General features: G+C 42.3%; 96 protein-coding genes and 7 pseudogenes (2 of these 103 only partly in view). 26 read left to right on the top strand and 77 right to left on the bottom strand.

Annotation, left to right across the window (positions count from 1 at the left end):
- The 3 genes in view from ACUYLD_RS03230 to ACUYLD_RS03220 are tightly spaced (at most 16 nt apart) and all read left to right on the top strand, a layout consistent with a single transcriptional unit that may run on beyond the window.
- Nucleotides 1–654: the 3' portion of a YheC/YheD family endospore coat-associated protein gene (locus ACUYLD_RS03230; protein ID WP_446674403.1), read on the top strand. The gene continues 456 nt to the left of window position 1, outside the view; 654 of the gene's 1,110 nt are visible here — the last part of the coding sequence; the start codon falls outside the window, past its left edge; its stop codon occupies nucleotides 652–654.
- A 16-nt stretch (nucleotides 655–670) separates the two neighbouring features.
- Nucleotides 671–1,186 (top strand): GNAT family N-acetyltransferase, encoded by a 516-nt coding sequence (locus ACUYLD_RS03225; RefSeq protein WP_069291587.1) that lies wholly within the window; start codon nucleotides 671–673, stop codon nucleotides 1,184–1,186.
- A complete protein-coding gene (locus tag ACUYLD_RS03220; protein ID WP_061831700.1) occupies nucleotides 1,168–2,358 on the top strand; it encodes a YheC/YheD family endospore coat-associated protein in 1,191 nt (396 codons plus the stop codon). The genes ACUYLD_RS03225 and ACUYLD_RS03220 overlap by 19 nt, the downstream gene beginning before the upstream one ends.
- Before the next feature lie 102 nt (nucleotides 2,359–2,460).
- On the opposite strand, the gene ACUYLD_RS03215 is transcribed toward ACUYLD_RS03220, so the two are convergent.
- The 3 genes from ACUYLD_RS03215 to ACUYLD_RS03205 all read right to left on the bottom strand — a co-directional run bounded on the left by ACUYLD_RS03215 (nucleotide 2,461) and on the right by ACUYLD_RS03205 (nucleotide 6,742).
- Complete coding sequence (locus ACUYLD_RS03215) at nucleotides 2,461–3,162, bottom strand: HAD hydrolase-like protein (RefSeq protein WP_081112510.1); 702 nt, start codon at nucleotides 3,160–3,162, stop codon at nucleotides 2,461–2,463.
- A gap of 84 nt (nucleotides 3,163–3,246) precedes the next feature.
- Nucleotides 3,247–3,909, bottom strand: coding sequence for a class I SAM-dependent methyltransferase (locus ACUYLD_RS03210; protein WP_446674402.1), 663 nt, complete (start codon nucleotides 3,907–3,909; stop codon nucleotides 3,247–3,249).
- 25 nt (nucleotides 3,910–3,934) lie between these two features.
- A complete protein-coding gene (locus tag ACUYLD_RS03205; protein WP_446674401.1) occupies nucleotides 3,935–6,742 on the bottom strand; it encodes a methyltransferase domain-containing protein in 2,808 nt (935 codons plus the stop codon).
- A 429-nt stretch (nucleotides 6,743–7,171) separates the two neighbouring features.
- On the opposite strand from ACUYLD_RS03205, the gene ACUYLD_RS03200 reads away from it, so the two are divergent.
- Complete coding sequence (locus ACUYLD_RS03200) at nucleotides 7,172–8,248, top strand: glycosyltransferase (protein ID WP_446674400.1); 1,077 nt, start codon at nucleotides 7,172–7,174, stop codon at nucleotides 8,246–8,248.
- 175 nt (nucleotides 8,249–8,423) lie between these two features.
- On the opposite strand, the gene ACUYLD_RS03195 is transcribed toward ACUYLD_RS03200, so the two are convergent.
- From ACUYLD_RS03195 to ACUYLD_RS03180, 4 genes are all read right to left on the bottom strand, one after another.
- On the bottom strand, nucleotides 8,424–9,254 hold the full coding sequence (locus ACUYLD_RS03195; RefSeq protein ID WP_254349362.1) for a sugar phosphate isomerase/epimerase family protein: 831 nt from the start codon (nucleotides 9,252–9,254) through the stop codon (nucleotides 8,424–8,426).
- A gap of 32 nt (nucleotides 9,255–9,286) precedes the next feature.
- Nucleotides 9,287–10,603: an anaerobic C4-dicarboxylate transporter family protein gene (locus ACUYLD_RS03190; RefSeq protein WP_250261862.1), complete on the bottom strand. Its 1,317-nt coding sequence runs from the start codon at nucleotides 10,601–10,603 to the stop codon at nucleotides 9,287–9,289.
- Nucleotides 10,604–10,707: 104 nt separating this feature from the next.
- Entirely contained in the window at nucleotides 10,708–11,595 is an 888-nt protein-coding gene (locus ACUYLD_RS03185) for a PfkB family carbohydrate kinase (protein WP_446674399.1), read from the bottom strand.
- Nucleotides 11,596–11,626: 31 nt separating this feature from the next.
- Nucleotides 11,627–12,601 carry an SIS domain-containing protein gene (locus tag ACUYLD_RS03180; protein ID WP_302057233.1) on the bottom strand — a complete coding sequence of 325 codons (975 nt, stop codon included), beginning with the start codon at nucleotides 12,599–12,601 and terminating at the stop codon, nucleotides 11,627–11,629.
- Between the two features lie 284 nt (nucleotides 12,602–12,885).
- Between ACUYLD_RS03180 and ACUYLD_RS03175 the strand changes: the two genes are divergently transcribed.
- Nucleotides 12,886–13,596 (top strand): GntR family transcriptional regulator, encoded by a 711-nt coding sequence (locus tag ACUYLD_RS03175; protein WP_254349360.1) that lies wholly within the window; start codon nucleotides 12,886–12,888, stop codon nucleotides 13,594–13,596.
- A 112-nt stretch (nucleotides 13,597–13,708) separates the two neighbouring features.
- Here the strand turns inward: ACUYLD_RS03175 and ACUYLD_RS03170 are convergent, their stop codons facing one another.
- From ACUYLD_RS03170 to ACUYLD_RS03140, 7 genes are all read right to left on the bottom strand, one after another.
- Entirely contained in the window at nucleotides 13,709–14,278 is a 570-nt protein-coding gene (locus ACUYLD_RS03170) for a manganese catalase family protein (RefSeq protein WP_061831696.1), read from the bottom strand.
- A 33-nt stretch (nucleotides 14,279–14,311) separates the two neighbouring features.
- Nucleotides 14,312–14,761 carry a spore coat protein CotJB gene (locus ACUYLD_RS03165; RefSeq protein ID WP_446674398.1) on the bottom strand — a complete coding sequence of 150 codons (450 nt, stop codon included), beginning with the start codon at nucleotides 14,759–14,761 and terminating at the stop codon, nucleotides 14,312–14,314.
- 1 nt (nucleotide 14,762) lies between these two features.
- A complete protein-coding gene (locus tag ACUYLD_RS03160) occupies nucleotides 14,763–14,987 on the bottom strand; it encodes a spore coat associated protein CotJA (RefSeq protein WP_061831695.1) in 225 nt (74 codons plus the stop codon).
- Nucleotides 14,988–15,183: 196 nt separating this feature from the next.
- Nucleotides 15,184–16,533, bottom strand: a complete 1,350-nt coding sequence (locus ACUYLD_RS03155) for a hemolysin family protein (RefSeq protein WP_254325995.1) — start codon at nucleotides 16,531–16,533, stop codon at nucleotides 15,184–15,186.
- Nucleotides 16,534–16,549: 16 nt separating this feature from the next.
- Nucleotides 16,550–17,680, bottom strand: coding sequence for a radical SAM/CxCxxxxC motif protein YfkAB (yfkAB, locus tag ACUYLD_RS03150; protein ID WP_023987890.1), 1,131 nt, complete (start codon nucleotides 17,678–17,680; stop codon nucleotides 16,550–16,552).
- Nucleotides 17,681–17,777: 97 nt separating this feature from the next.
- On the bottom strand, nucleotides 17,778–18,938 hold the full coding sequence (locus ACUYLD_RS03145; RefSeq protein WP_061831692.1) for an HD-GYP domain-containing protein: 1,161 nt from the start codon (nucleotides 18,936–18,938) through the stop codon (nucleotides 17,778–17,780).
- Nucleotides 18,892–20,346, bottom strand: a complete 1,455-nt coding sequence (locus ACUYLD_RS03140; protein WP_446674397.1) for a bifunctional metallophosphatase/5'-nucleotidase — start codon at nucleotides 20,344–20,346, stop codon at nucleotides 18,892–18,894. Before ACUYLD_RS03140 ends, ACUYLD_RS03145 begins: the two co-directional genes overlap by 47 nt.
- Before the next feature lie 319 nt (nucleotides 20,347–20,665).
- On the opposite strand from ACUYLD_RS03140, the gene ACUYLD_RS03135 reads away from it, so the two are divergent.
- The gene (locus tag ACUYLD_RS03135) at nucleotides 20,666–21,730 is read left to right on the top strand and encodes an HD-GYP domain-containing protein (protein ID WP_446674396.1); all 1,065 of its coding nucleotides are present in this window, start codon (nucleotides 20,666–20,668) and stop codon (nucleotides 21,728–21,730) included.
- A gap of 172 nt (nucleotides 21,731–21,902) precedes the next feature.
- Here ACUYLD_RS03135 and ACUYLD_RS03130 read toward each other — a convergent pair whose 3' ends face one another.
- Nucleotides 21,903–22,757, bottom strand: coding sequence for a manganese catalase family protein (locus tag ACUYLD_RS03130; protein WP_165176019.1), 855 nt, complete (start codon nucleotides 22,755–22,757; stop codon nucleotides 21,903–21,905).
- 204 nt (nucleotides 22,758–22,961) lie between these two features.
- On the opposite strand from ACUYLD_RS03130, the gene ACUYLD_RS03125 reads away from it, so the two are divergent.
- Nucleotides 22,962–23,801, top strand: a complete 840-nt coding sequence (locus ACUYLD_RS03125) for a manganese catalase family protein (RefSeq protein ID WP_446674395.1) — start codon at nucleotides 22,962–22,964, stop codon at nucleotides 23,799–23,801.
- 325 nt (nucleotides 23,802–24,126) lie between these two features.
- On the opposite strand, the gene ACUYLD_RS03120 is transcribed toward ACUYLD_RS03125, so the two are convergent.
- The 7 genes from ACUYLD_RS03120 to ACUYLD_RS03090 all read right to left on the bottom strand — a co-directional run bounded on the left by ACUYLD_RS03120 (nucleotide 24,127) and on the right by ACUYLD_RS03090 (nucleotide 30,850).
- The gene (locus ACUYLD_RS03120) at nucleotides 24,127–24,489 is read right to left on the bottom strand and encodes a YmaF family protein (protein WP_254349356.1); all 363 of its coding nucleotides are present in this window, start codon (nucleotides 24,487–24,489) and stop codon (nucleotides 24,127–24,129) included.
- Between the two features lie 277 nt (nucleotides 24,490–24,766).
- Nucleotides 24,767–26,164, bottom strand: a complete 1,398-nt coding sequence (sufB, locus tag ACUYLD_RS03115) for a Fe-S cluster assembly protein SufB (protein ID WP_013309556.1) — start codon at nucleotides 26,162–26,164, stop codon at nucleotides 24,767–24,769.
- A gap of 30 nt (nucleotides 26,165–26,194) precedes the next feature.
- Nucleotides 26,195–26,617 (bottom strand): Fe-S cluster assembly sulfur transfer protein SufU, encoded by a 423-nt coding sequence (gene sufU, locus ACUYLD_RS03110; protein WP_013309555.1) that lies wholly within the window; start codon nucleotides 26,615–26,617, stop codon nucleotides 26,195–26,197.
- Nucleotides 26,607–27,830 carry a cysteine desulfurase gene (locus ACUYLD_RS03105; RefSeq protein ID WP_440722903.1) on the bottom strand — a complete coding sequence of 408 codons (1,224 nt, stop codon included), beginning with the start codon at nucleotides 27,828–27,830 and terminating at the stop codon, nucleotides 26,607–26,609. Before ACUYLD_RS03105 ends, sufU begins: the two co-directional genes overlap by 11 nt.
- On the bottom strand, nucleotides 27,827–29,131 hold the full coding sequence (gene sufD / locus ACUYLD_RS03100) for a Fe-S cluster assembly protein SufD (RefSeq protein WP_446674394.1): 1,305 nt from the start codon (nucleotides 29,129–29,131) through the stop codon (nucleotides 27,827–27,829). The genes ACUYLD_RS03105 and sufD overlap by 4 nt, the downstream gene beginning before the upstream one ends.
- A gap of 23 nt (nucleotides 29,132–29,154) precedes the next feature.
- The gene (sufC, locus tag ACUYLD_RS03095; RefSeq protein ID WP_446674393.1) at nucleotides 29,155–29,937 is read right to left on the bottom strand and encodes a Fe-S cluster assembly ATPase SufC; all 783 of its coding nucleotides are present in this window, start codon (nucleotides 29,935–29,937) and stop codon (nucleotides 29,155–29,157) included.
- 442 nt (nucleotides 29,938–30,379) lie between these two features.
- The gene (locus tag ACUYLD_RS03090; RefSeq protein ID WP_069291579.1) at nucleotides 30,380–30,850 is read right to left on the bottom strand and encodes a Dps family protein; all 471 of its coding nucleotides are present in this window, start codon (nucleotides 30,848–30,850) and stop codon (nucleotides 30,380–30,382) included.
- Between the two features lie 311 nt (nucleotides 30,851–31,161).
- Here ACUYLD_RS03090 and mtnK point away from each other — a divergent pair, with 311 nt between their 5' ends.
- A complete protein-coding gene (mtnK, locus tag ACUYLD_RS03085) occupies nucleotides 31,162–32,385 on the top strand; it encodes an S-methyl-5-thioribose kinase (protein ID WP_446674392.1) in 1,224 nt (407 codons plus the stop codon).
- A 5-nt stretch (nucleotides 32,386–32,390) separates the two neighbouring features.
- On the top strand, nucleotides 32,391–33,500 hold the full coding sequence (mtnA, locus tag ACUYLD_RS03080; protein WP_322171977.1) for an S-methyl-5-thioribose-1-phosphate isomerase: 1,110 nt from the start codon (nucleotides 32,391–32,393) through the stop codon (nucleotides 33,498–33,500).
- A gap of 151 nt (nucleotides 33,501–33,651) precedes the next feature.
- Here mtnA and ACUYLD_RS03075 read toward each other — a convergent pair whose 3' ends face one another.
- The 5 genes from ACUYLD_RS03075 to ACUYLD_RS03055 form a co-directional block, all read right to left on the bottom strand.
- Nucleotides 33,652–33,954: a YunC family protein gene (locus ACUYLD_RS03075; protein WP_061831876.1), complete on the bottom strand. Its 303-nt coding sequence runs from the start codon at nucleotides 33,952–33,954 to the stop codon at nucleotides 33,652–33,654.
- Between the two features lie 304 nt (nucleotides 33,955–34,258).
- Nucleotides 34,259–34,543 carry a hypothetical protein gene (locus ACUYLD_RS03070; RefSeq protein ID WP_322157983.1) on the bottom strand — a complete coding sequence of 95 codons (285 nt, stop codon included), beginning with the start codon at nucleotides 34,541–34,543 and terminating at the stop codon, nucleotides 34,259–34,261.
- A 19-nt stretch (nucleotides 34,544–34,562) separates the two neighbouring features.
- Complete coding sequence (locus tag ACUYLD_RS03065; RefSeq protein WP_446674391.1) at nucleotides 34,563–35,822, bottom strand: WXG100 family type VII secretion target; 1,260 nt, start codon at nucleotides 35,820–35,822, stop codon at nucleotides 34,563–34,565.
- Between the two features lie 366 nt (nucleotides 35,823–36,188).
- Nucleotides 36,189–36,398 (bottom strand): hypothetical protein, encoded by a 210-nt coding sequence (locus ACUYLD_RS03060; protein ID WP_348622014.1) that lies wholly within the window; start codon nucleotides 36,396–36,398, stop codon nucleotides 36,189–36,191.
- 598 nt (nucleotides 36,399–36,996) lie between these two features.
- Nucleotides 36,997–37,176 carry a hypothetical protein gene (locus tag ACUYLD_RS03055; RefSeq protein WP_446674390.1) on the bottom strand — a complete coding sequence of 60 codons (180 nt, stop codon included), beginning with the start codon at nucleotides 37,174–37,176 and terminating at the stop codon, nucleotides 36,997–36,999.
- A gap of 315 nt (nucleotides 37,177–37,491) precedes the next feature.
- Here ACUYLD_RS03055 and ACUYLD_RS03050 point away from each other — a divergent pair, with 315 nt between their 5' ends.
- Nucleotides 37,492–38,394 carry an AraC family transcriptional regulator gene (locus ACUYLD_RS03050; protein ID WP_446674389.1) on the top strand — a complete coding sequence of 301 codons (903 nt, stop codon included), beginning with the start codon at nucleotides 37,492–37,494 and terminating at the stop codon, nucleotides 38,392–38,394.
- A gap of 365 nt (nucleotides 38,395–38,759) precedes the next feature.
- On the opposite strand, the gene melA is transcribed toward ACUYLD_RS03050, so the two are convergent.
- The 14 genes and pseudogenes from melA to ACUYLD_RS02980 all read right to left on the bottom strand — a co-directional run.
- Nucleotides 38,760–40,079, bottom strand: a complete 1,320-nt coding sequence (gene melA, locus ACUYLD_RS03045) for an alpha-galactosidase (RefSeq protein ID WP_446674388.1) — start codon at nucleotides 40,077–40,079, stop codon at nucleotides 38,760–38,762.
- Nucleotides 40,080–40,129: 50 nt separating this feature from the next.
- Nucleotides 40,130–40,960 carry a carbohydrate ABC transporter permease gene (locus ACUYLD_RS03040; protein WP_446674387.1) on the bottom strand — a complete coding sequence of 277 codons (831 nt, stop codon included), beginning with the start codon at nucleotides 40,958–40,960 and terminating at the stop codon, nucleotides 40,130–40,132.
- A complete protein-coding gene (locus tag ACUYLD_RS03035) occupies nucleotides 40,960–41,886 on the bottom strand; it encodes a carbohydrate ABC transporter permease (protein WP_446674386.1) in 927 nt (308 codons plus the stop codon). The genes ACUYLD_RS03040 and ACUYLD_RS03035 overlap by 1 nt, the downstream gene beginning before the upstream one ends.
- Before the next feature lie 89 nt (nucleotides 41,887–41,975).
- A complete protein-coding gene (locus tag ACUYLD_RS03030; RefSeq protein ID WP_446674385.1) occupies nucleotides 41,976–43,241 on the bottom strand; it encodes an ABC transporter substrate-binding protein in 1,266 nt (421 codons plus the stop codon).
- Nucleotides 43,242–44,451: 1,210 nt separating this feature from the next.
- A complete protein-coding gene (locus ACUYLD_RS03025; RefSeq protein ID WP_446674384.1) occupies nucleotides 44,452–45,225 on the bottom strand; it encodes a Cthe_2314 family HEPN domain-containing protein in 774 nt (257 codons plus the stop codon).
- Nucleotides 45,226–45,657: 432 nt separating this feature from the next.
- Nucleotides 45,658–45,777 (bottom strand): annotated as a pseudogene (locus ACUYLD_RS03020) (DUF1805 domain-containing protein); the annotation flags it as partial.
- Nucleotides 45,778–45,971: 194 nt separating this feature from the next.
- Nucleotides 45,972–46,478 (bottom strand): annotated as a pseudogene (locus tag ACUYLD_RS03015) (RNA 2'-phosphotransferase).
- 902 nt (nucleotides 46,479–47,380) lie between these two features.
- Nucleotides 47,381–48,286, bottom strand: a complete 906-nt coding sequence (locus tag ACUYLD_RS03010) for a hypothetical protein (protein WP_446674383.1) — start codon at nucleotides 48,284–48,286, stop codon at nucleotides 47,381–47,383.
- Nucleotides 48,287–48,884: 598 nt separating this feature from the next.
- Nucleotides 48,885–49,373 carry a hypothetical protein gene (locus ACUYLD_RS03005; RefSeq protein ID WP_250267935.1) on the bottom strand — a complete coding sequence of 163 codons (489 nt, stop codon included), beginning with the start codon at nucleotides 49,371–49,373 and terminating at the stop codon, nucleotides 48,885–48,887.
- Nucleotides 49,373–50,716: a WXG100 family type VII secretion target gene (locus ACUYLD_RS03000; RefSeq protein WP_446674382.1), complete on the bottom strand. Its 1,344-nt coding sequence runs from the start codon at nucleotides 50,714–50,716 to the stop codon at nucleotides 49,373–49,375. The genes ACUYLD_RS03005 and ACUYLD_RS03000 overlap by 1 nt, the downstream gene beginning before the upstream one ends.
- 273 nt (nucleotides 50,717–50,989) lie before the next feature.
- Nucleotides 50,990–51,535: an RNA 2'-phosphotransferase gene (locus ACUYLD_RS02995; protein ID WP_446674578.1), complete on the bottom strand. Its 546-nt coding sequence runs from the start codon at nucleotides 51,533–51,535 to the stop codon at nucleotides 50,990–50,992.
- A 397-nt stretch (nucleotides 51,536–51,932) separates the two neighbouring features.
- A complete protein-coding gene (locus tag ACUYLD_RS02990) occupies nucleotides 51,933–52,478 on the bottom strand; it encodes a hypothetical protein (RefSeq protein WP_446674381.1) in 546 nt (181 codons plus the stop codon).
- Nucleotides 52,479–52,673: 195 nt separating this feature from the next.
- On the bottom strand, nucleotides 52,674–53,081 hold the full coding sequence (locus ACUYLD_RS02985) for a hypothetical protein (RefSeq protein WP_446674380.1): 408 nt from the start codon (nucleotides 53,079–53,081) through the stop codon (nucleotides 52,674–52,676).
- 105 nt (nucleotides 53,082–53,186) lie between these two features.
- Nucleotides 53,187–53,364 (bottom strand): annotated as a pseudogene (locus ACUYLD_RS02980) (WXG100 family type VII secretion target); the annotation flags it as partial.
- Between the two features lie 663 nt (nucleotides 53,365–54,027).
- Here ACUYLD_RS02980 and ACUYLD_RS02975 point away from each other — a divergent pair.
- Nucleotides 54,028–54,507, top strand: coding sequence for a hypothetical protein (locus tag ACUYLD_RS02975; protein ID WP_446674379.1), 480 nt, complete (start codon nucleotides 54,028–54,030; stop codon nucleotides 54,505–54,507).
- 236 nt (nucleotides 54,508–54,743) lie between these two features.
- Here the strand turns inward: ACUYLD_RS02975 and ACUYLD_RS02970 are convergent.
- Nucleotides 54,744–54,974: pseudogene (locus ACUYLD_RS02970) on the bottom strand (copper amine oxidase N-terminal domain-containing protein); the annotation flags it as partial.
- Between the two features lie 467 nt (nucleotides 54,975–55,441).
- On the opposite strand from ACUYLD_RS02970, the gene ACUYLD_RS02965 reads away from it, so the two are divergent.
- The gene (locus ACUYLD_RS02965) at nucleotides 55,442–57,718 is read left to right on the top strand and encodes a preprotein translocase subunit SecA (protein ID WP_446674378.1); all 2,277 of its coding nucleotides are present in this window, start codon (nucleotides 55,442–55,444) and stop codon (nucleotides 57,716–57,718) included.
- Between the two features lie 391 nt (nucleotides 57,719–58,109).
- On the opposite strand, the gene ACUYLD_RS02960 is transcribed toward ACUYLD_RS02965, so the two are convergent.
- A complete protein-coding gene (locus tag ACUYLD_RS02960) occupies nucleotides 58,110–58,271 on the bottom strand; it encodes a hypothetical protein (protein ID WP_446674377.1) in 162 nt (53 codons plus the stop codon).
- Between the two features lie 219 nt (nucleotides 58,272–58,490).
- Here ACUYLD_RS02960 and ACUYLD_RS02955 point away from each other — a divergent pair, with 219 nt between their 5' ends.
- On the top strand, nucleotides 58,491–59,735 hold the full coding sequence (locus ACUYLD_RS02955) for a hypothetical protein (protein ID WP_250261890.1): 1,245 nt from the start codon (nucleotides 58,491–58,493) through the stop codon (nucleotides 59,733–59,735).
- A 143-nt stretch (nucleotides 59,736–59,878) separates the two neighbouring features.
- Here ACUYLD_RS02955 and ACUYLD_RS02950 read toward each other — a convergent pair whose 3' ends face one another.
- Both ACUYLD_RS02950 and ACUYLD_RS02945 read right to left on the bottom strand, forming a co-directional pair.
- The gene (locus ACUYLD_RS02950; protein ID WP_025676434.1) at nucleotides 59,879–60,127 is read right to left on the bottom strand and encodes a CPCC family cysteine-rich protein; all 249 of its coding nucleotides are present in this window, start codon (nucleotides 60,125–60,127) and stop codon (nucleotides 59,879–59,881) included.
- A gap of 177 nt (nucleotides 60,128–60,304) precedes the next feature.
- Nucleotides 60,305–60,760 carry a hypothetical protein gene (locus tag ACUYLD_RS02945; protein WP_322162938.1) on the bottom strand — a complete coding sequence of 152 codons (456 nt, stop codon included), beginning with the start codon at nucleotides 60,758–60,760 and terminating at the stop codon, nucleotides 60,305–60,307.
- A gap of 156 nt (nucleotides 60,761–60,916) precedes the next feature.
- Here ACUYLD_RS02945 and ACUYLD_RS02940 point away from each other — a divergent pair, with 156 nt between their 5' ends.
- The gene (locus tag ACUYLD_RS02940; protein ID WP_322162936.1) at nucleotides 60,917–61,204 is read left to right on the top strand and encodes a hypothetical protein; all 288 of its coding nucleotides are present in this window, start codon (nucleotides 60,917–60,919) and stop codon (nucleotides 61,202–61,204) included.
- A gap of 306 nt (nucleotides 61,205–61,510) precedes the next feature.
- Here the strand turns inward: ACUYLD_RS02940 and ACUYLD_RS02935 are convergent, their stop codons facing one another.
- From ACUYLD_RS02935 to ACUYLD_RS02895, 9 genes are all read right to left on the bottom strand, one after another.
- Nucleotides 61,511–61,735, bottom strand: a complete 225-nt coding sequence (locus ACUYLD_RS02935; RefSeq protein ID WP_322162934.1) for a hypothetical protein — start codon at nucleotides 61,733–61,735, stop codon at nucleotides 61,511–61,513.
- Between the two features lie 606 nt (nucleotides 61,736–62,341).
- Complete coding sequence (locus ACUYLD_RS02930) at nucleotides 62,342–63,712, bottom strand: transcriptional regulator (RefSeq protein ID WP_446674376.1); 1,371 nt, start codon at nucleotides 63,710–63,712, stop codon at nucleotides 62,342–62,344.
- A 1,038-nt stretch (nucleotides 63,713–64,750) separates the two neighbouring features.
- The gene (locus ACUYLD_RS02925; protein ID WP_446674577.1) at nucleotides 64,751–66,082 is read right to left on the bottom strand and encodes a helix-turn-helix domain-containing protein; all 1,332 of its coding nucleotides are present in this window, start codon (nucleotides 66,080–66,082) and stop codon (nucleotides 64,751–64,753) included.
- 223 nt (nucleotides 66,083–66,305) lie between these two features.
- Nucleotides 66,306–66,761 (bottom strand): N-acetyltransferase family protein, encoded by a 456-nt coding sequence (locus ACUYLD_RS02920; protein ID WP_446674375.1) that lies wholly within the window; start codon nucleotides 66,759–66,761, stop codon nucleotides 66,306–66,308.
- Nucleotides 66,762–66,852: 91 nt separating this feature from the next.
- Nucleotides 66,853–67,530, bottom strand: a complete 678-nt coding sequence (locus tag ACUYLD_RS02915) for a VOC family protein (protein WP_446674374.1) — start codon at nucleotides 67,528–67,530, stop codon at nucleotides 66,853–66,855.
- Between the two features lie 658 nt (nucleotides 67,531–68,188).
- On the bottom strand, nucleotides 68,189–69,364 hold the full coding sequence (locus ACUYLD_RS02910; protein ID WP_446674373.1) for an MFS transporter: 1,176 nt from the start codon (nucleotides 69,362–69,364) through the stop codon (nucleotides 68,189–68,191).
- A gap of 75 nt (nucleotides 69,365–69,439) precedes the next feature.
- Nucleotides 69,440–69,751 (bottom strand): ArsR/SmtB family transcription factor, encoded by a 312-nt coding sequence (locus tag ACUYLD_RS02905; protein ID WP_061831898.1) that lies wholly within the window; start codon nucleotides 69,749–69,751, stop codon nucleotides 69,440–69,442.
- Nucleotides 69,752–69,880: 129 nt separating this feature from the next.
- A complete protein-coding gene (locus ACUYLD_RS02900; RefSeq protein ID WP_254349333.1) occupies nucleotides 69,881–71,929 on the bottom strand; it encodes an iron ABC transporter permease in 2,049 nt (682 codons plus the stop codon).
- Nucleotides 71,926–72,921: an ABC transporter substrate-binding protein gene (locus ACUYLD_RS02895; RefSeq protein ID WP_254349332.1), complete on the bottom strand. Its 996-nt coding sequence runs from the start codon at nucleotides 72,919–72,921 to the stop codon at nucleotides 71,926–71,928. The genes ACUYLD_RS02900 and ACUYLD_RS02895 overlap by 4 nt, the downstream gene beginning before the upstream one ends.
- Before the next feature lie 168 nt (nucleotides 72,922–73,089).
- On the opposite strand from ACUYLD_RS02895, the gene infC reads away from it, so the two are divergent.
- The 3 genes and pseudogenes from infC to ACUYLD_RS02880 all read left to right on the top strand — a co-directional run bounded on the left by infC (nucleotide 73,090) and on the right by ACUYLD_RS02880 (nucleotide 74,706).
- Nucleotides 73,090–73,602: a translation initiation factor IF-3 gene (infC, locus tag ACUYLD_RS02890; protein ID WP_069291562.1), complete on the top strand. Its 513-nt coding sequence runs from the start codon at nucleotides 73,090–73,092 to the stop codon at nucleotides 73,600–73,602.
- 103 nt (nucleotides 73,603–73,705) lie between these two features.
- Nucleotides 73,706–73,789, top strand: a pseudogene (locus tag ACUYLD_RS02885) (kanamycin nucleotidyltransferase C-terminal domain-containing protein); the annotation flags it as partial.
- 368 nt (nucleotides 73,790–74,157) lie between these two features.
- Nucleotides 74,158–74,706 (top strand): hypothetical protein, encoded by a 549-nt coding sequence (locus ACUYLD_RS02880; RefSeq protein WP_254349331.1) that lies wholly within the window; start codon nucleotides 74,158–74,160, stop codon nucleotides 74,704–74,706.
- 107 nt (nucleotides 74,707–74,813) lie between these two features.
- Here ACUYLD_RS02880 and ACUYLD_RS02875 read toward each other — a convergent pair whose 3' ends face one another.
- Nucleotides 74,814–75,197 (bottom strand): DUF423 domain-containing protein, encoded by a 384-nt coding sequence (locus ACUYLD_RS02875; RefSeq protein ID WP_025723972.1) that lies wholly within the window; start codon nucleotides 75,195–75,197, stop codon nucleotides 74,814–74,816.
- Between the two features lie 219 nt (nucleotides 75,198–75,416).
- On the opposite strand from ACUYLD_RS02875, the gene ACUYLD_RS02870 reads away from it, so the two are divergent.
- From ACUYLD_RS02870 to ACUYLD_RS02860, 3 genes are all read left to right on the top strand, one after another.
- On the top strand, nucleotides 75,417–75,890 hold the full coding sequence (locus ACUYLD_RS02870; RefSeq protein WP_039269848.1) for a hypothetical protein: 474 nt from the start codon (nucleotides 75,417–75,419) through the stop codon (nucleotides 75,888–75,890).
- A 32-nt stretch (nucleotides 75,891–75,922) separates the two neighbouring features.
- Nucleotides 75,923–76,774, top strand: a complete 852-nt coding sequence (locus tag ACUYLD_RS02865; RefSeq protein ID WP_254349329.1) for a DegV family protein — start codon at nucleotides 75,923–75,925, stop codon at nucleotides 76,772–76,774.
- 157 nt (nucleotides 76,775–76,931) lie between these two features.
- Nucleotides 76,932–78,557, top strand: coding sequence for an S-layer homology domain-containing protein (locus ACUYLD_RS02860; RefSeq protein ID WP_446674372.1), 1,626 nt, complete (start codon nucleotides 76,932–76,934; stop codon nucleotides 78,555–78,557).
- A 68-nt stretch (nucleotides 78,558–78,625) separates the two neighbouring features.
- Here ACUYLD_RS02860 and ACUYLD_RS02855 read toward each other — a convergent pair whose 3' ends face one another.
- Together ACUYLD_RS02855 and ACUYLD_RS02850 are read right to left on the bottom strand one after the other, a co-directional pair.
- Nucleotides 78,626–80,215 carry an amidohydrolase gene (locus ACUYLD_RS02855; protein ID WP_446674371.1) on the bottom strand — a complete coding sequence of 530 codons (1,590 nt, stop codon included), beginning with the start codon at nucleotides 80,213–80,215 and terminating at the stop codon, nucleotides 78,626–78,628.
- A 51-nt stretch (nucleotides 80,216–80,266) separates the two neighbouring features.
- On the bottom strand, nucleotides 80,267–80,959 hold the full coding sequence (locus ACUYLD_RS02850) for a 4'-phosphopantetheinyl transferase family protein (RefSeq protein ID WP_446674370.1): 693 nt from the start codon (nucleotides 80,957–80,959) through the stop codon (nucleotides 80,267–80,269).
- A 226-nt stretch (nucleotides 80,960–81,185) separates the two neighbouring features.
- On the opposite strand from ACUYLD_RS02850, the gene ACUYLD_RS02845 reads away from it, so the two are divergent.
- Nucleotides 81,186–82,652 (top strand): RICIN domain-containing protein, encoded by a 1,467-nt coding sequence (locus tag ACUYLD_RS02845; RefSeq protein WP_414126451.1) that lies wholly within the window; start codon nucleotides 81,186–81,188, stop codon nucleotides 82,650–82,652.
- A gap of 110 nt (nucleotides 82,653–82,762) precedes the next feature.
- On the opposite strand, the gene ACUYLD_RS02840 is transcribed toward ACUYLD_RS02845, so the two are convergent.
- The 6 genes from ACUYLD_RS02840 to ACUYLD_RS02815 all read right to left on the bottom strand — a co-directional run bounded on the left by ACUYLD_RS02840 (nucleotide 82,763) and on the right by ACUYLD_RS02815 (nucleotide 89,226).
- On the bottom strand, nucleotides 82,763–83,278 hold the full coding sequence (locus tag ACUYLD_RS02840; protein WP_013309488.1) for an acyl-CoA thioesterase: 516 nt from the start codon (nucleotides 83,276–83,278) through the stop codon (nucleotides 82,763–82,765).
- 100 nt (nucleotides 83,279–83,378) lie between these two features.
- The gene (locus tag ACUYLD_RS02835) at nucleotides 83,379–83,927 is read right to left on the bottom strand and encodes a helix-turn-helix domain-containing protein (RefSeq protein WP_039269838.1); all 549 of its coding nucleotides are present in this window, start codon (nucleotides 83,925–83,927) and stop codon (nucleotides 83,379–83,381) included.
- Nucleotides 83,928–84,170: 243 nt separating this feature from the next.
- Nucleotides 84,171–85,709, bottom strand: coding sequence for a glycoside hydrolase family 32 protein (locus tag ACUYLD_RS02830; protein WP_446674369.1), 1,539 nt, complete (start codon nucleotides 85,707–85,709; stop codon nucleotides 84,171–84,173).
- Nucleotides 85,710–85,807: 98 nt separating this feature from the next.
- Nucleotides 85,808–87,427 carry an ABC transporter substrate-binding protein gene (locus tag ACUYLD_RS02825; RefSeq protein ID WP_254349323.1) on the bottom strand — a complete coding sequence of 540 codons (1,620 nt, stop codon included), beginning with the start codon at nucleotides 87,425–87,427 and terminating at the stop codon, nucleotides 85,808–85,810.
- Between the two features lie 18 nt (nucleotides 87,428–87,445).
- Nucleotides 87,446–88,327, bottom strand: coding sequence for a carbohydrate ABC transporter permease (locus tag ACUYLD_RS02820; protein WP_250261906.1), 882 nt, complete (start codon nucleotides 88,325–88,327; stop codon nucleotides 87,446–87,448).
- 14 nt (nucleotides 88,328–88,341) lie between these two features.
- Nucleotides 88,342–89,226, bottom strand: a complete 885-nt coding sequence (locus ACUYLD_RS02815) for an ABC transporter permease (protein ID WP_254349534.1) — start codon at nucleotides 89,224–89,226, stop codon at nucleotides 88,342–88,344.
- A 505-nt stretch (nucleotides 89,227–89,731) separates the two neighbouring features.
- On the opposite strand from ACUYLD_RS02815, the gene ACUYLD_RS02810 reads away from it, so the two are divergent.
- The gene (locus ACUYLD_RS02810; RefSeq protein WP_061831435.1) at nucleotides 89,732–90,766 is read left to right on the top strand and encodes a LacI family DNA-binding transcriptional regulator; all 1,035 of its coding nucleotides are present in this window, start codon (nucleotides 89,732–89,734) and stop codon (nucleotides 90,764–90,766) included.
- A 22-nt stretch (nucleotides 90,767–90,788) separates the two neighbouring features.
- The gene (locus ACUYLD_RS02805; protein WP_069291553.1) at nucleotides 90,789–91,763 is read left to right on the top strand and encodes a carbohydrate kinase family protein; all 975 of its coding nucleotides are present in this window, start codon (nucleotides 90,789–90,791) and stop codon (nucleotides 91,761–91,763) included.
- A 707-nt stretch (nucleotides 91,764–92,470) separates the two neighbouring features.
- Here the strand turns inward: ACUYLD_RS02805 and ACUYLD_RS02800 are convergent.
- From ACUYLD_RS02800 to ACUYLD_RS02750, 11 genes and pseudogenes are all read right to left on the bottom strand, one after another.
- Nucleotides 92,471–93,274 (bottom strand): Cof-type HAD-IIB family hydrolase, encoded by an 804-nt coding sequence (locus ACUYLD_RS02800; protein WP_165176075.1) that lies wholly within the window; start codon nucleotides 93,272–93,274, stop codon nucleotides 92,471–92,473.
- 27 nt (nucleotides 93,275–93,301) lie between these two features.
- Nucleotides 93,302–94,042: a DeoR/GlpR family DNA-binding transcription regulator gene (locus ACUYLD_RS02795; protein ID WP_257785386.1), complete on the bottom strand. Its 741-nt coding sequence runs from the start codon at nucleotides 94,040–94,042 to the stop codon at nucleotides 93,302–93,304.
- Nucleotides 94,043–94,242: 200 nt separating this feature from the next.
- Nucleotides 94,243–97,239: a GH32 C-terminal domain-containing protein gene (locus tag ACUYLD_RS02790; protein WP_446674576.1), complete on the bottom strand. Its 2,997-nt coding sequence runs from the start codon at nucleotides 97,237–97,239 to the stop codon at nucleotides 94,243–94,245.
- Nucleotides 97,240–98,103: 864 nt separating this feature from the next.
- Nucleotides 98,104–99,150 (bottom strand): annotated as a pseudogene (locus tag ACUYLD_RS02785) (glycoside hydrolase family 32 protein); the annotation flags it as partial.
- A 387-nt stretch (nucleotides 99,151–99,537) separates the two neighbouring features.
- Nucleotides 99,538–99,663, bottom strand: a pseudogene (locus ACUYLD_RS02780) (PTS mannose/fructose/sorbose transporter subunit IIC); the annotation flags it as partial.
- Between the two features lie 204 nt (nucleotides 99,664–99,867).
- A complete protein-coding gene (manZ, locus tag ACUYLD_RS02775) occupies nucleotides 99,868–100,692 on the bottom strand; it encodes a PTS mannose transporter subunit IID (RefSeq protein WP_446674368.1) in 825 nt (274 codons plus the stop codon).
- Nucleotides 100,693–100,720: 28 nt separating this feature from the next.
- Nucleotides 100,721–101,491 (bottom strand): PTS mannose/fructose/sorbose transporter subunit IIC, encoded by a 771-nt coding sequence (locus tag ACUYLD_RS02770; protein ID WP_446674367.1) that lies wholly within the window; start codon nucleotides 101,489–101,491, stop codon nucleotides 100,721–100,723.
- Between the two features lie 39 nt (nucleotides 101,492–101,530).
- Nucleotides 101,531–102,013 carry a mannose/fructose/sorbose PTS transporter subunit IIB gene (locus ACUYLD_RS02765; protein WP_250261910.1) on the bottom strand — a complete coding sequence of 161 codons (483 nt, stop codon included), beginning with the start codon at nucleotides 102,011–102,013 and terminating at the stop codon, nucleotides 101,531–101,533.
- Between the two features lies 1 nt (nucleotide 102,014).
- Nucleotides 102,015–102,434 carry a PTS sugar transporter subunit IIA gene (locus tag ACUYLD_RS02760; RefSeq protein ID WP_013309476.1) on the bottom strand — a complete coding sequence of 140 codons (420 nt, stop codon included), beginning with the start codon at nucleotides 102,432–102,434 and terminating at the stop codon, nucleotides 102,015–102,017.
- 200 nt (nucleotides 102,435–102,634) lie between these two features.
- The gene (locus ACUYLD_RS02755) at nucleotides 102,635–105,415 is read right to left on the bottom strand and encodes a sigma-54-dependent transcriptional regulator (protein ID WP_446674366.1); all 2,781 of its coding nucleotides are present in this window, start codon (nucleotides 105,413–105,415) and stop codon (nucleotides 102,635–102,637) included.
- Between the two features lie 49 nt (nucleotides 105,416–105,464).
- Nucleotides 105,465–106,286 carry a Cof-type HAD-IIB family hydrolase gene (locus ACUYLD_RS02750; RefSeq protein ID WP_250261912.1) on the bottom strand — a complete coding sequence of 274 codons (822 nt, stop codon included), beginning with the start codon at nucleotides 106,284–106,286 and terminating at the stop codon, nucleotides 105,465–105,467.
- Between the two features lie 274 nt (nucleotides 106,287–106,560).
- Between ACUYLD_RS02750 and rpoN the strand changes: the two genes are divergently transcribed.
- Nucleotides 106,561–107,943, top strand: a complete 1,383-nt coding sequence (rpoN, locus tag ACUYLD_RS02745) for an RNA polymerase factor sigma-54 (RefSeq protein ID WP_446674365.1) — start codon at nucleotides 106,561–106,563, stop codon at nucleotides 107,941–107,943.
- A gap of 220 nt (nucleotides 107,944–108,163) precedes the next feature.
- Here the strand turns inward: rpoN and ACUYLD_RS02740 are convergent, their stop codons facing one another.
- Nucleotides 108,164–109,132, bottom strand: coding sequence for a LacI family DNA-binding transcriptional regulator (locus ACUYLD_RS02740; RefSeq protein ID WP_061831444.1), 969 nt, complete (start codon nucleotides 109,130–109,132; stop codon nucleotides 108,164–108,166).
- Nucleotides 109,133–109,474: 342 nt separating this feature from the next.
- Between ACUYLD_RS02740 and ACUYLD_RS02735 the strand changes: the two genes are divergently transcribed.
- Nucleotides 109,475–110,200: an AzlC family ABC transporter permease gene (locus ACUYLD_RS02735; protein ID WP_446674364.1), complete on the top strand. Its 726-nt coding sequence runs from the start codon at nucleotides 109,475–109,477 to the stop codon at nucleotides 110,198–110,200.
- Nucleotides 110,197–110,520, top strand: a complete 324-nt coding sequence (locus tag ACUYLD_RS02730; protein ID WP_165176085.1) for an AzlD domain-containing protein — start codon at nucleotides 110,197–110,199, stop codon at nucleotides 110,518–110,520. Before ACUYLD_RS02735 ends, ACUYLD_RS02730 begins: the two co-directional genes overlap by 4 nt.
- Before the next feature lie 43 nt (nucleotides 110,521–110,563).
- Here ACUYLD_RS02730 and ACUYLD_RS02725 read toward each other — a convergent pair whose 3' ends face one another.
- Both ACUYLD_RS02725 and ACUYLD_RS02720 read right to left on the bottom strand, forming a co-directional pair.
- Nucleotides 110,564–112,297 carry an ABC transporter ATP-binding protein gene (locus ACUYLD_RS02725; protein ID WP_446674363.1) on the bottom strand — a complete coding sequence of 578 codons (1,734 nt, stop codon included), beginning with the start codon at nucleotides 112,295–112,297 and terminating at the stop codon, nucleotides 110,564–110,566.
- Between the two features lie 154 nt (nucleotides 112,298–112,451).
- Nucleotides 112,452–115,343 carry the 3' portion of a lantibiotic dehydratase gene (locus tag ACUYLD_RS02720; protein WP_446674575.1) on the bottom strand. It continues 210 nt past the right edge of the window, so 2,892 of the gene's 3,102 nt are visible here — the last part of the coding sequence; the start codon falls outside the window, past its right edge; its stop codon occupies nucleotides 112,452–112,454.

Below are 115,343 nucleotides of genomic sequence, written 5' to 3'. Positions count from 1 at the left end.
CTGTCTGCGTATCCATACCTGTATCTCAAACCGGAAAACGGTAAGGCCGGAAAAGGGATTATGATTCTTAAATTCCGCCCAGAACATCTAATGGCTTACAGACTGACCATTCAGCATGACAAAAAAAGTGTAACCTACAGATCTGTATCGCTATCCCGGCTATGGGGACGTATCCGCCGGGAAGCGGGCAACTCGCCTTATATCATTCAACAGGGTATCGATCTGGCAACCTATCAGAAAAAACCCTTCGACCTGCGTATCCTGGTACAAAAAAATATCCGTGGCTCCTGGAGTATAACCGGGGTCGGTGCCAGACTGGCGGGAAAAGGGAGCATTACCACACATGTCCCGCGTGGCGGGAGTGTAGAGGACCCGTTCAAGCTACTGTCCTCACTGTTTGGGCCTGAGGACAGCACGGATCTACTGAACAAAGTTAAAAGTACGGCCATACAGATTGCACGTCAAATTGAACGCGCATCCGGTCTTTCTCATGGCGAAATGTCCATGGATTTGGGCGTGGATACGCTCGGAACCCTCTGGTTTTTTGAGGCCAATGCCAAACCGATGAAATTTGACGAGCCGGAAATCCGCCAAAAGTCGCTTAGACGCATATTCCAGTACAGCTCCTTTTTGGCCGGACGAATGAAATCATGATCAAGGAAGTGGAATCATGCCGCAAATTAGCGATGTTCAACAATTGCCTGCCCGGAGCTGGCTGCTGAGACGACGACAGTTACTGTTTCTGGCCCGCAGCTCAGGGGGCATGCGCATTACTCGTAATGCTCTGCGGCAGTTGGCTGTTTTGACGCCGGAGCAATTGAACACCCCTGGTTCCTCCCTCCTGTGCGCATATGTGCGCACGGAGAAGGGGCTGCGGATTGCGGGATTTTCCCTCGCTCTGAATTACGGGAAGGATGCTTGCATCGTAATTGTTCGTCCGCTTTACCGGGGCCGCAGACTGGGCGCTAGACTGCTGTCCGCCCAGCTCAAACAGCTGCGCCGTCTGACGTGCAGCGTAGCCGCCGACAATATGGCCAGTCTCAAAACCTGTTTCCGCGCTGGACTGGTTGCGCATGAAATGACGACTGGACCGACCGGGAAACCCACGCTGATATTTCACGGGGAGTTATCCCAAGATAAGCAGACGGCAGAGGAAGGTGGAATGCTGTGCCAAAACCTGTCCTAGGCATCATGACCTTGTATTTAAACAACAAGAAGCAATTGGAGGAACGTGATATATATGAGCGCATGATTGCAGAAGGGAAAAGACTGGGACTGGATATGTATGTATTTACTCCAGCAGATGTCCATAAGGATCGCAGGCTGCTCCTTGCCCAAATCTATGATCCACATAGCGGAAAATGGAGCCGAAAGTGGCGAGAGTTCCCAGATATGATTTTCGACCGTTGCCGAGTACAGCGCAGTGAACGATATCGTCAGTTAAAGCAGTTTCGATTGCAGTATACAGACCTTGTATATTTAAACCGACCGCTGAGTAACAAGTGGGTCATTCATCAGCAGCTTGCGAGAAGGTCTGCCTTTCGCCCCCATTTGCCTGCAACAGAGCTGTTCAATGGATTTCATAGTGTAAAACGGATGCTCAAACAGAATTCATTAGTGTACCTCAAGCCGATTAACGGTACGGGAGGACGCGGCATTTTACGTATTGAGCCTGTTAACAAGCAAGGGGGCCTGTATCTGATTGAAGGCCGCAATCGCAAACGCCATATTATTCCCCAGCAGCGGGTACGTCTAGACCGTCTGGAGCCGCGTCTGAGCAGCTGGAACATGGATAACTACATTGTTCAGGAAGGCATTCCTGTGCAGTTGCCGAATGGCAGGGTCCATGATTACCGTATGCTGGTGCAGAAAAATAGCCAAGGAGTATGGGAGCTAACCGGATGCGCCGGGCGAATCGGGGCACATCGGAGTGTCACTTCCAACCTGCATGGTGGAGGCAAGGCGGTACCGATGAACCAATTGCTGACGCAATGGATTCGTGATGAGGGCCGTAGAGAGAAAATCATCAAGCAGGGGGAAAAACTCGGACTGGACATCGCTGCGTATCTGGAAGAAAGCTACGGGGCATTGTGCGAGCTTGCGCTCGATTTGGCAATTAATAAGGACGGTCATATATACGTGCTGGAAGTCAACCCGAAACCAGCCCGCGAGGTATTTTCACGTATTGGAGAAAAAGATACCTATCGCCGTTCTATCGCCAAGCCCATGGAATATGCCTTGTGGGTCTACCACACACAAATTAATCCAAAGCCTCAGACGGACTACAAAGCAGAAGATAAAACAGAAGATAAAGCAGAGAGTAAGACTGAGAATAAGACAAAGGAAGGCTCCGCGTAAAGTGGCTGCCTTCCTTTCTTTTTCGTCTGCCCGACAGTGCTAGCATGTTTTATTTATATGGTACGTCAAGCCTATTTATAACCATTAACCTGTGTTTCACAGTTACTCGGCGTTTTTATAAAGTGTAAGCAGTTGCGTAAAGTCCGTAATAATCGCATCAGACCCCTTCAACTCATCGTTCACGCCAAATCCAGCATAAGCACAACCGATCACCGTCTGTCCGTTCTTTTTGCCTGCTTCCACATCTGAGGAGCGATCTCCTACCATCCATACATTCGAAATATCGTGCTTGCTCAACAGGATTTCCAGCAAATTCACTTTGGAAAGCGTGCTGTACTCCCCAGCGCTGTACAGTCCTTCAAAAATGGGAACCATTTCATACGCAGCAGCGATCCCTTTTACATAATCCTCCAGCCCGTTGCTGGCTACGAACAATCGGACACCTTGCTCATGAAGGGACTGAAGTGTTTCTTTTACATGTGGATACAGGGCATGACTTCCGCTCTTCAATCCCTCCAGCTCCAGCTGAAGCAGCAGCTCGTCCGCTCTTCTGTGGGCCGCTTCGCTGGCTTCCGGCATCACTCTTCTCCAGATTTCATCCAGCAACATACCCAAACTATTCAAAATAAGCTCCTCGGGAGGAGTCTCTCCTTCATAAAGCCCTTCGGCGCGCAGCGTATCAAACAGCTTGTGGTACGCAGGAAGCAATAGCGTCTCCGTCTGAAAAAGTGTACCGTCCATATCAAATACCATAGCCTCAGGTTTCTTCAACACAGGTGCATTGTTCATGTAGTTATCAGTCATTCCTTTCCTATGTAGGTTTACAACTCTAACCCCTCTCATGATAAGCAATAAGAGAGGTCCGTGTAAACCTCATTGCGCATACCGCTAACTCTTATATTTTTTTAAAACAGTCCTAAAACAATGCAGACCGCCCCACATATCCGTGTGTAAAGCACCCCGTGGAAGCTTGATATCCACACCATTCCAATACGAAAATCCCGCCTGCTCTATCCATTGCTCCATCGCTGATAAGTCCACTGTAGGATAATCAAACGTCAGCAGAAGCATTCCGTCATCCCGTAAAGTCCGGTGAAATTCACGTAAGGCTGCCAAAGATTCATCAGGCGTTAAATGCTCCAGTACCGAGATACATACAATTTTGTCAAAACTGGCATCCTCATAGGGTAGAGCCGTCAGATTGGCATGTGCAGAGTGGAGACGAACTGGTAAAATCTCCTGAATGCGCTCGGCAGCCTCCTCTCCGATATCCCGCCGCACCTCGGCCAAAATGGCATCCACGGAAACGATCCGTATATCCAGATCGCAGGCATAGACCTGAGCGCAACGGCGGGCCAACTCAAATTTGAATGGATGAGGGATTCCACATGCTGCGTCCAGTACTGTGTCTTGCCCAGACATAAATTGGAGACACCACTCATACTCATAGGGGCGACTCCACCAGCTTTGGGGGAGTCTGTAAATCATGTTGGAGGAGTTGGGGTCAGAATATACAAAAAAGCGAGACAGATACGGATCAGACATGTTCATGGATACTGCCTCCTTTTGGGGATGACTAAATTACCCTTGCGACACAGCACAGTTCATGACCCCGTTTCTCGCCTTGAAGTTTGGCTAACAATCCCATTTGCTCCGTAAGGGTAAGCTCACCGTACAAAGGATGGGCTTGCAGCAAGGCATCTAAACCAGAGGGAAGCTGGCGGGTGAACAAAGCCACCGGGCGCAAGCCGGACTTTGCCAGTAAGAGCGCAAGCGTATGCTCAGAATAATGATACAAATGATCTTCCTCCGTAAATAAAGGCGAGTAAACGCCATAAGCCTCATTGGTGAACGAATTTTTGTTGGGCACCGTAATATAGATCGTTCCGTCAGGTTGAAGCTGTTCGCGTAAATCTGTCAAAAATGCAACTGGGTCCGCAATATGCTCCAGCACATGCCAGCATGCTACGGCCTCGTATTTGTGATCCAGTGGTAAATCAGTATCAGTATCTTCTTCTTCGGCTTCATTCAATTCCTGTATTTCATGTGCTTCTTGGGTTTGAGTATCTTCTTCGGCTTCATCGCCCCAGTAACCCGGCAATAAATCCACGTCATATTTGTATTTGGCGTAAGCACGCGAGTCTATGGAAGGTTCAATGCCCACTGCATCCCAGCCGGCTTGAAGGGCAGCATGGATAAATTCTCCGGTACCTGATCCAATCTCAAGCAATTTTCCTTTACCGGTACTGAACATATCCAGCAGCATGAGTCCAAAAAGGGTATGATCTCCATAAGTTGACGCTGCTGCACTATCCCGCATAGCAACCCATTTGGCATTATAAATCTCTGCAATCATATCTTCTGGGCGTATATGATCCACATCATTACGAAAAACCAATCCGCAGGAACCGCATCCCATCAAGGTAAAGCGTTCATAGCTATGAAACACTGCCGTGTCAGATGAGCCACACAGTTTGCATTTACTATAAAGTAAGTCCTTGGTTTCACTTTTTATTTGCAGATCGGAATTATCAATAACCTGAACACTCGAAATCTCGGCAACATCCATGTCGTTTACCTGGTGGGCAGCTTCATATTCTGGTGTAGTTTCTTTTTCTACATTTATGTTGTCCTGATCCACCCAGAGCGTGAGTCGGGGGTTCGGGTCCAAAATAGATTCATATTGCTCTTTCCAGCCATAACGAGCACTTGGATCAAGCAACTGGTAACGCTGAAATTTGGCCATGCGAATAGCAGGTGTATACCATCCCCAATGCTGGATGCGGTAGTTGCTGATTTCACTGGGAAGGTTAAGCACATTTTCGGGAAATCTCCCACAGTGCAAGGACTGCTCCTTCCATTTATAAGAGAACCCTTCCTTATACCGAATCAAAAATGGACGGTAATACCGATGAGCCTGCCAATAATCATCATCACGGTAATGCGTGGAAGACCACATATCAAACAACCTGAAACAAATCGTATCGGCTTTCGTTCCCGCTAACAACGAATGTACCCCTTGAGCAAAACGGGATTCGAACATTTCGTCAGCGTCCATGTTTAATATCCATTCGGGAGAGGAAGCCAACGTCTCTCTCCACTGCTGCTTACGCAGCTCTAATTCATTGGTAAAAGAAGCTGTTTCATTGCGTATTAAACGCAGTGGGATTCCCTTTAGAATCTCACGGCACAACTCTCCGCTATCATCCTGACTACCATCATCAATAATGACCGCTTCATCAATATATTCCCGATGACTCCGCAGCACGTCAATGAGCTTGCGATCTGCCTCATTGTATACCGTCATAGTCAGCGTCAATTTGGGTTTGGAGACAGGCGGCGTATGAAGTTCACTTTGTCGTGGACCAGAGAATGTTTGTGGTACAGTAAAAGAATCTGCAGTGTACTTGGCAAAGACAGCTGACTCACGGAGATCATACGGTATAACAGGAGGTTCAGGGAACTTAGAGGGACTTGATGATGCAGAACGATTGAAGGCAGGAGAGTTAGTAGAAGTATCGGAGTAATCCAGATATGCTAAATGTTCTGAATGGTCCGTATGAACACCACTCGTTGTAAAATACTTTAGGGCGAGTAGTAGCTGCTCTGCTTTCATTCTGTCCGCTTCCCGGTACAGATGCATCGCCGGATAGTGTGTATCCACAAAAAGTGGAAATCCATATGCAGCTGCTCGAATACAAAAATGTCGATCTTCTCCCCAATAGGAAACGTTTTTGATTTTACCAAAGTGAATCCCTGCTTCCAGTGCACGTCTGCGGATTAGGGTGCAAGCGCCTAGACCACCCACCTCGTACAAACCAGGAACATGCAATTGGTGTATGAAATGCAACTCGCGTTGCGCTCTCTCCTCTGCCGACAACACTTCGCCTTCTTCACGATGGAACAAATTATATTCATCACTAACCCACACCTGAGGCAATAGAGGCCCCTCCGGCTGCCAGCGTGTCCAGAAAATCTCAGATACAATATCCTTCTCCGCCTCCACCAGCTTACATAAGGTACGGGAATGGAGAATCAGGTCAGAATCGACCAAAAACAGCGCGTCATAATTATGCTGAAGTGCATAATCAATAAGACGATTTTTAAAGCCAGCCACTTTCCAGACGAGGGCAGGCGGCCAATAATGAGTGTGCTCATCACTTCGGTTCTCTACTTGCTGTGAGCCTGTCAACAAGGGTAAAACCCTGCCCGGCAGCCGATTGGAAAAATCGGCAAGCCATTGGCTTGAAGTCGGATTGTCATTATCATCGACAAATAAATAATCCGGCAGCACATCAGGTGCCTCCAGTCGCTCCAAAGCTTGAAGAAATAAAGACAATATTTCCGGCTTCTGGTGCACCGGGCTACCGATTAGTATACGCATGATTCAACGCCTCCATCAGGTAGAAGCCTCATAAACCGTTCTCCCTCCATGCCCTAAGACATACCATAATTGCGACCAAGCGATATGGGAGTGAAGTAGTATGAATGGACTTACACCTGGAAATATCAATGAAAACGACATCCATACAAAAATACAATCTTACCCTCCAGTTAACTGCCTTTTTTCTGTTACCGGTTTTCTAACTACATTTAGCCATCAAATTTATTTCCCGGTCGCACTTGATAATATCGAATTTTGCACAATCTCCTCCTCTTCATATCAGACTTTGATTTTCTAATTTATTAGAGCAAGATTGAATTTATGATCATCACACATCCTCTAAACGATCCATAGGAATTACTACATAATGAGCAAGCTATCCTAATAAAATGGAGATTATACCAAGTTTTTTGGGGGGGGACAAAGAGCATGGTAACTGTCAGCTTATGTATGATTGTCAAAAATGAAGAAGAAGCCCTTCATACCTGTCTGAAATCAGTCCATGACCTAGTAGATGAAATCATTATCGTTGATACTGGTTCTACCGACAGAACCCAAGAGGTCGCTGCATCGTTCAATGCTCGGGTATACAATTTTGAATGGTGCGATGATTTCTCCGCAGCCCGCAATTATGCGTTTGATCAGGCAACACAGGAATATCAATTTTGGCTGGATGCTGATGACATCCTAGAGGAGCAAGATCGACTGGCATTTCTCGACTGGAAAAAACAAGCCACCGTCTCGTATGACAGCATTACGATGGATTATGTACTATCTGTAGATGAACAGGGGCAGCCGCTGCATAAGCTCAAAAGAAACCGAATGGTGCGGCGTGATCGTAGATTCAGATGGATCGGCTTTGTGCACGAATTCCTGAATGTGACTGGCAGCACCTTTCACAGCGATATGGCAGTGACTCATAAAAAGACACGTGCCTACACTGACCGTAATTTACATATTTATCTCCAGCACCGGGAGAAAGGCACTGCATTTTCTGAGCGAGATCACTATTACTTCGCTAATGAACTATATGATAACGGACGCATACTAGAAGCCATCCAGCAGTACGAACACTATCTGGGGCTCAATCAAGGATGGATTGAGGATCGGATTGCTGCTTGCTTTAAGCTAGCAGATTGCTACGCCCACCAGGGTCAAAAACAGGAGCAGCGTATGGCACTGCTTCGCACACTCAACCTCGATGTACCACGCGCCCAGTTCTGCTGTGCCTTTGGCAATTTGTTCATTGAAGATGAGCAGTATACTCAAGCCATTTACTGGTTTCGTCAGGCGACGCTGATCGAGCCCCCACAAGATGTGATGGCCTTAACCAATTCGTCGTACTATACCTGGTTTCCACACTTGCAATTATGCCTGTGTTACGACCGAATCGGCGACATTGAAAAGGCAAAATCGCATCATCGCATAGCTCAGTTGCACCATCCTACTCATCCAAGTGTTTTATATAACGAGCAATATTTTGCACAGCTAGAGCAACAGAAATAAGGAAGACGAACACTGGCTAAGGGCAGGGACTTGCCAGTTCCCGTTCGGGATTTCCCACTCTGGAATTAACACCCATGCTAGGCGTACTTAAGAAAGTCGATTCCTCCTATAGGGAATCGACTTTCTTGATTTAAAATTCGTGATATAAAATAGTAGAAAGTCGCTCCTCTTTCAATCATTCCAGGTGTTTTTCGAACCACGTGAGCGAATCCCTTAGGGCTTTTTCTGGATTCATAACATACCTTCTATCCAATAATTCCAGACCTAGATATCCCTTATAATCTATATTGTTAAGCTCCTTTAACACTTCCGCCATTGCTAATTGGCCTTCTCCGGGAACCAGATGTCCTCCAGGATTACCATCCACAAAATGTACATGCATTAAATTATTTCCCAGTTCCCTTATAAAATCATGAATGGTATCCTTTCCTGTAGTTTCCATCACATCTGTATCCGCTAAACCTTTTAAATAAGGACTCCCAACTTCTTTTATCATCTTGGAAATGTGCTCGACTCTATTAAACACCTGTGTAGTAAAAGAGGTAAAAGCCTCCATAGGAAGGTAAATCCCCTCTTTTTCTGCTGTTTTACAGATTTCGCCTAAAGATTCTCTGCACCATTTCCACATTTCTGTCTCATCAACATCCAAGTATGCGATGCCTGTGGTCACTAACACTTTGTCACATTCCAGCAAAGATGCAGCTTCAATATGCCGGCAAAAAAACTCAACACTTCTCTTTCTATACTCTGGATCAGGATGACTGATGCTTACCGGGTAGACATACTGCTCAGGGGTAAAGCAGATCGTCTTTAACCCTCTTTCTTTTACTTTTTTATTTAATTTTTTTATATCCTGATACGTCAGATAGTCTAAATGGAGATGTGGACCTGAAGCCCACAATTCAATATTATGGAATCCTAGCCTTGCAACAGATTCTAAAAAATACTCCAAAGAATATCTTTTATAATGATAGTTTGCAGCCGCAACTTGTGATATCTGTACCATAATAATTAGATACCTCCTTTTTACACGACGCTCTATATTAAAACGCTTCCAATTAAAGTAGCTAATATTACAGATAAAATAATATTAATCATTCCAGGTATCATAAAACTGTGGTTCAATACATATTTACCAATTTTAGTCGTACCCGCTGTATCAAAAGATATGGCAGCAAGGCACTGAGCAGATACTGGTAAAAAGAAGTTCGCATTTACAGCCATCCACGCTCCAATTATGATGTAGGTAGGCAGATCAAGGGCAATAGCAATAGGTATCATAATTAATGTCGTGACACCTTGACTCGTAGTTAAAGCAGCAACGATAAACATGATAACGGCAAGCATCCACGGATGGCTATTTACAATCGTAGCAACATGATCTTGGATAAAAGCGGTTTGTCCGTTTATAAAGGTACTGCTCATCCAGGCTAACCCAAAGGCACAGACCATAGCCAGCGCCCCTGCCCTGAATATGGGTCCGTTAAGAATTGTTTCAATCGTCGGGCGGCATACGATAATAATCATAGTAGCGCAAACTAGCATAATCATTTCAATGGTATGCGGCATTGATAGACTAGTAACCTCTCCATTTAGCTCCCAGGATGGACGCAGTTGAGTAAACATGCCCATAATAACAATGGCTAAAACTCCCATCAAAAAGATAACAACAGCGGCTTTCGCTCCTTTTGAAGTTTCTTTTTTCTCAGCCTTCTTTTCTGATTTTTCAATTAAGCCTTCTGCCAATCTATGCAAATATTCCGAATCTTCAGACAATTCTTTCCCTTTACGCAACGTGCACACCGCACTTGTAATGACACCTAAGAGTGTAGCAGGTATGGAAATGACCAATATGGTCCCCAAACTTACTCCAAGGGGTGACATAAATCCAATCATAGCAGCAGTGGCCGCTGAAACCGGTGAGCAAGTTATTGCCTGCTGGGAAGCGATGATACTATTTGAAATGGGTCTTTCCGGTCTGATATCATTATCAATGGCAAGCTTATTGATAATAGGCAATAAACTATATACGACATGCCCGGTTCCTGATAAGAAGGTAAATAACCAGGATATGATTGGAGCTATTATTGTAATATTCTTAGGTGACTTACTAAGCATTTTCTCTGCAATCTGGACGAGTAAGTTAAGTCCACCTGAAGACTGCAGCGCAGAGGCAGCCAATACAACCGCTAAAATGATCAGCATTACATCAATGGGAGGGGCCGCTGGTTGGACATGAAAGATAAATACAAAAATCGCTACGCCCACTCCACCGAGCAAGCCCATAAAAACATCGCCAACTCTAGCGCCGAAGAAAATGAGTAAAAAGATGATCAATAGCTCAAACCAAAACATAAGAATTCTCCCTTTTTTTGATTTTACGAACTTTACCGATCTTTCATTATCTACAAGGGCGTAGCCGCCCTTCACTGAATACGCTTACAAAATTCTTATCATGCTTATTCTTTCGAGTCAGAACAACGAATTGGTGTGCCGTGGCCAAAAGCTCCGTTTATCTGGCATATTTTAGCCGCAAAAACCGCTCCTTTTTCCATGCTTGCTTTGATACTCCGAAGCATATCCTCATCTTCACCGTAGAAAATCTTACCGGCTTTAGAGCTTTTAATCATCTCTACAATAAAAGCGGTTATATAAGAGTCACCCGCTCCCATCGTATCCACGGTATCCGTTAATACTGCCGGCTGGTGCATCCATTGATCTTTATAGAGAGCAACTGATCCATTTTCTCCCACAGTACCAATCACTATTTTAGAACCGAATTTCTGTGCTTTTAGCATTTCTCTTTTTCTTTCACTTTCCGTTAAATGACTGCATGAAAGGAATGAAATGTCCGCATACCGGCATATTTGTTCTAAATATTCATCATTCCAGCGTACCGAGAAATCATAGGAGATAGGCACATTCGTTTTTTTAAATGTTGCGAGATCCTGCTCTATATAGCTGTTTAGACTGGTATGAATCACGGAGAAATTTTTAATGTAGTTCAAGTCATTTTCTGTAAAATCCCAGGCATTTTCCTTTGCAATACCGCCTTTATTGGAACCCAGAAATACACGATCATCGTCTTCCAATGTAACCCGTGCATACCCATTTTCCCCTTCAAAAATCCGGCAATGGTTATGTTCTATCTCTAAATCGTCTATAACCTTTTGAATATACTGAGCTATATAATCATTACCAAACTTTCCTAAATAAGATGCCTCCATACCACACATTCTGGCATACGCACAAAAGTTCAAGGCATTTCCACCAGGGTACATCATACCCTGGTGGACATATTTATCTACTACATTGTCACCAATGCCAATAACCTTATATTGTTCCATAAGAATATCCCCTCTAAAGGTTGCTAAAAGATTAATATTCAACCTTCCACATATATCTACGAGTTGTAAGCGGATGCGCTCTTTCAATGGCCAAAGCTTGGTTATAAACGGGGTAAACATTATTAAATAGGGAATGATTGAAGTAATCAACGACAGAGCTGTCAATGGTAGACAGTCCTAAATCCTTTGCGTCTAAAACCTCTACTCTCTGGGTATAACGGTTAAGGAACTTTAACGCTCTTTCATCTAAAGGTCGGGTACTTCCTTCAGAGACCTGAATGACAAATGGTATTTCAGCATCAGTAATCTCAAATGGTCCATGGAAATATTCACCTGAATGTATGCTGGAAGAGTTAATCCATTGCATCTCCATAAAAATGCAGATGCTTTGCATATAGGCAGCCCCGTAGCCAGCTCCGCTTGCCATGGTGTAGATTACGGAATCATCTTTATGGTTTTTCGCAAAAGCCAGAGCACGCTTTTCCACGTGTTTGCATGCATTTTTAACAATTCGATCTATTTTTCCTACTCCGTCCAGGAATTTATCATATTGCTCATATCCCTCGGTCTGATTTAATACCTCTACTGCCGTCATTAGTGCTTTCATGGTTTTTTCGCGGGCAATATCTTTACCATCCCCAAATGTGTACTTCACCACATAGTCTGCTTGTTCCGTAATAGGAGAATCTTCAACCCATGTTAATGCAATAACTGGAACTCCTGCTGTTCTACCTAATTCTGCGGCTTTCACAGTCTCTGGTGTATTACCTTTATGTGATGCCACTACCAGTACTGAATTTTCTCCAAATGCCTTAGGTGTGTTATGCACAAACTCATTACTGGTATAAAGACCTACCTTAACTTCCTTTGCTTCTTTTTCAAGAAATGTTTTTGCAGGATAAAAAGCACCATAAGAACCACCGCAAGCTACATAATATACCTGCTTAATACCGCCAGCCTCTTGTTTATTTGCTACAATTTCTTCAATAATTTTTTTGATTTCCATTACCATTTCCTCCTTGTATGATACATTTCCTTGTTTTCCATTCCACACCGGTGTATGTATTGGAATGTTATAATGAAACAATAACACAAAACAATACATGAAGCAATAACACTTTGCTACTTTTTCTAGAGCATCGCTTCAACTATCCCCGATTTTTAAAGGGAGGACCCCTAGTTGCAAGGGCTTACAAGCTATTCATAAATTGTATATACTGTTATAATATAAGCATCCCGATATAAAACAATATAATACATTTATAAAAACTTGATTTGGAGGTTGACCGCATGATTGATCATTCAGAATCTTCGCCGTTATATAGACAGCTGCAAGAAAGAATTTTAGATTCCATCCACAACGGTACCCTAAAACCAGGAGACAAACTCCCTACAGAATTAGAATTAAGTGAAACCAATAATGTGAGTCGTGTAACTGTCCGTGCGGCACTTGATTCACTTACCTCTGAAGGTTACTTGGTACGGATTCCGGGAAAAGGAACATTTATTACAAAAGATAAAATCAAAAAAAATGTCGTAGAGACCATTGGATTTAGCGATACTTGTAAATTACAAAATAAAGTGCCTGGTGCAAAAGTAATAAAATGCGTGATTGAAGATGCTACAGCATCAGACCAGGAACATTTAGATTTAATGCCAGGGGATAAAGTAATCAATATAGAAAGAATCAGGTATGCTGACAATGTGCCGGTATCTGTAGAGTATTCACGTTTCCCTTCTTCTTTTTCTTTTTTATTACAAGAAGATTTAAATAATATATCTCTTTATGATATTTTAAAAAATAAACACAAGATTACATTTGGAATATCAAGAAAATATATATTTATGGAGTTTGCTTCCTTTGATGTAGCCACCTATTTAAATATTGAGGAAGGTTATCCTCTACTTTGTATTAAAAGCACAGTTTGTAGTCCAGACGGCCAAAAAATCCATCGTTCCAAGCAACTAATATTAGGGGATAGGTTTGAGTTGATTGTTTGAGGTTATGAACAGCTATATCGCCTGTCCTGTCTCTGACAGGTGCTTCTATGTAGATTTAACCCTAAAAAAAAAGGCCACCTGCATTTGCAGATGGCCCTCCTTACAAAATACCTTAAAAGACTTTCTTCCGGTCTCTTTCCCCCTTCAAAATTTCCACTGATTCACGAAAACGCAGCGAATGAATCACTTCACGTTCACGCAGAAACTTCAGACTATCCTGCAAATCCACATCGTCTGTCAGATCAATCAGCCACTGATATGTAGCTCGAGCCTTTTCCTCTGCCGCTATGTCCTCATATAGATCGGCAATCGGGTCGCCTTTGGCTTGAATATAGGCCGCTGTAAAAGGAACCCCGCCTGCGTTTTGATAATATAGCGCATGATCGTGCGCCGCGTAATATTCCCCTAGCCCAGCTGCCTTCATTTGCTCCACGCTCGCATCCTTGGTCAGCTTATAAATCATAGTCGCAATCATCTCGAGATGCGCAAATTCTTCCGTGCCTATGTCGTTCAGTACGCCAATTACCTTATCGGGAATCGTATAGCGCTGATTCAGATAGCGCAATGCCGCTGCCAGTTCGCCATCCGCTCCACCATACTGCTCCATAAGCAGTTTGGCCATATGAGGATCACATTTGCTGACACGTACGGGATATTGCAGTTTTTTCTCATATACCCACATTCATGTTCCTCCTTTATAAAAGGTTATACCTACCTAGACCTGCCACGGCCAAGGGGATTGACTCCACTCCCAAGGATACTTGGAATAGGCACGGCCAAAATTTTGTAAAGGCCCATATAGCATCTGATACTCGTTAGCAATCGCCGTTCTTTCCTGCGTCAGCTTATTGAACTGTTCGATAGCCTGTAAATCATCTGGGTGCGTATCCAGATACAAATTCAGCTCCACCAACACAAAATCCACCGCTTGGAGCTTCTCCAGCAACGCATAAAACTGGGCATCAACTGGCTTGGTTTGGGGCGTGCAGCCTTGGGCCGGGTTTCCGGCTTGACCATAGCCCTGAGTTTGGTTCTGATACTGATTCTGGTATGGATACGGATTTGAATAAGGGCTTTGATATGGATTCGGCTGTTGCTGCCCGCTCTCATGCTGATTTTGCTGCTGGAATTGGAATGGGGACTGACCCTGATTTGGATTCTCCATTCTATTCGCCTCCCCCCTGGTTTCTCCTAGGCTCATAAGGGCTGTAAAGCAAAGGCCATAGCGTTCCCTTCGTCAGCGCCTCATCTGGACTGAATTGTGGTAGACCAGGGGGCTGAAATTGTATAAACAAGTTTGGCGGAAGCACATAAGTCTTACACAGAACGGGCGGACACGGATCGAACGGGCCGACAAACGGGGCATACTCACCTTGCTGTGGAAATTTCACGGGCCGGGACCTCCTTTGATTGATCCATCTGTTTTACTATTCAACATATGCCGCATCGCCCAAGTCTCGAACAAAAAATCACAGATAAAAATAATTGTTCAAGAAAATAACTATAGAACTGTTTCTAATCAAAAAAGAGCCTTTAAAACCACGGTACGTGGATCTAAAAGCTCTTTCTTCAGCACTCTATAATAACTTACATACCTGAAAGCTCATCTTCAATCACAGGCTCAGGCTTGCGGTGAATCTTCACTCTCATTATGCGAAGCCTTGTTGCTTCCTCCACCTCAAAGGTAAGGTTATAAAACTCAATTCTCTTCCCTTTCACCGGAATGCCCTCCAATTCCTTGAACAGCCATCCCCCGATGGAATCCACCTCGTCGTCTTCAATGTTCACTCCAGTCAAATCATTGACATCCTCAATGAGCATACGACCGTCCACAGAGATGAAGTTTTCCTTCATTTCCACACTCGGGCGTTCATCCTCAAATTCATCATAGAGATCCCCGACGATTTCCTCCAAAATTTCCTCCGCTGTCAGCAGCCCGGCCGTTCCGCCGTACTCATCTACCACGAGAGTCATTTGGGAATGTTTTTTCTGCATAAGGCGTAGCACGTGACTCACTTCCATGGACTCCGGCACATTCAAAATAGGACGTACCACCGAAGCCAGATCCAGTTGCTCTCCCTGCTCAGCTAGCAGAAGATCTGTAATATGGACAAAACCGATAATCTGGTCTTTATCCTCAACCGCTACCGGGTAACGGGAATGCTTGGTCTCGCTGATGATCTTGAGATTTTCCTTAAACGACAAATTCGTATACAAACAATCCATATCTGTACGCGGCAGCATGATTTCACGGGCAAGCAAGTCGGAAAAATCAAAAATATTATCCATCAGCTTAATTTCGTCCTTATCAATCACACCGCTTTTGGCGCTCTGATTCATCAATATACGAATCTCTTCCTCCGAATGAGCCGCTTCGGCTTCACTCGCCGGCTGAATGCCGAATGCGCGCAACAGCAAGTTTGCCGCAGCATTCAATACCCAGATCACAGGCAGAAAGACCTTATAAAAAAGCAGCAAAGGCGCCGATAAAAACAACGCCACACCTTCGGTCTTCTGAATCGCTAAGGACTTTGGCGCCAGTTCCCCCAATACAATATGCAAAAAGGTAATTACGCAAAATCCGACGATAACAGATACCGTTGTAATCAGTGTACCGTCAGTTACACCGAGTTTGTGCATGAGTGGCTCTATCAGGTAGCCGGATATTGCTGGCTCTCCAATCCAACCCAAGCCCAATGAAGCCAGTGTAATGCCCAATTGGGTGGCGGACAGATAAGCATCCAACTTTTGGTTCACCTTCAGCGCATAGCCTGCCAGGCGATGACCCTCGCTTTGGAGCTGCGTCAATCGGGATTGGCGCATTTTGACCAGCGAAAATTCTGCGGCCACAAATACACCATTTAGAAAGACAAGCAGCAGTACCAAGAGGAGATTCACAGCTAGCAATCCCCAATGAAACTCGGTATGACCATCCAATACGAACTCCCCATTTCTATAGTTGTAATGCTTTTCTTGATTTAAAATCTATTCCTTTGTAATACATATCCGCCACGAGCAGATTTGGTCCACAACAGGCAGCGGCATCACAATGACAGTTCACAGTCTGATTCAGCGGATGCTCATTCAGCCATTCACCAAAAATATCGTCCAGACTATCTTCCTGAATATTTCCGAAAGCCGGTATGTCTGCAAAATCTGTCACATACACGCTACCCGTGAACATATTCACATTCACACGGTTTCTTCCGTCCGGATCATTACGCACCGTAATATTCGGTTCCTGACGCAAGCGTCGAAGCAGTTTGCGGTCTTCTTCCCGATCCGAACAAGCAAAGAACGGTAATGTACCAAACAACATCCACATGTCCTGATTACGTACATCCAGCAGCTTATGGATAGAGTTCCGCATGTCGTCGAGTGAAAGCACAGGCAAAGCAGAGGCAAAATTCGACGCATACATTGGATGAACCTCATGCCGTCGGCATCCCATTTCGTTGATTAATTGATGAATGCCCTCCAGCTTCGTGTGTGTCCGATAGTTAATCATGGATTCAGCTGAAATGAACATCCCCATTTCACTCAATCTGCGGGCATTTTCCATCATTTTTTCATACAGGCGAACAGCACCCGCACGCGGAGTCGGCCGGCCGGTATTTGCAAAACCCACTTCATAAAAATCGTCTGCATTCAAATAGTTAAATGAAATATGCATCACATCCAGATAAGGAAGCATCTTCTCATATCTGCGAATATCTAATGTCAGATTGGAGTTGATTTGCGAGCGAATACCGCGCTCCTTGGCATATTTCAGCAGTGGAACGATTACTTCATCCACTGTTTTATCGAGTAAAGCAGGTTCCCCACCTGTAATACTGATCGTCTCCAGATGCTCGACTTCATCCAAACGCTTCAGCATTAGGTCTAGAGGAAGGAAAGGGGCCTCCTTCATAACCAGCATATCGCCAACAGCGCAATGCTCACAGCGCATATTACATAGATGTGTTACGGTCATCTCCACACTCGTAAGCAAATGACGACCATGTGTACGCAGTGAGACAATCGGGTCCCACGGATCATAGGTTGGCGATATTTGGGGTAGCGTGTTATTTTGTAGAACTGTCATTATGTTTTCACCTTATTTCTGTTATTAACCTCAAAAGACGTATAATTATCATATCATGATGTGTAAAGTGTCTGCATACTTTCTTCCACATCATCTGCTAATCTACGTGTACTCCTCCGAAAGGGGCGACAGTAGCACCCAATGTGTTTGTAATCATAACCGAGAGGGATACGGACAAATCCACATCATAAGGTGCCTTCACTTCCTGCCCATCCCGGTCTCTTACAATGCGAATGACGGGTCTTTGCGGGATTTTGGGATGTATACGCACCACGACCCCCTCTTCCCCCGTGTTGAGCACCACAGAGAGTCCCAGGGGGTAAATAGCTACACAGTCACGAAAGGCTTCCAGCATTCGCTGCTCATATAACGTTCCTGCCCCGGCGTACAGCACTTCCATCGCTTCATAGGGCAACAAAGCCTGTTTGTATATCCGACTTGCTGTCATTGCGTCGTACGAGTCGGCCAGACCGATCCATTTCGCATATTCGTGGATCTGGTCCTTTTTCCAACCGTGTGGGTATCCACTGCCGTCGATACGCTCATGGTGCTGTAATGCACAATGAGCCGACAATAAGGGAATGCCAGGTTCGTCTTTGAGCAGCTTGTAGCCGATCACCGTGTGTGTTTTCATATGCTCATATTCCTCATCCGTCAATTTACCCGGCTTATAGAGTACTTGAGGTGAAATTTTCATTTTACCAATATCGTGCAGTAGTGAACCTATCCCCAGCTCCATGAGCTGGTTATTATCGTAGCCATTGGATATCCCAAGTACTAGTGAATATAAACATACGTTCAAAGAATGATGATACAAATCCTGATCCGCGGCCCCGATATCCATCAACATAATGACGGCGTCCTGACGGCCTCCAATATCGTCCAGAATGGATTCCATCACCTTATAAAATGACTTGCCAAAATATTTGTGCTTATGATCTACGGAGTAGGATGATAAACCTTGAAACTGCTTTTTGATTTCCTGTAGCGCCGCGGCCCTTGTCTGTTCATGGATCATCTCAGGAATGACGATATCTTCAGTCACAGCATCCTCAATGTATACATATCCAATACCGACTTGGCCTAGACGTTCAATCAATCGCGAAGTAAGCTCAACACCTTCCGAGAGCAGCACCATTCCGTTTTCATTGTATATTTTTTTGCCCAGCTTCATGCCGGCTCTCAATAATGTAACAGGTACCAGTCGCAGCTTAATCCTCTCCCGATTGTTTTGATACCTGAAGCCACCTAGCTGCAAAACATTCTTCCATCGCGCCCGGACGCTTCAACTCCATTTCAATCATATCCCGTAAAAATTCTGGAAGCATAAATCGGAGATCTGTTCCGTTCGCAAGCACCTCATAACCTGCTTTGAAAGTGAACATATCCAACGTGCCCACTGTGTATTCCTCATGCTCTTCCAAAGGTTGACCCGCTACACGAATGTCCGTCACTTTTTCATAAGGAGCACGGCCAGGGTCATACTGAATGGCCAAGCCTTCCACACACATCGTGCCAAGCACTTTGCCTCTGAAGCCAAAACCCGTCATGGGCTTGTCTGTAAATTCAGGCAGCAAGGACTGCTCCAGCGCCAACCGAATATCTCTTCCCCGCAACTTCATAACACAGGCATTAATCGGCGAAGGGCATAAGGAATGTAGTATTCCTTTGCTGATATCCCCTTGAGGTAATGGGCCGAGCAGTTGTCCCGCATTGACGAGGGCAATTTCTGTTCCTGTAAAATGGGACACCGCTTGTGCCAGCATATTCCCGAAAGGGGATTCCTGATCATATGCGATCTCCAGTTTCCGATCCGCCACTGCAACTGTGCTCTCCATGGCGCGCTCTGCTTGTTTGCGATGCACCACAATGGCCGATGCCACTTTTTCGTCCAGTAGTGTCTGATCCACAGGAACTACGCCGCCCGATGTGACTCGAAACGGTTCGAGGCTATCGTTACGACTTAGTGTCACTTCACCCAGCAGCGTTCCGAACTTACCCGCCCCACATAAAGCTGTTTTTCCGATCCAAAGCGGTTCCTCCAGTACATGATGGGTGTGACCTCCAAGGATAACGTCAATTTCAGGAAACTGCGACGCTAATTTTTTATCGGAAGGTAGACCCAGGTGCGACATCAAGACCAAAACATCAACCTGCTTTCTCAGTGCCGCGATCTGCTTCCCCAGCACCTCAAACGGATTGAGCACATCCCAGCCCAGCAATTGATAAAACTCTACAAAAGGAGCCGTCGCACCAAGTAAACCGACCTTGATTCCTGCTTTATCTACGATAAGGGATTCCTTCATCCACGAAGGGCTCATCCCCGTGGCACGCTCTGTTATATTGCCGCATACGACCGGACAATGAATCCCCGCATATGCCTGTTCAATCATATCCGGGGTAAAAGTCAGTCCCTCATTGTTACCGATCGTAATTGCATCGTATCCTGTTAGATTTATCACATCCACATTTGCCCCACCGAGCGTTCCTTCCGTTTCGGGGGCCATCCGGTCCATGTGGTCTCCTATGTCGAGCACAAGCAGCGCATCCCGTGATGCGGCTCTTCGTTCATCGATCATCGCGGCTATCGAAGGCATACTGCCAAAATGACTATGGATATCATTGGTATGCAAAATGGTCAACGTTTGCCGAGTCGTCATCTCCATAACCGCCCTCCTCTATACTTTATATATATCGACTTTGGAGCTTCTAATGTTTAAGCATACCATGTTATTTAGCAATATGGTACATATGAGTGGACATAGTCCTTAAGCTTCGCTGTAGTCTCTGGGCAATCTCATATCATAAACATAGTGAAAAGTATTGACGTTATTTACTGTAGGTATCTGATAGGAAACGGGTTCCTGGGACCTATTTTACAGCTTGGAATAATAGTAAATTAGTCGTTGTCATCCCATTTAATTCTTGATATATTAAGTTTGTTTCGTATTTTCGACAAATTTACGACAATAAGGAGGTTAGCGCATGAGAGTACACGTTACCGATGCCAAACCGGGAGATCGCCTCAAATCCGATACATACAATGGGCACGGTGTACCTGTCATGATTCAGGGCACCGAGCTACAGCATGACGATATTTCCAAACTCATTATGCACGGTGTCGATTATATCGACATTGATGCCGGTTCAGCGAGCATTCCGGTTGACTTTGCCCCCGATGTCCCAGCTTCCCCCGAGTCCCTCAAACGTGCCGTTCCTCTCATGGAGCAGACGATCAGTGGCTTTGAAAGCATGTTTCTCGAAGCCTCCTCAACTGGAAAATTTGATGAATATCGAGTGGATGAGCTGTTCGGCCCTCTCGTTTCAGAGCTGGCTCGTCAAAAAGATGTCGTATCTCTGCTATTAATTATGGAACGGGGAGATCACTATACCTATAATCATTCTCTCCAAGTAGGCGTACTGTCATATTACATTGCCACATGGCTTGGATATACGGAAGAAGAAGCATATGCCGCCGGTAAAGCTGGATACTTACATGATATAGGCAAGTGCATGATACCGGATGAAATTTTGAACAAACCGGATAAACTGACACCCGAAGAATTCCATGAGATGAAAAAACATTCGCTATATGGCTATGATATTATCCGCAATTCAACCAGCGATGAGATTTCTGCAATTGTCGCCCTGCAGCATCACGAGCGTGAAGATGGAAGTGGATATCCCCATGGACTGTTCAAGGAAGAGATTCATCCTTTTGCCAGCATAACAGCTATTGCCGACGTGTATAGCGCGATGATTTCCAATCGTGTGTACCAGACGAAGCAGGAGCTGCTCACCGTATTACGTGAGCTGCACAGCATGAGTTTTGGACATCTAAACCCAGAAGCTACCCAAGTGTTCATCAGACACATGCTTCCTAATTTCATTAATAAGCAGGTTCTGCTGACTACAGGTCAGACAGGAACGATTATTCTCAACAATCCTGCTGATTACTTCAGACCCTTAGTGAGAATTAACGATGATGAATATGTAGATTTGTCTAGAGAACGCCATGTATCCATTGATGAAATTTATTTGGAATCCTGATCCGCTACTACTGCCTCCCGGCGTTACTTCGGTAGAACGAAATGTTTTGCCGAAGCACAGGCTACGCGAATAAAAAGAGACTGTCCTTGATTCGTAGGTTCTTTACGAAGGACAGCCTCTTTTTATGTTACGGACATTAACCTAGCTACTATCCTTACTTATTTGTTTAAACCTAAGTGTTAAGATCATGCAGACCTGGGCTATGTTCATTAGGCAATTCAGGCATATACGGAAGAGGAAAACCTTCTGGAGGATCCACTACACTCAAATCCCCACCGTTTCTGCTTGGAGTTTGCCCATTGAATATTTCTCCAATACGGGTAGAATCCAATCGAAAATTAAACTGTGCATTGTGAAAGCCCATTTCAACATACTTCCGGCATTCTGGATACTTGTTAATATCGTAGTTTGGAACCGGGAACAATTTTCCCCAATCAACTCCAAGTGTCTCTAAAGCTTTAGCAAACGCATTTTGATGAGCATTATCCCGCACAATCAAAAAAGCCAACGTTTCCCGGAATGTTTTGTTCGAGCTCATTTCGTAAATTCGGGATTTTTGCAGAACCCCTGTAGATTCGAGTACGAGATTATCAAGCAAATCACTAATCAGATTGCCGTGGGAATAAACATAACTACCTAGCCAAGGATTTCCACTTGCATCAACAGGTAAGGAACTTTGAGCTCCCATAATAAAATGATGAGGATTTGCGTGTTTTATCGCCTCATCTAAAGGAGCATGATCAATTCCGGCATCGCCGGCTTGGTCTGCGCCTGAGCCAGTCAGAAGTTGATTTATAGTATGTTGGACCAGTTCAACATGACTAAGCTCCTCTAGAAAAACTCCCCGTATCAAGTCCCTATACTGCACAGCATTACCACGAAAATTATTACTTTGAAAGAAAAACTGCATCATGGTACGCATTTCTCCGAAGCGACCACCTAATACTTCTTGAATCACTTTAGCAGCAGCCGGGTCGGGCTTATCAGGTACTATTAAGTTAATTAAATCTTCTTTATAAAAATACAATGCAAAAATCCTCCTTGAACTCTTTATTTTAAAGTGAAACATATGCTTCTCTTTAATAATTTTTATACAAACCAAACAAACAGATAGTTAAATATAAAAACTCCTATCAGAATGTTGTTATGCTGATCCTCGTTTTATTACATCTTGAAAAGGTTAAATACAGTTAGAATTCACTAAGCTGCTTTAACTATAGGAGGAGTAATTATGTTTAGACATCAAAAAGAGCTGCAGTTTGAAGTGAAAGTGGAGCGTCCTGATCCTCTTTTTGCCCGGCAGGTACAAGAAGTTTTGGGAGGGCAATTTGGAGAAATGACCGTGATGATGCAATATTTATTTCAAGGGTTTAACTGTCGCGGTGAGCAGAAGTATAAAGATATGCTAATGGACATTGGAACTGAAGAAGTAGGGCATGTGGAGATGCTGTGTGCTTTAATTAGTCAACTACTTGATGGAGCTAAACCAGAAGATCAAGAACAAGCTGCAAAAGACCCTGTTACAGCTGCCATTATGGGGGGAATTAACCCGCAGCACTTGCTGGTCAGCGGTCTTGGTGGATTACCTAGTAATTCAAATGGAGTTCCATGGAACGGCTCTTATATCGTCGCAAGTGGCAACCTTTTGGCGGATATGCGGTCTAATTTGCACGCAGAGAGTCAGGGTCGGTTGCAGGTAGCAAGGCTATATCATATGACACAAGATGAAAGCGTCAGAGCTACACTACGGAAAATGCTAGCACGTGACCGCTATCACCAGTACCAATGGATGGCGGCAATCCAAGAATTAGAAGAAAAAAACGGTGTTGTGGTCCCGGCTTCTTTTCCTCCTGAAGCAGAGCAAGAGTCTCAGCCTGAAGCTTATGAGTTTTGGAATTTGTCTGAAGGCGAAGAATCTAGTGAAGGTTTGTGGGCAACAGGAAGTGCGCCGGATGGAAGCGGGAGCTATGTGTACATCTCTAAGCCTGTTGCCAAAGGTCAAATCTATAGTGCCAAAATACCAGCAACCGAATTACATCATGACTTAGACCATAAAACTTCAGATAAATAAACAAGTAGCAGACGAGCTGTCTCAACATTAAAGATTGCTAATTGGTGATACTGACCATAAAAATGAAACAAAAAATATATACTTAAAATTCGAATAAGGCGGCTTATCATAAGGCATAAAATCATAGCCGGTCATTAATCAAGAAGTACAGAATCAATGTAAGACTAAAAAGCCCTGCCGACCATTTATGGTTAGCAGAGCTTTTTGATTTATTTCGAGTAATTTACACATCACCGAAAAATCGAAGACGATGCTCTCATTCTTTATGAGCAGCTGTCTATAACAATTATTTGTGTTACCTCAGCTTCGGTCAAACCACCGTTCATTAAATAAGAGGTGCCTGAATTAATGTTGCAAAATTAAACTGGTGTACATGACCATCATTTAATGTAGTTTGGCCCGTAACAAAATGTACGTGTTTTCCATTTCCGACTGGAATAGCTGGTCCTGTTCTAATTTTTTTCAGATTATGAAAGTGGTTCACGAAATCAGTTTTTGTAAGATCGATTTCATGGACATGACTTCTTCCAACTCGAATCGCTTGCCCAGTAACACCTGCAAAGCGGTGGTTATGTCGGTCTGCACCTTCTTCAGCCAGTTTGGTGCTACCTTCAAATTCATGTACATGTCTCTGTGTCTGTTTAGAAGAGAGAGGTTTCTTCTTCACTCCAGCTTTATTCTTCTGCATCTGTTGGCATGCCTCCTTATGTTTATGTCACTCACAACATCCTATTAAGCAAACATACATAAGTGCTAGGCAACTATCCGCAGTCCTGAGCATAATTTTTTTATGTAGTAGAAAGAAGGCTTATGGACTTAGGCATCACAGAAAAAATAAAAGAAGACGAACTTAAAAAGTTCGCCTTCTATACTAGAGAAAATCCGAGTCAGCACAAATCGGCACGACTCCGATCTAACAGCTTTAATTACCTCAAGTACCTTGTCACGCCAAGGATTACTGCGTTTTAACCGATGGAACCTTCCATTTCGAACTTGATCAAACGATTCATCTCTACCGCATATTCCATCGGCAGTTCTTTGGTGAACGGCTCAATAAAGCCCATAACGATCATTTGCGTTGCCTCTGCTTCAGTCAAACCACGGCTCATCAGATAGAACAGCTGATCTTCCGATACCTTGGAAACTGTTGCTTCGTGCTCAAGCGTGATGTCGTCATTCATAATTTCATTATAAGGAATAGTATCTGAAGTTGATTGATTATCCAAAATCAACGTATCACACTTGATATTTGATTTTGCACCTTGAGCCTGACGACCGAATGAAGCTAATCCGCGATACGTTACTTTACCGCCGTGCTTACTGATCGACTTGGATACAATTGTGGAGGTGGTGTCTGGTGCCAAGTGGATCATTTTCGCACCTGCATCCTGATGCTGGCCTTTGCCTGCAACAGCGATGGACAAGACCATCCCTTTCGCTCCACGGCCTTTCAATACAACGGCTGGATACTTCATCGTCAACTTGGAACCGATGTTACCATCGACCCATTCCATCGTTGCATTCTCTTCAGCAACCGCACGTTTGGTTACCAGGTTATAGATGTTTGGTGCCCAGTTCTGGATCGTTGTATAACGAACACGTGCGTTCTTCTTACAAATAATTTCCACCACCGCACTATGCAGCGAGTTCGTGCTGTAAATTGGAGCCGTACAGCCTTCTACATAATGCACAAAGCTGTCTTCGTCAGCAATAATGAGCGTACGCTCGAATTGACCCATGTTTTCCGAGTTGATACGGAAGTAAGCCTGCAATGGAACTTCACATTTCACACCTTTTGGTACATAGATGAAGCTTCCGCCTGACCATACCGCACTGTTCAGTGCTGCAAACTTATTGTCCGCAGGAGGTACAACTGTTGCAAAATACTCTTTCAGAATCTCAGGATGCTCACGCAACGCCGTATCGGTATCCATGAAAATAACGCCCTGATCTTCCAGTTCCTTTTGCATACTGTGGTAGACAACTTCCGATTCATACTGTGCGGATACACCAGCCAAAAACTTTTGTTCCGCCTCAGGAATACCCAATTTATCAAAGGTTTCTTTAATTTCCGTCGGAACTTCTTCCCATGTCTTCCCTTGTTTCTCGGAAGGTCTTACATAGTACTGGATATCGTTGAAATCCAGTTCATCCATATCTCCGCCCCAGTTTGGCATTGGCATTTTTTCAAACTGTTTCAGTGCTTTCAGACGGAACTCCAGCATCCATTCTGGCTCATCCTTAATTTTGGAGATTTCCTTTACAATTTCCGGAGTGAGACCCTTACCTGTTTGGAAAATGGACTTGTGCTCGTCACGAAAGCCATATTTATACTCTTCCATTTCCGGTGCTTTCTTGGCCATGTTTCTCAAACCTCCTCTGTTCTATTTAAATTATTTATCTTCATCAATCCCTTTGCGCAGCGCGTTCCAAGCCAGTGTTGCACATTTGATGCGGGCCGGGAACTTATTTACGCCTGACAAAGCTTCCAATTCTTCATAATCATCGAATTCGACGGCTTCTCCCTTCATTAAAGAAGAGAAGCGGCTCGCCATATCCAGTGCCTGATCAATCGTTTTTCCTTTGACCGCTTCTGTCATCATCGAAGCTGAGGACATACTAATCGAGCAACCTTCACCGGTAAAACGGGCATCTTCGACCACGCCGTCTTTCGTTTTGAGTTGAAGAGAAATCCGGTCACCACACGTAGGATTATTCAAATCCACCGTAACGGCATCGTCCTCAAAACGTCCGCGATTGCGCGGATTTTTATAATGATCCATAATCACGCGTCGGTACAAGTCATCAAGTTGCATCGCCAAAATACTCCTTTGTTTGGATTAAGGCGCTGACCAGAGCGTCGACTTCTTCTTCCGTGTTATAGAGATAAAAGCTAGCACGTGCAGTTGCACTGGCTTTCAGCCAGCGCATTAACGGCTGGCAGCAATGATGCCCCGCACGTATAGCTACCCCTTTGCTATCCAGTACAGTAGCTACATCATGCGGATGCACATCATCCAGGTTGAAGGTTACGAGCCCGACATGACGTTCTGCAGGTCCGTAAATCGTCAACCCCTCCACTTCACGGAGACGTTTGAGGGCATAGTTGGACAGACGGCTTTCATGCTGCGCAATGGCGTCCAGTCCGATGCTTTCCAGAAAATCAATGGCAGCTCCCAAGCCAACAGCTCCGGCGATAATCGGAGTTCCACCTTCGAATTTCCAAGGCAGCTCCTTCCATGTGGATTCATACAATCCCACATCGTCGATCATTTCCCCGCCGAACTCAATGGGCTCCATATCCTCCAGCAGCGCCTTCTTGCCGTACAGTGCCCCGATCCCAGTAGGAGCACACATTTTGTGACCCGAAAAGGCATAAAAGTCAGCATCGATGTCTTGCACGTCTACTTTCATATGTGGTGTGCTTTGTGCACCGTCTACAACGATAACTGCCCCTTTGCGATGCGCAATAGCTGCAATCTCTTTGACAGGGTTCACAACACCAAGCACATTGGAGACATGTGCAATCGCTACAATTTTCGTGTTCTCTGTAATGGTATTCTCCACATCAGCAAGATCAACGCTACCATCCTCTTGAAGTGGAATATATTTCAAAGTCGCGCCTGTGGCTTTGGCTACCTGTTGCCACGGAATCAGATTACTGTGATGCTCCATTTGTGTGATGACAATTTCATCACCTGCCTGGCAATTAGATCTGCCATAGGAAGAAGCGACCAGATTCAGCGCCGTTGTTGTTCCTCTTGTAAAAATAATTTCCTGACTTCGCTTTGCATTCAGAAAGCGGGCTACCTTCTCCCGCGCACCTTCATAAGCATCCGTTGCGCGGCTACCCAAGGTATGCACACCACGGTGAACATTTGAATTATCATATTCGTAGTAGTGCTTGATCGCCTCGATGACCGCCAGCGGTTTTTGCGAAGTGGCCGCATTATCCAAATAAACCAGCGGATGACCGTTAATCTCCTGATGTAAAATCGGGAACTGTTCACGGATCAATGCAGTATTCATTGGCCTAACTTCCTTTCAACAAGGCTTTGCAGCTGATGTTGAAGTCCTTCGAGCGGAATTTCAGATACGACAGGTGCCAAGAAGCCATAAATAATCAGACGTTCAGCCTCTGCACGGCTAATCCCTCGGGACATCAAGTAATACACTTGTTCACGGTTTACCTGACCAACCGATGCTGCGTGACCTGCCGTTACATCATCTTCATCAATCAGCAGGATCGGGTTAGCGTCACCACGCGCTTTCGGGCTGAGCATCAGAACACGTTCTGTTTGCTGACCGTCTGCTTTGGTAGCACCTTTTTCAATTTTTGTAATTCCGTTAATGATGGAAGAGGCTTCTTCACGCATTACTGCGCGCGTAATCATCTGACTGGCGGAATTTTTACCAAAATGCTGTGCTTGTGTCGTATAGTTCAGCTTTTGTGAGCCGGAACCTACAGCAATGATCTTGGCATCCGAATTGGAGCCATTGCCTTTGAGCACGGACATGGTATTGCTTGCTGTATTACCGTTGTTCATTTCGCCCACAATCCATTCGATAGCTGCGTCATTTCCCAACGTGGCACGACGAATCGAAATATCCGTTACTTGCTCCCCAAACTGATGAACTGTCGCATAACGTACTTTAGCTCCTGCATTTGCAACAACTTCTACCGCACCGTTATGAAGAACAGGTGCCGCCAAATCCGCAGATACATAGTTGTCTACGTAAGTCACAGAACTGTGGCTTTCAACAACGAGCAGCACATGCGGTGCAAATGTTGCAGTCGCATCGTCCGTCAGGAATACAGCTTGAAGCGGAACGTTCAGCTCTACATTTTTAGGCACATAAGCAAATACTCCACCGTTCCAGAGTGCTGCATGCAATGCAGATAATGAATTTTCTTCAGCCTTAATAACTGTGTTCAGATGAGCTTTAACCAAATCAGCATGCTCTTTAACCGCTGTTTGTAAATCCGTGAAAATGACGCCTTGCGCCGCCAATTCCTCGCTCAGCTTCACATATACCGCGCCGGAGTTGCGCTGAATAATCAGACCGCCCTCCTGTTGCTCTTTGACCAAATCAGCAATGGCTGCAGGAACCTGCCCTATCGATGCAATGACCTCGCTCTGTTTATGTTGACCGTAATCGTTTAATTTCCAACGTTCGATTTTTGTTTTTTCAAATACCGGAAGCTCCAGTTTGCCTGCAAGCTCAAGTGCTTTTTGTCTGTCTTCGGCCAGCCAAGATGGTTCGCCGTTACGTTCGGACAGAACACGCAGTTGCTCGGAATCTACCGGAAGGATTGTTTGTGTAGTCATTAGTTTTCCTCCTCGCTTCCGGCTTACGCCTCTTGTCCTACAGTTTCATCATCGATACCTAGTTCTTCCTTGATCCAATCGTAACCGTCCGCTTCCAGACGCTCAGCAAGCTCAGGACCACCGGATTTAACAATACGTCCTTGCATCATCACATGTACATAATCTGGTTTAACGTAGTTTAACAGACGTTGATAGTGAGTAATGATAAGGAAACCACGCTCTTCGGAACGCATAGCATTGACACCGCTAGCCACGATTCTCAAAGCATCGATATCCAAACCGGAGTCGATTTCATCAAGAATGACGATTTTCGGATCAATCATCATCATTTGCAAAATTTCATTCCGTTTTTTCTCACCACCAGAGAAGCCTTCGTTCAGGTAACGGTGAGCAAACTCAGGATTCATTTCAAGCTCTTTCATTTTGCTTTCCATTTGACGGATAAACTTAATCAGGGAGATTTCTTGTCCTTCTTCACGACGCGCGTTGATCGCACTACGCAAAAAGTCGGAGTTCGTTACCCCTGCAATTTCACTCGGATACTGCATCGCCAAGAACAATCCTGCACGTGCACGCTCATCCACTTCCATATCCAGCACGTCTTCCCCATCCAAAGTTACTTTACCATCTGTGACTTCATATTTAGGATGACCCATCAAAGCAGACGCGAGTGTACTTTTACCCGTACCGTTAGGACCCATGATGGCATGGATTTCTCCGCCCTTCATTTCGAGGTTAATACCTTTCAAAATTTCCTTGCCTTCAATGGTCGCTTTGAGACCTTCAATCTTAAAGTTTGTAGCCATATTTGCAATACCCTCCAAAAAATGTAGTGTGGTGTCGAAATCAGAAAGTATATTTAAACAGGGGAGCCCCCTGATTTCAAGTAATATTTAAAAATTTATTTATAATCATTCTAAACTGATTCTCAATGATTCTCAAGTTATTTTATAATAAATATCTTGAAGGGTGCAACCAAGAGACACACGTTATCCAACTTTCTTCATAAAATGTTCACCCTACCAGCACACAAATGGCAAAATACACCCTGTGGTTGTTTATATAATTATAAATTTACACAAAAAACATGAGATGCATGATCTCTTTTCAGCCATAAAAACGCTACTGACAGCATGACGTCAGTAGCGTTTTACATGTAAAGGGTTATTTCAGAGCGTAACCCCACCACTATGGAGTGGAATTAAATTCACCGAACTAGGCATAAGTGATGAATCGAAATTCTGACAATTAGCCCAAATAAGAGCGAAGCATCCACATATGTTTTTCCAAATCCGCTTTATAACCGATCAGCAAATCTGCAGTTGGCTGGTCGGAATTGCTTTCCGCCAGTTCGATGCCTTCCTGAAACTCCTCACATACAGTTGCAAAATCCTCGATCAAGGTTTGTACCATCTTGGGAGCATCTTCGTTGCCGTTTGCTTCCTGAATCGATGACAGCTCCAGGTATTCCTTCAACGTTGCGGAAGGAGAACCTTTCAACGCGAGCAAACGCTCGGCGATCTCATCCATTTTCAATGTCACTTCATTGTATAACTCTTCAAATTTAACATGGAGTGTGTAGAAACTGGAGCCTTTCACATACCAGTGATAGTTATGAATTTTTACATATAACACATTGAGGTTAGCGACTTGACGGTTTAAAAGTTCCTCCACCGATTTGGTTTGCGTATTTTTCGAGTTACTTGTTGTTTTAGCCATCATAATCCCTTCCTTTTTCATCAAATTGATTTTCAGGAACGTTTACGTATCCATCACCGTCATGCTGACGGTAAGACGCCAGCGGGCATCCTAATATCACCTGCCGGACGTCTGTCTCATATTTACCCTCTCTATACGGAGTCGAAACAAAAAGAAGAGTACTCCTTTCTTCCTCTTTCAATCCCCATAAAAAAAATGTACAAAACTTCAATGATTTTCGTTATACTTTCTCTATCCTATCAAAATACTTGGTTTAATTTTGTAATATTTTTTAACTATTTACATGCGCACAATTTATGGAGGTGACTTCGTTGTCCCAATATCATCCTTTAACGACCGAAGAAGCAATCGAATTCGTTAAGAACATCCCCGGATTTTTTAGTCAGGATGCCCGTCTGGAATGCCGAGAAATCGGTGATGGTAACTTAAATCTGGTTTTTCACATTACGGATTCTAAATCTAACAAGAGTATCATTGCCAAGCAGGCACTTCCCTATGTAAAAATTGTGGGTGAATCCTGGCCGCTTTCACTGGATCGTGCCCGTATTGAACGCGAGGCACTTTTGCAGGAACACCATATTTGCCCAGAATTAGTTCCTGCGGTACTGGCGTATGACGATGAGCTTGCGTTGACCGTGATGGAGGATCTTAGCTCACACACCATCATGCGCAAGGGACTAATAGAAGGAAACACCTATCCATATTTCGCTAATCATATTGGGGAGTTTCTGGCACGCACGCTCTTCTTCACCTCAGATTTGGGCATGAATCAGCAGGACAAAAAAGATCTGGTTAAACGCTTTATCAACCCAGATCTCTGCAAAATAACTGAAGATCTGATTCTGGATGAACCGTATCGGTTCTCAGATAATAACAGCTATGGTGCCTACATCGAAGACGAAGCACTGGCACTACGTACAGATCAAGTGCTTCACTTGGAAGTGGCTTTGCTGCGAGAAAAGTTTTTGACACGAACCGAAGCGCTTCTGCACGGTGACCTTCATACTGGCAGCATTTTCGTAACGACCGAATCGACTAAAGTCATTGATCCTGAATTTGCCTACTACGGCCCCATGGGCTTTGATATCGGAGCGGTGATCGCCAATCTGCTGTTGAACTACGCAGCTCAGCCCGGATGGACCTCTGGCGAGAAAGCTCTAAAGGAAAGGCGTGACTGGCTTCTGGAGACTGCCATTCAGGTATGGGAGCAGTTTGAGGGTAGGTTCCGTAAACTGTGGGACGAGCATGTCACCGACCATATGGCACGTACACCTGGATATCAGGACTTGTATCTCCAGAAAGTACTGCAAGATACGATTGGTTTTGCAGGGTGCAAAGTGATTCGCCGTATCATCAGCCTGTCGCATGTGGCAGATATCGACACCATTGCCGATCCTGCTATCAAGGAAGCTGCGGAACGTCTGGCGTTATCTATCGGTAAATCCTTGGTTCTTCGCAATCGCGAGCTTCATTCGATTCGGGAACTGGGAGACATTGTTCGGACAGCAACAGCTGCCCAAACTAAAGGAGCTTAATGAATATGAGTGAAAAGAAAGATTCGGCACCCGTAACCTCCGGGAAAGCTGCAGTGTCCAGGCAGGCTCTATCTTCGCTGGTGTGGAAAGGTAACCATTTGTCCATGCTGGATCAGCGTCTGCTGCCCGAAACGATTGTCATGCTGGATTTATTCACGGCCGAGGAAGTATGGGACGGCATCCATGCCATGAAGGTACGCGGTGCGCCTGCCATCGGGATGGCTGCGGCCTACGGCGTTGTGCTGGGAGCTACCGCCTACGACGGCACCGACGTTGCTGGGTGGCTGGAGCATGTACATGCCGTGTGCGGACATTTGGCTACCTCACGGCCGACAGCCGTAAACCTCTTCTGGGCCCTGGACCGCATGAAGAAGCGGGCCGGGGAACTCATCGTTGAAGCTAGCGGAGGTCAGGTCGAAGACTGGAATGCCGGGCTGGAGCGTGAAGCCATAGCCATTCAGGCAGAGGATGAAGAAGTATGCCGCCAGATCGGCATCCATGCTTTACCTCTGTTCGAGGACGGGATGGGCGTACTCACTCACTGCAATGCAGGTGGATTGGCGACAGCGAAATACGGAACAGCGCTCGCGCCGATGTACCTTGCGCAGGAGAACGGCATCCACCTCAAAGTATTTGCCGACGAAACCCGTCCCGTGCTGCAAGGTGCGCGCCTGACCGCTTTCGAGCTTCAGCAGGCAGGCATTGATGTCACCCTGCTCTGTGACAATATGGCGGGCATGGTGATGTCCAAAGGATGGGTACAGGCCGTTATTGTCGGCACAGATAGAGTCGCTGCTAATGGAGATGTGGCCAACAAAATCGGCACCTACAGTCTAGCTGTGCTAGCGAAGGCGCATGGCATTCCTTTTTATGTCGCTTCCCCACTATCTACCATTGATTTGCAGACCGCAACAGGCGCAGATATTCCGATCGAGGAGCGTTCTGCGGAGGAAGTTACCGAAAGCTTTGGTAAAAGGACCGCCCCGCAGGGCATCAAAGTCTACAACCCAGCTTTCGATGTTACACCTCATGAGTACATTACCGCCATCATTACCGAAAAAGGAATTGTGCAAGCACCCTTTAGCGAGAGCCTGACCAATTTGTTTGCCGAATAATTGTTCTTACAGATCATATAGTTCGTATATAATTCAAAAAATTCTTCTCGATAGAATAGAACTTTTCATAGAAAAAAACCGGAGCCAAAAAGTCCGGTTTTTTTCGGTTCTTGTTCCTCTACTTTTATGCAACATATGCACATAGGCTTCATTACACCAGTTTCAATAATGCTTCGTAGCCTGGCATCCCCGGCTTAATCCCCAGCTGCTCCGCTTCTGTCGTCACCGATTCCATCGGCGCTTCCAACAATTCTTTCAGCGTTTTTACCCCCACAGCTCGTGCGGCAAGAATTTTCCGATCCGCCAGCCGCTCATTGAGCAGTCCAACATCCAGTGCACCACACATGATGTAACCACGGGAGTTGGAGATAGTCAACAGCGTTGTTTTAGGCAGTTTGACCTCGACTCCGATAAATGTATGCTCACCCACTTGTACGGGTTCCATGTGTATCATGGTTATTACATGCACCTCCTCTTTGTTCACCCGGGATATTTTATGCGGCATTTGCGGGTAAGTGTGGACGCTCGTGGATACGTTCAAAATATCATGGTGAATAACTATAACTCGAGGGGGCCTCCTAACTTTGGGCAAAATTCAGTACAATGTTCTTTTCGTTTAGTTGTTTAAATATTTTGTAGGCGTAAGTTCATTGTTTATATTTACAACACTATAAATAAAGATAGGAGTATGCGATTCGCATACTCCACTTTTTCAGATGCCTTAATTTATTTTATGAAAATCGCAATACATTATAAATCTACAGTAATTGTACTACTTGTGTTCCCTTTTTTATGTCTTTAATATTTCCTGAATCCTGCACACTAATACCAATGAGTGGAAGGTTAGCAATGGAAAAAGAAATGCTAATATCTAATACGTCCAGTTCGCATTTTGTCCCATCTACCTTATCTACTTGTATTTTTGAACCTATCAAACTTTTCAAATTCGTATGATCCTGCTTATCAAATTCAATATTTGTTCCAACTAAAATAATTCCTTTATTGGGTGTTTTAATGATATCGTCTAACTTCATAATCTCCAAAAGAACATCTCCATTCTAACTAACGTTCATGTATGAACAGTATATCTTTAACTTCCCTAATTTTGATACCTTCGTTTTTTAATCTAGTAATTCCATCTCTTAAAAGCATGATTCTTTCTAATTGAGTCAAGTCAGGAGCAAATCTTGCAGCTCGGATACTTGCTTGAGCTTCGTCAAGTGCAAAGTTCCTAGTTATAACATTAAATTCATCATCCATAACTTGAAAGGATTTTCCGGCTAGTCCTGCTTCATAATGCCCGACAACTTCATGAGCTATTGTTCCATGACCAGTAATCCGGCTATTAGCTGCTAATTTACCTGTGGCATTAGAAGGAAGTACATCATTATTTATATTGAGAATCGTATCGAATAATAATCCTGTAGGAGAAGTATCATTAGGCCCCGCTACACGGATATTTTCTTCTGGCATTCCTATTTTTTTTGCATACTGAGTTAAACTTCCAATTTGTGCTTCAGTTAAAGGCACTTCATTACGCAGACCATTAGTATCTATAATTTTTCTTGTATTGTCCGCACCTTCTATTATTCGGGTAGTTCCATCTTTTAACGGAGTATATTTTACAGACCCCGATAACCCAATTTTAGGTTTAATTACTGAACTAACTCCTCCAAGTAATCCAGCAGTACCGATCATATTAGCCCAGTGTTCCTTTGACCACGCATTGGTAGGATTAAATGCTCCCTGAATCATACCCGTTACTCCAAATGTACCGAAATTGAGCATGTCATTCCATGAATCGTTTTGTTTAGCTGCCCGTTCCATGTATCCTTGATACATTCCTTTTGGAATACCATACGACATATAATCTAAGAAGCTCCAAACTGATTCAAACTTTTTCTCATAGCGTACTGAATTAGCGTCTACAAAATCCTGACCTAGTTCAGTTAAGCTATCTACTGATTTCTGGAATGCATTTCGTGTATCTGGAGCAGGAACAGCACATGAATTAGGTGGAGGTGGTAAACAACTTGCGTCAATGTTACCTGCTTCCATCAAATCTGCTAATCTGAATTTATCTGCATAGTGACGTAATTCCCTAGCAATAGAATCCGTCAAGGTAACAAAGTCATTCATATTCTTCTGAGAGGTTTGGAAGGAATAGTAAAAGTGCTCTTTAGTCAGTCCTTCCCACAATTGCCCCATAGATGAAATTTGTTGTACTAAGTTACTATTCATTTGAGTTGCCGTTTGCTGTGCTAACTCAAACTGCTTGGAGACAGACATAAGCTGTTCTGGTGTCACTTTAATGGTTGTCATAATATACCTCTAGTGTGAGTTCGTTATGACATAATAACACTATTCAAATTTATGGAAAACCATCTTAATTTCTAATTGTTATGTGAAGGATTAACCTTTCTACCTACGTCTAGAGGCCTTATAGTTGTAACGAAAACCATATCCTAAAACTCAGAAATGAGTGTAAATTTTTTTATAATTATGTAGTTGTTGCTTGGTTGTGCTAATTTCTTGAGCAATACTTAATTGTGTTTTAGGCTCGTATTCTTTTTCATGTACTAGTAGCTTCTATACTCAATCCATAAGAATATGCCCCTAACCAGATCGCCGCAACTTTCTGGCATGTATAGGAGCATTCATGTATGAACATATTTAATGAGCTGATAATTAATTCTCTGAATTTTTCCATTTTAGAAATGTATTTAGGGCAATAACAATAATTAGTACGATGAGTAAAACATTAGTCATAGTAAGAGTGCTATCTAAGTTGCTCAATCTAGTTTCAATGTCCTGTAAACCTGAACTAGTTTTATCCCCTATTTCACTAATGCTAGAACTCATCCGATTTAAATACTGTACTAATTCACCTATATCCATCCAGCACACCTCCAGTCAATTGTTTACAATAACATATATTTTTATTATTTGTTTACAATTATTTCATATAGTGCTATAACGAGGTCGTTAATAAATTCTATTTTCTGGAATTAATTTAAAATATTAAAATCTAACCTTACTTAGATCTTAATACGCAGTGGTGCCAAACAATTACTAAGTTTTGTCATTATCGGCACCGGTGTTTTTCTACAACTTAGAGACGAACCCCAAGTAAATAATTTCAATTCCTCGTATTTTCACCCCCCAATCATTCCCTAACATACAAAAAAGGCTAAACGGGCAATCCCGTCTAACCCTTAATTGTGACTTAATATTCTTCTTTCGAACAAACGCTCCATACTATTTATACAAACGTGCTAACTTCCTATATGCCAGCCCTAAACTTGAAACCAACCACTTTGAGCTGCCGATGGTATAGTTAACTTGACTACTCGTTGTTTGTGTACTTATAACTAATACTAATAAGAAAGTCGTCGTGCATAGCTTTCTAAAGTTTTTAATTTGTACATCAACAAAAGATAAAACAAGATCTGTGTATAGGATAAAACATAATTTTTATGATACATTCTGATCATTATCAGAAAATATATATTCGTTCGGTAAAATCTTTGTCTTCATTTGCTATTGTTACCGTATCGTTTATATTTAGTTTAACCTTGGTATGGCTATCAAGCGTTATAGAAAAATGAATATCTTGTAAGACTTCTTTATCCCCAATTAATAGGTTAATGATTTTCTTCTGGTTCACTAGCAGCATGTAATATTCCCCCTCTTACTTAATAGTTCTAATTAAATTTTTGAATAGGTCAATCATTCGTCAATTGCACCCCTTTCACTTTTAATAAATACCGAAGCATTTAATTTTATAAATCGAACTTCCTGCACCAATCAACTTCCTTTTCAACATAAACTTAAAACTGGGCTATCACCCTATTCTTCTATCAGGATAAATAATTGCTACTCAAATATTTATTCCCACGTATTAACCTTGTTTATTATTGTTGTTATAATAATACTAAAACACTAAATTAATAACCTCAATGGTAAGTCAGTGTGATTGGAGGGTAGAATATTGTCCTATATAAGTGAACAGAAACATAAAGAGGGGTATGGAATTTACGGTTTTCGTTTTCAAGATGCATTTCCCAACAATGTGACGAACATTTTCTCGCTAGGCAAAGAAGAGAAAATGCCCGGTGCAGAGTATCATTGGCATGGGTTAAAGCGGAAAGACGTTGACACGTATGTGTTTAAATACACTCTGTCAGGATCAGGAAGTCTTGATTTAGAAGGTAAGAGTTATTCATTGAAGGCTGGGGAAGCATTCTTTGTCGAGATCCCCAGTGATCATCGTTACTACTTTCCAAAGGATAGCGAAGGTTGGGAGTTTATATTTATTACCTTAGTGGGAAGAGAAGCCGCCGAATGCTGGAGATTTATGAAAGAACAGAGCGGCCCTGTCTTGAAAGTTCCACCAGACTCTAAGCTGATCCAACTTTTGCTGAAAATTTATCAAGATACATCCGATCAAAAGATTACGGACGCATATCATGCCTCTGCAAAAGCTTATGAGTTTATTATGGAATGTTACCGATTCATAAAGAACATTGAATCAACAGAAGGTTTCTCTCTTCAGATTACAAAAGCCTTATCATATATCCAAACACATTATTCTAAACCGATCACACTCGACGAAATAGCGGCCGTATCTGGATTCTCAAGGTATTACTTTATTAAACAGTTTCAACATCAACTAAATATGACACCTATGCAATACCTTACCAAAATCAGGATACAAAAAGCAGCGGAGCTTCTTCGTTCAACGACCTCTTCTGTTACAGACATTGCCGACATAGTAGGTTATGCAAACGCAAATTATTTTAATAAAGTGTTTCGTAAAGCTGTCGGTGTATCCGCAGGCGCTTTTCGCGACAGCAAAGACGTCGTCCCGATTGATCATTTGATCATTGATTAATTGATGGCACTGGAAATGGATTGGTGGAAAAAGGTTAGATAAAGATATTAAGGAATATCGGGTAAAATTGAAAAAAATTGTCATGTTATGCAATAAGGAGAGAGGAATCAATTCAGAAACCTGAAGCTACAATATAACCACATAAGAAATACCACCAACTAAAACTCAATTCAAAGATAAAATGGTGTATCTTCCTGGAGGAGAGGTAAGATTGCTGGTACTACCCCATTTAGGAAACTATCTATTTGATTTATACTTTTTATGAAATGAACAAAGATGTAGAAGGATTAGAACGAAGATTGTCATTTGGAGTTTGGGACAGTCCCTCATCACTTTAAATTGATGTGAGACTATCCCGCTTTTATTTAAACCAATACTTTATTATTCGTAAACTGTGGTAGCCAGTTGCCATGCGCTTCAATTAAATCGTCACACATTGCGATAATGTCGTCCATTGATAGCTCAGCAGCGGTATGTGGATCCAGCATTGCTGCTTGGTATACCGTTTCCCTTTTACCTGTAATTGCCGCTTCAATTGTTAGTAGTTGTGTATTAATATTTGTTCTGTTTAGTGCTGCTAATTGTTCTGGAAGATCGCCAATATACGTCGGTATAATGCCATTGCGATCAGCGACACATGGTACTTCAACAACTGCTTTTTCTGGAAGATTACTAATTAAGCGCCCTGTATTTAACACATTTCCACCAAATTTAAATGGTACATTCGTTTCCATTGCTTCAATAATTCTTGAGCCGTATTCATGTGAACGAATATGTGTAAGCTGACTGTTATTTACCATCTCTTCTCTCATAGTTTCCCATCTCTCAATTTGCTCCACACAACGACGTGGATATTCATCTAAGGGAATATTGAATCGTTCAATAAGCTCAGGATACTTACTCTTGATGAAATATGGATGATATTCTGCATTATGCTCAGAAGATTCTGTAATATAGTAACCAAACTTGTCCATTAATTCGTAACGAACCATGTCACCATGTTTTGCTTTTTGTTTTTCTTTAGCACGGCGTTTGATCTCAGGATATAAATCCTTGCCATCACGTTTTACTTCAAGTAACCACGCCATATGATTGATACCAGCAATTCGTTCTTCAATGCCTTCATGGTCCATTCCTAAATCTCTGAACAGGTGCTCTGTGCAAACTTGAACACTATGGCATAAGCCAATTGTTTTTACATTTGTGTAGCGTAGCATTGCTCCAGTTAAGCTTGCCATTGGATTCGTGTAATTTAGGAAAAGTGCATCTGGACAAACCTCTTCCATATCTTTTGAAAAATCTAGCATAACAGGAATTGTACGGAGAGAACGGAAAATACCACCGATACCAATCGTATCTGCAATTGTTTGTTGGAGACCATATTTTTTAGGGATCTCAAAGTCAATCACTGTACTAGGCTTATAACCACCTACTTGAATCGCGTTAATCACATATTTTGCTCCACAAAGCGCTTCTTTTCGGTCATCGTATGACTTGATCGTTACATTACTATTATAATTCTTCTTTAAATTGTTCAGCATGTTCTCTGAATCTTTTAGACGCTGTGCATCGATATCAAAAAGAGCAAATTCAAATCCTGCTAAAGCAGGTACCATCATACAATCTCCTAATACGTTTTTGGCAAATACTGTACTTCCTGCACCGATAAATGCGATTTTTGACATAATTCATCTTCCTTCCTATTCATATGTTTTTTCTAATACTTCTTATTAAATTAGCCTTTAACAGCTCCTGAAGATAAACCTGCAATAAAATATTTTTGTAAAAATAAGAATAAAATTGTCATTGGTAGCATAGCTAAGATAGCAGCTGATGCAACTAGATTCATATTATTTTTGTTTTGACCAAAAAAACTTGCCAATGAAACTGTTACTGTATGCATTGATTTATCTTGTAAGAAGAAAATCGCAAATTGATAATCATTCCAAATGAATACACAAGCAATAATAAGAATGGAAGCTGTGATTGGCTTAAGTAATGGGAACACGATTTTGAAAAAGGTTCCTAGTGTACTTGCACCATCGATTTTTGCAGCTTCTTCTAACTCCTTCGGAATCGTTGAACGGATAAAGCCAGCATACAAAAAGATTGTTAGCGGCATAAATGAAGCAACATTATTTAAGATTGCCACCTCATATGTGTTCATCATCCCAATGTTTACAACCAATTTGTATAACGGGACCAATGCAGTTAGTGGCGGGATAATCATGATCGCAATAAACAAGAAATAAAAGACTTTATTTAATGTTGTTTGGCGGCGTGCCATTGGATAAGCAGCCATTGATCCAAAGAAGATTAATAGAATAGCAGAGCATGCAGTGATGATCGTTGTATTAATAAAGGACGGACCCAAATTAGCTCTATGCCATGTATCTATAAAATTCTGAAAATTCATCTCCTTCGGAAAGACCCACTTTGAAGTAAAATCACCCTTTGCTTTTAAAGCCGTTGTAACCATAATATAGAAGGGAATGATATGGAATAACAAAATAAGAACAGATACACCTGTTAACAATCCTTTGTTTTTCTTCTTAAGGTGTTCCATTATGCCTCAATCTCCTTCCGCTTAAAGTAAACAAGTGCTGATAAGCTTAAGATCAAAATGATGAAGGCCATAAACACACCTTGGGTTGCTGCATAACCTGCATCCTGTCTTTTAAAATAGAGATCATACATAAATGTTGACATCGATTGTGACGCATTCCCAGGTCCTCCACCAGTTAATGCAATAATGACATCAAATAATTTCAATCCACCAATAATATTAAGCACCATATTGATTGTGATCGATGGCATTAATAATGGTAATGTAATGTTTTTGAATTGCTGAAGGGCTGATGCCCCATCAATTTGTGATGCTTCATAGAAATCCTTTGAGATACTTTGTAATCCAGCTAAATAGATGATCATCGCAATTCCAACATATTGATACGTATTGACAAATACGATAATCCACGTATTAATCTCTGGATTTCCCAATGAATTGATTTTTTCAAATCCAAAGTATTGTAACGCGTCATTAAGTGCCCCACCTTGAAAAGCGAAGAAAAAGTACCAAATATACCCCATGATCAACGGACTAATTATTACTGGTAAATATATGACTGTACGTGTAATTGTCTTCATTTTAATGCTTTGGTTTAAAAGCAACGCATATAATAAGCCAATAACATTTTGAAGAACTGTACTACCGATTCCATAAAGCAGAGTATTTTTTGCAACAAGCCATGTCGTAGGATCTGTAAACAGTCTCTTATATTGATCCATACCCACAAAATCATATTCTTGAGAAAAACCGTTCCAATTCGTAAAGGATAGTTGAACACCATTAAAAAACGGATATACAATAAACAGAAAAACAACTGCAAAACTCGGTAGGTACATCCACCAAAGGGATGATTGCTTTTTCTGTTTGAGATTCTGGTTTTTTTTCGTTATTGCGTGCTCAGTTTTTGTAGCTAACTCGCTCATACATTCCACTCCTTTTTTAGACATTGGGTTATTATGTAGAGGAGAGTCCCTCCATCCCCTCTATGTAATAACCTCTGTCTCCAACGAAGTTACTGACTTCTTAAACGTTTATATTCTTCTTCCATTTTTTTCGATAACTGTTCAGGAGTTAAGTTACCTGAAAGCAACTCTTGACCAGTAGTTCCCATAACATCCCACATTCCACTTGGTAGATAGACACGATCAAAGTAAGGTTGAACTTTAATTTCCTCATATTCTTTATAGTACTTAGAGAAAAAGTTTTCCGCTTCGACATTCGTTAAAGCATCCGGTGCTGATGTGCCTACTGCAATTGTTTTAACATTTTCTGGTTGAGCTAAAAACTCAATAAAACGTCTTGCCTCTTCGGGATACTCTGTGTCTTTCCATACTGCTAATGTATGACGCTCTCCCCCAATCCAGCTTGGTTTATCACCTTCATGAATCGCAGGTACAGGCATTGTACCTACTTTTACATCTGGGTTTAATTCTGTTGCATCAGGACCAAGTGATCCGGCAATGAACGTAAAAGCAATTTTATTTTGTGCAATTAACTCTGTTGCCTGATGAGCTTGAGCTGTTAATAAATCTTCATTTACCAACCCTTTGTCTTGCATTTCCTTCATTTTCTCAGCAAGAAGAGTGTAATTCTCCCAGTTAAAAGTTCCATCTAATAATTGATCTCCGTAGCTATTCTCCTCATCGGTAATAAGTAATGGAGTTGCAAACTCGTCAAAAATTTGCGCAATTGCAGATTTATCACTACCTGAAATCCATAGCGGTACAACCTCACCATCGCTCTTTTCTTTAACTGTTTCTAAAGCTTTTATAAACTCATCTAGAGTTGATGGTGGTTCAATACCATACTTTTGTAATACTGTAACATTGTAGCTAAGGCCGTCTTTTGCTTGATTTAATGGAAATGCATATACTTTTCCATCTTCATCTTTTATAATTTGGTTTAACGCTGGATCAAGGTTCTGTACCCAACCCATATCCTTTAAATCAGCGACATATTCACCATATCGAAGCTGTGACCAGCCATGTGTATCAAATAAATCCGGCATATCATTTGCTGCCATTTTTACGCGAAGCATATCTTCATAATCGCTCGGTGAATTCACATCAATATCAATTTCAGGATTTTCCTCTTCAAACTTTGCAACAACACTTTCAAATGCCTTTTTTTCACCTTCATTTACCATTGATGAATAAAGAGATAATGTTACTTTACTGTCATCTCCACCAGAATCATTTGATGCACCTTTATTTGAACAACCCGTTGCAAACAATACGAAAGCGCTAACAAAAATAAACATCCTCATAAACTTTTTCATTTTCTTCCCCCACATTCAATATAAGTTATGAATGAAATGAACAGTTCCTTACTGTATTGTTAAACAAAGTTGTAAATTGAACGCTTAGACGTGCCATTTACTCTGTAAAAATTTTAACCATTGTCAAAAGTGTTCTTCCAATCTCGCCATTGGAACTAAATATCTGTTATCTGTCTCCTTCAACAGTTCATTTTTAATAAACGGCCGAACAATATGCAATCACTAAGAACATTTTTGCAAAAATTGTACATCCTGTTCCAATAAAAGCGCTTTTTAACAGAAATTCACCTCCAGTAAGTGGACTAGAGAATGTCCATCTAATCTTCAGGTAGGATAAAAAATTGTTTTAAAAAAATTTTACTGTCCCTTATTTAACTTTGTATTTTTGTTGTTATTTGTTATTTGTTATAATGATAAAACGACCGTTCAACAATCTCAATGGTAAGTTAGTGCGAATATAGGGTAAAATATTGTTCATTATAACAGTTTAGCTAGGAAGTGATATATAACGGTAACTGTATGTAGGACCCTTAATAATTGTTTAAGTAATGTAGTGTGATTACAGCTTAGTAAATAAGTATAAAAAAATTAATAACGAATGAAAAACCGATTTTCGAGCGCCGCTCCTGACTGGGATCTAGAGCATCCTAGAGGTCCAGTTGAGGACATTCCCGTCTTAGATCCAGCCAGTAACCGGATAACACCCATTTTGTTATATAAACTATATCACCAGCTATGACCCCCCGGAAAATTTTCCGTACCCTTTACTACTTTACAGGACAGTTCAAAGTTGCCCCCCATTTGAACGTCCTAAGCTTAACTTAGTAGCCTAATACTGAAATTGTTTAAGTATTCAGTTAGGACACCAATAAGGTTCCCCAAAATTTTCCTAGATGCTTCTCAATTCACATAGTAGTGATTGTTATACTGGTGAATTACTTCCGGCAAAATTTTGTCTAATGTTGATTTCATTTTCTCCAATTGGCTCAGCAACATCCTTCATTGACCGCTGGACAAAACGACCAGCGCTTTGATCGCCATTATTCTAGATGGACCATTGGTCCATCCGCTTCTCAATATCAAAGTACAGTCCAAACTGCTCAAATACGTCGATGTCGTCGTATTTTGATACAAAAAAATCCAGTTACCGTCAATATGGGGGCAACTGGATGGTAAAATTGGTGTTTTATATGGTCTTCATTTCTCCAAACTACCTCATATGCTCATTAACCACATCAATTACATCAATTAATAGCTCCCAAACCTCTAGTACCATTTTTTTGGTTTCACCTGATGAAGTATACACAATATGGTCTCCAGAAAGAGATTTAGTTATTTTATATTCTTCTCCCCCCAAGTTAGTCACTGGCCTCTCCTTATCTTTATAAAATATTACACCTGATGTGGGAGACGAAGGAGGATAATTATGCGTAAAGTCATTTCTAATTCGTCTAAAGTCTTTATAGATTGGCTTATCTATAATTTCTCTCAGGGCAAAGTAAAGCTGTTCATTTGATAATTTTACAGTACTTTCTGTTTCCTTTTGATCCCAACATTTTTTAAAAGATGGCTTATACATGTTCCAATTATATAATCTATTACTAATATGAGATAATACATCTAAAGCAGAAGAAACTTTATAGAAGAAATTATCAACATAATAATCAAAATAAAATTTGAGGAAGTAATCCTTCTGTTCGAAATGAGGAAGTAGGCGAACAGTTCCCTTTCCCTTGACAAGCCACTCATCATCATTAATTCCTTGCTCAAATATATACAATAAATTGATCAGACTAAATTCTGCCTGTGTCACTTTATCAAAAAAAGTTGTAGACCATGTAAAGATATCATAACCTTCTAAAAACGGGATCTCCGATTCGGTTATAGATAAATGATTATCTTTTTTTAAAGGTATTCTTAATTCTTGATCAAGGCGTAAGTAATCATCATACTTTGGATGAATCAAGTTATATAATTCCTCCACTTATTCAACCTCTCCTTTTATTTGAGATAATTGTTCTAATCAAAATATTAGACTATGTCTCGTTCATTTATTCTTAGAATAACATACACTTCATAATCCACATACTCCTGAGATGCTCTCACGTTCGTTTTAAGGCCAGCATTTAAGTTCATGAATCATCATTCTTCGAAAATCTATTTATACATCCCCCATACCTTGCATCAACTCAAATAACCATTTGATCTGACCTCACAGGAGTAAAATGCACAGTCACATGCTTGTCCCCCTTTAGAAGGTCACAAATGCGGTCACAAAATTCCGTCATTTATAAGATTTTAATAGAATAAATCAGTACAGATCAGTAAATTGAAAATGCTATGAAAACTTGTCCCGCTTGACCTTACGGCTTAAACATCGAAAAATTTCACCACCTCAAATTCGGTACATCTTAGACGCACCACACATGATGTAACCACGGGAGTTGGAGATAGTCAGCAGCGTTGTTTTAGGCAGTTTGACTTCGACTCCGATAAATGTATGCTCACCCACTTGTACGGGTTCCATGTGTATCATGGTTATTACATGCACCTCCTCTTTGTTCACCCGGGATATTTTATGCGGCATTTGCGGGTAAGTGTGGACGCTCGGGGATACGTTCAAAATTTTAGGAGGATTATGTATTTACAGCAAAACAAGCCATATCAAAAAGACTAGATGAATCATCACATCTAGTCCCTTTATCATCGTTAATGTTCTAGGTTTACACTTTATTCAAGCTTCTTTAAGTACTGTGGGGATATAAGGTCGGCAAGCCAAACACCATGATTGGCTTTATAAAACTTTACTTGATTATAATGCCTTTTCTGTGTCTACTTCGAGGATCACTAGTTCCCCACGTCTTTTGCCTGCTAAAATTGCAAACTCAAGGGATTCCGACAGATGTACACACTTTCTACCCATTGGCTTAATTCCTTCATTGAAAATATTATGGATTACCTTTGTGTTTGTACCATGATAGAGAATGGTTGGTGGAGTAGCCTCCTTATAATCTAACCTGTCTGTACTGTGACCATAATTAGCTCTTATGTACCCATTAACAATCTCATAACTTTGCTTTGAACAATAGTTTACTACTTGCTTGATACCCAACTCACTAACATCGGCCCATCTATTCTCTGATCTTATCCCTTGAATCAGGTCTTGAATGTCACAATAACCCTCATGGTCTAGCTCAAACCAAACTGTTCTGGTGTATGTCTCAGAATCTTACTCATAAACTTACTGAGGCTCTGTCTATCTATAATAACCTATCCGATGATTCATAGCGCCTTGTGAAGTAAAGCCCCAAACCTCCGATAAGGAAAGATGTAGCTCCAATTAAAAAACCTCTTAGACTGTATCTGTTATAAGCCTCAATATTTTTGCAAGTCCCAGCCCACAATGAAAATAACCGAAAATACCTCTTATCAAATCCATGATAAAAAATTTCTGATTCTTAAATCCCTCCTCTCTAATAGTTGTCCGATGAAAATAAAGATTTAGACTGGATTTGTTGGTCCTAAGCTGATTCTGAATTGCTAAATCGTCAATCTTGGAATAATAAGTTTTAGACTGACCCAAATATAAAACTAGCGGCAGTCAAGGACCTGAAAATAAAGTCCTAGACTGCCGCTGGTTTATTGAACTAACGTTCTCTGTTAGCGTAACAAGTGGTGCAAAATTATTTCATGCGATAAGACTGGCTGTTTTGATAAAGTTTATTTCATACAAGATGAGGTTCTTGTCATCCGCCGTACTGATCCAGCCAGTCGCGCTACCACGCCTCGAAGGACTTGCCACTTATACTCTGCAGCGGCTTGCCACTGGGAGCGAGAACATGCCATCCCCGTTGATAACCACAACCCTTTCGGTCCTGCCGATCGGCTGCCGTCAGTAAGAAACGCCCAGGCGATAATTTCTCCCTGAATCGCTAGGCTTCCAATCGCCTTAAATCGTTCTACCTCTATGGTTTTGCCGAAATAATCGGCTGGATCAACGTCTTCCCCATTCGACCATATCTGGCGTACGGGTCAGCACTTTCCGATGCGACTGTCGAGAATCCTCTCTATCTCTGGATATTCCTCGAATCTTCGTTCGATGAAATGTTGAATAACCGCCCCGTAAAGGGGCGGTTTTCTTAGGCTTGCATAAATGCTTCTAACGGTTCCAGAGTCGCGAACGTCTTCTTCGCATCCTTCTTCCGTTGCTCATCATAGAGTTTGGTCAACTCTTCGAATGATTTAGCTTTAATCTTCGTATAACTCGATTTGGTGTATCTGATTATGTACGTCTTTACCCCTTCCTCTTCACTCCACTCGTAAACGACATCATATTTGTCCCTCAAATTCTTTAAATGAAGTGACCGGCGCAACACTGCAAAGTGTTCTTTAATGGCTTCATCACATTCCTCCATAATCTTCACGTATGTGCAGCCAACTCGCATCAGAATCTCCAATGCCCGTTCATCGCCGTATCTCGCGAGAAATTCCTTCAACGAAACCAGCGCATATAGCATTATTTGTTCCTTGTCATTTGGATTCCTGTATTCATAACAGCCTACAACCAAATTGCGGTCGATCATTTCCTCCTTACTGAATTGCATATTAAACAAATACTCGAGTGTCTTTTGCTTCATAACGGTTTCCAACATCTGTTCTTTATCAATCCTGATGCCCGTTGTCACCCACGGAAACGGTAGTTGGCCGTTACTTTCACGCGGTATGCTACCCCTAAGATTCAAAATCGGCATACCCGTAGCCATTGCGTACGACCTGTTATATCCGTCGCCCGCGAATATTTCCTGTTCTTCTTGCATGTGTCCTGCCCCTCCTTTTAGTACCAAGTTCCATTCGGCGCGTAGTGCCACCAGTTGTCTGCGAAGTGAATCTCCGCTCGATTTCAGCGAATTGCGATCCAAATTATCTTCCGCACTTTCCAGTAATTTCTTGGTTAAGCTATAGTTCTCCGTTCGTATTATGAGCTGTGACCTACGCTTATGGGCTTTGCCACTCCACTTTCGCTCTTCCAGTCCCGCTCTGTCCATTGTCAGGCAACACTTTTATTTCCATCCCTCCAGGCACTTCATGAATCTCCGTTACAATCGGCTAGACGAACCGAGGAATAAGATCCTATAGTAGACTATTGCATATCTATAAAACTACCACTTTTTTGTGTTGGTCTCCTATTAGTTCATCACCGCTGCTTTTCATGAACCCGCGAAGATACTTCTGGGATAAATTGTATCATATGAGAACCATAAGTCCATCTAATGGTTGCGTTATCCTGCCCGTTGGCTAATGCCGGCTGCCAGTCTACAACTTTATTTTTCACGGTCTAATGCTTTGTTTTTCAGTCTAACACTTTATTTTCGCAGAACAATAGTCTCATTAGACTATTTTGTTCTTTCCATAATTTTAAGAATGTATCATACTTCATAACATTCACGCACCTTCCGTATACTTTACCCATATCACTAAGTTAGTAGCCTGATTGAAGACTCTCCTGTTAAACCCGCCTCTTAATTCTTAGGTGCATGCAAATTATCTTCTTTATCAGATAAATTACTATGAAAAATGAAAAAAGCTCACTCCCATTTTATTGTTAAAGGAGCAAGCTTATAGATATTCATTAATCGTTGTGAATTATATTGATTTAGGATTTTTATAGCACCAGTTTGGATCATAGGGCAGAGATCTGAACTTCTGCATATCTTCCCAACTGTAGACCCAATCGTAATCAGGAATCCAAAAATAGTCAGTAGGATTTAGCTTGAGATATTCATATATAAATCGAAAAATCAGCTCTTCAACACCATAAACATCTTCAATACATCCTACTTGATACAAGGACAAGCTTGAATCTAATCCACTAATATCTTCATCATGCTCATAATTAATTTCGTAATTATCAATTCCGTCAATATAGAATATAAACTGCTGGTTATTTTCAGCACCCAGTGGGTTATAAGATATATTTAGAGTTGTTGAAAAAAACTGTTCGTTCTTATATTTTTTATCATTGTCAAAATATAATCCAGCATCTGCATGAAAGGCAGCTACGATTGCATCTCCTAGTAATTTCTCAGGTGTATATTTTTCTCGTTCTATTAAAATAAAAGCCGAACTTCCCATCACTTAACCACCTTTCTTAATTCCTCTAAGGAATTTACAACAGTTACTCCTAGCTTCTTGATATTATCTAATTTTTCTATATTACTTTGAGATAGATTGCCCCAAGGCTTATCGATATAAAGTATAACTTTCTTCTGTTCTGGATTAAAATAAAGCTTATCAGTCGTAATTGTCATTTTCTCAAGTTGTCCTTCTTTAACTGCTTTGATTGAAGCCTTAACCTCAATTAATTCATTTTTTGTAACTACATCTAAATCACCTGCAAATTGACCATCTTTCTTTAAAATTTTTTGTCCAAAACCAGTGACTTCCCGTTCTTCTTTTAAAAAGCCAGCTACTTTTGCTTCAGTTGCCTTTCCTACATCTGAGCTATTCATAAAGTTCTCAATATCCCGGTTAATATTTTTGGGATGTTGATCAACCCATGTCAATTCATTGCCAGCAGGGTTTGTATATTTCGTCTTATTTCCTTCCTTAATTATACTCCCTATATTATTATTGTGAGTTCCCTCGATTACATGTGGAGCCTTTTCTGCCTTAGCTCCCGAAGATGGAGTAGAATTAGATGAACCTCCACCTTCTCCTTTCGCCATCTGCCACAATTCCGCTGAGCTCTTCCCTATTCCGCTTGCGCCTTTAACTGCGGTTGTACCTCCATGTGCCGCTAAAGCTGCTGAGCCAATCAATCCAGGTATTCCGATAATACTACCAACTCCCGTGGATGAAACAGCAACTGATAATCCTTCTCCACCTGTTCCAACGATTACCTCACCAGCTCCCTGCAATGTTGTAGCTACGTGACCAAGAATTTCACCTACTTTAGCTGCCATTGGATGATCATAGTCACGGTCTTTGTCAGGCAGCATCCCCAAGGTTAAATCTTCCTGAATAGCACCTTTCGCTCCCTGAGCAGTATCCCACAGAATTTCTCCTTGAAGCTTGCTAGCTTCCATCTGGGCTTCAGCCTTGGTGATCTCCGCTTTTCCGATCTGTTCAAAAATTTTATGTAGCCAACCTTCGCCGCTTGATGCCGTTTTAACAGGCACACCATTCCCTGGCACATCCAGTACAACTTTTTCTCCATCTACCTGTGTGAAGTTTTTTGAAATAAAAATGAGTTCTTGTGCAACCGTAGAAAGTCGTTCAAGTGTCACGCCCATGGATTGTCTAGAGACCTGAAAATCTTGGAAAAACCTCTCTCGGGTAGCACCAGACCAACCTTGTTGGACAAAATCAATTCTTCCATTCAGTAAATTCAACATACGTTCCATTTCGTGTTTACCATGCAAGAACTGGTCAGCCACTTCCATTAGCTTATCAGGTGGAACCAATATTCTCCCCAATTGATCACGTCCATTTTAATTTAGATGGAAATAATCTTATCAGAAGGAGATGTTTAAGGATATCCTCCTATTATCCTGAAATTTCCTTTTATATTATATGACAAGTGGACTGATATAAACAGATTTACTATGTCAAAAGTATTGTATAGATCCCTGGCAAAGTAAATTATTTGACTTCACTCTTTTGATAGCATCCAATTTTATAGAATAATAGTTTCACTAACAGATTCAAGTAATGCAACTGACTTTATAATATAAACGAAAATATCATTGTTAAATTTTTTTAAAATATTGTGGTGGCACAAAATCGGCAAGCCAAACACCATTGTTAGCGATATAGAACTTCACATTATTATCCAGCGCTTTTACTGTATCGACTTCAAGAATGACTAATTCACCACGTCTCTTACCTGCCAATGTTGCAAATTCAAGTGTCTCAGATAGATGAACATATTTTCTCCCCATTGATTTAATTCCCTCGGTAATAATTTTATCAACTACTTTGCTATTTGTTCCGTGATAAAGAGCAGTTGGCGGAATGGATTCTTTGTAATCTAATCTTCCTGCACTGTGCCCGTAGTTCGCTCGTATGTATCCATTTACCATGTGGTACCGCTTCTTTGGACAATTAGTTACGACTTGATCAATCCCTGCTTCTCCTATATCCGACCATCTATTCTCTGATTTAATTGCTGAAATTAAGTCTTGCACGTGGCAATAACCTTCATGATCCAACTTAATTCCAAACTGTTCTGGTGTATGCCTAAGAATTTTACTCATAAATTTACTAAGGCTCTCTTCTTGTTTTGGTGATAACATCATATACTCCTTCTAATGTAATATTTGCTTTATCTAAAGTAACCAATCTGATGATTCATAGCGTCTTGTGAAGTAAAGCACCAATCCCCCGATAAGGAAACATGTAGCTCCAATTAAAAAAAACCTTAGACTATATCTGCTATAAGCCTCCAATAATACTGCAACTCCCAGCCCACAAGGGAAATACCCGAAAATACCTCTTATCAAAGCCATGATAAAAAACTTACGATTCATACATTTTTCTCCTCACTAATCGTACTTCATTATATAAAAACGAACAAATTTATTTCATCCATATCCATCCCATTCCACAGCAATCCAAAGTCTCCAACAATAACTTCCATTCTAAGCCTAAATTAAAAAGACAACAGGTGATACCTGCTGCCTCTACTCGCCATTATTCAGCTTCCGTCAACATTTTTAAAATGCCAGTAAATGAGCCGTCAATCGACATAATATCTCCATTAACTTGTTTGCTAAATTGAGACTCAGTAAGTTTATCTTTTCCTGCTGTGTGATTCTTAATGAATTTTATAAGCTCTGCTTTCTGATTTGCAATATCCTTTAATGCTTGTTCACTTTCTTTTTTGTAATTTTTAACTGTTTTATTTAGTTCCACTTTAGCCACGCTGAGCTGCTTCTTTAATTTATCGCAGTCAGCCTTGGATTGAGCTATTACCGCTTTACTTGACTTATTTTTCACTTCGTTTTTATACCGCGCTGATGCTTGACTTAATTTCTGAGTTAGCTCACGAACTTCTGCCCCCAGAACAGCATTAAGTTTTTTTTGTGCAATTTTAATTTCCTTCACACGATCTTTGTAATTCTCAAAGTATATTTTTTCGATTTCACTTGTTGACATTGCTTTTGTAGATGTTGCTGCCAATACTTGTGATGGAATTAAGATAGCAAACATCAATAATAATAAAATAGCTTTCTTCATATGTATCTCCTTCTTAGGTAGTAGTGCAATTATCATAAGGGAAATGGAGGAAATAGGCAATATGTCTTATTTTATTATCATGATATTTCTAAGGAAGCGTTAGAATGATTATAATAGAAATGCAAAACAAATAATAAACAAAATCCATTAAATACTTTTGCAAGCATTTGGAACTTAGCTCTGAACTCTCACATATTAGTTTATTTTAAATGGAACCTCTATATCTTCACCAATTTCATCTACAGTTTCCTCGATGATTCCCCTTACATCTTCATCCAAATCTTTGTTTAAAGATTCTTTCATCAAGTTATAGCTATTTTTTAAGTTCAGATTAACAACAACTGAAGAATATACATCTACTATCTCTGAAGATGTATCATTCCATATTTTCTGGAGAAAGCTGTCTAATCTTTTTCTCAACGAATCACTTAACAATTCGTAAGTATAAGTCTTCCTGTCAGCAAATTCCGAAAAACATTCCAACGTTTCAAGAATATTTAATTTCTCTAAATTTTCAATGGAGTCTAAATATTGAATAATATAAGACTCTAACTGTTCTTTAGACATAACATCAGGCAATTGTTTAATTTCATTCAAATTCATTGTTCACCTCCCAAGATCCACTGGTATATAGGTAATATTTTGCTGATGGGCCTTCCCATTCTCCACCCAAGAATCTGCCATTTCTTTGGTTACCCCTCGCTCCTGCATGGATTGTCGAGAACCCTGAAATTCCTAAAAAATCTTTCTCGGGTAGCTCCAGACCAGCCTTGTTGGACAAAATCAATTCGTTCAATTCAGCATACGTTCCATTTCATGCTTTCCGTGTAAGAACTATTCAGCCACTTCCATCAATTTTATTAGATGGAACCAATATTCTCCACATACCATCACGCCCGCTTTAATTTTGATGGAAATAATCCTATCAGAAGGGGTGATTTAGGAAAATCTACTATCCTGTTATTTCCTTGTAATCCATGTGACATGTGAACTGAAATAAACAGATTTATTATGTCTTAAGTATTGTATGTCAATGTTAGAGGATGTCTAAGCTAGAATATAGCAGTCATCGCTTTTAAATCTCGATCTTCAAAACGTGCTAACAAAAGTTTTGGTAACCCCAGAGCCTCGGTAATTAAGTCGAGCTGATTAATAGACATAGGCTTATTCTCTGAAACTATGCTACTTATTATCCCCTATTCATGTCTGAAATATGTCCAAATTCTAATAAATTCAACCCTTCTTGTTATAGATAGTGTTCTAATTTAGCTCTAATCGTAATCGTGGGTGTAATTTTCACATGGATAAACCACCCTTCAGCGTGAACTCACTATATGATGCATAGTTAAAATTATTATGTAATTGTGAAACAAGTAATAAAATGGTTTAACGCTCTGATGGTACCATCTTTTTGAACAAATCATATACTTTTCATGCAGTACTCGAGATACCTTTTTGGAAATTTTCCTGATAAATAGATCATTTTGAATACTAGATCTTTTGTATTTTACTTAGTATTTGCAAAAAATATTTTAGGAGAATTCATCTTATGAAGAAAATACTAACAGTATCATTGTCTGCTGCATTAATGTTATCTTTGTCCGCTACATCTTTTGCAGATAACAGTTACATAGAAAATGCGGAGCAATCAATATCTGCAACTCAAGATCAAGGTAATGCTGATGGTAATGAAGTCAAGGATACCTGTTTAATTACACCTATGGATGTTATAACTATTCCTGCTGTTCATCATATAGGAAAAGGAGCTTTCAAAGATTTCTTCACACTCTCTCCTCAGAACGGTAAAAAATTGAATATTTACACTAAAAATAATGGTTCGTCAACAGTTTATCTTAGTGTAAAAGTCAACGGTCAGGACTTCGGAGAAACAACTATTCCTGCTGGTGGACAAAAAACTAGGAATTTTGAACAATTAGTTGGTATTGGCTTATCAGGTAACTATAAAGTATATATTTACAACAATGACGGCTCTCTCTATGACCTTAACATAAGTGCTAGACAATTCTAATTACAAGTGGTTTGTCTCTTTTGTAAGATAGACTCCTGTTTTCATTCGAACGTCTTAAATTCCATTTTGAAATTTGTATGGAAGCTAAGTCGTAAAATTAGACCATGTGTAAAAAAATCGCACATTGGTTTCCAACTACTCAAAGGCTTGGATTATGTGTGTTGCCGTTTGATGTACAATATCAATAGTCTTCAATCATTATACTTTATAAATAGTATACTCTAGATTTAAAAATATTAATTAGAAGTTGTAATGTTCACATTTAATGTTTCACCTATTTTTTTGGCATCCACTTTTGCTCCCAACACTTCAGAAACAATTCTTAAAGGAACTTGAACACGAGTTGTAGGAATCTGCGGTGCAGCTAACATGGTTTTCTTTTCATCGTTGACATACGCAATCTTACTACCGATCGCCAATTTAATTATAGTTCCATCCTTTGATTCGATGGTGACTTGTTGTAAAGTTTTGTCCCAGTCCCTTACTTTCCCCCTAGATTTTCAGAAACGAAGCGAAGAGGAACAAAAGCTGTATTTGTAGCATTTTCAATTATATGGAGGTGAATCTGAATTAGTTCCAAAATTAATAGGAACACCGTTTACCTGTATATTAATTGTGTAATTATAAGGATGTTTTGCACTGGCTTGTACGCTTAGTACAAGTATAAAAATAAGGAATACGGAAACCGTAAAGAATCTTTTCACGATGCAGCTCTCCCTTTGTTAAAATCACAAAATTATCAATTTACTGAAAAGATATATCTTTCTGACCTCCAAGATGTAATTTTCCTGTGAGTCCATACATCGTTGCCTAATAATAAGAATAAAGCAAGGGAGTTGTTTTTTTATTCCAAACTTTGCTATTGTTATAGAGTTTGATTATACTTTAGCCACTATAGAATCGCGTATTTCTACCGAGGAGGGATCAAATTCCGATGAATTTAGCCGTCAAGTTGATGCAAAAATTCAAAGACCGCGATACCCAGAATAAGCTGAAAGGCTATCGGGACAAAGCGGAGCTCATTAGGAAACGGAATTTGGAAGCATGGGACGATCAGCGGCTGAAAGCGGAATCTCTCCGGCTGAAAAAGGATGCAAAATTGGGTACCCCTTTGGATGAGCTGCTTGTCGATGCTTATGCGTTAGTCTGCGAGGCAGCGAAGAGAAAGCTCGGATTACAGCCTTATGATGTCCAGATCATGGCTGCCATCGCTCTGCACGAGAGATTTGTGATCGAGCAACATACCGGCGAAGGAAAAACGCTCTCTGCTGTTATGCCTGCTTATCTAAATGCGCTGACCGGCGAAGGCGTTCATGTGCTCACTTTTAACGATTATTTGGCAAATCGGGATGCGGAGTGGATGGGTCCGATCTATCGTTTCCTCGGGTTAACGGTAAAATCGGTTCAAGCGGGCATGAGCTTGTCCGAGAAACGAGAAGCGTACGCCGCGGATATAACCTATGTTACGGCCAAAGAAGCGGGATTCGATTATTTGCGCGACACGATTACACTAAGCGAAGCCGATACCGTGCATCGTCCTTTCCAGTACGTTATCGTCGACGAAGCGGATTCACTGCTTCTCGACGAAGCTCGGGTGCCGCTAGTCATCGCTGGCGAGCCGGATTCTTCCGGCAACGACGTAATTCGTTTCGCAGATGTGACTAGGCAGCTTGAGCAAGATAAGTATTACGACTTCGACGAGTTCAAGCGGAACGTTTATTTGAATGAGGCGGGCGCTGCGAAAGCGGAGTCGCTGCTGGGATGCGGTAATTTGTACGAAAGCCATAATAGTCATTTGTTGTCGTCGTTAAATTGCGCGTTGTATGCGGAAACGTTATTGAAAAAAGACGTCGATTACATCGTCCGGGACGGTAAAATCGAGCTGATAGACGAATATACCGGCCGCGTGGCGGAGAACAGGCATTTGCCAGAAGGACTGCAAGCCGCGCTTGCAGCCAAAGAAGGGCTGTACTCGAAAGTCGGCGGGAAAATTCTCGGAACGATCACCCTTCAACACTTCATTAGCCTGTATCCAAAAATTTGCGGAATGACGGCTACCGCGTACGCTTCCGCAATGGAATTCAAAGAGATTTATGCACTGCAGGTCGTGCAAATTCCACCGAACCGGCCAAACATACGGATCGACCAACCGCATCGGATTTATACCCATAAGGAAGCCAAGCTTAAGGCGCTTGTCCAAGAAATCTTGTCCGTCCATGCGATGGGACGACCGATTCTCATCGGTACGTCAAGTGTGGAGGAGTCTGACATGCTGGCAGAGGCGCTAGCAGTTGCCGGCGTACCCTGCCATGTTCTGAATGCAAAAAACGATGCAGAAGAAGCCGAGGTCATTGCAAGAGCGGGAGAAATCGGCGCCGTGACGGTGTCTACGAATATGGCGGGACGCGGCGTCGACATTCGGCTCGGCGGTGGCAACCCTACGCAAGCAGAAGTTGTCGCCAAGCTGGGAGGGTTATACGTGATTGGTACGCATGTAAACGAAAGCGTGCGGATCGACGACCAACTGCGCGGGCGTTCTGGGCGCCAAGGCGACCCTGGAGCTTCCGTATTTTTCGTAAGCTTGGAGGACGAGTTGTTACTTCGGTTCGGCATCCATAAAGCGATTCGCGCCCACAGGCAGGATGAGGCTCTCGAAGACCCAGCGCTACGCAGCAAAATCGCGCATATTCAACGTGTTATTATGGGCCAAAACTTCGATATCCAGCAGGAACTGAACTGTTATTCGGATATGGTGGAGGATCAGAGGCGAATTCTATACAAGGAGCGGCTCGCAATTTTAAAAGGCAAGAAGCCGATGAGTCCTTTGGAGCAGCGCGTACGGCTTTTTTATATCGACAAGTTCTGGGCCGACCATCTAGCATACGTTTCTTACCTCCGTGAAGGCATCCACTTGGAAAGCCTTGTCAGCGGCAATCCGATCGACGAATTTCATGCACAAATCACCCAAGCATACGAGCAAATTCCAGCTAAAGTAAATAGCGAGTCGGCGAATATGCTTGTAAGGCTCGGAGGTTCGAATGATCCGGCGAAGTGGGAAGAGTTCGGTCTGAAGAGTCCTACTTCCACTCGGACTTATATAATCAACGATCAATACATCCAGAATATGCGCAGCTCATGGACCGCAATGACTGTATTTGCTTTTGGGATTCGCAAGATTTTGAGGCCGATATTCAAACTGTCAAAGTTTTGATGCAGCGTAGCTTTTTCGAGGATGACCGGGACGAATACGAGCGAACGCTCGATTCATCCTGCGCTGAAAAAGTTGAAGCGAAGCATTGACTCCGTGTTGACTTCGGACGATAAAAAATACATCGCAAGGGCGTGCAGGCGCATGGCGATGTAATCAAAGATGAAGTACTTTGAATTAAATCTGTTTCCCTAGAATCTGATTATATATCTTGTCCGCTTGGATTTCTCAGTTTTATCAACGGTATAAACATACCAACTACTGCCGCCAAAGCTATGGCGGCTTTTTTGCATTCATTTTGAGGGGGGATTTATATGCCGATGGCAACAAGCATAGCCAGTATAAAGCAGGCATTCTCATTGAATGTAACCGCCATCGGATGTTGGGCTGATAGTCAAGCCTGATTCTGAGATTGAGCCGTTATTCTTCTCTTTTTCTCAGCAATAAGTAAACCTAGCAGTATATATCCTCTGTACAATAATCCAATTAAAAGCACTCCACCAGCAATAGAAAGGAGAATAACTAAAATATTAAATATAAATAGAAATAACTCCAAAAAGACACCTCCAAAGTAAATTAGCCTTATATTTATCCTATAGTAAGAGTCGTGTCGAAGTATCATGAAGCTTGTCATAAAACAAAATAAGAAAGCAGTTGAATGAAAGAACTAAGTTATTCAAAAAGGCTAGTGGTCAGAATAAAATACTATATCTGTGCAACTTCCTTTCGTTTTTCTGGTATATATGATAAAAAAATGAAATCAGGTGTTTATTGAATGAGACGAATTTTTGTTTCTCTACTTGTAGCTTCCTGCCTTCTTATTTCTGGCCTGCTTCCAACGGCTCTGAGTTATGCGGAGAATTCAAATTCCACTCTTCCCGTTGTAGCAGAGGATGCGGCTGTGTTCTATCTGGTTCCGCACCAACTGACTGCCAAATTAAACAAGTCTTCTTTATCGCTGGATTCCGTCTCCCTAAAGGCCGCTCCACTGCTGAGGAAAAATAATCATTTGTATTTCCCGTTCAAATGGCTGGAAACAGCTCACTTGGCAACCATCAAGCGAGATGCAAAGACAGGCAGCACGTGGGCGGAGTTTGACACTGAGAACTCGGTACCTTTTTCCTCATTTCGGTTGATGCCTAACCAATCAAAGATTTTCAGGTACTCAGACGGAACAATGACAGCGCTGGATGAGTCAATCCCTAAAACGTTTATGAAAAACGGTCAATTGTATATTCCAGCGTCACTCCTGCCTAAGATGGGAATAAATTATACATGGAGTAATGGAGTCATGCACTGGATGTGGAACGATAAAGTAGCCAAAGCGCTTCATCCAACGTATACAACGGACAAGGAAAACATCACTTTTAGCGCATTAGTACAAAAAGAGTTCGGGCATGCTTATGTTTTGGTGAATACAGGACACGGTGGTATGACAAGCTCCATTGGAGGTGGCATAAGCACGTTTAAGGGAACAGAAAAAACAACTGAAAAGTCAATTATAGTGAATGGAAGAACATTTCAGCGGATTGAATATTCAGTAGGCCTTCGCCCTGGTCCAAATCCACTGGAAATTACGACAAATGATAAAGGATCTGCTAAGATAATGGTCCATCGTAAAGTATTAAACCCGTCCTCCGTTCCTATCAGATACAACCATCCCGAGAACGAGCAAGACATCCGCTTCACCAATCCGACACAGGGGTACCTCCGTGTACAGGCTGGAGATCCAATAGCAATTGCTGGAGTCGTGACAGCTACGTATCTGGAAAGCAATGAAGTTTCTTTTGGTGTGGCAGCATTTCAAAACGATGATTTTATTGAAGTTGAAAAAAAGACCGTTGTCCCACTCAAACAGGATAAATCCTTTAACGGTTCTATCGTTATTCGAAAACCCGGTACTTATTTGGTCAATATTCTAAGTCCAGATGTATTCGTGGGAGGTAGTTCACCGTACGGCTCTGTCAAATGGGCTGAGATAGCAGTCGAAGTGTTGCCTAAAACCAAGAAAAACCCATAATTCTTCTCTTTCAGATCTAACACCAGCTAAATATGGACCAGTATATTAAAGGAGCAGCGGCGGACACAAGACTTGATAAATAAAGTCTTGTGTCCGCCGCTGTTGTCATTGAACTAACGTTTCCCGTTAGCGTAATGAGACTGTCACTTTTTTAAAAGTGGTTTCCAGTTCTCATTACGCTCATCGTTAATCGTTGGCTTACGATTAACACGTCCTTGTAAATAAGCTTTTTGATATTGCCTTAGCGATTCAATATTTGCTCCCCCTTCATAATCGGGATCGTGATATTGAACAACATCATCCTCCCAAAAACAAATATCACAAATGTCATAGGTACCTGGTGGTTCATAATCCAGTGTCTTATAACCACAGCATGGACATGCATATTTCATATATAGTGACCTCCACATAAACAGTCAGCACTTTGATGTGTTCGCTATATGATTACCTAGCTTGCCCGCTAGCGTAATGAGCTAAAGTAACTTATTAAATGTATATCTAATCGTCGATCGGTACAAGTTCTTGTCCCTCGACAACTCGACTTTTGATAGGAACAAATTTCTGCCTCTTCAATATGGTGCTTTTGACTGTGTAAGAAGAACTTGTCCTTTTGGTAGACCTGTCCCACCGTAAATAGTCACTTTATAAGCGCCTGAAGGAACAAGTGGCATACTATCATTATTTATAAGTTCTACTGTTGCGTCTGCTGCAACACTTACATTAAAAATAACCGTATTCTTGCTGTTGTGCTGTACTTCGACCCTAAAAGAGTGTGCTCCAGTATTTTTTGCATTAAGTTTAATATGTGGATATCCAACTGTCACAGAATAATCTTTTTCAGGGTCCACTTTATCACCCGCTAAATCCCAAGTTAGTGTATCTTCGAGTGCATCAGGACTGCTTTCAAAGATTTCATTTTCTTCTTTGGATTTTAAATCAACATTATTTTTCAAGGCACTTGAAACGCCAATAATAAGTAAAATAGATGCAGTGGTAACAATAATCTTCATAACTTTGTTTTTCATTCATGTAACATTCCTCTCAATGAACAAATTTCAACTAGCGTTTCCCGTTAGCTTAACAAGGATTTCTTTTAAATACTAGGCTTTTCCTATACTAATTTGAATGGCTTCATAGTACACAAATTCTCCTTTTCCATAAACATTATTGGAGGCTAGTAAATGAGTAAATTTGAAAAAATTATAATTAAGTATTTGTTTTACGTTTTTTTTGTAGGAATATATTATTCCTTTATTAAGGGGCCAACAACAATGAGTTTTTCAATCAACGGTATGTTTGAATTTTATACAGTACCCACTTCTACCTTTATTTACAGAACTTTATCAAGCTCGTTTATACTAAGCCTCATTGCTGGAGTGGTCTATACAATCGTTTTTTTATGTATAAAAGGAAATAAGTGGATTTCCCAGAATAATTCCAAAGCAAAAAGAGCCGTCCAATCGCAATAGCTCCTTTTCTTTATTGACGGTTCAAAGCAATATTGCGCCACTGGTAACGCCACTTTAAGCTTGCTCCTACAAAGGAGATAGTTATAAAGAAATATGGAATGCCAATCTTTATTGTAATTATATTTGCAAGCATTTGGATACTTAGTAGCTACACTAAAAGTCATACTCAAATCGAAGTATTCAATTATTTATTCAGTTGAAACTCAAATAGCTTAAAGCTCCCTTAGTTAGTACATAAGTTATATTTAAGGACGAAATCAATACAAGGTATTTTTATAAAAAAGATCAAGCCCAAAATATACTTTTTCAAATTTCTATGTTATCCCACAATTCTAAAATAGTCTTTTCGTCAATCTTTCCATTAACAAACAACTTTTTTTTCGCTGATTGAAACGACTGCGAAAAACTGTCTCTTTCCCGAGTAAGAAAATACTTTTCTTCATTATAGCTAATCCAGTAGCTATCGTTTTTATAATAGAACTGAAACTCTTCCCCCATCTCAAAACGTTCTACTAATTCAGTGTATTCCAAAACATTCCCCTACTTTTTATTGATTCTTTTTTACGTTCCGTCTTCTTTCCACTCAAGTGTTCTATTTCATGCCTTGGTAAGAACTGATTAGCTACTTCTATCAATTTATCAGGTGGAACTAATATTCTAGCCATTTTACCACGCCCACTTTAATTTTGATGGAAATAATGTTATCAAAAGAGATGTTTTAGGGGAATCCATCTACTATCCCGTTATTTCCTTTTAAATCATGTGACATTTGAACTGAAATAAACAGACTTTTATATCTAAAGTATCATAGTCCCTTGTTATAAGATACATGGGCCAACGTAGCACTATTAGCTTTCAATTCCCTAACCTGACCATACCCTGTAACCCAGGAATCCGTGCCAGGATTTTCTTGTAAGTATGTAGCTGTATTTTGTGATGCCAAGTTCCTGAATGATATCAGCTTGTGTTCTGCAAAGAAATTAAAGTTATTTACCTCCCTATCATCGTCTGGTTATTTCTATTTTTGATTACCATAAATCCTTTCTAGCTCAACAATGCACTTATAAATATTATATATATATTAAAAAGGCTAGACGGATCATTCCATCTAACCTTTTTGAGAATAGTTTAATCAGCTTACTCTTCATCTTCGTTAACCGCTTTAATCAGATTTCCATAGACTTCCTTCGTGTGAGCAGATGCATGTTCTTTAAAATGTGTAAACAACCTCATACATCTAATTGCTTGTATTCTATTATTAGCTTCAGCAGACTTTTCCAAACAGCTGAACAAAAATGTGAAGCCGTCTGAAAATCTCCCCTTACGCAAAAGATAGATTGCCAATTCCCTTGAAAAATGAGTAAAACGTTCTGAACTAATTTGTTGAGTATATACTCCTACCTGATTTTGTTCATTCAAAAGAGACTGAATTTCTGCTTCAAACAATTCAAGGATGTGATCTATATTTATATTATATCGATTAGCCACCTCAATTATATTATCTATTGCGGGGAGTATTTCATCTTTCTTTGAAGAAAAATAAGCAACATAATCAGGGATTACACTTAAGTCGCCTGACATAAGCCTATTCACATAAATATTAGCGCTTGCCCATTCTTTAAATTGATTTTTCCATTCTAGGGTCGTTTCATCTTTCTCTTCTACCCAGCTTAAATCGGCATATCTCTGGATATGTTGGAGTGCTGTCTCATAATCTTTATTAGCATCACAAACTTCAGCACGTATTAAATGCGAAAATGCCCAGTAGACAAATGAAGGGTATAGCGGCTTCTTTGTATGTTCACTATTTTCAGAATGCTGTTGATCAATTTTGTATTGTATTTTCGCTTTATTTCCCAGCAATTTAGCAAAATAATCTAATTTAACCCATTTTCGTAGAGAACGATATGTATTCACCAACGCTCTTAGTGCATCAAGCTGATCTATTTCATCTAATCTTTCAACGTAAGGCTCGAACTGAACCGCTGCATCATAGTTTTTCTCTTGATCGTCTCCAACACGAATCGTAAACAATCGATAATGGCAAACCGCCAATCGCTCTGAATGTTGCTGTCTTTCACTCTCGGCCACATTTTCATAAAGAAACGCCGCTGCTTCATTGTGACCATCTCTGTAAATATTCTCAGCTACTTCAAAGAGTAACGGAGGATAGATTGGATTATCCAGCAACAAAAATACAACTCGTTGCAAGCAATCGAGTCGGTCAAGCTCCACACATCGGTACAAAAAAGGGCTAATTCTTCGCCAGTTGAGCGTTTCTTCTATGATACACTCTTCAATGTAACGTTCATAAAAATAGTCTGGTGGTAATTCCATCCCGGCAGTAATGCGATCCAATTGGTTAACGGATAAAATACGATTTCCAGTAACAATACTGCTAACCGTACCTACATTCAAATCAATGATGTGTCCAAACTCGGTCATGGTTAAGCTTTTCCGTATCAGATAGGTTTGAACTTCTGCTCTAATCGTAGGTGTGATCTCCATAGATAAACCACCCTTCATCATAAACTTTTCATATGATGCATAGATAAAAAACTATGTAATTGAGAAACAAGTTATAAAATTAATTTATTTGATCACTCATGATTATACCGTTTTTTAGAATAAAATCATATATATTTCAGATATTTACTCAAGATACCTTTTTGGATAGTTTACAATGATTTCATAATTAAGTGGAATATCAGAGGACAACTCAAGCAATACAAAGTTACCAGATTGAGTAGATGTATTCAAATTCCATTATAATTTATCGGTAGATTCGTCTTAAAATTGGTATGTAAAGCTGACCAACTACCGTCTACAATTTGCGTATGGTATCAAGTCGAAAAATAGGCTGAGTCAGGAAGTGGAAGTGCTATGCCTATATTTGTGGAAATTGAATGGTAATTTGATTTTAACCACCTCCGGGGTATATAAAAGCAGAAATCAGCGTCCATTAAATAACTATACGGTGTAGATAGATGTGCTAGAGGAAATTGTAGAAATTAAAGAGATGTTTTGGGTGAACGCCCCCATTTAATCTAAATAATAACATATGGATATTAAAAACAAAGAAACCTAGACTTATTATCTAGGCTGTAACAGTATACGTAGTGTACACATATGAATTTAGAGTCTGTTCATTTCAGTCAGTTATGAGATTTTAATAAAATGAACCCGTACATGTCAGTAAATTGAAAACAGCTATGAAAGCTTTATTTATCCAGATATTTTTATGCAGCAATTGCAGTGCTGTGGACATCCGTGGAGCCATAAAATATTTAGGGTTTATTCATGTATAGCAAAATAATATTAAAATACGTCATATAAAAAAAGAGCTAGACGAACAATCCCATCTAACTACTTGATAATAGTTGATTTTCTATGCTCTACTGTAATCATGAACTTGCGACATTTTATTCTCACATTCCTCCATGTTGCCCTGTGGGCTCATAAGTAGACCCTTTGTCTTGGTGCTGAAGAAGGGGAACCGCTACTACTACTAGTATAAAACTGGTAACTAAAAAAGATAGAATTACTTTACGTTTCATCATTATCCACCTCATTAATTAAATTTCTATATGCTGTTTTCGTCTCAGATGCTGCACATTCCTGATAGAACTCATATAGCTTTACACACTTAATTATATACGACTTATTATTGGTTAATGTAGATTTTCCCAAACAATTTAACAAAAAAGTAAATCCATCCACAAAATTATTTTTGTTAAAGTAGTAAACCGCTAATTCATGTGTGAAATGAACATAACGTTCCATAACTAATTGTTGATTGTACGTACCTACACACTCAGGTTTATCCAGCAAAACTAAAATTTCTGTTTGAAATTGATTTAGTATATTATCAACATTTAAATGATATCGATTAGCAGCTTCAAGTATGTTATCTAATCCGGAAAGTAACTCTTCTTTCCTTGAAGAAAAAAATGTTACATAATCAGCCAAAACACCAATTTCACCAGCATGAAGTTTATTTACATAAGTATTGGCTTTAGACCATTCTTTATATCTCATTTTCCATTTTGAAGTGACTTCATCAGTTTCTTTCACCCAACTTAAGTTACCATATGTGTACGTATGTTGAAGTGCCTTCTGATAATCTTTATGAGCTTCACAAACTTCAGCACGAAGTAAATGAGAAAATGCCCAATAAGCAAACAGAGGAAAACTTGGTTTCTTTGAATTTTCTTTTTTCATATGATGCCGTTGTTGTTCCAGTTTGTATTGAATCTTAGCTTTGTCTCCCAAAGCTTTAGCGAACAGTTCTACTTTGTCCCATTTACGTAACGAACGGTATGTATTCGCCAAATCTTTTAACGCTTCTAACTGATCTATCTCATCTAGTCGTTCAACATATATTTCAAATTGAACTGCCGCCTCATAATTTTTCTCTTGATTGTCTCCTTGCCTCGTGTGGAACAAGCGGTACTGACACATAGCGAGGCGTTCTGAGTATTGTTTTTTCTCACTTAAAGCTACATTTTCATAAAGTATGGCTGCCGCTTGGTACATCTTTTCATGAAATAATTCTTCAGCAAGCTCAAATAAGGATTCTGAATAGCCCAACTTGTCCATCAATAGATTGACCACATCATGAATGCAGTCCAGTTTGTTTAATTTCGCACAGTTATGTATGAAAGGACTCATTCGACGCCAATTCGGATTAGCCTCTGTTAAATACTCAGACACATACCGTTCGTAGTAATAGCCAACGGGATGCCCCATTGCTTTTGTAATTCGGTCTAGCTGATCCACTGAAAGAGTGCGGTTCCCATTAATAATACTGCTCATGGTGCCCGGATTCATTTCCGCTGCTCTAGCTAAATCACTTAGGATTAAATCATGATCTCTCATATGTTTTGCTATCTCTGTGAGTATCGTGGTTGTTGTGTTGTACAAAGTAACCACCCCTTATCAGGAACTTATTAGGATATCAGCTCATTAAAAAAGGACTATTGCAATCCAATGATTGTATAGCCTTTCCGCAATTCATTGTACCATCTTTTGGCACAATATCATATACCTTTCAGAACCTTACTTAAGATACCTTTGAAGGGTTTGCAAAGAAAATTAAGCTCTATAAATCCTGAGACATACGAATCATATCTCTACATTGTATGCCATTCTCATAAATTTCTTCTAGATAGTTGTGTCTAACAAAGAAATCTAGATCTACACCAACAATTCTGAACCCACATTTTTGGTAGAGAGCTAACTGCCCAATGCTAGAGTTTCCTGTACCCATTTCCATCATTTTATAACCTTGTGCCCTGGCTGTTTCAATTGCATGTGTTACTAATTGTCTGCCTATTCCTTTACCATGCATACCTTCTGACACTGCTATATTCACTAACTCAACTGTTTCAGGTCTTGTAGGTAAAAGAACATAGACCCCAACAATATGATGGTCAATCTCTGCTACATAACACTCCCCTCTTTTTAAATATTCCTCAACAAGTTGGTGCGATGGATCAGCTAGTAACAAAAGCTCTATTGGATATTTTTCATTTGAATTAAGTAGTCTAATATTCATATATTCTCTCCTGTATGTATTATGATCCCCCTATTTCCACCCCATCGTAAGCTTTATTCCAGAAATCCGGGGGTGGTGGAGATGGGAAGCACTATCCGTCTGATCTCAATTCATACAAACCATTATGCAGTGAAAGACTGGCAGAGTATGGACCTTCAAACAAGACACTGATGCTGAACACGGTCGGAAGCCTATCATCAGGAAACCAAGGCCGTTGCTTGTCTATGACTATAAATGATCCTTCTACATCCCCTAGCGGCGCGAATTTCTGTCCAGCCCCTCCCCATGAATCAAGTTGGAACGTTTCGGTGATTATCCTAGATACTTCGGGGACATCATCGACAGGAAGACCGATCTCGCTTATACGAAGTAGAGAGTTGGGCCCGAAAGCTTCAGTGACTGCGTTGTTGAGTGTATGGTGAGCGATGAACTCGACAAGGTTATGATCCGGATCATAGAAGTAAAGCGCTGTTGCATTCCAGTTTTCGAAAAAAAACTCATCTTCTTGAGGTCTTGAAATCAATGAAATCCCACGGTCGATGGCCCAATGTTTTGCCTCTATGAATTTATTTGTTGGAATCGTAAAGGCAATATGGTAAAACTCATTTTCCATGTGGGAGGATTCCTGAAAAGCAAGAACCGATTCCCCTACTTGAAACGACAACCGCGAAGGACCTTCCTCCGTAATCTGCAAACCCAAGAGAGAGCCGTAAAAAGCTTTCATTGCTTCGAAACTGTGGGTGCCTAAGAGCACTTCTTTTAATTTCAATGCATTGATCCTCCCCATAAATAATATTGAAGCCCATTAGTCCGTCGTATCCAGATCAGCATTTTATCTCAGACTGTATGAGGTCATTACATTGGTTATTAATTATCCTTTAAATCGCTTAGAAGTTTGGCATTCACATCCAATGCCTTAAATCGAAGTAATATATCCTGTTCATCCAGAGCTTACTTTTTACCATTTCGAGATAAAGCTTGGGCTGGTCCCGAAATGCTCTTGCACTTCCAATCGAGTGTGCCTTCTTGAGATATTTATGAGCTATTACAGGGTTGCTCTGATGAAGAAGTGTTTCCGCCATCTGAATATAAGGTTGAGCATGTATAATCCGGTGCCCTGTACCTTCCAAATCTAAAATCTCCTCATTTAAAAGCTCTACTGATCGCTGAGTATGCCCGTTATAATTGAGAATTTGAACGTATTGATGCAAGGTTACACCTGTACATAGAGATGCCTACCCCTTCATTGCGATTAGCGAAAACGCTTAATTAAGGATATCACTCCCCAGATGAGCAACGCCAAAATCCCGATAACGATTACGAATGTCATTAAGATCGAAGTCCATACGAAATGCAATCAACATCACCCCATGCATCATTTTATGGTCATCATCGTCTAGAGTACTCTTCTAATATCTCTCCATATTTTAACGCACGTTGACTTCCGTTGCATTCGAATTGAACCATTTTATTTTTATAATCATAGATAAAAACGCTAGCAGTGCAAACATCATTCCGCTCCAGATGAGCTGGTGTATTCCCAAGTGAGAGATAAACCACCCGCCCATAGCAGCCCCTATCGTAATACCCAGATTAGAAAATGAGACAAACAGACTGTTACCAAACTCTGGAGCTTCTTTCGCTTCAGTGGTTAACCATGTTTGACTAATAATTAGCCCCCCGGAATGCACGGCCCCCCAAATGAGTACAACCACAACCATCGGTAGGAAAGAAGCTCCTAGAGCATAAGTGAATACGTAAATGACCATATATAGCAATGGGAACATGATGACGGTCTTTGTCAGATTTTTATGTAATAATCCTCCAAATAAAAAGTTTCCAAAAATCATGACGATTCCAAAGACCATCAACATCATACTGATCCATGACCCGTTCATAAGAGTTACTTCTCCAAGATATTCGGCAAAGTAGCTATACACCGAAAACATAGCTGCAAAGATAAAAATAACAGTCACAATGTTGAACCACAATTGAGGTTTACGTAATATACCAAGCTGTTTGCCATAAGACATCTTTTCCTGAACGGGCAGGGAAGGAAGCCATACGAGTATTCCCACAAATGCAATCATGCTTACGACAGCTCCAAACAAGAAAGCAGCTTCTAACGATATCTTTTCAGCAAGATAGGAAGTCAAAGGCACGCCAAACGCAAATCCTACTGTAATTCCAGCGAAAACCTTGGTGACGGCTTTACTACTCTTTTCAGGAGGGACAAGATGAGATGCAGTCACGAGAGCGACCGAAAAAAAGACAGGATGAAAAATAGCAGGAAGAACACGAAAAATGAGCATGACCTCAAAATGAGTGGTATAGGCATAGACAATATTAGAAATGACAAAACTGAATACAGCGGTTAATAGAATGACTTTACGATTCATGCCGGAAACGAGTAAGGTCAAGAACGGACCTGAAATGGCAACAACTAAAGAAAAAATACTGACGAGCCAACCAGCCTGGGCAGCTGATACATTGAATTTTTGGGTTACTTGAGGGAGAACGCCTATAATCCCCATTTCCGTTGTAATAATGCCGAATACGCCTAAAGCCAGAATGATAATAAGTAACGGGTTAACCTTTTTCATTTTAAATATAAGCCTCCAATTTAATTATATATATAGATTTGTAGATATATTATGTGAAAAAAACCTCCTTTCAGTTTATAGTTCCTTTTGAACGTACTCGGCAAATTCCCGGATTGTTTTTTCATTCCGACGATAGTACGTCCACTTCCCAATACGCTCAGACTCTAACAAACCGGATTTTTGCATCGTTAATAAATAACTTGAAATCACAGACTGCGCAAGTCCTGATTTAGCCTGAATATCTCCCACACATACACCAATTTGAAAATTAAGCCCTTGTTTTAGATAAGCCTGTTCATCAAAAAACTCTTCTGGTTTTTTTAACCACAGCATAATTAGACGACGAGTTTCGTTTGACAATGCTTTATAAATCAATGACGGTTCCATATAAAACATTATATCTATTTTATTAGATTTGTAAATATAAAGTCCAATGATTACGTAGAAAATTAATAATAAAGGCTGCTTCCCCACGGAAAATCCGTTGGGAAGCAGCCTGTTCAAGTACATATTTAACTACACTGACTTACTCTTATTGGAGCGATACATCAAGTACAGGAAATACGGTGCACCAATCAGTGCGATCAGCAATCCGGAAGGAATTTCGGTCGGCGCAAGCACTGTCCGGCCAATCGTATCAGCCAGCACCAGCATTACTGCTCCCAAGAGGCTCGACAGAACAATGGAGCGGCGTACATGGTGCCCAATCAACGTACGCACGATATGCGGAGCAATCAGCCCGATGAAGCCAATTGTCCCCACACAGGCTACCGCTCCACCCGCCAGCAGCACACCCACTGCCATGGCCAGCAGCCGGGTGCGGCGCACCGGAAGTCCCAGTCCCATAGCGCTGCTATCGTCAAATACCAAAAGATCGAAGCGGCGAGCTAGCCACCAGGCTATTGGCAACAACACGAGCAGAAAGGCCAGAATCGTCGCCACCTGTCCCCAGTTTCGAGCGTAGGTACTACCCGTCAGCCAAATATAGCCTGTACTGCCCCAAAGCGAGCCTTGGATAATCAGTACCTGAATGCCGGCTGCTCCGATCGCTGATACAGCAATCCCAAGTAGGATGACCACAGACGGGTTTAGGTGCTTGTTCCATGATAAAAAGAAGATCACCGCCGCCGACACCGTCGCTCCGGCAATCGCCGCGATGGGCAGCATATAAACAGGTAGCCCAGGCCAAACGATAATCACTGCAAGCGCACCAAAGCCAGCCCCTGAAGAAACACCAATGATCGAGGCATCCGCTAAGGGATTACGAACGGCTAATTGGATCAAGACACCGCTGACCGCAAGCGCGATACCAGCCCCGGCTGCCACCAGCGTGCGCGGAATTCTAAACTGCAGCAAGGCCGAATTTGCGTTCTCACCGCCGAACAGGCCGGACAATAGATCGCCGACAGGAATTCGCATCCCTCCAAACATCAGGCTGAATACAGTCAACAGCACGGCACCGCATCCAAACAACGTGACTAGCCTGCCATACGGTAATTTCCGAGAGCGCACACCTATGTTCATGGAAGACTGCCCGCTAATACCAGAAGGCAGCTTCATTTTCCACAGAATCAGCCAAATTAACCAAGGAGCACCGATCAAGGCCATCACGGCTCCGGTCGGCAGGTCCATGCTTGATTGGTGGACCATTTTCGCCAGCACGTCAGCACCCGTCAACAGCAATGCCCCCCAGAGGAAGGAACCGGGCAGCACCCAACGATGCATTTTTAGACCGCTTAAGCGCACCAAATGTGGAGCTACCAAACCCACAAAACCAATGGGTCCAATGACGCTGACTGTAATGGTTGACAGCAGGACAGCCAATACAATTCCCACCGCCCGGGTCAAGCCAACCTTTTGCCCGAGTGACGTGGATGTGGACTCATCCAGATCCAGAACATCAAACTGCCTTGACAGCAGAACGGCAATGACCGAGAGTCCTACGACCCAGGGCCAGGCGTAAGTCGTCCCGCTCCAATCGTTTTGCACAAGCGAGCCAGAACCCCAGAGAAAAAGTCCCTGGGTTTCAAATGAATAAAAGATATGCAAAGCTCCGGTAAACGAACCGAGAACCATGGATACAATCAAGCCGGCAAGCGCCAACCGAATCGGACTTCCAGCTCGTCCCCCGCCCATGAAGTAAGCCAGTACCGCTGCAAGCAGGCCGCCGACAGCGGCAAATAGAAACGGCGCCTGATGCAGCAATCCGGGAAACATCACCGCGCCAAGGACGACCACAAAGTAGGCACCAGCGTTAATTCCTAGTGTATCAGAAGCCGCCAGCGGATTTTTGGTGATGGCCTGGAGCAGAGCACCGGCGATGGCCAGCGCACCACCTGCTAGGATTCCGATGACCGTACGCGGCATTCGGAGATCCCACACCATGTTATGATCAAGCGTATTCTGACGCTGGGTCAACGCCTCAATTACTGTATGCAGCGGGATTGAAGCCTCTCCATAACACAAGCTTACAAAAAAAAGCACGATGAGGACGATCAATCCGCCCCCAAAGATGCTTCCTACACGCCAAGTCTTCGATAAACCCGTTGTGTCTGTTCGGGTCATTTCGTCAGAACTCCAACTACTTGATCAACCAGTACTTTGGATGAGATAGGACCACCGAATGTCCATGTTGTACCGTCCAGCGGATAGGTACGTTTTTCTTTGACAAAGTTCAGTCCGTTCCATACCGAGTTGTTCTTCATCGCGGCTCCAAATACATCGTCCGTCTTTTGCGTAATATAGATAAAATTGCTGTCCTGTACAGCTGGAAGAGCTTCAATGCCAACGGTGCTAAACCCGTATTTCTCGGTCTTGTCCGACTTCCAGTCGTTCACCATGCCGATTTTCGCAAGCGTTCCTACTACAACCGAATTTTCTTTGAACATTCGTAGACTGGCAGCATTTTGAGCTGTAAAGGCCTGTGTCAGCGCATAGTGAAAGTCTGCTTTGCCCGCCTTCTCCAATGTAGCCTTTGCATCTACATAGTGCTGGTCAAGTTCGCTTAGGACCTTATCAGCCTGTTCCGTTTTACCGGTAGCTACAGCTACTTGCTTAAAGATTTCAACCATACGGTCGTAATCATAGCCGTTCCCCTTGTAAGGATCGAATTCTATCGTTGGTGCAATTCCTTTAAGCTGCGCATAGATCGCTGCATTGTTATCGGCGTTAGAGATAATAAGATCCGGCTTGAGCGCTGCAATCGCTTCTAGATTCGGTTCGCCCCGTGTGCCGATATCAGTTACGGTATCAGCCAGCTTCGCCTCCGGTGTTACCCACAGCTTGTAGTTTTCATTGTCTGCATTGCCGACCGGCTGTACGCCAAGTGCAATGAGATCCTCGGTAAACGTCCATTCGAGTACCACGACACGTTCCGCTGGCTTGTCCAGTTTGACTTCCCCGTGGTCGTCCTTAACCGTAACCGGACCAGCCGTTGTGGATGTCTGCTCAGACCCTGCAGTACCTTCCGTCTTCGAGCTATCCCCAGCTGCACCGCAGCCCGCCAATACAATAGTAAAAACTACAAATAATAATAGGCTATTCAACATCTTTTTCATTTCTCTCAATCACCCCTGTATGTATATTGCATTGGAAAATGATAATCATTATCAGTAAAAGATTATAGGGGTTAGTGACTTTTGTCAATACGGATAAATCTAAAATTGAATCACAAACAGGTTCCGTATATGATAGCTTTATCATTGTTTAAGGGAGGCTACATTTACGTGGCAGTATTAATCAACGAGCAAATTAAAGCTGACGAAGTGGTACTCACTGGACTCGCGGGAGAGAAGCTCGGCGTTGTCTCCAAGTCAGAAGCCTTGGCTATGGCCCGATCCCAAGGGGTGGACCTGGTATGTACCTCACTCATGAGCAGCCCACCGCCCTGTAGCTTGGTCGCAAAAGGCAAAGGAAAAGCGCTGGCGCAAAAAGAAACCGCAGCAAGCAAAAATGTCGGCCGAGCCGCAAGAAACAGCGGCAAAGAAAAGGTCAAGGAGCTTCGCTTCACTGCTCATATTGAGGAGCATGATTACGACACGAAGCTGCGTCAGGCAGACAAACATCTGCGTTCCGGCAAACCGGTGCAGTTGGTCGTTAAAGCGTCTGGAGCAAAAGAAGCCCCCGTCGCCAAAGCGGTACTAGAGCGGCTACTAGTCGATCTGAAGGAAGCCGGAGTGAAGGAAACTGGAATCCAGACAGGCGGCAAGGGCTCGCAAGTGAAATTAAACCCGCGCTGAATGGCGAATCCGTAAATTGGAAAAGTCACTTTGACCCTAGGAAACAGAGGGAGGTCACTAATGGACATGAATGGACCTGTCAACATTTCTCGAAGTGAGAGTATTAAAGGAAGCGGCCGAATCCCCAACAAAGGAAGATTTCAGGCATGCCATCAACGAAGTGCCTGTAGGTGAAATGTATGAGTTTAATCGAAAATAAAATTGCTTTAATTGCGCTTACTATAATATATCATTTTTTTGATATGCCCAATCCCTCTTTCGATAAGGGGGATTTTACTTTTCTTCTGGATGTATGATACTGCTTCGTTATATTTTTCCACTGTAATATATTTAAAATTTAAACTACTTGATTTCACTCCCTACCTCCTTTATTCTCTGTATATGTAACTCTGGCTTTGCTTATCTGAGAAAATATTACGCATAGGGCTTTATATAGATTTTATTTTTGTTAATATCCAACAACAGGGCCTTAGGCACTATGATAGATTACGTTTTAATGATATATTGATAGGTACTATAAAAGACTAATTACCCATGGCTTGGGCTGGAGGATGTATGCAAAAGGAATCAAATCAAGACGAAACCAGTTATTTATTTAATGTAGATGTATTAGTTAAAGGTCGTTCGAACGTAGAGGCCCTTCAGTTCCTGCTTAATCTCTTGAGCCAAAATGAACAAATTGCGGATAGCCGGATTCAATCCGGTATCGAACTTGGCAATTTAATTGAAGCTGCACTGTACCTAAAAAAACAGTCGGCCGTGAATAACCCATCTAATGCAGCCGCTACGCTCGCGGAAAAATTCTCTAAAAAGAAATCAGCCGCAATTGCGAACAAGCCACCAGTCGTTCAAGAGATCAAACAATCCCATGTACAGCCAAAGCCTGCAATTCAACAAGACCTTAGTACGTATGAATGGATCAAACGCTATATTCAAGATAACACGCTTGTACGGTTAATCGTGAACCGCTATGGCGGACAGCGCAGCATTCCTTGCCGCATCCTCAATCTGGATCATGATAATAGCCTACTGAGTGTGTATCATGTAGATGAGAAGCAAGTGTACTCCTTTAAAATGAATGAGATCGATGAAATCACATCGTAAATGTAAATATTTCACAAAAAAAACGAAGCACGAAAAAAGAGAACGGTCAGGAAAAACATGACGTCTTTCTTGTCCATTCTCTTTTTTTGCATTATCCGAAAAGAACTCTAATCCTCTTTCTTCAGACCCATGGCAGCCCATGCCAGCAATATCCATCCTGCAATAAAACACACGCCTCCTAGAGGGGTAATAGCCCCCAGCACACGGATTCCGGTCAAACTTAGCACATACAAGCTACCAGAAAACAAAATGATACCCGTCAATAACAGACGCGCTGCCCATCTTAAACGGTTGGAAGGACCCCACTGTCCGGCAGCCAATGCAATGATCAGCAAACCGACAGCGTGAATCATATGATATTTCACACCTGTTTCATACACGGCCAAAGCATCCGCGTCGATCCGGGCTTTCACAATATGTGCCCCGAACGCTCCAATGGCTACCGCCAACATCATCATTATAGATCCCACAAATATCCATTTTCGTTGCATGTTTGTGTACTCCTTTTCATCTCATCCTTTTAGCCGAATGTTCTTCTTATTTTATCGAAACCGTATGAAGTTTACCAGCCAGCGTGTGTGAACAGACCGCATACAGAATTGGATGATTAGACCCTGTCTTTTGAAGGGTAATGTGTAGGATGGCTTGCTTTTTTGTTTATTTTGTGGAAAATTAGTACCTGTTCGGACTATGTTCAAGGAGTGGAAAAAATGAGTTACCAAGATCCTAATTTGCAAAAACCTGCTGCGTCAGAGGAGCACCCTGTTTTTTCAGAAGCTCCTGTGTTTCAGCCTCCGGTCAAGCTCAAACATTCCGGTCCCGGAATTGCTTCTTTTATTATGTCGCTTGTCAGCCTGATCGGATATATTATTCTGGCTATTATGGTCATTAATCTGCTGGCTCATTTCAGCCAATACCAAACGTTGAACCCGGAAGTCGCTCTACAGCAAACCGGAACGGTATTGCTTCCTTTTATTTTTTTAGGCAGCCTGTTGCTGAATTGTAGCGGACTTGTGGTCGGTATCATTGGAATTGCGTTAAAAAACCGTAAGAAAACCTTTGCTATTATAGGCTTAATCATTAATGCACTTATTATTGTGGGCTTTATTGCTCTTCTTGCCATCGGTCTTTCCGTTCCGAATAGCACAGCGGATATCTATCCTTCCTCCGTGCAATCTTTATAATTTTTCTGCATCACACAGAGAGGATTCAATGTATGAACAAAATTAAAATTTTTGCCGACAGTACCAGTGATGTTCCTGCTCACTGGCGTCAACAGTACGAGATTAGCATTGTGCCATTGTATACAGTATTTGGTGATGAGGCATTGCAGGATGGGGTGAACATTCACCCGGAACAATTATTTCAACGTGTAAGCCGCGAGGGACATTTACCGCGTACCGCCGCACCTTCTCCGTCGGATTTTATTCAAGCCTTTGCGCCCTACATAGAACAAGGGGACGACATTTTATATATCAGTCTGTCTTCCGAGCTATCATCGACGTACCAGAATGCGCTACTCGCTGCCTCTGAATTTCCGGAAGGTCGCGTTACGGTTTTTGATTCCTTGAATTTATCGTGCGGCTTTGGCCTGCTTGTGATGAAAGCTGCTCGTGCGGCAGCCAACGGCAATACGATAGAGCAGATTGTAGACATGTTGACGAAAACCAGGCCGCTCATAGACACGGAATTTGTCATTGATACACTTGAATACCTGTATAAAGGCGGAAGATGTTCAGGCATGCAAAACCTGATCGGCAGTCTGCTCAAAATTCGTCCGGTGATCAAAGTGATTGACGGAAAAATGGCACCTGCCTACAAAGTCCGCGGCAAACGTGAAAAAGCTTTGGATCAGATGCTGCAAAATGCACTGAATCAACGAGATCAGATGGATAACGATATCATTATTGTCGTGCACGCTTTGGCCGAGGAAGATGCGCTGATGCTGCAAGCTCGCTTGAAAGAAGAAACGAACGCACAAGAGGTACTGCTAACTACAGCAGGCTGTGTCATTTCCAGTCATTGTGGTCCACAGACCATCGGTATTATGTATGCCAAAAAAGCATAGTTTATCCAATATCAAACCCGTTGCCGCATAGGTGGCGGGTTTTTTGGTATTTTTCCAGCAATTTAGCAATGAATAACTTTCCTCTTTTTGATAGTATTATTCGTCGAGTAACGATATATGAGTCTACAATCTATCATAAAAAAGAAGGTTATTTGGTATGAGTTCCAAACGATCACGTTGGTTAACCAGGCTCACGCTTTCAGCAACTGCAGCCATCACAATATTCACAACATTCACTTCATACTTAGCTGCTCCAGCAGCAGCATCCGGCGCTACGTTCCAAGATATTGCACACAGCTATGCCTATCAGTCTATTATTTCCCTGCACGCTAAAGGAATTTTGAACGGTACACAACCTGGTTACTTCTCTCCTAAAAAGGCTGTTACCAGAGCCGAATGGGTTACCGCACTGGACCGTACACTCGGTCTGGAGCCTGTACAAGCGACCGTTTCCTCCTACCGGGATGTTGCCAAAAAGACGTGGTACTATGGATGGATTGAAGCGGCTTCTCAACTTAATATCGTTCAGGGGGGAACGTCTGCTACATTCCAACCTAATAGTTCCATAACTCGTCAAGAAGCGGCCTTGATGATCGCACGTCTCATCCGCTCTTCGGGCGGATCAGGAGATGCTACTTCCTCCTTCACAGATACTGGCGAAATTGCAGACTGGGCCCTTGATGCGGTAACCACCATAAATCGTTACGGCTTTATGAAAGGTGAAAGTAACTATTTCCGTCCTGCATCCTCTCTGACCCGTGAAGAAACAGCAGTAGTGCTGGAACGACTGCTAACGTATTCAACAAAGCATGCTAACCAAACTGCTTCCACCGCTTCTTCCATCCGAATAGGCTGGCAATATGATCAAACCGTTCAGCAGTTTGAAAATACGGTGCTCCAATCCAACATCAACACCCTATCACCACGTTGGTTTTTTCTAAATGAAACAGGTATTATCAGCGATTATACCAATTCGTCGCTGCTTGCCTGGGCCAAACAGTATCATAAAAATATCTGGGCGATGGTAGGCAACCGTTCCAACCTGGCACTGACGCACCAAATTCTGTCCAGTGAGGTTCTACGAAATACGACTATAACTCAGCTTGCTAATGCCGTATCTGTGTACGGTTTGAACGGACTTGTCATTGATTTTGAAAATGTAGATGGTCAGGATCGTGCCAATTTAACATTGTTCGTCCAACAATTAAAAGCTAAGTTGAAGAGTCAGAATACGGTACTGGCGATTTGTGTATCCCCTGATTACGGAACGGACTGGACTGCCGCGTTTGATTATAAACAGCTTGGCGCTGCGGCAGACTATCTGATCCTGATGGGATATGACGAGCATTGGGGAGGTAGCTCGATCCCCGGCTCTGTGTCCTCACTGCCATGGCTCCGTGAAAGCGTGCGGCGTTTTGTACAAACCACCTATCCGGAGAAAGCGATCTTGGCGTTACCATTATTTACACGGAACTGGACGCTTAACGCTAGCGGGCAATCAATCGCTTCCTCTGATATTTCATTAGATCAGCAAAACCAGCTAGTATCTCGTTCCGGCTCCAAACCAATCTGGAATGAGGATATTCAGCAGTATACCGTGTCTTACAAAGACACGCAGCTTCATAAGCTGTGGCTCGAGGAAGGACGATCCTTCACTCGTAAGTATCGCTTGGGACAGGATGCTGGGTTTGCTGGCTTCGCCTACTGGTATCCGGGCGGAGCAAGCTCTGATCTGTGGTCCAGTGTAAAAAACGCAGACCGATTTATACAGCGTGGTTTATAAAATACGAAGCCTTCAACCTCACATGAAAAGTGAAGTTGAAGGCTTTGGCATATATACTTATCCCCAGCCTATGACCGATATGCAACTTTCCCGTTTACAACTGTCATTCGTACCTTAACATCAAGTAAAGCTTGCGGACTTTCCGATACATCACGGTCAATGACTGTAAAGTCAGCGGCTTTCCCTTCAGCTATCGTCCCTCTTTCATCAGCCTCACCGGCTGCTACCGCGCTTCCCGTGGTAAACAAATGAATGGCTTCATGTACATCCAGCTTTTCAGCGGGAAGATAGCCCTCATGCATTTCTTCCGGCTTGGCACGAGTCACGGCCGCATGAATACCAAGAAAAGGGTTTAACGGCTCAATCGGCGCGTCACTACCTCCAGCACATGGAATGCCTGCTTCCAGTAGCTTTTTCCAGGCATATAAATATTCAGTCCGTTCTTTCCCCACCCGATCCAGTACCCAAGGGAAGTCACTTGCGACAAAACGGGGCTGGATGTCCGCGATCAGCGGCAGCTTCGCCATTCTCTTGACCAAATCGTCCCTGAGCACCTGTCCATGGATCAGGCGGTCTGGCAAACCGCTTTCCTCCGTGAGCGCATGAGCCTCCATCGCTGTCAAAATCATGTGCGCCGCCCCATCCCCTATGGCATGCACAGCCACCGGATAGCCTGCTGCTCTGACAGCAGCCACCATCTGATTCAGCTCTGGCTGCGGTTGAATCGCCATTCCACAGGTATGTGGAGCATCACTATAAGGTTCGGATAATAATGCCGTTCTTCCACCAATAGCGCCATCGGCAAACATTTTTATCGCACCGATTTTAAACCACTCATTTCCGGTACCTGCACGCATCCCTTGCACTTTCGCTTCTTCCAAAAATGGATGATAGATGAGCTGGTGTGTGCGAAAAGGAAGACCTTCTTCCCTCAGCTCCCTGTAAATTCGCTGCATCGTCTCCACGCTGCCCAAAAAACGTAAATCCTCTGTGTGCGCAGCAGTCAAACCAAGCCTTAGCGCATCCATACAAGCCCGCCGAATCGTATCCTTCTTAACCGAATAATCCGGCTCTGGCTGCACGCTAGTAAAGGCAAAGGATGCTTCCTCATAAATCAATCCGTTCAACCGTCCATCTGCATCTCTCCCATAGGCTCCCGAAGCCGGGTCAGGGGTGTCCTCGTTAATACCCGCACGTCGAAATGCCTCTGAATTGGCCAAGAACGTATGAAAGCACGTACGAGTGAGATATACCGGATGCTGATCTGTAATGGCATCCAGCTCGGCTATATCCGGTATTTCAACAGGAATAAACGCATTTTCATTCCAGTTGAGTCCTAAAATCCATTCTCCCGGCGGTGTTACAGCGACCCGTTTGCGCAGCATAGCCAGCATCTCTTCCTTGGAGGTAGCTGATGTTAAATCCAGCATAGCCAGCTTCATACCATGCATAGACAAATGCATATGTGAATCGGTTAAGCCTGGCAGTACATAGGCGTCTTCCCAATCCACAGTTTCATATTCCTTACCGGACAACTGTAATTCAAGCTCCCGAGCATACCCGATGGCCTGTATCCGTCCATGCTGTACAACGATGGAGTCTCCTTTGGAAGCCCACTCCCCATACAACCGACCGTGCTTGAACAAAACGAATGTCAACGCCACTCATCTCCTTTTTTCAACTATACGCATATCCACTTCATATTACGCCTATGTTGCCACTTCCAAGCGTAGTGTATTTATATCTATCTGCTGCACCTGCTGGGCAAATTGGTCATGAGCTGCACAGACAGCCATTTTATAATCCTGATCCAGCTCATACTGCTTAAAATGACAATACTCGGTGGTAAAGCCCTCTGTCGTGAAGCCTATGAATGGTTGTGCCTTTAGCTCAAATGAAAAAGACTTCAACGGTAGGGTTAGTCCCTGCCCCTCGGCCTTGACAAAGCTTTCCTTAAGCGTCCATAGATCGTAAAAATACGATAAGCGGCTGTCTGCGTCCTGACGCATTAACGCATCATACTCTGTGTCTGAAAAGCACACTCTACCTACCTCGAAATCAATAGGACGGAGCTGTTCAATGTCGATTCCAAGCGGGTGATCATCAATAGCGCATACCACCCATTTTCCCGAGTGAGAAACATTAAAATGGAATGCGGGTGCATTGATCAAGGAAGGCTTACCGAATGCATTGTATGTAAATTGAAGACTGGCATTAGATACCTTCAATTGCCGGCAGGCCAACCATCTCAGCAGCACATCGGCATATAACCCCCTCAAAGCATCTTCCCGATGTAAAAAACGATCTAACTTGTGCAGCTTTTCCAGCGAAACCTGATTTACCAGTGATTCGTAATGCTCCTCAGCCTCCGGCTTGCTCGTATCAATCGCGTATATTTTCATGGTTGCCTCCTGTATACCTAATGAATATCAGCCAGTTTGTAACACTCACCGTTCGATGGAAGTCTGTTAGATATGGATGGCGTGTGCCGTGTACATGGTCAATATACTACTCTAGCACTTTCAATTCAATATGGATACAATTGGATAAGTAGCTCTATTAAAACTACTTCATAGACTCCATTAATGAGAGCGCTTTAAAATAAAACATACAGAGGAGGACGAAACAATGAAATATGATTTTGCCCGCTTGCTGTGTATTATGCTCTCTATTTTGCTGACGTTGAGCATTTTTCAGATGTTTTCACCTAAGATCGCTTCAGCCGCTTCAGCGAATGTTGTGAATGGCATTCAGTTTAAAGATACAGATGGAAACGTGGTCCATGCCCATGGGGGTGGGATGATTAAAGTAGAAGGTTACTATTATTGGTTTGGTGAAAATCGTAATCCCAACGGCACGTTCAAGGCGGTATCCGCCTACCGTTCCTCTGATTTAAAAAACTGGGAGTTTCGTAAAAACGTACTGACCAGCAGCTCCGCCGTAGAGCTGAATGTTTCGAATATTGAACGTCCGAAAGTGATTTATAATGAAAAAACACGTAAATACGTATTATGGATGCACAAGGAAAATGGGGTTAATTACAACGAAGCCCGAGTGGCTGTCGCCTCTTCCGATACGGTGGACGGCGATTACACGTATCAGGGCAGCTTCCGTCCTCTGGATTACGATTCACGCGATATGACCGTATACAACGATAACGGTACAGCTTACCTCATTTCGGCTACCCGGGTAAACGCAGATCTGAACATTTATCGTCTGACACCGGATTTTCTGCAAGTTGAATCGCTGGTGACTACACTTTGGCCTGGACAATATCGTGAAGCTCCGGCGATGTTCAAAAAAGGAGACGTCTACTTCCTGATTACATCCGGGGCAACCGGCTGGAATCCCAATCAGGCCAAGTATGCTACCGCATCCAGCATTGAAGGAACCTGGAGTAATACGATAAACTTCGGGGACGGTACGACATATGGTTCACAGTCAGCTTACGTGATTCCTGTTGAAGGTGCCCAGACAACTTCATACCTGTATTTGGGCGACCGTTGGGCGGGTGCATGGAGCGGTCCTGTGCAGGATTCTCAATATGTATGGTTGCCACTGCGTTTTCCAACAGCGACTTCATTAGCCATGGATTGGTTCGACAGCATTAATATTGACACCGCCAGTGGTGTGGTCGAGGGGATAACGACGCCAATTGCCATTGATCCGGATGCCTATTATCAGCTAGTGAATCGCAAGAGCAATAAGCCACTAAGCATTATGGGCAATGCAACGACGGACGGCGCAGACCTGGAGCAGCGTGCAGATTCCGGGACAGCAAACCAGCAATGGCAGCTCAAGGATGCAGGCAGCGGATATTATAAAATTATGAACCGCAACAGCGGAAAGCTAATTGGTGTTGAAAGCGGTACGACAACAGACGGTACAGTTATTGAGCAGTGGAGCGACGGAGGCTGGTCCAGTCAGCATTGGCAATTAGTATCCGTAACCGGTGGTTATTACAAGCTGAAAAATCGGGCAACCGGCAAGCTGATCGATATTTCTGAAGGCGCCACCGCCGATGGAGCTAAAGCCATTCAATGGGGCGATAACGGTGGGACAAATCAGCATTTCCGTGTAGTTAAAGTAGAATAGCTCAAGTTATTTTCAAAAGGAGCCGTATTCCAAGCAGATCATGGGCGACTGCTAACGGAAAAGACGGCTCCTTTTTACGTAAAACGATGAAATTGATAATCTCTAGTACGTTACAGTTCCCACGGATAATCTGTTGTCAGAAAACTAGCCAGCTGCTTGCTTTCTTCCCTCCGCTGACGCCGTATGGCTGCGCGTGATGGAGCCGTCTGGTGCAATTGTAACTGCTCTTCTGTTTCTGGAATCACCTGCGGCACGGTCACTTTACGGTTATTCTCGTCCAATGCCACAAAGGTCAGGAAGGCGGTGGCTGCGATTTTTCGGTCGCCAGTCATCAGTCCTTCACGAATTACCTTTACGAACACCTCCATCGAGCTACGGCCTGTCCAGGTTACGAACGCTTCCAGCGTGACAGAATCACTCGGATGGATAGGTAGCAAAAAATCCACCGAATCCGTAGAGGCTGTAACTGTGTTCGTACGACACAGCTTAGCAGCTGCAATAGATGCGATATCGTCGATATACGACATCAATCGGCCGCCGAAGAGCGTGTTATGATTGTTGATATCGTTGGGAAATACTCGGGACGTCTTGAAGCAGTAGGTTTCTCGGATGTACTTGCTTTCCATGGGTTCTTTCCTCTCTTTTCCTCGTTGCTCTCTTTTTATATCTCTGGATTTTGCAAAATCCTGATGTGGAAGCCTGTTTTAGACTATGCTAATCATCCCACTAATCCGCATAATAAATCAATACATAAAAATCGGCATCCTCTTCCGAATCATTGCGGTAGGTATGTATGTCAGATACTTGAAATTGCACAGCATCCCCTGCACTCAGCTTGAGCTGTTGCCCCTGCATTTCAAAGTACATCTCCCCACGGATCATGAGAATCGTTTCCTCACCCAGATGCTTCTCTGCCTGGTGTGTAAAGCCTGGCTTCAGACTTACCGTGAACACCTCAAACTTCTTTTCAGCGTGATACGGGAATACAGGGTAAACAAAATAGTTACCATCCTCATCAATAACCGGATGCAGGTCTTCCCTCCGAATCTTCGTGATTTGCGGCGGGTCTTCTTTGAGAAAGGTGGAGAAGGATACATGCAGACCGTTCGCAATTTTCCAAAGGGTTGTTACCGTAGGATTGGATTTCCCCTTCTCAATCTGAGCCAGCATCCCTTTGCTGACCCCTGTCAGTTCAGCCACCTTATCCAAACTTAATCCTCTAGTCTTCCTGATTTGAGCCAAATTAGAGCCAATAATATGCTGCATTGAATCCACGGACGTTGCCTCCTTGTATCCAAAAGTCTATATAAGAAGAATACACAATTTACTCGAGAGAGGTTCATTCGAAAATAAATCTACAACTAAGTCTTAACAGACCTATTGCTATCTAGCTTACACAAACTCATTATCTTATCCAATATAAAAAAGTGTCAAATTGAAAAATCAATTTGACACTCGCTACTCAATGAGTTCCTTCGTGATATAATTAAAATTTGAATGATATCAATATGTTAACGTCTAAACATTCTCATTTCCCCAAATGCTTACCAGATCATTGATCTGAAGCGACACGACCCTTAGTTCTCCACCAATGGCGTAGAGTTCTAGACCCTTACTTTCGAAGTCCGGAAAAATCATGTCTGAAATGATTGCTTTTCCATGATTGCCGAAGACTTCGACACTTGACCAATCCAGATAAATGCTCATCTGTATCCTCTCATGCTCTGGCTTCATAGTGGCCTTGTGTATTGCTGTGAAATCGGAATGAAAATCAGTGGCGCTCGACTTCATCCGATCGACGAACAATTCCTCATTCGAGATATTATATCCGATGATCGTCTCCTGATTGGTGGACTTCCGTACTTTAAACCCGAATTCCACGGCAGTACCGATTTCAAATTCTGCAATAATTTCTGCCTTGGCTGCCGAAATATCAGACAACACGTTCATACCTGGCTTAATCGTCAAATCTTGCAGAGACAAAATCGGTTTTCTTAGCTGACTTAATTCATTTATGGGTGTTTGGATTAGGCGAAGTCCCTCCGGGTAAGTCCTTAGCTGTAGCTCCCGGGGAATTGATGTCTTGCCACGCCATTCCTTTGAAGGAAGCGTAGTAGCATAACGCCAATTATTCATCCAGCCGATCCAAATTTTCCGTCCGTCTTCGTTCGAAATGCCATTCCAGGACACGGCCGCGTAAAAGTCTGATCCGTAGTCTACCCATTTAATAGTATCGATAGATTCCAACGCTTCATCTGGCGTGAACGACTTACCGTCAAAGCTGCCTACGAAATACATCATGCCAGAACCGCCTGCCGGTGGTTCCGGATCATCTGGATTCACACCATTTCTATCCCCGACGCTTAGCATCAGAATCCACTTCGTGGTATTAGAATCCTCATCCACTTGGATTCGAAATATATCAGGACATTCAAATATCCCTCGGTGGATATGCGGAATGTCGGAACCGAATTCGCTTGCAAAAGACCATTCTTTCAGGTTTGGAGATGTGTAAAATTCTACACGGTCCCTTACGGCAAGAACCATGATCCACATTGATGATTCATCATGCCAAATCACCTTCGGATCACGAAAGTCTAGCGTGTCCGTTGGAAATAAAACCGGGTTACCTTCATATTTTGTCCAGGTTCGACCCTTATCCTTGCTGTAAGCAATGCTTTGCACCTGCGGCTTTCCAGGCTGAGCCTTGTTGCCCTCATTCGTATAAATGGCAACCAATCCTGATCCTTCCTCGTCGAAAAATCCGCTGGTATTGTTCTTATCCACCACCGCACTCCCCGAGAAGATCGCTCCGTCCTCCCCAGGTGGAATTGCCGGTGGAAGCTCAGTCCAATGCACTAGATCCTTGCTTACCGCATGCCCCCAATGCATGTTGCCAAAATCAGGTCGCGTATCATGGGGGGTATGCTGGTAGAACAGGTGGTACTCTCCTTCAAAGTAAACCATGCCGTTGGGATCGTTCATCCAATTTTTCTCCGGTGAATAATGAAATTGAGGCCTGTACGTTTCACTATAGTTACTTTTTAATTCTTTCATAGTATCCGCTCTCCTTTTGATTGTTGATAAGGTATTTAACATAATAATTTGAGTTTGCTCGTTTGCAAATGAATTTGAGATACTACCAATTAAATGTTTCAGCCTTGATCTTTAAGATATCTGTCATAGCCTTTTTGTTTGATTTTCAGCCATTTATCTAGTCCCAGTCTGGACAGCTCGGCTTTATATTCGGCCCATTCTTCTTCCACTTTACCCGTCTTGATCCATTCAGCCCGCTTGCGGCTAACGTAAGCAAACAAATCGGTTTCCAATGTGGAGATCTGCTTCTGATCCTCCAGCGAGAAGAAGACTTTCGGGAAATTATGGTCAGCCTTCATATAAGGAACGAGTCTTTCCTTCATGAGCTTAAGCCGTCCCACTGCATCATCGGGCTTGGTCGTTACTTTTCCGTAATACTCGTCAAGAATTGCCAATGGACCGCCGATATTCGTTTTTTGCCGCAGCTCGACAGGGGCCGCTCCCTTAAGCGGAAGATGCTTCAGCATATGACTCGCTTCATCGTATTCAAAAATGTTCTGCTGAGTTTTGTCGCCGTAGGTGCCCCAGTTGTCCTGAACGGACTGGATAGGATCATACAGTTGGTCAATCCATTTTGCCGTAAGCTCAAGATTTTTGTTGTCACTGGTAATCACCATTTTCCCCCGGTCAAAGCCGAGATTGTTCGTGCGGGTCACATTGACTTCACCGCTTGGCCCGGCGAGCGGATTCATCAATTCATATTTATCGTTATCTCCTGAGATGTTCGCCTTATCCCATTGAAAGTAGAGACCATATTTTTCATTCTGGCCTTTGGCCAGATACGTATTGTAATCCTGCTCGAATGACTCTTCGTCGATCAGGTTCAGCTTATACAGCTCATTAAGATATTTAATCCCCTCTTTATAACCATCCTGATCGGCAGTGAAGACCACTTTCCCATCATTGGTCACTACCGTATGATCGCCGTTGTCCCCAAGACCGAATGATCCGAACAGAAAATTCAGGTCCTCATTGCCGTTATTGAGTATAAAGGACAGCGGGATTTCATCCGCTTGGCCATTTCCGTTAGGGTCGCCATTTTTAAATGCGAGCAGAACTTTTTTTAAATCCTCGGTGGTTTTTGGCATTTTAAGTCCCAGCTTTTTCAGCCACTCCACATTGATCCATGGCATGCCATTTACAGAATGAATGCTCTCCTTCTCAGAACCCAGCTCTTCAATCCAAGGAAAGGCATAAATGTGCCCGTCCTGTGCGGTTATCATGGATCTGTACTCAGGTGCTTCCTTCAATACCTTCTGCAGATTCGGCATATATTTTTGAATCAAATCTTCTACAGGGATAATAGTCCCATCCTTTCCCAGATTCAACAAATCGTAATCGGAATATATGGCATCCAGTATGGCATCTGGAAGATCACCACTGGCAACAGCAAGGTTTCTTTTTTCAATGAAGGAATCGGAGGTGAAGTTGGTAAAATCGATATGCACCCCTGTTTTTTCTTCCAGTCTTTTATAAATCAACTTTTCATTTGGATCGGAAGGTGCCAGCGGCGAGCTTTGAGTCATAAAATGCAAAGTAACTTTCTCTTTAAGCGGCAGAGTAACATTTTCCAGCTTGTAATCTTCGGATGCCGCAGAATTATTGCCTGAACCGCCACATCCGGCAAGCAGTGAAGTAGAAAGTGCCAACACAGACAAGGTTAGTAATGTTTTTTTCATCTCTATTCCCCCGATTTGTTATTTGATCGAACCTACCATGACACCCTTTTCGAAATACTTCTGGAAGAATGGATACATGACAATCAAAGGCAAACTTGATATGACAATGGCAGAGTACTTAATCATTTCAGACAATTTCTTAAGCTCCGCTTGTGCCATCGCATCGGCAATCATGCCGGGCTGAACCTGATTCTGTATCAAAATGGAGCGCAGTACTAGTTGAAGCGGAAACAGCTTCGGATCATCCAGATAAATCATGGCGTCGAAATAAGAATTCCACTGTCCGACAAAAGCGTATAAAGCTAGAACAAAAATAATAGGCTTGGAAAGCGGCAGGACGATTTTAAAGAAAATACTGAGCTCGGAAGCTCCGTCTATACTCGCCGCCTGGAACAGTTCTTTCGGAAGTCCCTGGAAATAAGTCTTTGCCAGAATAATATTGAATACGCTGATCGAGCCGGGCAGAATAATGGCCCAGACCGTATTCAACATGCCTAAATCCTTAATCACCAGATAGGTAGGAATTAGACCGCCACCGAAAAACATCGTTATCAGGAAAAAGATCATAATGGACCGTTTCCCTACCAACTCTTCAATCGCAAGCGGATAAGCCGCTAAGACGGAAAATAATACGGTTGCGAACGCAAAGGCTGCTGAATAAAAAATAGCATTAAAAAAACCGCGGATCATGGCACTGTTGCTTAGGATTTTGGCATATCCCGTGAGTGTCCAGTCTGATGATGTAATGGCAAACCCTTTGGTAATCAGGGTATTTGGAGTTAAAAAGGACGAAAGCACCACATAAACCAGCGGTAACAGAATAGCGAGAACAAACAAACCAAGTAGAATATAATTGATGATGAGCAGAATCCGGTCCTTCCCGGTGTAATGAATATCCATAAATACCTCCTTCTTTAATACAGCCCTTCTCCTTCGTTCAGCTTCTTGACGACGGTATTTACGAAAATCAACAGGAATACATTAATTACGGAATTGAACAACCCGATTGCCGTAGAATAAGCATAATCGCCGGATTGCAACCCCACCTTGTATACGTAAGTCGCGATGATTTCCGAGGTAGGTGTGTTCAGAGCAGTCTGCATCAGGTAAGCCTTTTCATAGCCGATCGACATAATACCTCCTGCAGCGAGAATGAACAGGACGGCCATGACGGGTTTAAGAGCTGGCAGATCAATGTGGAAGATTCTCTTCATCAATGAAGCGCCATCAATTGTTGCAGCGTCATGCAACTGCGGGTCCACATTGGCTAAGGTGGCCACATAAATAATAGAGGACCAGCCCGCTGTTTGCCATATACCGGACAAAATATATACCGTTCGGAAATAGGCAGGATCAGTCATAAAAGCAATCGGCTTGTCGGTGAAGGTTGTTACCAAAGCGTTCACTATTCCAGCTGGCGATAGAAAAACAAACAGCATACCGGCAACAACAACAACCGAGATGAAGTTAGGTGCGTATACAATAAGCTGAATATTCTTCTTGAACTTCGCTCCTCTGACCAGATTTAGCATTAAGGCCAGAATGATTGGTACTGGGAAGCCGAGAATAAGACCGTAAGCGCTTAATTTAAGCGTATTCATTAAAATGTCATAAAAATTTGGTGATGAAAGAAACCGCTGAAAATGTTCAAATCCAACCCATTCGCTGCCGAGGATGCCTTTTCTTGGGCTGAAATTTTTAAACGCAATGATCGAGCCGTACATGGGAACATACTTGAAAATGACGGTAAGAATTATGGACGGAAGCAGAAACAAATACAATATATAATTTCGAAGCATATAGCTTAACCAATGGTTTCTTTTTTTTGTTTCTGAAGCCTTTAGTCCCCTTTTTTGAACGATCGAATTTGCCAATATTTTCCCTCCTACTGTTCACGGCTTGTTATACGACACAAAATATAAGCCATGTTATGTCATCTCTCTGACATAATTAACCAAGATGTTTTTCAAATACTTGCTTGTAATATCCACACCTCCAACAGAACGAGAATTTTACACATTCCCAAAATGAATGGGCTTACAATTTACATTTGAACATTTTTACTCTTACAATTTATCAGATGTACATTTAATTAGTCAATATATTTCGGGTGAAAAATTCATTCGAAAAGCGTATTTCAAGATAATTATAATGTTTTTAGCAAAAATATATCAAAAATACACAATATAAATAAACAAACGTAAACTCACATTGTTCATTTGAATAAATACATTGTTAAAACCATGAAAATACTATATATTTAGAAATATGAAGAATCTTAATTCGGAGAATAAGGTGAACAATATGACGAGAAAGTCAAAGGTTACGATACAAGATATCGCTGATGCCTTGGGGATTTCCAGAAACACTGCCTCCAAGGCGCTTAATGGAGTGGAGAGTATTCCCGCCGTTACTAGGGACAAGGTGGTCAAAAAAGCAATGGAGCTTAAATACAAACAATTTTCTTATATGGAAACAGCTTCTGAAAAACAAGGCAATATCGCACTTTTGACCTGTAATCTTCCTAATAGCTCACACTTTGGATCATTGTTGATTAGCGGACTGGAGAAGGAAATCAGCAAACAGGGCTATACTTTATCTATTTATTTTGTCCGTGAGAATGATATCAATTCGATGACCCTACCCGGCAATTTTGAACCTTCGAATGTGGCTGGCATCTTCTGCATCGAAATGTTCAGCAAGGAATACAGCAAGCTGATCACAGATCTTGGCATCCCAACCATTTTTATTGATTGCGCTGCGGATATGATGTATCCAGAATTGAAGGCGGATCTAGTATTAATGGAAAATGAACACAGCACATACTGTGTTACCCGGAAATTAATCGATTATGGCTATGAAAGCTTCGGTTTTGTAGGCGATTACAATCACTGCAAAAGTTTTAATGAACGCTGGACCGGATTTAATAAGGCCTTAGCAGAAGCAGGAATCGCCGTAGATCCTGCCCATAGCATTGTAGCGCCTGACCGCAACTTCGTTCTAGAGGAGAACTGGATGGAACAGCAGTTGGATGCCCTGAGGGAATGTCCCTCCGTCTTTATTTGTGCCAATGATTTCATTGCCATCAGCGTGATCAAATCTTTGAAAAACAAAGGGATTAAAGTCCCGGAAGATATTGCTGTCTGCGGGTTCGATGATGCTTTGGAATCCCGGGTTGTCGAGCCTCATCTTACAACCGTGCATATTTACAGTAGTCAGATGGGGATTATTTCAGCCGAAATGTTATTGTCCAGAATCAAAGACAATACCATGCCATACCGAGTGACTCATGTTGCAACGGATATCGTATACCGGGACTCGACCCCTGTTCTAAACTAAATCTACCAAGAGGTGAATCAAAGTGAAAAATGACAGAACGGTTCTTTGTGTGGGCGAGTTGCTCATTGATTTTTTCTGCACGGATATTGATGTTAATCTTGCCAAGGGTCAGCATTTCTCCAAGCAGGCCGGCGGCGCTCCGGCAAATGTAAGCGCAGCCGTAGCCAAGCTCGGAGGAAAAGCGTCATTCTTGGGGAAAGTCGGGGCTGATCCCTTTGGCATGTACCTGAAGCAAACGTTGGATGAGCAGCATGTGGATACGTCCATGCTCCTTTTTGATCCGTCAACGCCGACTACACTGGCCTTTGTTTCCCTTGCCGCTAACGGCGAACGGGATTTCGTGTTCAACCGGGGAGCTGACCGTCAACTGTCTCTGCAGGACATTGATAGAGAATGGACCCGACAGGCTGCCATTCTGCATTTTGGATCGGCAACGGCCTTGCTCGCCGATCCTTTCCGAGAAGCGTATTTGTCTTTATTGGATGGAGCGAAGGCCAACGGGCAATTCACCTCCTTTGATCCCAATTACCGGGGGGACCTCTGGAAAGACAGGCAGGGGGAATTTATCACACTGTCCAGAAGAGGAATACACAATGCGGATTTGGTAAAGGTAAGCGAAGAGGAATTAAACATCATTACAGGGCTGGCTGACCGCGATGCTTCATTGGATCTTTTGCATGGGTTGGGAGCCAAGACGGTGGCGGTTACCTTGGGGAAAGAAGGAACCCTCATCTCAAGTGGTGCCTCCCGTTCGTTAATCGGCAGTATCGCTGTCAAATCGATCGACTCTACTGGTGCCGGAGATGCCTTCGTCGGAGCAATGCTGTATCAAATCAGCCAGCTGAGTCAGCCTAAGGCATTTACCTCCAACGCGAAGCAGCAGCAGGAATTTGTGACACTTGCCAATCAAGTCGGCGCCATCGTGTGCACTAAAGTTGGAGCGATTGCAGCCTTGCCGTCGTTGGAAGAAGTTAATCGTTTCGTAGCGCAAGGTTGAATCAAGGAATGAAGCGTAAGAACAGCAAAAGGTGTCCGACGATCTCTAAGGTCGCTGGATACCTTTTTAGTCATTCTTTTGAAGATGAAGTGAGAAACTAAAACATATCGAGGGAGTTTAATCAAAAGAAAACGAGTACTTATCCTACGTAGTCGTTTTCTTTTATATAAGGCAGGTCAGGATTTTTTTCGATTGCCAAAAACTTTTCATCTTTAATTAACTCAGATATTCTCATAAACCATTATAATTCATATTGCAGACTTAGCATTTATCCTGATCGGATTGCAAAGCTATTGCTAATGCAATAAATGATCCTGATGATACATCTATGAGTAAAATGATAATTCGACCAACTATTCAGGCATTGTAAACAATGACAGTCGACAGAACGAGAAAGCGCTTGCCTAATTAACCTAATTAAAACAAAACATTGTTAAGTTACTGCCATCATATTATAGAGTTTTAGTATCCTGATATCATCCTTCGATACTTTTAGTTGTTGGATGAGGCGTGCACCCTCTTTTAGCACTTCTTTGGAAAATAGCATTTTAGCTGCGATAGGCATCATAGGTCTAGAAGAAAATCCATAATACTCTGTTGTCAGGTTGCCTCCTGCTATTCGAAATAAGTAACTAGTTAACCCCTCTCTTCTATTTCCAATGCCTACCGTCTTTTGGTGTTTGGATATCCAATGTCACTGGATCATTTCAAACGGACAAAATGTATTCCTCCAAGCCTATTTTCAAACCGTCTTCATCATTGCTCGATGTGACCCTGTCGGCAATTTTCTTAACTTCCTCCGGCGCATTTCCCATTGCAATCCCAAGGCCTGCGTACAAAATCATATCCATGTCATTATAGTTGTCTCCAATGGCCATCGATTCACGATAAGTAATATTAAATATCCCCTCGAGCTCCTGAATGGCATACGATTTGGACACCATCTCATCCATAATTTCCAGATAAGTTCCCTTGGATTTATAAACACTGATACCAGTAACTTCTTTATTGATTTGTTGTACAAGCCGCTCAATGTCTTCGGGATCTCCCATGCATAAAATTTTGTGAATATCATGATCTTCTTCTATATATGAGGGGAGTAACCTCTGTATGGGGGAGCCATTAATAATTTCCGCTTCCTGAATTACCCAAGGATTTTGAATGTTGCCAACGATCCACTGGTCATGTCCATACAAGTTAAAACTGATAGAAGGATAATGATCCATTACAATATCATATATTCGTTTAATGCTCTTTTTCGATAAACAGATGCTATGAAGGATTTCCCTGTTGCCGCCCAATATTAGAGCACCGCTATAACAAATGACGGGAGCGTGAATATTGAGCTCTTGCTGAAGAGGAAAAATGCCGCTTGGCATTCTCGCTGAAACAAGTACAAAAGGGATATTTCTTCCCACAACTTTTTGGATTGTATTTTTGGTGTCGGACGTAATTTGATGTTTTGAATTTAACAACGTCCCGTCAATATCGCTAAAGATTGCTTGTATCATGGCCGATGGCTCCCTTGCGATTATTTATCACGATTCTTCCTCAAGCGCCTTGATAATTTCTACTCCGCTATCCTGCAACATCAGCAATGAGTGCTCCGGTGCATCCTGATTTGTAATTAGAATATCAATTTCGGAAAAATTCAGGCCTTTAAACGGGCTTGTTAAATTAAATTTTTTGTAATCAGCAAGTAAAAATACTTCTCTGGCACGTCCCGATACCAGCTTTTTAACTAAAGCATCATCACGGTTTGCAAAATACACTCCGTCTTCCATGATGGCGGCAGCTCCTAAAAAAGCTTTGTCAAAAAAAACATCGTTCAACTGCATAGCCGTGTAATGGTCATAAAAAAAACGGTTTTCATGATTAAATTTGCCCCCGAGCAAGTTTATGTTAATTTCACTTTTTGCTGATAAAGCTTCTGCATTATCCAACGAGTGTGTATAAACCGTGAGATTCTTGTCCAATTGCCCACAGAGCAGTTGAATGGTAGTCGATACATCCATGAAACAAACATCTCCGTCAGCGATGTGCGCGGAAGCTGCTTTTGCAATGAGCATCTTTTGCTTTGTTGCTGAAGTTACACGTTCCTTGTAGGCTCTTATTTCTTCTTTTAATAAGGGCAAGGCAATACCTCCATGGGTTCTGATAACCCCCCCTTCGTGAACAAGCTTAATAATATCCCTTCTTGCCGTATCTCTCGAGATGTTCAATAAATTACAAATTTCCGAATTTGATAATTGGTTACGGCTTTGGAGATACTCCAAAATTTTTAAAAGTCGTTCCTCTTGGTAAATATAAAGCCCCCCCCTATCCCTATATTCACTATAAGCGATTAGACGCTTTTTGTTAAGTGTTTTTAAGTATTTTTATAAAGATAAGCAAATTGCTTATATTGTGTATTTCACATAGCAAGTCCCCGGTCCGCATGCATATTGCATTAAGAGTCCGGGGACTTTATTCATTTTGCCTATTTATTGATAAATTCAATCTTTTGAAGCAAACGTTTTATCATAACTGCCGCCTCGGCGCGGGTAGTTGTTGCATGTGGCTCATAGTGTCCAGTGTCCATACCTTGTGCGATGCCCTGAGCTGTAACAGCAGCTACTGCATTTTGCGCCCAAACCGCGATAGACGAGCGGTCGGCATATCCATCTAGCGATTGCCCATTTTTGCTGTTGACTGAGACATACCCGGTATATTGTAATGCTTGATGGACAAGTAGAGCCATCTCCTGGCGGCTAATTCCCGATTCAGGACGAAAAGCACCGTCTTCATAACCTTTGACCAGCCCAGCTGAATAGGCTGCGCTGAGATATCCGCTGTACCATGAACCCTTGACTACATCCCTAAAGGCTGGAGTCGCCCGTTCTTTAAGCCCAAGTGCATGAACAAGCATAGCGGCAAATTCGGCGCGGGTAACAGGCCTGGATGGCTCAAATATTCCTTTTATCGAACCGACAACAATTCCTTTTGCGGCAAGCAGCTCTATGTCGGCTTTGCCCCAGTACCCAGCTGGTAAATCACCGAAGGTTGGGCTGCTGTTGACAACGGTATATACACCATTGGAATTATGCTTTATTTCAACGGAGGCTCCATCATCCCCAGCCCGAAAAATGCTCGGTACAAAGATAAGTTTCCTTCTGGCTTCGTCGTAGCAAACTGCGGTGGAACGATTTGGGTCCATCGCTGATGAAAGCGGAAGTGTCCGGCTCACATAGGTATCACCGAAATCAAGAGCGGTTGTTGTACTGCCCGTTACTGCTTCAGCCTTGAAGTCTATAGGAGTCGTTTCCACGGTTGCGCCCGCTTTTACAGCCGCTTCTTGAATAGCCGCATTTTGCTGCATTGTTGCCTTGGATAACGTAATTCGCAGCCCTGGCACGCTATTGGAAGGTGAGGTATTTCTATTCACCCTGCTGGCTGGAAGGGTGTACGTCCCCAGTTCTGTAATTAACTGAAGATCCAGAGTTCGATGCTCGCTCCAAAGCTTATTGGCCATGCTGGTCAGCTCAACGATAACCACGTCAGCCCCAGCAGCTTTCACATGCAAAGTTAGTGCAGAACCTTTTCTTACCGGCAAAGCTTTAAGCAAAGTAAGATCATCCACGACCACTGCGGCTTCTTTCCTGCCATCAGCCTTTTGTGTAATACCCGGAGCATACTCCAGTATTCCTGAAGTGGCGGAAGCCGGAATAGATGCCTTGACTGGCAGCTTTACCGCCTGGCTGTCGCTACCCTTGTTGTTCTGAGAATTGCCACCGGAATGGCCGGAATTGGAACTTGATATTATTCGAACACTATTAAAGAATGCTGTTGTACCCCTTACATTTAACCCAAAGTATCCTCGTGTGTAACTTTGGTCTTTGGTATCAATTACCAGTTGTCCGTCCAAATAAGCCTTTATGGTATCCCCGACAGCTACAATTTTGAGGTGATAATCCTGATTTGTCCGTAGTTTCAGCTTCGCGTCATTATTGTAGATGGCAAGATCACTACCGGTCCCTTTAACAAATTTCATCAACTTAACTACATTATTCTTTACATCCAGATTAATTGCATACGCATTTTTTGCCGTAGGGTCTGAACGAAAGACCAAGGCACCTGCGCCGATGGGGTTTTCTATGTTATCTTTTTCAGGATCATCGGGATGCGAATCTGTATCCGGCACTTTAATGTCCGCTTCATATATAAAGTTCTCACCGAAATTACTTGCCAGAATAAACGCATCCCCTACGCCCTGCCCCTGTTTTCCATTAATAGTATCCGCCCATTTGCCGCTGATCGTCGTCCAATCTGACAGTACGGAGACACTAGATGGGGGCGTTTTCCAGACACTTTTTAACGGAAATATTTTTAAAGACTTTAATTCCACATCCCCGCCCTTACTGTAGATTTGCATTCCTTTACTCGAAGATTGAGGGAATATTTGGTCAGTTATCACTGTTTCTCCATTATTCCCGAACACCTCCAGCGCTGACCGGTCAACAAAAATATGCATTTTCACCGTACCGTTTAAAGCCTTCAGCGGGCCCTCATGTTTATTTGTGATATCAGGTCCGAAATCATAATTCCCGGAATTCGTACGGTCAACGAACAGCTTTTCATTGTAGACATCATACCCGACCGTTGTATATTCCTCAGTTCCTTTACGAACCTTAAAACCAAACTCAGTTGCTTCGGTGTTGGAAAGATCAAACTCTGCAATCATTTCAAATGTATCGTCAGAAAAGTTGGATAGGAGGTCGCTTTCTCCCTTAATCTTTTCATTTATATATGAAATTCCCTTTGTTTCAGCACGAATGCCGGCCAGAGAAATTGGTGTTTGTTTTAAGCGTAACCCTTCCTCTGTCTGGGTCAGTTCCATCATTCGCGGCAGTGACATGGAACTTCTCCATGTTGAAGTAGGTGTATCTTGAGCATAAGTCCAGTTACTCATCCAGCCAAGCCAGTATTTCTCGCCCTTCTCCCCTTCAATTCCGCTCCACTCCACACCGGCATAATAATCAGCTCCATAATCGGACCATAATATTTGGTCGGAAGAATTCTCATTGGTGAAGGTTTTCCCATCAAAGCTTCCTACAAAATATTGCATTCCGGATCCGCCTGCAGGTCCTCCCGGATTTATACTTACCTGCAGAACCCATTTCTTTTTTGAAGGGTCGCCATCAATAGGCAATTCAATTAATGCAGGACATTCCCATACGCCGCCTATACTTCCGTTTGTAGAAGGTATCCACGAACCTGAGACGGCAGACCAATCCGTTATGAGGCCACTTTGTGGCAAATTGCCTTTTTCCGGCTCTTGTGCAACCTGGTCAACGTCTTCCGGAATTGGTTTGTCATTATAAACATTGATATCATCCAGGTTGATATGCCCCCAACGTCCCGTTGCATTGTCTATAGCTTTGATATATAGCACTTCACCAATATAATTGGAAGCATCCCATACGTATCTGCTATACATTTCCTTTTCGGATTTCGTATTTGTTTGACGAAGCAATTCCTGATCGTCAGAAGCTCTGACTAACGATAAATAACGGTTGCTGACGTCTTTGCCTCCGCCCATCATCAGGTTAATCTCTCCGGAGCCACCCAGTTTGAAATAGGATGAATGCAGTTCTCCAGTAGCATCATCCCCCTTGTGACTATCGGAAAACCCCCATAGATGATACTTGCCTTGCTGGTCGAAAGTTCCACCCCACCAATCCTTTCGATCTGTTACATGGTCATTAGTAAATGCTTCCCCTTGTACACTGGTCCACCCAGTCAGATTCCCTGTTTCAAAATCATGGTTAAGTATTTCATTCTCCTCTGTGATGATATTTTTGCCCAACTGAACATTCTGGAAGAGCACAGAGGAATTCGCCAAATGCAAGCCGAAAACGCCGGAGGAAAAGGTAGAATCATTTACATCCTGAGTAAGTTTACCATCTAAATATACTTTTATATTCTCTCCATAGGTCCTCACCTCTAAAGGGTAATCCGTATACGTAGCGAGAGATACAGTGGCCTCGGCCAGAACTGATTGCTTCCCGTCCTCAAGCTTCATCAATTTTATTTTATCGTTGTGAGCGTCGAGGCTCGCCATATATCCATTTCTCACCTCGGCATCTGCCCGAAAAACAAGTGAGCCGATTTCATCTCCGCCATCCGATAATTCAATGTTCGCCTGATATCGAAAGTTTTCCCCGGCTTGCCCGCTCATTACATATGAATTCACCGCGGAAGTCCCGGTCATTCCTTTCACGGTGTCTTCCCAGGAACCGCTTACAACAGTCCATTTTGACAAATTGGTCACAAAGTTTGATGTATTATTGAATTTCACATTTCGAAAAGAGGCTGTTGAATTCCATGCGGTTAACCCATAGTAGCCGTATACAAATTCATCATCCGTTTGTTCGATAACCGATTGGTTGTTTACAAAAACCTGAATGTGATGTCTATCTGTTACAATTTGTAAATGATAGGTAGATGAAGTATCCAGGCGCAAAGAACTGGCCCCAAGTTCAATGCTTTCTCCATTCCTATTTTTAGTTAAAGTTACGCGATCATTTTTGGCATCTAGATTGACTACATAGCCGTTGGCCGCACGCTGATCAGAACGAAAAACCAGTCCTCCTGATCCTTCCCGGCCATTTTTTGCATTAAGGGTAATGTCGCCCTCATAGTTGAATGATCCACCTTCTTGTGAGGAAATCGCGTAAGAAGTGGAATCCAGACTATTGGCCTGTATTCCACCATCTGGACCAAATTCACTGGCATAAGTCCAATTTTTTAAATTGGGAGAAGTATAGAACATCACCTTATTGTTAGCAACTAACGACATCACCCACTGATTGGATTGTTCATGCCAAAATACTTTGGGATCGCGCCAATCGGCAGCGGGAGGTTCAGGCATTACCGGATTCCCTTCATACTTTTTCCATGTTCTCCCTTTATCCAAGCTGTAAGCAATGCTTTGAACCTGACCCTTATCACCTGAATGGGTAAAGATGGCTACCATTGCTTCCTTTCCAAAGCCGGCTGTATTTCCCCAGTCGATTACAGTGCTTCCGGAAAAAATCTGTCCGTGGATATCAGGAGAAAGTGCAATAGGTAGATGTTCCCAATGAACAAGGTCTCTACTCACAGCATGCCCCCAATGCATCGGTCCCCATGTCGTTCCATATGGATAATTTTGGTAAAATAAATGATATTCACCCTTGTAATAAACCATTCCATTGGGATCGTTCAACCAGTTGGCCTCGGGAGAAAAATGAAATTGATTGCGGTACGTTTCCTGATAATATCCTGGATCTGATGCAAACGCTTTCGTGAATGAAGTTAAAGATAATAATAAGATGATACTAAGTGCTAAAGAACAAATCCGATTCATATTTTTACTCCTCATCTTGTTCACTCCCTTTATAACTATTTTATAAATCAGTTCAAAACGCCTTATAATGAAAGCCTATCCCCGGTGATGGATAACTCCTTGACCAAATAGTTTTAAGAATTATTCAAGCCAAGACACCGAGAGCGTATCCAATAATACCAATTGCGAATAGCGCAAAAAATGAGAGCCATGGCGTTCACTTTCTTTTTAAGCAGTCTCATGCAAAGGAAGGTCAGTAAGAACGGTAGTAACCTTACTGTACAGCCGCTTAATCGTCGGAATTAAGGAACCAAGAACGTACAAATATTTTGTTTGAGTCGTTTTTGGTCATCATCTTTTCTTCCATATGTACTCCCCTTCTTTCATAAAATATTTTCTTATAGCTCTTCAATTTCCGCCGTATTTCGAACTGAGCTGGATGTATAGCAGAGCCAGCACAGTTCCTACGATCCCAAAACCAACTAGATTGATGTTCGTGAAAGCGGCAATGACAAATCCCAGGAAGAAGAAGGGATGTTATAGCCCACTGCAAATAAGCAACATACTTAACTTCCTCTTCACCATCTTTCATATCCTCTTTTAATATTTTGAACTCCAAGTAATGTTCTTGACAAAGCGTTTATATTTAACTCTATAGTTCAATATCTTATGTTTACGCTGCTTTGGTCACAAAAATCCGACAAAGTCCGGCCAAGGATGACTCCCTGACCGCACGTTTTAAGCCAAAACACCAAATGCGTACCCAATAATGCCTACTGCGAATAAAGCAAAAATCAGAGCGATTGCGTTCACTTTCTTTTTCAGTAGCCTCATACATAAAAAGGTCAATAATAGTGGTAAAAGTCCAGGCATCAATTGATCCAAAATCATCTGAATGGTCGTAATAACCTCTTTTCCATCCGTTCCCACATATCTTGATACCACCAGCGGCACATTCAGGGTAGTCCATTTAGAAACAAGTGCGCCCATAACGAAAAGCCCCAGTATGGAGGCTGACTCCGTGAGTTTTTGCAACCGGTTTCCCGACATATCGGAGACAATCTCCGTACCTTTGTGATAACCGTATTTCAGACCGTACCATTTCGTTGCCAAGCGTGCAGTGTTAAAGAGAAGGAAGAAAAGAACCGGTCCGACAAGGCTGCCGGATAAGGCGATTGAGGCTCCGAGAGCAGCCAGAACCGGACGTAAAGTCCCCCAGTAAATGGGGTCACCCACTCCCGCAAGAGGTCCCATTAGACCGACTTTGACTCCACTTATGGTCGCATTGTCAATCGGCTGGCCGCTCGCTTTCTGCTCTTCCATCGCAGCCGTTACACCCATAATAGGCGCCGAGATAAACGGTTGAGTGTTGAAAAATTCCAGATGTCTTTTCAATGCCTCTTTTTGATCTTCTTTCTTGCTGTACAGCCGCTTAATCGCAGGGATTAAGGTGACACAGAAACCGATCGACTGCATTCGCTCAAAATTGAACGAGCCTAACAGGAAGCATGAACGGACAAACATCTTATTTAAATCACTTCTAGTCAGCTTCTTTTCTTTCATAGTGCTCTCCTCTCCCTTCAGGTAGTTACTATAACTCTTCAATTTCTTCCATCTTCTCATTACGCTGGTTGTATTTTGGGCTCAACTGGATGTAAAGCAGAGCCAGAACCGCACCAATGACCCCAAAACCAACCAGATTAATGCTGGTAAAAGCTGCAATGACAAAGCCCAGAAAGAAGAATGGCATCAGGTATTTGGCTGCCATCATATTAATGACCATCGCATACCCTACGACTACGATAAAGCCGCCCGCAATTTGTAGTCCTCTTGTGATAACCTCCGGAATTGCGTTAAGCATAGCAGTCACCAGGCCCGTTTCTGCGGCAACTGCCACCAAAACAGCGGGCAAAGCAACGCGCAGACCTTGCAAAAGTAAGGCAATAAAGTGACATAGCTCAATTCCTTTGAAATTTGCAGATTCCGCATACTTATCAGCTAAATGCTGGAAGAAGACAGTAATCGTCCTGACAAAAATGGTAAGCACTTGTCCGGCGGCTGCAATTGGAATCGCAACGGCAATTCCGGCGCCGATCGATTGATGGCCGACGATGACCAAAATGGTTGAAACCACGCTGGCTAGAGCAGCGTCTGGTGCTATGGATGCTCCTACATTCATCCATCCTAAAGCCATTAATTCCAGAGTACCGCCAAGTATAATGCCAGTTTTGAGATCGCCAAGGACAAGGCCAATCAACGTACACGCAATCAGAGGACGATGGGTTTGCCCTTCATCTAGAACGCTACCCATGCCACATATGGCCGCTACCAGTGTTACCATCACAATTTGAAAAACAGTCATTTCTATAACTCCTCTCTAGTTGCCGCCTGGTATTTACGATCACATATCCTGCAGTTTGGTAATCATGTTGATTTTCGGATCACTGGCTACTTTTCTGATTTCCAGCTCAATGCCTTTTTCATGCAGCTTACGAAATGCATCTACATCCTGTTGGTTTACGGATACCGCCCCGGTAATCTGCGTCTTTCCTTCCTTAAAACACATTCCTCCAACATTCACCGAGCGGATGGGTACTCCCCCTTCCACAACCCGCAGTACATCCGTAGGGTTGGTAAAGAGAAACAATGTTTTAAAATCACTGTATTTGGGGTTATTATAAGCCTCTATCGCTTTGTTAATCGTTACGACATACGCCTTAATTCCAGGCGGCGACACCTGAAGCAATAAGGTTTTGCGTAATGTATCCGCTGCGACATCATCGCTAACGGCGATAATCTTATTGCACTTCGCTTCTTTCACCCAAACGGTCGCCACCTGACCGTGAATCAGACGGTCATCAATACGAACTAATGCAATTTCCATTCTATAATTCCTCCTCTAATTGACTGTTTCGAATGGCACGAAAAGACATCATGGAATCGTGCCCTGCATGGATCGCTAAATTTACCAAATTCTCCACTTGTTCAATTCCTCTGTTTGCAAGAAGGTCAACGATCATTGGCAGGTTTACTCCTGTCACAATATCCATTTTTTCATGGTTAACTGCAATTCGGCTGGCAGCATTATAAGGACTGCCGCCGAATAGATCAACAAGGAAGATAACACCGTCCGTCCAATCCAGCGATGCCAACGCAGCCTTATATTTCTCTACAAGTCCGCTGACACTTTCACCTGGTTCAAACGTAACACCTGCCACATTATCCAATTGGCCGAAAACCATTTCTGTTGACCTCAGTATTTCTTCAGAAAATTTCCCGTGTGTCCCAACAATTACACCGATCATCTGTCTCACCCCCTTTTTTTCTCTCCACATATCTATGATGCAAGTTCTGTGCCAAACTTCTGTATAGATCAGAGGAAATTTTGTAAACAACAAAAAAACCCCCGTTGCGTCGGAGGTTTTTTTCCAGTCTGAACAGATCATTATTTATCAATCTCCACTGCTTTCATACACATATGAAAGCGTTTTATACTCTTTGGCCATTACTGTGGAATAAAGTTATATACTTCGCTCAACATTTCGCAAATATAATATTTTTCGTCTTCAGAAAGTATAAGATTCATACCAGAAACAAATATGCTGCATGAACGGTTTACCACCTCGAATATGTGCTGGTCGAGCTGTTTCACTTCCCCCTGATAAACAAGTCCATCGCGAATAACCATACGTTCCAGCGCATAAGCTGTGTGAGTAGAAATTTGGACTTTTGTTGCATAATCAAATTTGACTTCTAATCCAAGTTCCAGCTCTTGCACAAATCTCATCACCATTCCCAGAATTTTGTGGGGATTCAAATAAGTCATAAATTCTTTCAGACTTTCCTCGCATAACTCCCTGACGACTACACTTTGATCCACAGCAGGGATCTGCTTGTTATTCAGCAGTAGCTCTCTCAATGTCTGCTCACCGCTCGCTTCAATCAGCTTTTCCAAGGGAATAAACGGGATTTCCGGCTCGCTTGGCCGTTTTACTCCAATCACGGCAAGAATGGTTCGCTTAGACCGCATATCCTGGACCACTTTATCCAACTCTCTTACGTTTGCCGGGACAACCAGTATCTCCTCATCCGTCAAATCGCAGACAACTTTCTCTACAAACTCTTTCAATTTGACCGCTGCACCTTTGCCGGAGGAGCAAACCGTCACAATTGCCTTATGAACTACTTTCACTGCGGCGCTGCTATTGTTATATCCCCTGAAATCCTTTAGCGATTGGTATATCTCCTCTATCCCCATGTCAAAAACACTGGCCTTTCGGACAGCCTCCAGCGTGAGCGGAGTTGAAACCATATCAATAGTCTTTACATTGATTCCAACACGTTCCATAATAGTTTCTTCAAGATTGAGCAAAGAGCCCATATCAACCAGCAGCAACACGCCTCTACCACGGTCAATGCTCTTTACTTTATCGATAATAAGCTCCAAAATTTCCCTAGGACTGACATCGAGGGGCATATCAACAGCACAAAGATTAGAACTGCCCAGCAAGCTGTCTACGACGCCGACGATGCTGCTCGCTGTACTGGTACCGTGTGCTGCCACAATAATTCCCACACTACCCTGTCGTTCTTCCTCAACAGATTTCAGAAGAATCGCCATATAAGTTATTTCGGCCTCCGGTACATGTACACCAAACTTAGTCTCGATCAAACTTTTGATAGTCTGGGCCAGTCTGTACTCTTCATCATGTTCATTCATCGGTTCATAGATTCGTGCATCACCGTATTTTTTCTCTCTGGTGCGCTTGAAAAAGGCGCTTAAATGAAGACTGAAAGCATACACGAATCTCTCACTGTAAATTCGGTTTAGTTCCTTTTTGGCCATTTCCTTAATCTGCTCGGAGAATTCAAGGATGTCTTTGTTCACAATTTTCAGAATTCGTTCCCTGCTCCCCTTGGTGTTATAAAAACGGTTATAAAAGCTTTTAATATGGATATTGACATCCGTAGCAATAAATCTGTGGATGTAGGCGTCGTCGAGCCCTTCTTCCTTCAGCATGCCAATCTTGTCTTCAATTAATTTGTAAAGGTTAAACGGCAGCTCGGAAACAACCTCTTCATCCAAAGCTTTTCTTCCTTCTGGAGTAATGTATAGGCACGAGGAAATACATCCGATTTCCTTCATCTTATATTGCGTTTTATCAATATTAAACAAACCATCTCGGATATTTCCCGGCAGGTTTTTAAAATCAAGTCCTATTTCTTCTTTGTTTTCATGTATGCTGTTTAAAAAACCTTTAGCGCATACCAGCTGGATGTTCGACTTTAACTGGCCGATATTGCCGTAGGTGACGCTGCCGATCAGTGCTCTTACTACCTCTGGTTCAATCCTAATCGGCTTGTTTACCCTATTGGCCTCGTTAGCAAACAAATACTTCAAAATCAGCATTTGCTCCTCAATAGCACGTTCCTGAAGGGAAGGGATATTGATCGTGATGGGTATGCGCCTAATGAAGGTTTTCAGCATGGATGATCCGGGATCTTCCGTCGTAGCTCCAATCAATAACACACTCGCATCTCTTTTTCGATCCGTTTCGCCCAATTTGTTATAGGTGTGAGTATCCATGAAATAGAAAATCATTTCCTGGCCTTCCGGGGGTAAACGGTGAATCTCATCCAAAAACAGGATGCCTCCGTCAGCTTTCTCCACCAGCCCTGCTTTTTCATGATCAGCGCCTGTAAACGCCCCTTTAACGTGACCAAAGATGTGGGAAAGTAACAAGTGGGGGTTATTGAAATAATCAGCGCAGTTAAAAACGATAAATGGCGCATGCTCTGAAAACCGCTTCATATATTTGCCATAATGGTACATCAACCTGGCAAACATAGTTTTTCCAACACCCGTCTGCCCGACTATCAGGGTATGCAGACCTCTAGGAGGATACAGAATCGCTGCCTTCCCCTGCTCAACCTGGTTACGCATGCTGCCCCTGAAACCGATCAAAGCATGGAACGGATCGACCTGTTCGTCAGGCAGCAATACCTCTTTGATGCTTTTGACCTCAATTTGTTTCTCTTTCAGCCGAACCTGAAAGGTGTCCTCGATAATCTGCTTGTGCAGAAATCTGACCGGTCTTCCTTTGATTTTAAGGATTAGATCGTCACGCAGCAGATTATTCAACTCTTTGCTCACATTGTTTCTCAACATCTTTTGATCATCAGCAATTTCCGCAGCCGTAATCCCTTCCCCCGCAAATAAAGCCTCTTTGGAAATTTTCTTGGTGCTTTCGGCAATATACTCTAAAATCTTATCTATTCTTTTCACCTGTATTCCTCCAGCCTGAATCAGTCATTGGAAATTTATTCCAACCCGCTTATTTAGGGAACAGAATATGGTTTTTCAGCGCATGAGCTACTCCATCCTCGTCATTCGAGAGAGTAACGGTGTTGGCAGCAGCTTTGACCTCAAGGGGAGCATTTTCCATGGCAATGCCAAGTCCCGCAAAGGCCAGCATGTCGATATCATTGTAGTTGTCACCCATAGCCAGACAATCGCTTTGTTTCAGTTGGTACTCTTTTAGCAGAATTTGAATGGCTGCCGTTTTGGAAGCCTTTTTTGACATGATTTCCAGATAAGTAGGCTTGGATAAGTAGAGATTTACTTCTTCGCCGTATAGGGGTCGCAATACTTGAAGGACGCGTCTGATCTCTTCGGGATCACCCATGCACAAAATTTTACTGGTTCCATCAGTCTCTTCCCTCCAACCACTGGTAAGCTTAGAAAAACTATAAATGCGAGGCTCGATATTGGTGATGTCACGTTCTTGAAGCGCCCATGCATCCAATTGCTCAATATACCACTCATCATCCTTATACAGGCTTACGTGAAGATCATAGGCAGCCAGGCTGTCAAGCAAACACTGTGTCATTTTCTTATCTATATAACGGGTGTTCAGCTTGTTCCCGTGTTTATCTATAACAAGTGCCCCACTGTAGCATATGAGAGGCTCAGAAATACCAAGATGATTCTGCAATGGAATAATTGCTTTTGGCATTCGCGCAGAGACAAGAACCACTGGAATCTGCTTATCATTTATAACCTGGAGAATGGTTTCTTTGGTTGCTTCCGTGATTTGATGCGCCGAGTTAAGCAGCGTCCCGTCAATATCAATGCAGACAATTTTATAAGTTTCCATAAATGATTCCTCCAGCTCCAGTGTATTTTGTTATTCAATGAATGAGTATACAAGAAAGATAGTGTATATAACCAAAAATACAACACACATAATAACTGTTACTTATTACGACAATCTTTGGCTTGTTTATGAATCGTTTCTATCAGATAAAATTACTCGGTAACGTTAACATCTAGGCAGGAGAATTGCATAGGCTTAGAGAAGTAGATCTTTCATAAATGACTGACTGTGAATTTGTACCGGAAATGTATGGAAAAGGAGTTTGAATAAGTCAATGATACGATATGGATTACAACAGGAACAAGGATTCAAGCTGGTTATGACGCCCGAATTGCGACAAGCAATCACGATCTTGCAATATTCTTCGGCTGATTTAATATCCTTTCTGCATGAACAGGCGAACAATAATCCAGTCATTGATTTGCAAGAGTTTAATATGTCCATAGGCAGTATCAAAGAAGAAGCAGAGCGGTTTTCACAGAAAGATCAAGGAGATCTGCTTGAACATTATCGTGGCGGAGAAAAATATCCATCGGTCCAGCGAGCAAACCCCGTTACATTTCTGGATTTTGTCCCCAATCCGAATGATACCCTGTTTGAACATCTGAACAGGCAGCTTGGACTGGTATGTGGGCTTACAAATTCACAGCGTATGGTGGCACGGTACCTCATTGGCAATTTGAACGAAATGGGATATTTAGAACTTGATGTTCCAACGGTCGCCTCACTATTGGACGTTCCCATAGCCGAAATTGAGGATATGCTCTTGGTGATACAGAGTTTTGATCCACCGGGGATCGCCTCTTACAGCTTGGAAGAATGTCTTCTTCTCCAGCTCCAGCTTGCTGGCATGGATGATGAATGCATAGTCAGAATGGTAAGCAACCATCTGGCCGATCTGGCGAACAATCGGATACAAAAAATTGCGGATGCTCTTGAAATCGGTAGGCAAGAGGTTATACAGATGGCCGATCGAATTCGCAAGCTAAATCCATGCCCGGGCGCAGCATTTGCTCATAAAGAGCAGCAATACATCATAGCAGATATAACGGTCGAAAAAGCCAACGGGGAATATCTTGTCCTGATTAATGACATTAGTGCGCCGCGGGTTGAGATTAACCCTTTTTACCGGCAAATGATGCAGGATCTACCGAATAGTGAAACCAAACGTTTTATCCATGAGAAGATGAATACGGCAAAATGGCTGGTCAATAGCCTGAAGCAACGTCGGCTGACCCTTCTACGGGTTGCCAAGGCCATTGTGGAAAAGCAGCAGGATTTTTTTGAGCATGGCGTGTATTTCCTCAAACCAATCACCCAAAAGGAGATTGCCGATAAGACGGGCTTACACGAATCCACGGTCAGCAGGGCGGTCAGTAATAAATTTATACAGACGCCTCGCGGATTGTTCGAGCTCAAATTTTTCTTTACTTCCTCCTTGACGTCAGCGGACGGAGATGCTGCTTCATCGGAGAGTGCAAAAAAGCGTATCAAAAATTTGATAGATGATGAGGACAAGCAAAAACCGTTATCGGATCAGGCTATTACTACCCTACTGGGAAAGGAAGGTTTGCATCTATCACGCAGAACCGTGGCGAAATATCGGGAAGAACTGAGATATCTTTCTTCTGCCAAAAGAAAAAAGTTTGAAGTTTGAATGTTTAAGGAATAGTCGCGTTTGATCCGGTTCCATATTTTTCGATTTGGCTTGATCCTGAATGATCCGACTCGCTAGTTCTTGAATTCACCATTACACCTTCTTTCTTGAACTAGGATGTTTTCACTTTTAAAACGTTTCCAATTTGATGTGAGAAAAACATCAGTTAGTAGATCCATACTATGAATCGACCGAATGAGCTAATATTTTTACAATAAAATCATGTAGTTTCGCCTTGCTTGAAGACAACGGGGAGACGATACACTTGCTGATCTAAAGTCTCACCTTCGATTTTCTTATAAAGCAGTCTGATTGTCATACGTGCCATCTCCTCCACTGGCTGCCTGATTGTAGACAATATCGGATGAAAATAAGGATGGTCCTGAATCCCGTCGTAGCCGATAACCTTTACATCCTCTGGAACGCGAATGCCCTCCCTGCGTGCTCTTTCTATATAGTTGGCGGCTAACATATCGGTAATAGCAAAAATGCCGTCCACATCGCGATGCTCATTTAGGAACTCGTTAAAATAGGCATCGTCGTCCACTATAGGGTCGGGCTTCTCGTAGATTACATAATCGACTCCCAATGTTTGCGCCTCATGAATGAAACCTTTTCTCCGATTCATGGTTTCACTGAAAATGGAAGTGACGCTTCCCATAAAAGCCGGTTTCTGGGCCCCCACTTTAACAAGCTCCCTCAAAGCCAGACGCCCTCCCTCATAATTATCGGAGGTCACACAAGTAATTTTTTTGTTGAAGTGCCTATCAATACTTACAATCGGAATGTCATTGCTTACGCTATTTTCTATATCATTGTAAGTAATGCCGACAATACCAGCCACTTTGTTTTGCCGTAGCATATCCAGATAATACAGTTCTTTTTCGGGCTTGCCGCCGCTATTACACAACATGAGCTTAAAGCCTTCCTGATCCAACTCATCCTCAATGTAATAAGCCAGTTCAGAAAAAAAAGGATGCCAGATACTTGGAAGCAGCAAGGCTACCATCTTGGATTTCCTCATCTTGAAATTTCGAGCGACTTCATTAGGAAAATAATTCAGTTCTTGTATAGCTTCCTCCACTTTTCTGCGTGTATCTGGTTTTACAGAGCCCGAGTTGTTAATAACTCGGGATACAGTTCCTACAGCTACGCCAGCTAAGCTAGCTACATCTTTAATACTTGGCATCGGCATCTCCCTCCCCCTATCTCTCTTTATGAAAATTATAATAACACTAAGATGGAAACGTTTCAATTTTGTTGATGCTCTTTTTTCGCTGAAGCTCTTTATCTTCCTTACCGGGCTGAAGCACCAGCGCGGATTCCATTAGGTATACGTCCTTGTCCTCTACATCTGTTCATATTCATCTCTATCCTTAGGGTCAAGTTCTAAAAAACAATAAAATAAACATTCTCCCTGTGTGTTCGCTATACATATTATTCAACATAACGTACAGACGTATAATATATTGATACTTTACAACTTACGTTATATACTATTATAAATTTATACACTGGGGGTAAGGTTAAAATGTCCATAGCTTCGGAGTTGAGCGAAACGAAGCCCGATTCACTCAGCTTTTTACACGGGGTTAAAGATTGTATTCCTACATTGCTCGGTTATGTATGTATTGGGTTCGCGGCAGGCATTGTGGGTGCCTCATCAGGGGTTAGCACCATGGAAATTGCCTTCATGTCGGCGCTTGTATACGCCGGAGCCTCTCAGTTTATTATGTGCTCGATGCTGGCTGCAGCCAGTCCTCCATCCGTCATTATTTTAACGACATTCATTGTGAATGCTCGTCATCTGCTGTTAAGTGCGTCGCTGGCTCCTTACTTTTCTAAATATTCATTGTGGAAAAACATAGGCATCGGCGCTCTTTTGACGGACGAATCCTTTGGAGTAGCGTCGGATAAATTGGCTAAAGGCGGGCAGGTCAGTGACCGCTGGATGAACGGGCTTAATATTACAGCTTATCTCGCTTGGATTGCATCCTGTGTGGCGGGAGGGGTTCTCGGGAACTGGATTTCCCGGCCGGAGGCTTTTGGTCTGGACTTTGCCTTGCCTGCGATGTTCCTTGCCCTGCTTATTTCCCAGCTCCAAAGTGTCCAGACCTCCAAACTCAAGCATCGTCTGCTGCTTGTGCTATGTATGGCTGTTCTGATGTACCTTTTGTCCTGGTGGGTGCCATCACATATCTCCGTCATTGTAGCAACCATGATCACCGCAACGATTGGAGTGTTAACCGACAAATGAGCATTAATCCCAATGTCCTGTATATCATTATCGGTGCCATGATTGTCACGGCGATCCCAAGGATCATTCCTTTTGTCGTGCTGCAAAAACTGGCGCTTCCCAAGCCAGTGCTACAATGGCTTTCCTATATTCCCATCTGCATATTCACAGCCCTCGTGATGGAAAATCTGCTCGTCCGAACCGAATCCTCAGTCACTCTTAATGGGCAAGTACTTATGGCTGTCTTTCCTACGCTAGTGACCGCCTTGTGGAGCAAAAACCTGCTGGCTACCGTCGTTGTCGGTATTGTGAGTATGGCTGTAGTTCGACTATTGTGGTGAAGATAAAAATGCCCTCCTACAATAGGAGGGCATCTGCCATTTCTTATGATCCACCTGTCGTCCTTACTAACGAGGGTGACAGATCTTCTTCCTCAAAACCACGTTCTCGTTGTGAAAGATACGAGGAGGCTTGAAGCCTGAACATTTCTGCATACACTCCGTCTATATCCATTAAGCGTTCATGGCTACCTGCTTCTACAATTCTGCCCTCCTCCATTAAAATAATGGTATCCGCCATACGTGCGGAGGACAATCTGTGGGATATAAACACTCCAATTTTCTCATGAATAAGCTGATCAAACTTTTGAAAAACCTCTTTCTCCGCATGTGGATCCAAAAAAGAGCTCGGTTCATCCAAAACATATATATCGGCATTTCTCATAAAAGCCCTGGCTATTGCAATACGCTGCCACTGTCCTCCAGATAGCTGCTGTCCATCTTCAAACCATTTTCCAAGCAAGGTATTCATTTTATCAGGCAGGCCGACTATCAAATCTGTAATTCCCGCCTTATCTATAGCTGTCCAAATAGCCTCATCATTTTCTCTGGAAGCCACATGACCAAAGCCTATATTATCTCTAACAGCCATCTCATAATGTACAAAATCCTGAAAAACAACGCCTATCTTTTCTCTAAAGATGTCTTTATCCAATTCATGTATAGAGTTTCCATTAATTAGGATTTCTCCTTCAAAATCGGAATACAAATGAGTTAGTAACTTCACGATCGTTGATTTACCCGATCCATTTCTCCCTACAATCGCCAGCTTCTCTCCTTGATGTAGCTTGAAGCTAACATTAGAAATGGCATTCTCCTCCGTGTTCGGGTATCTAAACGATACATTCCGAAATTCAATACTATGAATAGCGGACAAAGGCAATTGCTGAACCGTTTTTTGTATTTTTGCCTCTTCCGGCATATCTAAAAAATCAAATAGCTGCTTGATATATAAATTATTTTGACACAAGCTTAAAATCCCTTGTACAATGCTCTGCGATGTTGACTGAGTTAACGTGATACCCTGAATTAAGCTCACCAAGTTCCCCACTAAAATTTGACCAACATAAGTGGCTTGTATGGCCATGAAAATAATAAATGCACACGCACCCTGATTTACAATCTGAAATACAAGAGAAGTATAGGATCTACGAACCGCTAGCACTTTATCCTCGCGATAAAACCCTTCGAGTATCGTTTTGTATCTTTTTCGTAGATAGTCTCCCAGTTGAAATATTTTCACTTCTTTAAAACTATTATCTCTTGTCACTAAAAACGACAAATACCAGGATTCACGTTGTCTTCCTGCTCTTTGAAAGTGAACATTAAATTCTCTTTGCCCGATACGTAAAAAAGAATAGAATGACAAGCATGGAATGAGAAAAATGAATAAGAATGCCCACCATCTCCATGCGATAAGAATCGCACCCGTCGAAAATAAGGTTACAACACTGCTAATAATAGCAAGGATTTGAGTAAATATTTCAAACGGCCTAAAATCTGCCTCTCCCTGAGCACGTTGAAGCATATTTTGCACATCTGCATCCTCAAACGACTGCAAAGACATCTTTTGTGCTTTTTCAATAATTCTGATATTTACCTGGTTTGATAGCCGGCTTTGAAACATTTTACGAAAAAAGCTTTCGCCAATATTGATCAGATCGTACAGCAAATTGACACCGATTAAGACGCCAAAAGCTATAAATACAGGTTGAAAGCTTCCCCCTGACGCTCCCGCCACGACACTGTTAATTAATTCTCTCGTGGTTAAAAGGATCACAGCAGGAATTGCACCCTTCAACAAATTCGTAATGAGTATAGCAATCAAAAAGGAAGGATGTGTGTCCCAAAGCAGTCTGAATATACGAGGCCAAAATAGAAAGGTACGAAATATATTTTTATAGGACAAAGAGATCAGGTCATTGGTTTGTCCATTAGACTGTGACATAGCTTACCCCTTTCCTATGCAACAGGTTAGCTACTGTATGCTTAGCTAAAGCCATACATTTTATTTCTCGCTCCCTATTTACACCAAGCAGACGATTCAAATGCATATGAATGATACTGCCCAAAATATCATCAGGATGATTGGTAAGCTCGTGATTATTTTTAGCCAGGATTATCGCTTGAGCATACTGCTGAATCATAGTCTGTCTTTTTTCTACAAGTGCTAAGAAAGCAACCTGTGTGGCCGTATCTGCTTGTCCAATCCATTTATAATTCGCTTCTACAGTGGTAATCAATGTTTTTTTGACATCCCTAAACGCCTTCATATGAGGCTTGCAATCAATTCTCTCTTCTAGCCAGCTCACTTGCTCCTGAATTGTTAAGCCAAAACCACTCAGATAATGAATAATGTTAATCACAGCCGCTATCTCTATGTCCAGATTGAAAGCATTAGAGCGAATTCCCTTCATATAGGCGATGACCCATTGACTATCCACGTCAAAAACCTGTTCTGCCAGCTCCATAAGTGTCTGTCCTCCATACCTCTCCAATTCAGGATGGTATGTATCTATGACCATATTCGTAATTATCCCCTCTTCACGCAACTCGGCTGCCCACTGATTTAATTGAGGCAAGCCAACAAGCCATAGCTTTTCTGGTTCTCCCTGAAACCGTAGACGGATATGATGTTCAGGATCAACGTATCGTAAAAAGTAAAATTTTCGACTCCAATCCTTAAACCCCGGCTGTTTTAAGAGATGCCCTAGGCTTAAGCCTACCAGGTCAGTCTCTCTTTCCTTGACTCCGTACAATTTAAGGTATAGCCACTCCCCTCCTGGAAATATGCCTCTATGAATGCTGGAAGAAGTATGAGCAATGAAGTTTGGAGAATCAATATGATTTTGTGAACTAGGGATACTCGGTTTCACCTTTATTTTTTTCTTCTTTAGTGGAAACACAAATTCCCCCATATATCTTCCTGCTGTCCCCTGTAATGGGGTATGGAAGGGATTACCCAAACACTCGGTAAGAAGAAGCTCCTGTCCTTCGCGTATCTTGCTCACCTCACGTAGCAATTCTTTGATATGGAAGAGGTTGCATAGGTCTAATAAAAGGCGATTATCCCCCATCGTTAGGTAAACATAGCGCGGTACATTCCATTGTTGTCTCCACACCTGGAAAAGTTCTTCGCCTGCTTTGGACTCGCATGATTCTGAAATATTCAATGAAGCTTTGCTCAGTTTCCACTGCGCAGCACTAATAATGATCTTTTTATATACTAGTCTTGGCAAAAAAGGGGACTGCTCTAATGGCCCCCAGTCAAAATAAGACCACGTACCAATCTCTTTATTAGTAATATCCGTTAGAAATCTGAATATATGTGGTGAAAGCTTGTAATTCAGCATGTGTGTTTGCAAGGGGATTATTTCCTTACCCAAACGTCTGGACTTGACATAAAAACGATCATGAGTAGCACCCACCACTAAATCATCAATACAAAGCGTATGGTCCTCATCTTTAGAAGACGTGGTTCCCGATACAATCTCATATTCCATTAAATTTTTGCTTAATGAGATGTTGGATATTTTCCCCTGTTCCGGCATAAAAACCATCTCTGACAATAAGGCATCGGGATGAAAGCATCGGTGATGATCATATATTTCAGATAATTTTTGTACAAACTCCTCACTAAACATATCCAGAAAACGTCCAAAGGTTTTACCCGCTCTATTCGAGCCAGCACTGGCTCCAAGTAAAAGCGAATAATCTCCAGAATCAACTTTTTCAGGAGAATCAGCAAATATACTATAATAGATCTCCATTGACTCTGGGGAAGTGTCGTAGTTATCAGAAATCATCAGTTGCTCTAACTGTTCATCTGTAAGGGCGAGTTCTATTTCATGATTAGAAATGGCATTCGAAACCCATTGAAAGAGAACAGCGTTGCGTTTAAATGCCTCCATGCCCATTGATTTTTTTTCATTTGAACGATACATTTCCGGTATACCCAGACCCCAATCCTCATCAAACAGTTCATGAATAGGAACCTCCTGATACACACCGTACTTTTCCAAGAAACGATTCAAATATTCAGCCAATTCATCCGTTTTGGGGGATGCATACAATTTGCACATGACTTCAGCCCCTAATGAAACCTCATCAAGCACATGTTTCGGCAGCGTTACTTCTTTATCCAATTTAACATCAACTTGTACAGGTGTTTTTACAGAAATGATATCCAGCATTTTGTCACATAATTTCCGGTAGACCTTCTCTCCTTCTCCAATCGTGCATTGATTATATTGAAGTAATAAAGCATCAATTTCGTGTAAAATGTGAATCCAAGGATCGGAAATATCCAGTTTTTTAATTTTTTCGAATATGTAATGAAAGGGTGAATGATCCATTAATGGAGGTCTAAGCTCGCTCAAAATAAACTCTTGTTCTACTAGTTGCTGCAAATAATCAGCTATGATTTCCAAAGTAGCGTCAGGGAATGCCTTTAATAGTATTTCTTTGAGTTCCATCACTCGAATTGGATGTTCAGCAGCTTCAAACGTCATTCGAACAACGTCAGTAAACCGAATGGAATTAAAATTTTCTGCCGAATCATCAGCTTCTGCTGCTCCATGCTTAGGTCGGAATGATAATTTGGCTCGATTTCCTTTGATCATAACCGTTTTGTTTAGGAAGACCTTTAGTTGATTAAATATGGCCGGATCAGCTTCTATTTTTTGAATCAGTTTATATATCCATTCCATGTCAGGTCTGGCTCTCTTCAGATGCTTAGGATAGCTACCAATATCCAGATCGGTAGTCTTCCCGCAAATTCCCTGCCCCACTCCTGAAAACAACCCAAATGGAGTCGTTCGGGTAGT

The sequence above is a fragment of the Paenibacillus sp. SER-28 genome (assembly GCF_052906305.1).
The sequence above is the reverse complement of the archived record's forward strand: the minus strand, read 5'-3'. Positions and strand labels throughout refer to the sequence as shown.

Coding starts and splice junctions, on each gene's coding strand:
- ACUYLD_RS03225 (WP_069291587.1), top strand. CDS start 671: ATGCCGCAAATTAGCGATGTTCAACAATTGCCTGCCCGGAGCTGGCTG.
- ACUYLD_RS03215 (WP_081112510.1), bottom strand. CDS start 3,162: ATGACTGATAACTACATGAACAATGCACCTGTGTTGAAGAAACCTGAG.
- ACUYLD_RS03210 (WP_446674402.1), bottom strand. CDS start 3,909: ATGAACATGTCTGATCCGTATCTGTCTCGCTTTTTTGTATATTCTGAC.
- ACUYLD_RS03205 (WP_446674401.1), bottom strand. CDS start 6,742: ATGCGTATACTAATCGGTAGCCCGGTGCACCAGAAGCCGGAAATATTG.
- ACUYLD_RS03200 (WP_446674400.1), top strand. CDS start 7,172: ATGGTAACTGTCAGCTTATGTATGATTGTCAAAAATGAAGAAGAAGCC.
- ACUYLD_RS03195 (WP_254349362.1), bottom strand. CDS start 9,254: ATGGTACAGATATCACAAGTTGCGGCTGCAAACTATCATTATAAAAGA.
- ACUYLD_RS03190 (WP_250261862.1), bottom strand. CDS start 10,603: ATGTTTTGGTTTGAGCTATTGATCATCTTTTTACTCATTTTCTTCGGC.
- ACUYLD_RS03185 (WP_446674399.1), bottom strand. CDS start 11,595: ATGGAACAATATAAGGTTATTGGCATTGGTGACAATGTAGTAGATAAA.
- ACUYLD_RS03180 (WP_302057233.1), bottom strand. CDS start 12,601: ATGGAAATCAAAAAAATTATTGAAGAAATTGTAGCAAATAAACAAGAG.
- ACUYLD_RS03175 (WP_254349360.1), top strand. CDS start 12,886: ATGATTGATCATTCAGAATCTTCGCCGTTATATAGACAGCTGCAAGAA.
- ACUYLD_RS03170 (WP_061831696.1), bottom strand. CDS start 14,278: ATGTGGGTATATGAGAAAAAACTGCAATATCCCGTACGTGTCAGCAAA.
- ACUYLD_RS03165 (WP_446674398.1), bottom strand. CDS start 14,761: ATGGAGAATCCAAATCAGGGTCAGTCCCCATTCCAATTCCAGCAGCAA.
- yfkAB (WP_023987890.1), bottom strand. CDS start 17,680: ATGACAGTTCTACAAAATAACACGCTACCCCAAATATCGCCAACCTAT.
- ACUYLD_RS03140 (WP_446674397.1), bottom strand. CDS start 20,346: ATGGAGATGACGACTCGGCAAACGTTGACCATTTTGCATACCAATGAT.
- ACUYLD_RS03135 (WP_446674396.1), top strand. CDS start 20,666: ATGAGAGTACACGTTACCGATGCCAAACCGGGAGATCGCCTCAAATCC.
- ACUYLD_RS03125 (WP_446674395.1), top strand. CDS start 22,962: ATGTTTAGACATCAAAAAGAGCTGCAGTTTGAAGTGAAAGTGGAGCGT.
- ACUYLD_RS03120 (WP_254349356.1), bottom strand. CDS start 24,489: ATGCAGAAGAATAAAGCTGGAGTGAAGAAGAAACCTCTCTCTTCTAAA.
- sufB (WP_013309556.1), bottom strand. CDS start 26,164: ATGGCCAAGAAAGCACCGGAAATGGAAGAGTATAAATATGGCTTTCGT.
- sufU (WP_013309555.1), bottom strand. CDS start 26,617: ATGCAACTTGATGACTTGTACCGACGCGTGATTATGGATCATTATAAA.
- ACUYLD_RS03105 (WP_440722903.1), bottom strand. CDS start 27,830: ATGAATACTGCATTGATCCGTGAACAGTTCCCGATTTTACATCAGGAG.
- sufD (WP_446674394.1), bottom strand. CDS start 29,131: ATGACTACACAAACAATCCTTCCGGTAGATTCCGAGCAACTGCGTGTT.
- sufC (WP_446674393.1), bottom strand. CDS start 29,937: ATGGCTACAAACTTTAAGATTGAAGGTCTCAAAGCGACCATTGAAGGC.
- ACUYLD_RS03090 (WP_069291579.1), bottom strand. CDS start 30,850: ATGGCTAAAACAACAAGTAACTCGAAAAATACGCAAACCAAATCGGTG.
- mtnA (WP_322171977.1), top strand. CDS start 32,391: ATGAGTGAAAAGAAAGATTCGGCACCCGTAACCTCCGGGAAAGCTGCA.
- ACUYLD_RS03075 (WP_061831876.1), bottom strand. CDS start 33,954: ATGATACACATGGAACCCGTACAAGTGGGTGAGCATACATTTATCGGA.
- ACUYLD_RS03065 (WP_446674391.1), bottom strand. CDS start 35,822: ATGACAACCATTAAAGTGACACCAGAACAGCTTATGTCTGTCTCCAAG.
- ACUYLD_RS03060 (WP_348622014.1), bottom strand. CDS start 36,398: ATGGATATAGGTGAATTAGTACAGTATTTAAATCGGATGAGTTCTAGC.
- ACUYLD_RS03055 (WP_446674390.1), bottom strand. CDS start 37,176: ATGCTGCTAGTGAACCAGAAGAAAATCATTAACCTATTAATTGGGGAT.
- melA (WP_446674388.1), bottom strand. CDS start 40,079: ATGTCAAAAATCGCATTTATCGGTGCAGGAAGTACAGTATTTGCCAAA.
- ACUYLD_RS03040 (WP_446674387.1), bottom strand. CDS start 40,960: ATGGAACACCTTAAGAAGAAAAACAAAGGATTGTTAACAGGTGTATCT.
- ACUYLD_RS03035 (WP_446674386.1), bottom strand. CDS start 41,886: ATGAGCGAGTTAGCTACAAAAACTGAGCACGCAATAACGAAAAAAAAC.
- ACUYLD_RS03030 (WP_446674385.1), bottom strand. CDS start 43,241: ATGAAAAAGTTTATGAGGATGTTTATTTTTGTTAGCGCTTTCGTATTG.
- ACUYLD_RS03010 (WP_446674383.1), bottom strand. CDS start 48,286: ATGGACAGAGCGGGACTGGAAGAGCGAAAGTGGAGTGGCAAAGCCCAT.
- ACUYLD_RS03005 (WP_250267935.1), bottom strand. CDS start 49,373: ATGGGAAGTTCGGCTTTTATTTTAATAGAACGAGAAAAATATACACCT.
- ACUYLD_RS02995 (WP_446674578.1), bottom strand. CDS start 51,535: ATGTTATCACCAAAACAAGAAGAGAGCCTTAGTAAATTTATGAGTAAA.
- ACUYLD_RS02990 (WP_446674381.1), bottom strand. CDS start 52,478: ATGAAGAAAGCTATTTTATTATTATTGATGTTTGCTATCTTAATTCCA.
- ACUYLD_RS02985 (WP_446674380.1), bottom strand. CDS start 53,081: ATGAATTTGAATGAAATTAAACAATTGCCTGATGTTATGTCTAAAGAA.
- ACUYLD_RS02975 (WP_446674379.1), top strand. CDS start 54,028: ATGAAGAAAATACTAACAGTATCATTGTCTGCTGCATTAATGTTATCT.
- ACUYLD_RS02965 (WP_446674378.1), top strand. CDS start 55,442: ATGAATTTAGCCGTCAAGTTGATGCAAAAATTCAAAGACCGCGATACC.
- ACUYLD_RS02955 (WP_250261890.1), top strand. CDS start 58,491: ATGAGACGAATTTTTGTTTCTCTACTTGTAGCTTCCTGCCTTCTTATT.
- ACUYLD_RS02950 (WP_025676434.1), bottom strand. CDS start 60,127: ATGAAATATGCATGTCCATGCTGTGGTTATAAGACACTGGATTATGAA.
- ACUYLD_RS02945 (WP_322162938.1), bottom strand. CDS start 60,760: ATGAAAAACAAAGTTATGAAGATTATTGTTACCACTGCATCTATTTTA.
- ACUYLD_RS02940 (WP_322162936.1), top strand. CDS start 60,917: ATGAGTAAATTTGAAAAAATTATAATTAAGTATTTGTTTTACGTTTTT.
- ACUYLD_RS02930 (WP_446674376.1), bottom strand. CDS start 63,712: ATGGAGATCACACCTACGATTAGAGCAGAAGTTCAAACCTATCTGATA.
- ACUYLD_RS02925 (WP_446674577.1), bottom strand. CDS start 66,082: ATGAGAGATCATGATTTAATCCTAAGTGATTTAGCTAGAGCAGCGGAA.
- ACUYLD_RS02920 (WP_446674375.1), bottom strand. CDS start 66,761: ATGAATATTAGACTACTTAATTCAAATGAAAAATATCCAATAGAGCTT.
- ACUYLD_RS02910 (WP_446674373.1), bottom strand. CDS start 69,364: ATGAAAAAGGTTAACCCGTTACTTATTATCATTCTGGCTTTAGGCGTA.
- ACUYLD_RS02905 (WP_061831898.1), bottom strand. CDS start 69,751: ATGGAACCGTCATTGATTTATAAAGCATTGTCAAACGAAACTCGTCGT.
- ACUYLD_RS02900 (WP_254349333.1), bottom strand. CDS start 71,929: ATGACCCGAACAGACACAACGGGTTTATCGAAGACTTGGCGTGTAGGA.
- ACUYLD_RS02895 (WP_254349332.1), bottom strand. CDS start 72,921: ATGAAAAAGATGTTGAATAGCCTATTATTATTTGTAGTTTTTACTATT.
- ACUYLD_RS02880 (WP_254349331.1), top strand. CDS start 74,158: ATGCAAAAGGAATCAAATCAAGACGAAACCAGTTATTTATTTAATGTA.
- ACUYLD_RS02875 (WP_025723972.1), bottom strand. CDS start 75,197: ATGCAACGAAAATGGATATTTGTGGGATCTATAATGATGATGTTGGCG.
- ACUYLD_RS02870 (WP_039269848.1), top strand. CDS start 75,417: ATGAGTTACCAAGATCCTAATTTGCAAAAACCTGCTGCGTCAGAGGAG.
- ACUYLD_RS02865 (WP_254349329.1), top strand. CDS start 75,923: ATGAACAAAATTAAAATTTTTGCCGACAGTACCAGTGATGTTCCTGCT.
- ACUYLD_RS02860 (WP_446674372.1), top strand. CDS start 76,932: ATGAGTTCCAAACGATCACGTTGGTTAACCAGGCTCACGCTTTCAGCA.
- ACUYLD_RS02850 (WP_446674370.1), bottom strand. CDS start 80,959: ATGAAAATATACGCGATTGATACGAGCAAGCCGGAGGCTGAGGAGCAT.
- ACUYLD_RS02845 (WP_414126451.1), top strand. CDS start 81,186: ATGAAATATGATTTTGCCCGCTTGCTGTGTATTATGCTCTCTATTTTG.
- ACUYLD_RS02840 (WP_013309488.1), bottom strand. CDS start 83,278: ATGGAAAGCAAGTACATCCGAGAAACCTACTGCTTCAAGACGTCCCGA.
- ACUYLD_RS02830 (WP_446674369.1), bottom strand. CDS start 85,709: ATGAAAGAATTAAAAAGTAACTATAGTGAAACGTACAGGCCTCAATTT.
- ACUYLD_RS02825 (WP_254349323.1), bottom strand. CDS start 87,427: ATGAAAAAAACATTACTAACCTTGTCTGTGTTGGCACTTTCTACTTCA.
- ACUYLD_RS02820 (WP_250261906.1), bottom strand. CDS start 88,327: ATGGATATTCATTACACCGGGAAGGACCGGATTCTGCTCATCATCAAT.
- ACUYLD_RS02815 (WP_254349534.1), bottom strand. CDS start 89,226: ATGCTTCGAAATTATATATTGTATTTGTTTCTGCTTCCGTCCATAATT.
- ACUYLD_RS02810 (WP_061831435.1), top strand. CDS start 89,732: ATGACGAGAAAGTCAAAGGTTACGATACAAGATATCGCTGATGCCTTG.
- ACUYLD_RS02800 (WP_165176075.1), bottom strand. CDS start 93,274: ATGATACAAGCAATCTTTAGCGATATTGACGGGACGTTGTTAAATTCA.
- ACUYLD_RS02790 (WP_446674576.1), bottom strand. CDS start 97,239: ATGTATAGCAGATACGTATGGGATGCTTCCAATTATATTGGTGAAGTG.
- manZ (WP_446674368.1), bottom strand. CDS start 100,692: ATGAAAGAAAAGAAGCTGACTAGAAGTGATTTAAATAAGATGTTTGTC.
- ACUYLD_RS02770 (WP_446674367.1), bottom strand. CDS start 101,491: ATGACTGTTTTTCAAATTGTGATGGTAACACTGGTAGCGGCCATATGT.
- ACUYLD_RS02765 (WP_250261910.1), bottom strand. CDS start 102,013: ATGGAAATTGCATTAGTTCGTATTGATGACCGTCTGATTCACGGTCAG.
- ACUYLD_RS02760 (WP_013309476.1), bottom strand. CDS start 102,434: ATGATCGGTGTAATTGTTGGGACACACGGGAAATTTTCTGAAGAAATA.
- ACUYLD_RS02750 (WP_250261912.1), bottom strand. CDS start 106,286: ATGGAAACTTATAAAATTGTCTGCATTGATATTGACGGGACGCTGCTT.
- rpoN (WP_446674365.1), top strand. CDS start 106,561: ATGATACGATATGGATTACAACAGGAACAAGGATTCAAGCTGGTTATG.
- ACUYLD_RS02740 (WP_061831444.1), bottom strand. CDS start 109,132: ATGCCAAGTATTAAAGATGTAGCTAGCTTAGCTGGCGTAGCTGTAGGA.
- ACUYLD_RS02735 (WP_446674364.1), top strand. CDS start 109,475: ATGTCCATAGCTTCGGAGTTGAGCGAAACGAAGCCCGATTCACTCAGC.
- ACUYLD_RS02730 (WP_165176085.1), top strand. CDS start 110,197: ATGAGCATTAATCCCAATGTCCTGTATATCATTATCGGTGCCATGATT.